The 111,087-nt window shown below is 51.9% G+C and carries 131 protein-coding genes and 2 riboswitches (1 of these 133 only partly in view); of the genes, 87 read left to right on the plus strand and 44 right to left on the minus strand.

Features of this window, described 5'->3' with window-relative positions; translation table 11 throughout:
- The 12 genes from KNP92_RS00005 to KNP92_RS00060 all read left to right on the plus strand — a co-directional run.
- Positions 1-774: SIS domain-containing protein (locus KNP92_RS00005; protein WP_214835221.1), on the plus strand; the 774-nt coding region annotated here is incomplete at its 5' end.
- 116 nt (positions 775-890) lie between these two features.
- On the plus strand, positions 891-1,466 hold the full coding sequence (locus tag KNP92_RS00010; protein ID WP_214835223.1) for a YdhK family protein: 576 nt from the start codon (positions 891-893) through the stop codon (positions 1,464-1,466).
- Positions 1,467-1,572: 106 nt separating this feature from the next.
- Entirely contained in the window at positions 1,573-2,052 is a 480-nt protein-coding gene (locus tag KNP92_RS00015) for a DUF2975 domain-containing protein (protein ID WP_214835226.1), read from the plus strand.
- A 9-nt stretch (positions 2,053-2,061) separates the two neighbouring features.
- Positions 2,062-2,268, plus strand: a complete 207-nt coding sequence (locus KNP92_RS00020) for a helix-turn-helix domain-containing protein (RefSeq protein ID WP_214835228.1) — start codon at positions 2,062-2,064, stop codon at positions 2,266-2,268.
- A gap of 87 nt (positions 2,269-2,355) precedes the next feature.
- A complete protein-coding gene (locus tag KNP92_RS00025) occupies positions 2,356-3,036 on the plus strand; it encodes a DUF975 family protein (RefSeq protein WP_251136339.1) in 681 nt (226 codons plus the stop codon).
- A 66-nt stretch (positions 3,037-3,102) separates the two neighbouring features.
- On the plus strand, positions 3,103-4,038 hold the full coding sequence (locus KNP92_RS00030; RefSeq protein ID WP_251136340.1) for an NAD(P)/FAD-dependent oxidoreductase: 936 nt from the start codon (positions 3,103-3,105) through the stop codon (positions 4,036-4,038).
- 69 nt (positions 4,039-4,107) lie between these two features.
- Entirely contained in the window at positions 4,108-4,584 is a 477-nt protein-coding gene (locus KNP92_RS00035) for a YfbM family protein (RefSeq protein WP_214835239.1), read from the plus strand.
- A complete protein-coding gene (locus tag KNP92_RS00040) occupies positions 4,572-5,075 on the plus strand; it encodes a GNAT family N-acetyltransferase (protein ID WP_214835241.1) in 504 nt (167 codons plus the stop codon). The genes KNP92_RS00035 and KNP92_RS00040 overlap by 13 nt, the downstream gene beginning before the upstream one ends.
- A gap of 78 nt (positions 5,076-5,153) precedes the next feature.
- On the plus strand, positions 5,154-5,597 hold the full coding sequence (locus tag KNP92_RS00045; protein ID WP_214835243.1) for a MarR family winged helix-turn-helix transcriptional regulator: 444 nt from the start codon (positions 5,154-5,156) through the stop codon (positions 5,595-5,597).
- A 3-nt stretch (positions 5,598-5,600) separates the two neighbouring features.
- Positions 5,601-8,258 carry an MMPL family transporter gene (locus KNP92_RS00050; protein ID WP_214835245.1) on the plus strand — a complete coding sequence of 886 codons (2,658 nt, stop codon included), beginning with the start codon at positions 5,601-5,603 and terminating at the stop codon, positions 8,256-8,258.
- Positions 8,259-8,368: 110 nt separating this feature from the next.
- On the plus strand, positions 8,369-8,653 hold the full coding sequence (locus KNP92_RS00055) for a putative quinol monooxygenase (RefSeq protein WP_214835247.1): 285 nt from the start codon (positions 8,369-8,371) through the stop codon (positions 8,651-8,653).
- Between the two features lie 14 nt (positions 8,654-8,667).
- A complete protein-coding gene (locus KNP92_RS00060) occupies positions 8,668-9,552 on the plus strand; it encodes a VOC family protein (protein ID WP_214835249.1) in 885 nt (294 codons plus the stop codon).
- A gap of 15 nt (positions 9,553-9,567) precedes the next feature.
- Here the strand turns inward: KNP92_RS00060 and KNP92_RS00065 are convergent, their stop codons facing one another.
- Both KNP92_RS00065 and KNP92_RS00070 read right to left on the minus strand, forming a co-directional pair.
- Entirely contained in the window at positions 9,568-11,385 is a 1,818-nt protein-coding gene (locus KNP92_RS00065) for an LTA synthase family protein (RefSeq protein ID WP_214835251.1), read from the minus strand.
- Positions 11,386-11,477: 92 nt separating this feature from the next.
- Positions 11,478-11,876, minus strand: coding sequence for a VOC family protein (locus KNP92_RS00070; RefSeq protein ID WP_214835253.1), 399 nt, complete (start codon positions 11,874-11,876; stop codon positions 11,478-11,480).
- A gap of 92 nt (positions 11,877-11,968) precedes the next feature.
- On the opposite strand from KNP92_RS00070, the gene KNP92_RS00075 reads away from it, so the two are divergent.
- On the plus strand, positions 11,969-12,448 hold the full coding sequence (locus tag KNP92_RS00075) for a GNAT family N-acetyltransferase (RefSeq protein ID WP_214835254.1): 480 nt from the start codon (positions 11,969-11,971) through the stop codon (positions 12,446-12,448).
- On the opposite strand, the gene KNP92_RS00080 is transcribed toward KNP92_RS00075, so the two are convergent.
- The 4 genes from KNP92_RS00080 to KNP92_RS00095 form a co-directional block, all read right to left on the minus strand.
- Complete coding sequence (locus tag KNP92_RS00080) at positions 12,443-12,706, minus strand: hypothetical protein (protein WP_214835256.1); 264 nt, start codon at positions 12,704-12,706, stop codon at positions 12,443-12,445. The genes KNP92_RS00075 and KNP92_RS00080 overlap by 6 nt on opposite strands.
- Before the next feature lie 76 nt (positions 12,707-12,782).
- Positions 12,783-13,268 (minus strand): energy coupling factor transporter S component ThiW, encoded by a 486-nt coding sequence (gene thiW, locus KNP92_RS00085; RefSeq protein ID WP_214835265.1) that lies wholly within the window; start codon positions 13,266-13,268, stop codon positions 12,783-12,785.
- 62 nt (positions 13,269-13,330) lie between these two features.
- Positions 13,331-13,429: riboswitch (TPP riboswitch) on the minus strand.
- A 45-nt stretch (positions 13,430-13,474) separates the two neighbouring features.
- Positions 13,475-14,221 carry a hypothetical protein gene (locus KNP92_RS00090; RefSeq protein ID WP_214835266.1) on the minus strand — a complete coding sequence of 249 codons (747 nt, stop codon included), beginning with the start codon at positions 14,219-14,221 and terminating at the stop codon, positions 13,475-13,477.
- Between the two features lie 88 nt (positions 14,222-14,309).
- A complete protein-coding gene (locus tag KNP92_RS00095) occupies positions 14,310-14,990 on the minus strand; it encodes a hypothetical protein (protein ID WP_214835268.1) in 681 nt (226 codons plus the stop codon).
- A gap of 98 nt (positions 14,991-15,088) precedes the next feature.
- On the opposite strand from KNP92_RS00095, the gene KNP92_RS00100 reads away from it, so the two are divergent.
- The 12 genes from KNP92_RS00100 to KNP92_RS00155 all read left to right on the plus strand — a co-directional run bounded on the left by KNP92_RS00100 (position 15,089) and on the right by KNP92_RS00155 (position 24,575).
- A complete protein-coding gene (locus KNP92_RS00100) occupies positions 15,089-16,009 on the plus strand; it encodes an AAA family ATPase (RefSeq protein ID WP_214835271.1) in 921 nt (306 codons plus the stop codon).
- Between the two features lie 2 nt (positions 16,010-16,011).
- Positions 16,012-17,064 (plus strand): DUF58 domain-containing protein, encoded by a 1,053-nt coding sequence (locus tag KNP92_RS00105; RefSeq protein WP_214835273.1) that lies wholly within the window; start codon positions 16,012-16,014, stop codon positions 17,062-17,064.
- Positions 17,065-17,126: 62 nt separating this feature from the next.
- Entirely contained in the window at positions 17,127-17,666 is a 540-nt protein-coding gene (locus KNP92_RS00110; protein ID WP_034808101.1) for a ribonuclease FAU-1 family protein, read from the plus strand.
- Positions 17,667-17,716: 50 nt separating this feature from the next.
- Entirely contained in the window at positions 17,717-18,847 is a 1,131-nt protein-coding gene (locus tag KNP92_RS00115; protein WP_214835276.1) for a tetratricopeptide repeat protein, read from the plus strand.
- Between the two features lie 10 nt (positions 18,848-18,857).
- Positions 18,858-19,292 carry a GNAT family N-acetyltransferase gene (locus KNP92_RS00120; RefSeq protein WP_214835278.1) on the plus strand — a complete coding sequence of 145 codons (435 nt, stop codon included), beginning with the start codon at positions 18,858-18,860 and terminating at the stop codon, positions 19,290-19,292.
- A 132-nt stretch (positions 19,293-19,424) separates the two neighbouring features.
- Positions 19,425-19,859 (plus strand): MarR family winged helix-turn-helix transcriptional regulator, encoded by a 435-nt coding sequence (locus KNP92_RS00125; RefSeq protein ID WP_214835280.1) that lies wholly within the window; start codon positions 19,425-19,427, stop codon positions 19,857-19,859.
- Between the two features lie 36 nt (positions 19,860-19,895).
- On the plus strand, positions 19,896-20,888 hold the full coding sequence (locus KNP92_RS00130) for a ring-cleaving dioxygenase (protein ID WP_214835281.1): 993 nt from the start codon (positions 19,896-19,898) through the stop codon (positions 20,886-20,888).
- Positions 20,885-21,523, plus strand: coding sequence for an NADPH-dependent FMN reductase (locus tag KNP92_RS00135; protein ID WP_214835283.1), 639 nt, complete (start codon positions 20,885-20,887; stop codon positions 21,521-21,523). The genes KNP92_RS00130 and KNP92_RS00135 overlap by 4 nt, the downstream gene beginning before the upstream one ends.
- Positions 21,524-21,615: 92 nt before the next feature.
- A complete protein-coding gene (locus tag KNP92_RS00140) occupies positions 21,616-22,092 on the plus strand; it encodes a hypothetical protein (RefSeq protein ID WP_214835285.1) in 477 nt (158 codons plus the stop codon).
- A 60-nt stretch (positions 22,093-22,152) separates the two neighbouring features.
- Entirely contained in the window at positions 22,153-23,220 is a 1,068-nt protein-coding gene (locus KNP92_RS00145; protein ID WP_214835287.1) for a saccharopine dehydrogenase family protein, read from the plus strand.
- Positions 23,217-23,717: an NUDIX hydrolase gene (locus KNP92_RS00150; protein WP_214835289.1), complete on the plus strand. Its 501-nt coding sequence runs from the start codon at positions 23,217-23,219 to the stop codon at positions 23,715-23,717. The genes KNP92_RS00145 and KNP92_RS00150 overlap by 4 nt, the downstream gene beginning before the upstream one ends.
- A 66-nt stretch (positions 23,718-23,783) precedes the next feature.
- The gene (locus tag KNP92_RS00155; protein WP_214835291.1) at positions 23,784-24,575 is read left to right on the plus strand and encodes a GNAT family N-acetyltransferase; all 792 of its coding nucleotides are present in this window, start codon (positions 23,784-23,786) and stop codon (positions 24,573-24,575) included.
- A gap of 31 nt (positions 24,576-24,606) precedes the next feature.
- Here KNP92_RS00155 and KNP92_RS00160 read toward each other — a convergent pair whose 3' ends face one another.
- Entirely contained in the window at positions 24,607-25,392 is a 786-nt protein-coding gene (locus tag KNP92_RS00160) for an SDR family oxidoreductase (RefSeq protein WP_214835293.1), read from the minus strand.
- 82 nt (positions 25,393-25,474) lie between these two features.
- Positions 25,475-25,789 carry a hypothetical protein gene (locus KNP92_RS00165; RefSeq protein ID WP_211780305.1) on the minus strand — a complete coding sequence of 105 codons (315 nt, stop codon included), beginning with the start codon at positions 25,787-25,789 and terminating at the stop codon, positions 25,475-25,477.
- A 148-nt stretch (positions 25,790-25,937) separates the two neighbouring features.
- Here KNP92_RS00165 and KNP92_RS00170 point away from each other — a divergent pair, with 148 nt between their 5' ends.
- The 3 genes from KNP92_RS00170 to KNP92_RS00180 are packed head-to-tail and all read left to right on the plus strand — an operon-like array spanning position 25,938 to position 27,894.
- Entirely contained in the window at positions 25,938-26,243 is a 306-nt protein-coding gene (locus KNP92_RS00170; RefSeq protein WP_214835295.1) for a hypothetical protein, read from the plus strand.
- Positions 26,244-26,302: 59 nt separating this feature from the next.
- A complete protein-coding gene (locus KNP92_RS00175) occupies positions 26,303-27,316 on the plus strand; it encodes a S66 family peptidase (RefSeq protein WP_214835297.1) in 1,014 nt (337 codons plus the stop codon).
- The gene (locus tag KNP92_RS00180) at positions 27,313-27,894 is read left to right on the plus strand and encodes an NUDIX hydrolase (RefSeq protein WP_214835299.1); all 582 of its coding nucleotides are present in this window, start codon (positions 27,313-27,315) and stop codon (positions 27,892-27,894) included. The genes KNP92_RS00175 and KNP92_RS00180 overlap by 4 nt, the downstream gene beginning before the upstream one ends.
- 44 nt (positions 27,895-27,938) lie before the next feature.
- On the opposite strand, the gene KNP92_RS00185 is transcribed toward KNP92_RS00180, so the two are convergent.
- Entirely contained in the window at positions 27,939-28,436 is a 498-nt protein-coding gene (locus KNP92_RS00185; protein ID WP_214835301.1) for a GNAT family N-acetyltransferase, read from the minus strand.
- Between the two features lie 62 nt (positions 28,437-28,498).
- On the opposite strand from KNP92_RS00185, the gene KNP92_RS00190 reads away from it, so the two are divergent.
- From KNP92_RS00190 to KNP92_RS00200, 3 genes are all read left to right on the plus strand, one after another.
- A complete protein-coding gene (locus tag KNP92_RS00190; RefSeq protein ID WP_214835303.1) occupies positions 28,499-29,302 on the plus strand; it encodes a GNAT family N-acetyltransferase in 804 nt (267 codons plus the stop codon).
- The gene (locus tag KNP92_RS00195; RefSeq protein ID WP_214835305.1) at positions 29,299-29,481 is read left to right on the plus strand and encodes a hypothetical protein; all 183 of its coding nucleotides are present in this window, start codon (positions 29,299-29,301) and stop codon (positions 29,479-29,481) included. Before KNP92_RS00190 ends, KNP92_RS00195 begins: the two co-directional genes overlap by 4 nt.
- A gap of 176 nt (positions 29,482-29,657) precedes the next feature.
- Entirely contained in the window at positions 29,658-30,644 is a 987-nt protein-coding gene (locus tag KNP92_RS00200; RefSeq protein ID WP_214835307.1) for a M23 family metallopeptidase, read from the plus strand.
- 58 nt (positions 30,645-30,702) lie between these two features.
- Here KNP92_RS00200 and KNP92_RS00205 read toward each other — a convergent pair whose 3' ends face one another.
- Entirely contained in the window at positions 30,703-31,245 is a 543-nt protein-coding gene (locus KNP92_RS00205) for a TraR/DksA C4-type zinc finger protein (protein ID WP_211780313.1), read from the minus strand.
- A gap of 143 nt (positions 31,246-31,388) precedes the next feature.
- Between KNP92_RS00205 and KNP92_RS00210 the strand changes: the two genes are divergently transcribed.
- From KNP92_RS00210 to KNP92_RS00225, 4 genes are read left to right on the plus strand one after another with little or no spacing between them, the layout of a single operon-like run.
- Positions 31,389-31,913, plus strand: a complete 525-nt coding sequence (locus KNP92_RS00210; RefSeq protein WP_211780314.1) for a GrpB family protein — start codon at positions 31,389-31,391, stop codon at positions 31,911-31,913.
- Positions 31,914-31,968: 55 nt separating this feature from the next.
- Positions 31,969-32,271 carry a hypothetical protein gene (locus KNP92_RS00215; RefSeq protein WP_211780315.1) on the plus strand — a complete coding sequence of 101 codons (303 nt, stop codon included), beginning with the start codon at positions 31,969-31,971 and terminating at the stop codon, positions 32,269-32,271.
- Positions 32,272-32,273: 2 nt separating this feature from the next.
- Positions 32,274-32,759: a GNAT family N-acetyltransferase gene (locus KNP92_RS00220; protein ID WP_214835310.1), complete on the plus strand. Its 486-nt coding sequence runs from the start codon at positions 32,274-32,276 to the stop codon at positions 32,757-32,759.
- A complete protein-coding gene (locus KNP92_RS00225; protein ID WP_214835312.1) occupies positions 32,747-33,049 on the plus strand; it encodes a hypothetical protein in 303 nt (100 codons plus the stop codon). The genes KNP92_RS00220 and KNP92_RS00225 overlap by 13 nt, the downstream gene beginning before the upstream one ends.
- 26 nt (positions 33,050-33,075) lie before the next feature.
- Here the strand turns inward: KNP92_RS00225 and KNP92_RS00230 are convergent, their stop codons facing one another.
- From KNP92_RS00230 to KNP92_RS00245, 4 genes are all read right to left on the minus strand, one after another.
- Positions 33,076-33,933 (minus strand): pirin family protein, encoded by an 858-nt coding sequence (locus tag KNP92_RS00230; RefSeq protein WP_214835314.1) that lies wholly within the window; start codon positions 33,931-33,933, stop codon positions 33,076-33,078.
- Between the two features lie 106 nt (positions 33,934-34,039).
- A complete protein-coding gene (locus tag KNP92_RS00235; protein WP_214835316.1) occupies positions 34,040-35,278 on the minus strand; it encodes a hypothetical protein in 1,239 nt (412 codons plus the stop codon).
- Between the two features lie 12 nt (positions 35,279-35,290).
- The gene (locus KNP92_RS00240; RefSeq protein WP_260564155.1) at positions 35,291-36,553 is read right to left on the minus strand and encodes a hypothetical protein; all 1,263 of its coding nucleotides are present in this window, start codon (positions 36,551-36,553) and stop codon (positions 35,291-35,293) included.
- Between the two features lie 287 nt (positions 36,554-36,840).
- Positions 36,841-37,737 (minus strand): aldo/keto reductase, encoded by an 897-nt coding sequence (locus KNP92_RS00245; protein ID WP_214835319.1) that lies wholly within the window; start codon positions 37,735-37,737, stop codon positions 36,841-36,843.
- Between the two features lie 135 nt (positions 37,738-37,872).
- Here KNP92_RS00245 and KNP92_RS00250 point away from each other — a divergent pair, with 135 nt between their 5' ends.
- The 4 genes from KNP92_RS00250 (at position 37,873) to KNP92_RS00265 (ending at position 39,923) form a co-directional block, all read left to right on the plus strand.
- Positions 37,873-38,484 carry a protein kinase family protein gene (locus KNP92_RS00250; RefSeq protein ID WP_214835321.1) on the plus strand — a complete coding sequence of 204 codons (612 nt, stop codon included), beginning with the start codon at positions 37,873-37,875 and terminating at the stop codon, positions 38,482-38,484.
- Positions 38,485-38,569: 85 nt separating this feature from the next.
- The gene (locus KNP92_RS00255; protein ID WP_214835323.1) at positions 38,570-38,896 is read left to right on the plus strand and encodes a four-helix bundle copper-binding protein; all 327 of its coding nucleotides are present in this window, start codon (positions 38,570-38,572) and stop codon (positions 38,894-38,896) included.
- A gap of 109 nt (positions 38,897-39,005) precedes the next feature.
- Entirely contained in the window at positions 39,006-39,518 is a 513-nt protein-coding gene (locus KNP92_RS00260) for a GNAT family N-acetyltransferase (RefSeq protein ID WP_214835325.1), read from the plus strand.
- 66 nt (positions 39,519-39,584) lie between these two features.
- Positions 39,585-39,923: a zinc ribbon domain-containing protein YjdM gene (locus tag KNP92_RS00265; protein WP_214835327.1), complete on the plus strand. Its 339-nt coding sequence runs from the start codon at positions 39,585-39,587 to the stop codon at positions 39,921-39,923.
- A gap of 41 nt (positions 39,924-39,964) precedes the next feature.
- Here the strand turns inward: KNP92_RS00265 and KNP92_RS00270 are convergent, their stop codons facing one another.
- Positions 39,965-41,422 carry an aldehyde dehydrogenase family protein gene (locus KNP92_RS00270; protein ID WP_214835329.1) on the minus strand — a complete coding sequence of 486 codons (1,458 nt, stop codon included), beginning with the start codon at positions 41,420-41,422 and terminating at the stop codon, positions 39,965-39,967.
- A gap of 170 nt (positions 41,423-41,592) precedes the next feature.
- Here KNP92_RS00270 and KNP92_RS00275 point away from each other — a divergent pair, with 170 nt between their 5' ends.
- From KNP92_RS00275 to KNP92_RS00295, 5 genes are all read left to right on the plus strand, one after another.
- Positions 41,593-41,946: a PadR family transcriptional regulator gene (locus KNP92_RS00275; RefSeq protein WP_034816206.1), complete on the plus strand. Its 354-nt coding sequence runs from the start codon at positions 41,593-41,595 to the stop codon at positions 41,944-41,946.
- Entirely contained in the window at positions 41,921-42,676 is a 756-nt protein-coding gene (locus tag KNP92_RS00280) for an HAAS domain-containing protein (RefSeq protein ID WP_214835331.1), read from the plus strand. Before KNP92_RS00275 ends, KNP92_RS00280 begins: the two co-directional genes overlap by 26 nt.
- Positions 42,676-43,032: a hypothetical protein gene (locus KNP92_RS00285; protein ID WP_214835333.1), complete on the plus strand. Its 357-nt coding sequence runs from the start codon at positions 42,676-42,678 to the stop codon at positions 43,030-43,032. Before KNP92_RS00280 ends, KNP92_RS00285 begins: the two co-directional genes overlap by 1 nt.
- Positions 43,033-43,091: 59 nt before the next feature.
- Entirely contained in the window at positions 43,092-44,039 is a 948-nt protein-coding gene (locus tag KNP92_RS00290; protein ID WP_214835335.1) for an alpha/beta hydrolase, read from the plus strand.
- A gap of 129 nt (positions 44,040-44,168) precedes the next feature.
- Positions 44,169-44,873: a YjjG family noncanonical pyrimidine nucleotidase gene (locus tag KNP92_RS00295; protein WP_214835337.1), complete on the plus strand. Its 705-nt coding sequence runs from the start codon at positions 44,169-44,171 to the stop codon at positions 44,871-44,873.
- On the opposite strand, the gene KNP92_RS00300 is transcribed toward KNP92_RS00295, so the two are convergent.
- Positions 44,847-45,293, minus strand: a complete 447-nt coding sequence (locus tag KNP92_RS00300) for an NUDIX hydrolase (protein WP_214835339.1) — start codon at positions 45,291-45,293, stop codon at positions 44,847-44,849. The genes KNP92_RS00295 and KNP92_RS00300 overlap by 27 nt on opposite strands.
- A gap of 54 nt (positions 45,294-45,347) precedes the next feature.
- On the opposite strand from KNP92_RS00300, the gene KNP92_RS00305 reads away from it, so the two are divergent.
- Genes KNP92_RS00305 through KNP92_RS00315 form a run of 3 tightly spaced genes read left to right on the plus strand, consistent with a single transcriptional unit; the run spans position 45,348 to position 46,987 of the window.
- Positions 45,348-45,950: a pentapeptide repeat-containing protein gene (locus KNP92_RS00305; RefSeq protein ID WP_214835341.1), complete on the plus strand. Its 603-nt coding sequence runs from the start codon at positions 45,348-45,350 to the stop codon at positions 45,948-45,950.
- Complete coding sequence (locus tag KNP92_RS00310; protein ID WP_214835343.1) at positions 45,947-46,786, plus strand: aminoglycoside 6-adenylyltransferase; 840 nt, start codon at positions 45,947-45,949, stop codon at positions 46,784-46,786. The genes KNP92_RS00305 and KNP92_RS00310 overlap by 4 nt, the downstream gene beginning before the upstream one ends.
- Before the next feature lie 48 nt (positions 46,787-46,834).
- Positions 46,835-46,987, plus strand: a complete 153-nt coding sequence (locus KNP92_RS00315; RefSeq protein WP_214835345.1) for a hypothetical protein — start codon at positions 46,835-46,837, stop codon at positions 46,985-46,987.
- Between the two features lie 11 nt (positions 46,988-46,998).
- Here the strand turns inward: KNP92_RS00315 and KNP92_RS00320 are convergent, their stop codons facing one another.
- The gene (locus KNP92_RS00320; protein ID WP_214835347.1) at positions 46,999-47,394 is read right to left on the minus strand and encodes an ion channel; all 396 of its coding nucleotides are present in this window, start codon (positions 47,392-47,394) and stop codon (positions 46,999-47,001) included.
- A gap of 126 nt (positions 47,395-47,520) precedes the next feature.
- Positions 47,521-47,625: riboswitch (TPP riboswitch) on the plus strand.
- 76 nt (positions 47,626-47,701) lie between these two features.
- Here KNP92_RS00320 and tenA point away from each other — a divergent pair.
- The 7 genes from tenA to KNP92_RS00355 all read left to right on the plus strand — a co-directional run bounded on the left by tenA (position 47,702) and on the right by KNP92_RS00355 (position 53,423).
- On the plus strand, positions 47,702-48,376 hold the full coding sequence (gene tenA / locus KNP92_RS00325; RefSeq protein ID WP_214835349.1) for a thiaminase II: 675 nt from the start codon (positions 47,702-47,704) through the stop codon (positions 48,374-48,376).
- Positions 48,373-49,161 (plus strand): hydroxyethylthiazole kinase, encoded by a 789-nt coding sequence (thiM, locus tag KNP92_RS00330; RefSeq protein WP_214835351.1) that lies wholly within the window; start codon positions 48,373-48,375, stop codon positions 49,159-49,161. Before tenA ends, thiM begins: the two co-directional genes overlap by 4 nt.
- The gene (thiD, locus tag KNP92_RS00335; protein ID WP_214835353.1) at positions 49,158-50,000 is read left to right on the plus strand and encodes a bifunctional hydroxymethylpyrimidine kinase/phosphomethylpyrimidine kinase; all 843 of its coding nucleotides are present in this window, start codon (positions 49,158-49,160) and stop codon (positions 49,998-50,000) included. Before thiM ends, thiD begins: the two co-directional genes overlap by 4 nt.
- The gene (gene thiE / locus KNP92_RS00340) at positions 49,969-50,610 is read left to right on the plus strand and encodes a thiamine phosphate synthase (RefSeq protein WP_214835355.1); all 642 of its coding nucleotides are present in this window, start codon (positions 49,969-49,971) and stop codon (positions 50,608-50,610) included. The genes thiD and thiE overlap by 32 nt, the downstream gene beginning before the upstream one ends.
- Before the next feature lie 23 nt (positions 50,611-50,633).
- Positions 50,634-51,266 carry an SDR family oxidoreductase gene (locus KNP92_RS00345; protein ID WP_214835357.1) on the plus strand — a complete coding sequence of 211 codons (633 nt, stop codon included), beginning with the start codon at positions 50,634-50,636 and terminating at the stop codon, positions 51,264-51,266.
- Positions 51,267-51,389: 123 nt separating this feature from the next.
- Positions 51,390-52,955, plus strand: coding sequence for a GGDEF domain-containing protein (locus KNP92_RS00350; protein WP_214835365.1), 1,566 nt, complete (start codon positions 51,390-51,392; stop codon positions 52,953-52,955).
- A 42-nt stretch (positions 52,956-52,997) separates the two neighbouring features.
- On the plus strand, positions 52,998-53,423 hold the full coding sequence (locus KNP92_RS00355; RefSeq protein WP_251136341.1) for a GNAT family N-acetyltransferase: 426 nt from the start codon (positions 52,998-53,000) through the stop codon (positions 53,421-53,423).
- Here KNP92_RS00355 and KNP92_RS00360 read toward each other — a convergent pair whose 3' ends face one another.
- Complete coding sequence (locus KNP92_RS00360) at positions 53,424-53,870, minus strand: DUF4385 domain-containing protein (RefSeq protein WP_214835367.1); 447 nt, start codon at positions 53,868-53,870, stop codon at positions 53,424-53,426.
- Between the two features lie 68 nt (positions 53,871-53,938).
- Between KNP92_RS00360 and KNP92_RS00365 the strand changes: the two genes are divergently transcribed.
- The 7 genes from KNP92_RS00365 to rbsB all read left to right on the plus strand — a co-directional run bounded on the left by KNP92_RS00365 (position 53,939) and on the right by rbsB (position 60,069).
- Positions 53,939-54,337, plus strand: coding sequence for a GNAT family N-acetyltransferase (locus KNP92_RS00365; protein WP_214835369.1), 399 nt, complete (start codon positions 53,939-53,941; stop codon positions 54,335-54,337).
- A gap of 90 nt (positions 54,338-54,427) precedes the next feature.
- Entirely contained in the window at positions 54,428-55,411 is a 984-nt protein-coding gene (locus KNP92_RS00370; protein ID WP_214835371.1) for a LacI family DNA-binding transcriptional regulator, read from the plus strand.
- The gene (locus KNP92_RS00375) at positions 55,408-56,289 is read left to right on the plus strand and encodes a ribokinase (RefSeq protein WP_214835373.1); all 882 of its coding nucleotides are present in this window, start codon (positions 55,408-55,410) and stop codon (positions 56,287-56,289) included. The genes KNP92_RS00370 and KNP92_RS00375 overlap by 4 nt, the downstream gene beginning before the upstream one ends.
- Positions 56,289-56,678, plus strand: a complete 390-nt coding sequence (rbsD, locus tag KNP92_RS00380) for a D-ribose pyranase (RefSeq protein WP_214835381.1) — start codon at positions 56,289-56,291, stop codon at positions 56,676-56,678. The genes KNP92_RS00375 and rbsD overlap by 1 nt, the downstream gene beginning before the upstream one ends.
- Positions 56,679-56,689: 11 nt before the next feature.
- Complete coding sequence (locus KNP92_RS00385) at positions 56,690-58,168, plus strand: sugar ABC transporter ATP-binding protein (RefSeq protein WP_214835383.1); 1,479 nt, start codon at positions 56,690-56,692, stop codon at positions 58,166-58,168.
- A gap of 1 nt (position 58,169) precedes the next feature.
- Positions 58,170-59,135: an ABC transporter permease subunit gene (locus KNP92_RS00390; RefSeq protein ID WP_214835385.1), complete on the plus strand. Its 966-nt coding sequence runs from the start codon at positions 58,170-58,172 to the stop codon at positions 59,133-59,135.
- A gap of 22 nt (positions 59,136-59,157) precedes the next feature.
- Positions 59,158-60,069, plus strand: a complete 912-nt coding sequence (gene rbsB / locus KNP92_RS00395; RefSeq protein WP_214835387.1) for a ribose ABC transporter substrate-binding protein RbsB — start codon at positions 59,158-59,160, stop codon at positions 60,067-60,069.
- A 41-nt stretch (positions 60,070-60,110) separates the two neighbouring features.
- On the opposite strand, the gene KNP92_RS00400 is transcribed toward rbsB, so the two are convergent.
- Positions 60,111-61,508 (minus strand): 6-phospho-beta-glucosidase, encoded by a 1,398-nt coding sequence (locus KNP92_RS00400; protein WP_214835389.1) that lies wholly within the window; start codon positions 61,506-61,508, stop codon positions 60,111-60,113.
- Positions 61,509-61,699: 191 nt separating this feature from the next.
- On the opposite strand from KNP92_RS00400, the gene KNP92_RS00405 reads away from it, so the two are divergent.
- Positions 61,700-62,584, plus strand: coding sequence for a MurR/RpiR family transcriptional regulator (locus KNP92_RS00405; RefSeq protein WP_214835391.1), 885 nt, complete (start codon positions 61,700-61,702; stop codon positions 62,582-62,584).
- On the opposite strand, the gene KNP92_RS00410 is transcribed toward KNP92_RS00405, so the two are convergent.
- From KNP92_RS00410 to KNP92_RS00440, 7 genes are all read right to left on the minus strand, one after another.
- The gene (locus tag KNP92_RS00410; protein WP_214835393.1) at positions 62,577-65,108 is read right to left on the minus strand and encodes a YfhO family protein; all 2,532 of its coding nucleotides are present in this window, start codon (positions 65,106-65,108) and stop codon (positions 62,577-62,579) included. The genes KNP92_RS00405 and KNP92_RS00410 overlap by 8 nt on opposite strands.
- Positions 65,105-65,494, minus strand: a complete 390-nt coding sequence (locus KNP92_RS00415; RefSeq protein WP_214835395.1) for a GtrA family protein — start codon at positions 65,492-65,494, stop codon at positions 65,105-65,107. Before KNP92_RS00415 ends, KNP92_RS00410 begins: the two co-directional genes overlap by 4 nt.
- The gene (locus tag KNP92_RS00420) at positions 65,442-66,428 is read right to left on the minus strand and encodes a glycosyltransferase family 2 protein (RefSeq protein ID WP_214835397.1); all 987 of its coding nucleotides are present in this window, start codon (positions 66,426-66,428) and stop codon (positions 65,442-65,444) included. The genes KNP92_RS00415 and KNP92_RS00420 overlap by 53 nt, the downstream gene beginning before the upstream one ends.
- A 119-nt stretch (positions 66,429-66,547) precedes the next feature.
- Positions 66,548-67,171: an arylformamidase gene (gene kynB / locus KNP92_RS00425; protein WP_214835399.1), complete on the minus strand. Its 624-nt coding sequence runs from the start codon at positions 67,169-67,171 to the stop codon at positions 66,548-66,550.
- 12 nt (positions 67,172-67,183) lie between these two features.
- Positions 67,184-68,023 carry a tryptophan 2,3-dioxygenase gene (gene kynA, locus KNP92_RS00430; protein ID WP_214835401.1) on the minus strand — a complete coding sequence of 280 codons (840 nt, stop codon included), beginning with the start codon at positions 68,021-68,023 and terminating at the stop codon, positions 67,184-67,186.
- A 12-nt stretch (positions 68,024-68,035) separates the two neighbouring features.
- Complete coding sequence (gene kynU, locus KNP92_RS00435; protein WP_214835403.1) at positions 68,036-69,313, minus strand: kynureninase; 1,278 nt, start codon at positions 69,311-69,313, stop codon at positions 68,036-68,038.
- Between the two features lie 125 nt (positions 69,314-69,438).
- A complete protein-coding gene (locus KNP92_RS00440; RefSeq protein WP_214835405.1) occupies positions 69,439-70,950 on the minus strand; it encodes a BCCT family transporter in 1,512 nt (503 codons plus the stop codon).
- A gap of 145 nt (positions 70,951-71,095) precedes the next feature.
- Here KNP92_RS00440 and KNP92_RS00445 point away from each other — a divergent pair, with 145 nt between their 5' ends.
- Complete coding sequence (locus tag KNP92_RS00445) at positions 71,096-71,944, plus strand: HAD family hydrolase (protein WP_214835407.1); 849 nt, start codon at positions 71,096-71,098, stop codon at positions 71,942-71,944.
- A gap of 530 nt (positions 71,945-72,474) precedes the next feature.
- On the opposite strand, the gene KNP92_RS00450 is transcribed toward KNP92_RS00445, so the two are convergent.
- Entirely contained in the window at positions 72,475-72,807 is a 333-nt protein-coding gene (locus KNP92_RS00450; RefSeq protein WP_214835409.1) for a hypothetical protein, read from the minus strand.
- Positions 72,808-72,896: 89 nt separating this feature from the next.
- Here KNP92_RS00450 and KNP92_RS00455 point away from each other — a divergent pair, with 89 nt between their 5' ends.
- Complete coding sequence (locus KNP92_RS00455; protein WP_214835411.1) at positions 72,897-73,058, plus strand: hypothetical protein; 162 nt, start codon at positions 72,897-72,899, stop codon at positions 73,056-73,058.
- A gap of 16 nt (positions 73,059-73,074) precedes the next feature.
- Here KNP92_RS00455 and abc-f read toward each other — a convergent pair whose 3' ends face one another.
- The gene (gene abc-f, locus KNP92_RS00460; protein WP_214835413.1) at positions 73,075-74,919 is read right to left on the minus strand and encodes a ribosomal protection-like ABC-F family protein; all 1,845 of its coding nucleotides are present in this window, start codon (positions 74,917-74,919) and stop codon (positions 73,075-73,077) included.
- A 327-nt stretch (positions 74,920-75,246) separates the two neighbouring features.
- Between abc-f and KNP92_RS00465 the strand changes: the two genes are divergently transcribed.
- Positions 75,247-76,164 carry a DMT family transporter gene (locus tag KNP92_RS00465; RefSeq protein ID WP_214835415.1) on the plus strand — a complete coding sequence of 306 codons (918 nt, stop codon included), beginning with the start codon at positions 75,247-75,249 and terminating at the stop codon, positions 76,162-76,164.
- A gap of 28 nt (positions 76,165-76,192) precedes the next feature.
- Here the strand turns inward: KNP92_RS00465 and KNP92_RS00470 are convergent, their stop codons facing one another.
- From KNP92_RS00470 to KNP92_RS00485, 4 genes are all read right to left on the minus strand, one after another.
- On the minus strand, positions 76,193-77,098 hold the full coding sequence (locus tag KNP92_RS00470; RefSeq protein ID WP_214835417.1) for a Gfo/Idh/MocA family protein: 906 nt from the start codon (positions 77,096-77,098) through the stop codon (positions 76,193-76,195).
- Positions 77,099-77,182: 84 nt separating this feature from the next.
- Positions 77,183-77,902 (minus strand): anti-sigma factor, encoded by a 720-nt coding sequence (locus KNP92_RS00475; protein WP_214835419.1) that lies wholly within the window; start codon positions 77,900-77,902, stop codon positions 77,183-77,185.
- Complete coding sequence (locus KNP92_RS00480; protein ID WP_214835421.1) at positions 77,899-78,459, minus strand: RNA polymerase sigma factor; 561 nt, start codon at positions 78,457-78,459, stop codon at positions 77,899-77,901. Before KNP92_RS00480 ends, KNP92_RS00475 begins: the two co-directional genes overlap by 4 nt.
- Before the next feature lie 117 nt (positions 78,460-78,576).
- Positions 78,577-78,834: a hypothetical protein gene (locus tag KNP92_RS00485; protein ID WP_214835423.1), complete on the minus strand. Its 258-nt coding sequence runs from the start codon at positions 78,832-78,834 to the stop codon at positions 78,577-78,579.
- A 59-nt stretch (positions 78,835-78,893) separates the two neighbouring features.
- Between KNP92_RS00485 and KNP92_RS00490 the strand changes: the two genes are divergently transcribed.
- Entirely contained in the window at positions 78,894-79,685 is a 792-nt protein-coding gene (locus KNP92_RS00490; RefSeq protein ID WP_214835425.1) for an HAD-IIB family hydrolase, read from the plus strand.
- Positions 79,686-79,688: 3 nt separating this feature from the next.
- On the opposite strand, the gene KNP92_RS00495 is transcribed toward KNP92_RS00490, so the two are convergent.
- Positions 79,689-79,961, minus strand: a complete 273-nt coding sequence (locus KNP92_RS00495; protein WP_214835427.1) for a hypothetical protein — start codon at positions 79,959-79,961, stop codon at positions 79,689-79,691.
- A 179-nt stretch (positions 79,962-80,140) separates the two neighbouring features.
- On the opposite strand from KNP92_RS00495, the gene KNP92_RS00500 reads away from it, so the two are divergent.
- From KNP92_RS00500 to KNP92_RS00520, 5 genes are all read left to right on the plus strand, one after another.
- Positions 80,141-80,347, plus strand: a complete 207-nt coding sequence (locus tag KNP92_RS00500) for a hypothetical protein (protein WP_214835429.1) — start codon at positions 80,141-80,143, stop codon at positions 80,345-80,347.
- Positions 80,348-80,448: 101 nt separating this feature from the next.
- Positions 80,449-80,682 carry a hypothetical protein gene (locus KNP92_RS00505; protein WP_214835431.1) on the plus strand — a complete coding sequence of 78 codons (234 nt, stop codon included), beginning with the start codon at positions 80,449-80,451 and terminating at the stop codon, positions 80,680-80,682.
- Positions 80,679-80,870 carry a helix-hairpin-helix domain-containing protein gene (locus KNP92_RS00510; RefSeq protein WP_214835433.1) on the plus strand — a complete coding sequence of 64 codons (192 nt, stop codon included), beginning with the start codon at positions 80,679-80,681 and terminating at the stop codon, positions 80,868-80,870. Before KNP92_RS00505 ends, KNP92_RS00510 begins: the two co-directional genes overlap by 4 nt.
- 162 nt (positions 80,871-81,032) lie before the next feature.
- Positions 81,033-82,493: a UDP-N-acetylmuramoyl-L-alanyl-D-glutamate--2,6-diaminopimelate ligase gene (locus KNP92_RS00515; RefSeq protein WP_214835435.1), complete on the plus strand. Its 1,461-nt coding sequence runs from the start codon at positions 81,033-81,035 to the stop codon at positions 82,491-82,493.
- Positions 82,494-82,589: 96 nt separating this feature from the next.
- Positions 82,590-82,934 carry a YflT domain-containing protein gene (locus KNP92_RS00520; protein ID WP_214835437.1) on the plus strand — a complete coding sequence of 115 codons (345 nt, stop codon included), beginning with the start codon at positions 82,590-82,592 and terminating at the stop codon, positions 82,932-82,934.
- Between the two features lie 57 nt (positions 82,935-82,991).
- On the opposite strand, the gene KNP92_RS00525 is transcribed toward KNP92_RS00520, so the two are convergent.
- Positions 82,992-83,987: an MDR family oxidoreductase gene (locus KNP92_RS00525; protein WP_214835439.1), complete on the minus strand. Its 996-nt coding sequence runs from the start codon at positions 83,985-83,987 to the stop codon at positions 82,992-82,994.
- Positions 83,988-84,130: 143 nt separating this feature from the next.
- Here KNP92_RS00525 and KNP92_RS00530 point away from each other — a divergent pair, with 143 nt between their 5' ends.
- Positions 84,131-84,550 (plus strand): hypothetical protein, encoded by a 420-nt coding sequence (locus tag KNP92_RS00530; protein ID WP_034807695.1) that lies wholly within the window; start codon positions 84,131-84,133, stop codon positions 84,548-84,550.
- Positions 84,551-84,568: 18 nt separating this feature from the next.
- On the opposite strand, the gene KNP92_RS00535 is transcribed toward KNP92_RS00530, so the two are convergent.
- From KNP92_RS00535 to KNP92_RS00545, 3 genes are all read right to left on the minus strand, one after another.
- A complete protein-coding gene (locus KNP92_RS00535) occupies positions 84,569-84,778 on the minus strand; it encodes a hypothetical protein (protein ID WP_034807692.1) in 210 nt (69 codons plus the stop codon).
- An 88-nt stretch (positions 84,779-84,866) separates the two neighbouring features.
- Entirely contained in the window at positions 84,867-85,568 is a 702-nt protein-coding gene (locus tag KNP92_RS00540) for an SDR family NAD(P)-dependent oxidoreductase (protein ID WP_214835441.1), read from the minus strand.
- An 11-nt stretch (positions 85,569-85,579) separates the two neighbouring features.
- A complete protein-coding gene (locus KNP92_RS00545) occupies positions 85,580-85,972 on the minus strand; it encodes a GNAT family N-acetyltransferase (protein ID WP_214835443.1) in 393 nt (130 codons plus the stop codon).
- Between the two features lie 113 nt (positions 85,973-86,085).
- Between KNP92_RS00545 and KNP92_RS00550 the strand changes: the two genes are divergently transcribed.
- Positions 86,086-87,018, plus strand: coding sequence for a GGDEF domain-containing protein (locus KNP92_RS00550; RefSeq protein ID WP_214835445.1), 933 nt, complete (start codon positions 86,086-86,088; stop codon positions 87,016-87,018).
- 19 nt (positions 87,019-87,037) lie between these two features.
- Here KNP92_RS00550 and KNP92_RS00555 read toward each other — a convergent pair whose 3' ends face one another.
- The gene (locus KNP92_RS00555; RefSeq protein ID WP_214835447.1) at positions 87,038-88,819 is read right to left on the minus strand and encodes a solute:sodium symporter family transporter; all 1,782 of its coding nucleotides are present in this window, start codon (positions 88,817-88,819) and stop codon (positions 87,038-87,040) included.
- A gap of 136 nt (positions 88,820-88,955) precedes the next feature.
- Positions 88,956-90,314: a magnesium transporter gene (gene mgtE, locus KNP92_RS00560; RefSeq protein WP_214835449.1), complete on the minus strand. Its 1,359-nt coding sequence runs from the start codon at positions 90,312-90,314 to the stop codon at positions 88,956-88,958.
- A gap of 334 nt (positions 90,315-90,648) precedes the next feature.
- On the opposite strand from mgtE, the gene arcA reads away from it, so the two are divergent.
- The 8 genes from arcA (at position 90,649) to cydC (ending at position 102,315) form a co-directional block, all read left to right on the plus strand.
- On the plus strand, positions 90,649-91,878 hold the full coding sequence (arcA, locus tag KNP92_RS00565) for an arginine deiminase (RefSeq protein ID WP_214840137.1): 1,230 nt from the start codon (positions 90,649-90,651) through the stop codon (positions 91,876-91,878).
- Between the two features lie 17 nt (positions 91,879-91,895).
- Positions 91,896-92,924 carry an ornithine carbamoyltransferase gene (argF, locus tag KNP92_RS00570; protein ID WP_214835451.1) on the plus strand — a complete coding sequence of 343 codons (1,029 nt, stop codon included), beginning with the start codon at positions 91,896-91,898 and terminating at the stop codon, positions 92,922-92,924.
- Positions 92,925-92,972: 48 nt separating this feature from the next.
- Complete coding sequence (arcD, locus tag KNP92_RS00575; protein WP_214835453.1) at positions 92,973-94,448, plus strand: arginine-ornithine antiporter; 1,476 nt, start codon at positions 92,973-92,975, stop codon at positions 94,446-94,448.
- Positions 94,449-94,462: 14 nt separating this feature from the next.
- The gene (gene arcC, locus KNP92_RS00580; RefSeq protein ID WP_214835455.1) at positions 94,463-95,425 is read left to right on the plus strand and encodes a carbamate kinase; all 963 of its coding nucleotides are present in this window, start codon (positions 94,463-94,465) and stop codon (positions 95,423-95,425) included.
- A gap of 176 nt (positions 95,426-95,601) precedes the next feature.
- Positions 95,602-97,944: a glycoside hydrolase family 31 protein gene (locus KNP92_RS00585; protein WP_214835457.1), complete on the plus strand. Its 2,343-nt coding sequence runs from the start codon at positions 95,602-95,604 to the stop codon at positions 97,942-97,944.
- Between the two features lie 120 nt (positions 97,945-98,064).
- A complete protein-coding gene (locus KNP92_RS00590; RefSeq protein WP_214835459.1) occupies positions 98,065-98,754 on the plus strand; it encodes a Crp/Fnr family transcriptional regulator in 690 nt (229 codons plus the stop codon).
- 124 nt (positions 98,755-98,878) lie between these two features.
- Positions 98,879-100,603: a thiol reductant ABC exporter subunit CydD gene (gene cydD, locus KNP92_RS00595; protein WP_214835461.1), complete on the plus strand. Its 1,725-nt coding sequence runs from the start codon at positions 98,879-98,881 to the stop codon at positions 100,601-100,603.
- Complete coding sequence (gene cydC / locus KNP92_RS00600; RefSeq protein ID WP_214835462.1) at positions 100,600-102,315, plus strand: thiol reductant ABC exporter subunit CydC; 1,716 nt, start codon at positions 100,600-100,602, stop codon at positions 102,313-102,315. Before cydD ends, cydC begins: the two co-directional genes overlap by 4 nt.
- Positions 102,316-102,565: 250 nt before the next feature.
- Here cydC and KNP92_RS00605 read toward each other — a convergent pair whose 3' ends face one another.
- The 3 genes from KNP92_RS00605 to KNP92_RS00615 all read right to left on the minus strand — a co-directional run bounded on the left by KNP92_RS00605 (position 102,566) and on the right by KNP92_RS00615 (position 104,722).
- Entirely contained in the window at positions 102,566-103,090 is a 525-nt protein-coding gene (locus tag KNP92_RS00605; RefSeq protein WP_214835464.1) for a hypothetical protein, read from the minus strand.
- Between the two features lie 143 nt (positions 103,091-103,233).
- Entirely contained in the window at positions 103,234-104,304 is a 1,071-nt protein-coding gene (locus KNP92_RS00610; RefSeq protein WP_214835466.1) for a GGDEF domain-containing protein, read from the minus strand.
- A gap of 82 nt (positions 104,305-104,386) precedes the next feature.
- A complete protein-coding gene (locus tag KNP92_RS00615) occupies positions 104,387-104,722 on the minus strand; it encodes a hypothetical protein (RefSeq protein WP_214840332.1) in 336 nt (111 codons plus the stop codon).
- Between the two features lie 85 nt (positions 104,723-104,807).
- Here KNP92_RS00615 and KNP92_RS00620 point away from each other — a divergent pair, with 85 nt between their 5' ends.
- From KNP92_RS00620 to KNP92_RS00640, 5 genes are all read left to right on the plus strand, one after another.
- The gene (locus tag KNP92_RS00620; RefSeq protein WP_034807656.1) at positions 104,808-104,987 is read left to right on the plus strand and encodes a hypothetical protein; all 180 of its coding nucleotides are present in this window, start codon (positions 104,808-104,810) and stop codon (positions 104,985-104,987) included.
- An 82-nt stretch (positions 104,988-105,069) separates the two neighbouring features.
- The gene (gene msrA, locus KNP92_RS00625) at positions 105,070-106,020 is read left to right on the plus strand and encodes a peptide-methionine (S)-S-oxide reductase MsrA (RefSeq protein WP_214835468.1); all 951 of its coding nucleotides are present in this window, start codon (positions 105,070-105,072) and stop codon (positions 106,018-106,020) included.
- 13 nt (positions 106,021-106,033) lie between these two features.
- Positions 106,034-107,326: a DUF2252 domain-containing protein gene (locus tag KNP92_RS00630; RefSeq protein WP_214835470.1), complete on the plus strand. Its 1,293-nt coding sequence runs from the start codon at positions 106,034-106,036 to the stop codon at positions 107,324-107,326.
- Positions 107,327-107,381: 55 nt separating this feature from the next.
- Positions 107,382-107,663 carry a DUF5327 family protein gene (locus tag KNP92_RS00635; RefSeq protein ID WP_214835472.1) on the plus strand — a complete coding sequence of 94 codons (282 nt, stop codon included), beginning with the start codon at positions 107,382-107,384 and terminating at the stop codon, positions 107,661-107,663.
- Positions 107,664-107,766: 103 nt separating this feature from the next.
- Positions 107,767-108,135 (plus strand): rhodanese-like domain-containing protein, encoded by a 369-nt coding sequence (locus KNP92_RS00640; protein ID WP_214835474.1) that lies wholly within the window; start codon positions 107,767-107,769, stop codon positions 108,133-108,135.
- 37 nt (positions 108,136-108,172) lie between these two features.
- Here the strand turns inward: KNP92_RS00640 and KNP92_RS00645 are convergent, their stop codons facing one another.
- A complete protein-coding gene (locus tag KNP92_RS00645; protein ID WP_251136342.1) occupies positions 108,173-109,498 on the minus strand; it encodes an alkaline phosphatase in 1,326 nt (441 codons plus the stop codon).
- A 202-nt stretch (positions 109,499-109,700) separates the two neighbouring features.
- Here KNP92_RS00645 and KNP92_RS00650 point away from each other — a divergent pair, with 202 nt between their 5' ends.
- Positions 109,701-110,333, plus strand: coding sequence for an HAD family hydrolase (locus tag KNP92_RS00650; RefSeq protein ID WP_214835476.1), 633 nt, complete (start codon positions 109,701-109,703; stop codon positions 110,331-110,333).
- Positions 110,334-110,371: 38 nt separating this feature from the next.
- On the opposite strand, the gene KNP92_RS00655 is transcribed toward KNP92_RS00650, so the two are convergent.
- Positions 110,372-111,087 carry the 3' portion of an NAD-dependent succinate-semialdehyde dehydrogenase gene (locus KNP92_RS00655; protein ID WP_214835478.1) on the minus strand. 697 nt of this gene lie beyond the right edge of the window, so 716 of the gene's 1,413 nt are visible here — the last part of the coding sequence; the start codon falls outside the window, past its right edge — the gene reads right to left on this strand; its stop codon occupies positions 110,372-110,374.

Raw genomic sequence — 111,087 nt, forward strand, 5'->3', positions numbered from 1 at the left:
TTGTCACAGTCTGGGGAGACGGCCGATAGCCGCGCCGTCCTCGTCGAAGTGAAGAAGCGTGGCTACAAGGCGCTCACGATGACGAACGTTCAAGGCTCGACGCTCTCACGTGAGGCGAACGAGACGATGCTCCTCCACGCGGGACCGGAGATCGCGGTAGCATCGACGAAGGCGTACACGGCCCAAATCGCTGTCCTCGCGATTCTCGCGTACGACATCGCGCGCGCGAACGGGAAAAAGTTGCCGTTTGACCTCATGCCAGAACTTGCACGTATTGCAACGATCATGGACTCGGTCATGTCGCAAAAAGAAATCTTTGAAGAGCTTGCAGACAAGTTCTTGAAAGAATCACGCAACGCATTCTTCCTCGGTCGTGGCATGGATTCATACGTTGGTCTTGAAGGTGCACTTAAACTGAAAGAGATTTCGTATATCCAAGCAGAAGGCTACCCAGGTGGCGAGCTCAAGCACGGACCAATCGCCTTGATTGAAGACGGGACACCAGTCATCACTCTCGTCTCGCAACCGAACACACACCTCAACATCCGTGGAAACATCAAGGAAGTTGTCGCGCGTGGTGCGATTGCGTGCACGATTTCGATGGAAGGCATGGAACACGAGAGCGATTCATTTGTCTTACCACGTGTTGAACCACTCCTTACACCGCTCGTAACGGTATTACCGCTTCAACTTATCTCGTACTACGCGGCACTTGCGCGTGACTGTGACGTCGATAAGCCACGTAACTTGGCGAAATCGGTAACGGTTGAATAAATCATTGGACCAAGATCTTTCGAGATCTTGGTCTTTTTTGTGGAATCGTTTCAAGAAACGTCTGATTCTGTTACGTGTGGGGTACAGTCTTATAAAGACAACAAAGGAGCGATTGGATGAAACAAACGAAATGGATGTTAGTTGGTACGCTGTTGCTCGCGACGTCACTTGCTGCTTGTGGGGAGACGACGGAGGAAGACCAAGCGATCGATGTGACCGAGGAACACAACGCCGAACAAGACGAAGCCCACGGTACGATGGATCACTCTGGTTCCGGTGAAGTGCCGGCCGGTCTACAAGAAGCGTCGAACCCGACGTACCCGATTGATTCGACAGTTATCATGACCGCGGACCATATGCTCGAGATGGAAGGTGCGGAAGCAAAAATTGTCGGCGCCTATGATACGACAGCGTATGCGGTCACGTACACCCCGACCGATGGGGGCGAGCCGGTCGAGAATCACAAATGGGTGATTCATGAAGAACTCGATACGACCGAACCCGCGCCGCTCGCGGATGGGACAGAAGTGACCCTTCAAGCCGATCATATGGACGGCATGGACGGTGCGACCGCGACAATCGAATCGAGTGAAGAGACGACCGTCTATATGGTTAACTTCATGCTCCAAGATGGGGAAGAAGTGACGAATCATAAATGGGTGACAGAAGACGAGTTAGAAGCGAAAGAATGACCTTCGAAAGAAGGTCTTTTTTTATGAATTACAATATATTTTTATTGATAATCAATAAAAAATACCTTACGATAAAGACATCAAACGAAGTGGGGGTGTCGACAAGATGAAACGAGAGACGTGGTTTTTAAAGGTCGCTGTCATCGTTTTAGCACTTCCAATCCTCGGTGGTTGTGCGCTGGCGTTACCGCACATCTGGCGAGAAGCGACAGAGAGCGGGGGATGGATTCAAAGCTCGATCCAGCCGATTGTGATTGGAATGTATGTGGCGGCCGTACCGTTTTTCTATGCCTTGTATCAGACGTTCAAACTGCTCGGGTACATTGATCGAAACGAGGCGTTTTCACTCGAGGCGGTCCGAGCACTTCGTCATATCAAGTATAGTGCTGTCATGATTACGGTCGTCTATGTGGCGATCTTGCCGTTCTTCTATTGGTTCGCCGAGCGGGATGACGCGCCCGGTTTCATCCTCATCGGTCTCGCGTTTGTCTTTGCTGCCTTCGTCGTCGCCGTGTTCGCCGAGCTGTTACAGAAACTGTTGAAGCGGGCCATCGATATAAAACACGAAAACGAGTTGACGGTGTGAGGTGAGCAGATGGCGATTATCGTAAATCTAGATGTGATGTTGGCGAAACGAAAGATGAGTGTGACCGAGCTGTCTGAACGAGTGGGCATCACGATGGCAAACTTGTCGATTTTAAAGACGGGAAAAGCAAAAGCGATCCGCTTCTCGACACTTGAAGCAATTTGTGAGGCGCTCGACTGTCAGCCGGGCGATATTTTAGAATACCGGAAAGACTGAAGCAGAGGAAACGCTCTGCTTTTTCGTTTCAGTGAAACACATTGCCTTCGATTTTCGTAAAGAACGATAGAGAGGGGAATGTAGATGATGAATGGTTTGATTGAACGTGCCCATGAGGCGCTGAGTGGAAAAGTGGGACGTCTGATTCTTTGGTCGTTTTTGTGCGCCATGATCATTGAGCTCGGAATGATGATTGACCCTTGGTACTATGGAATGCCGACGTCTTCGATGTGGATTTGGTTCAATATCTTCACCGTAATCTATGTCTTCGCCGTCTATCCGTTGCTGATTGGCTATCAATGGGGCATCCTCGCCCTCGTACGGCAACAATCGTTTCACTTCAAAGATGTGCTGTTACCGTTTCGACGACAGTATGGACGACATGTGGCCGCTGGTCTTTTGATCGCGGTGTTTCAAAGCGGATGGACGCTCCTTCTCGTCATTCCGGGAATCGTAAAATATTTTTCCTATGCGTTTACGTATTTCGTCTTACGCGACAATCCGCATTTATCCGCGCTTGAAGCCATCACGACTTCGCGGCGTCTCATGGACGGCCGCAAATGGGATGCGTTCAAATTAATCTTACCGGTCGTCCCCGTCTTCCTAAGTGGATTGACCCTTTATATGTGGTTGGATTTACCGGTTTTAGCTTCCTGGTCGTTTTTGATTACGACGGCGCTCATTCGTCCGCTCCTGACGAGCCGTCTTGCCGTATTCTATGAAGAAGCGCGTCAACAGGACAACATGACGTGGAACCGCTCGGCCTAAAGCATACCCGAGACCGACGAAGCTGTCGCTCGCATGATACAATCTTCGTGAAAGAGGGGGATGTCGATGAGGATTGGAATAATCGGTGCAGGGCTGAGCGCGATTGTGGCGGCACAGGAACTTGTCCGTCACGGTCATACGGTCGAACTGATTGAAAAAAGTCGAAGCGTCGGGGGACGCTTGGCCACACGGCGTATCGGGGACGGGAAAGCCGATCACGGAGCCGTCTATTTCACGGTTCGGGGCGAGGCGCTTAATCGAGAAGTCAACGACTGGCTCGAGCGGGGCTGGGTCCGTGTCTGGTATGCGGACCCGTATCCACGCTACGTCGCCGAGGGCGGGATGAACGCTTTGGCCAAACGATTGGCTCAAGGCTTGACCGTCCATTTAAACGAGCGAGCCGAAGCAGTTACGATGATGGACGAGGCGGTCATTGTACGGACGGATGTAACGACACGACCGTACGACCGTCTTCTCATCACGTCACCGCTCCCGCAGACGCTTGACTTACTCGAAGCGTTTTCCGTCAATCCGGCACTACGCGGCTTGACCTATGCCCCGACGTTTGTCGGCTTGTTCGAGTTCGAAAGGGAAACCGTGATCGGTGTGGACGGGATTGTCGATACGGATTTGCCGCCGGGTATATTAAAAATCATCAACAACCGTCAAAAAGGAATCTCTGCGACGGAACTCGTGAGCGTCTATATGGACGAAGCCTGGAGTGCAGCATGGTATGACCGTGAAGAAGAAGAGACGCTTCAAGAAATCGAACGCCTGTTGCAGACTGGGACGAAAGCAACTCGGATTCAATCGAGACAGTTAAAGCGATGGCGTTATGCCCAGGCAACCGACGTATGGTACGAGCCGTTCTATCAACTTGAGCGGCATCCCATCTATTTAGCTGGGGACGTCTTCCTCGAAGCAGACGACGCTTCAGGTCGGACGCGCTTCGAAAGTGCGTACGTCTCAGGTCTTCGTGTCGCTACCGCCATGAACGATTAAACCTTCTTCGGAAGGTTTTTTTCTTGCCCATGCCGAATAGTCAGTCATACGAAATGGAGAGGGGAATCGATGATGGGAATGGTTGGCGCATATATGCGACTATCGGCTGAAGAGTTGACAGCCTTGCTTCAAGAACCGGACGACTTCGAAGAATTTTTGGAGGACGAGGCACGGCAAACCGATATCGATAAGGCGTGGCACGGACTTTACTTTTTATTGACCGGGGAAACGGATTTGGACGAGATTGATCGGCACTCGCTCGGGAAAGTCGTGTTTGGCGGCGACGTCCTCGACGAGGAGACAGGTATCGCTTATTTGACACCATCGGAAGTGGCGGACTTGTCGAGTCGGCTTCAATACATTGAAGTCGAGTCGCTTGAAGCGCGCTACGATGTCACGACGATGAATGCACATCAGCTGTACCCGTTCGAAAACGAGTGGGGTGTAGAAGAAAAACAGTACTTGCTTGAACAGTTCGATGAGCTGAAGCGCGTCTTCAAACAAGCGGCAGACGAGAGCGAGGCACTCGTCACATGGATCGGGTAAGCGTAAAGGCGTTACGTCTTCAAGATGAGGCGTTGCTGTATGCGTTCGAGTGCGCGAATCGCACACATTTCGAACGCTCGGTCCCGAGCCGTGGCGACGCCTACTATGAGCCGGAATCATTCCATCAGGCGTTGCAACAACTATTGAGCGAGCAGGCGGACGGGGACGGATGCTATTATTTGATGTGGTGTGATCACACAATCGTTGGGCGTCTGAACGTCCATCACACCGATGCCGACACCGGCGAGGTCGGGTACCGGGTCGGAGCGGAGTATGGCGGACGCGGGTATGCCACGGCGGCCCTGCAACAATTGTTGACGTTCGAGTTACCTGGCTTCAATCGATTGAGAGCGGAGACGACAAGCGACAATGTGGCGTCTCAGCGCGTATTAGTGCGTGCCGGCTTTAGACGTGACGGCGAGGCACGACAGATGGAATGGGCAGGACAACTTCTTACGTTCTATACATATGTCTATCCACTCGACCGATGATAACATCGGTCGTTTTTATTGACTCTTATTGGTTTAGGACATAAACTATATTTATCTAGTTTAGGGGGTAAACCAACGATGAAAGAATTGATGCGGGAAGCCGTTCAATTATTTGAAGAAGTCATGTTTCAAGGTGCTGAACATGTCATCGATGCGATGGAAGGTGACGTCTGGCGCGAATATTCACGCGAGCAGTTGCAATTGTTGAAGTTGCTCGAACAATTTGGGCCGATTCAAGCCGGACAGCTGGCGCAAAAACAAGGGGTGCATAAAAGCGCAGTCTCGAACCGCTTAAAAAAACTCGTCGACAAAAACCTTGTCGTCAGCCGACGCGGTCAAGACCAACGCGAGCGTTTGATTGAATTGACCGAGGCCGGACAACGCATCGTCGAAGAGGCGGATGCGGCTGTGTACCGTTACGTCGAATCGTTACTCGACGGAAAGATTGACGAGGCAGAAATCGAACAGTTCGTCCGGACGTTCCGGAAAATCAAACAGCTGCTTCGGATTGGGGAGGAATAAGCATTGCGTAAAATCATTCAATGGCGGTGGGGGATCTTGATCGGTCTCATCGTCTTAACAGCCGGCTTGTTTATTGCGGCACCTAACTTAACAAAGCAGGCCGAAGAGGCCGGAAGCTTCCAACTCGCTGAAGACATGGACTCGCAACGGGCCCAAGACATCTTGACCGCTGCCGGGAAGAGTGACAAAACGATTTCACTCGTCTACGAGTTTGACTCGCTTGGGGAGGCCGAACGGGCTGATATTTCCCGGGTCATCCGTGAAATCGAAACGCGCGACGATGTCGTCAAGGACGTCCTCGACCCGTTCGAGAATGAAGAGACCGAAGCGCAGCTCGTTTCAGAAGATGCGCGCATCGTGCTCGTCCCAATCACGGTCGAAGGTTCGATGGAGGCCATCAACGCCTTCGCAGATGATGTACGAACGAACGTCTTAACAGATGACGAGACGGTGTACATCACTGGAGAAGAGATTATCAATAACGATGTAAACTTGAGTGCACAGGAAGGCTTGAAGAAAACGGAAATCATCACCGTCGTCTTGATTTTCAGCTTGCTCCTCCTCGTCTTCCGGTCGATTGTGACACCGTTCATCCCGCTTATCGCGGTCGGTTTTACGTATCTTCTCAGCCAATCGTTCGTCGCCTTCTTCGTCGATTGGTTCGGCTTCCCCGTCTCGAACTACACGCAGATTTTCCTCGTGGCGATTCTATTCGGGATCGGGACAGACTATTGTATTTTGCTTCTCAGTCGATATAAGGAAGAACTCGGCGCCGGTCACACGATCGAAGACGCGATCGTCAACACGTATAAGACGGCCGGTCGAACGGTTCTCATTAGCGGGCTCGCCGTGTTCGTCGGTTTCGCCTCGATCGGTTTTGCCGATTTCCCGATCTTTAAATCGGCCGTCGCGGTCGCCGTCGGGATTGCGGTCTTACTTCTTATTTTGTTCACCGTCGTCCCGTTCTTTATGGCAACGCTCAAACATCGCTTGTTTTGGCCATCGAAGAAAGCGGGCGAACATCACGACAGTCGTCTTTGGGCCACCTTTAGTCGGCTATCGGTCAACCGTCCGTTCATCTCGATTCTCGTCGTCGCCGCAATTACCGTGCCTGTCTTGTTCACGTACGATGACGCTCGGTCATTCAATACAGTCGATGAGATTGGAGATGACTATGACTCGGTCAAAGGGCTCAATTTAATTTCAGAAGGGTTCGGGAAAGGCGAGTCACTCCCGGTTCAAGTCATTTTGAAACAAGATGGCGCGCTCTCTGAAGCGGAGATTCCGTATATCGAGAAGTTCTCGAGTGAACTTGAAAAAATCGATGGGGTGAGCGGCGTCCGTTCGGTGACACGTCCGACCGGTGACGTCATCGATGACTTCTACGTCGATACTCAGCTTGAACAAGTAAGTGAAGGGCTGGCGGAAGCGGAGACAGGCCTCGGTGACGTCCAAGATGGCCTCGCGCAAGTACAAACCGGTCTTGACGCCGTTGTCGCTCAGCTGCCAGCTGGAGCCTCGAACGCGGGGGCGCCACTTGCGGAAGCAGCGGCAGGGCTGGGTCAATTGAACGCCCAGCTTGGTCTCATCGGACAAGGCTTGACGGTCACACAAAACATTCCAGCGACGGTAGCCGGTCTCGGCCAAGTCTCCGTCGGACTCGGACAAATCGAGGCTGGGATCAATGAAGCTGCCTCGGCCTTAACGGCACAAGGTGCGCAAGTTGGAGAACTTGGGGTCGGCCTGTCTCAGCTCGCCACCGGAGTCGGTGAAGCCAACGCTGGCTTGTCCCAAATTGAAGCGGGATTAGGCGAGGCCGTGTCTTTCTTATCGGCACTTAGTGAGGCGGATAGTTTACGTGACACAGGCGTCTATTTACCGGAAGGGACATTGACGTCCGATACGTTCGCACCGGCCATCGACCGTTACGTGTTCGATGATGGGACCGCGACGCAACTCGAAGTCGTACTCGACATGGATCCGTACTCACCAGAAGCAATCGATACGGTCGAAACGGTGAAAGCGACCATGGACCGTGTCGTAACGGATACCCCGTTTGAAGCGGCTACGATTGGCTATGCCGGCATTTCAAGCATCAACAGTGACTTAAACACGACATCGACGAACGACTTCAATCGCACAGTCGTGATCATGCTCGTGACACTCTTTGTCGTCATGGCGATGCTGTTCCGTTCCATGATCATGCCGCTTTATATGATAGGGTCTCTGTTATTGACGTACTACACGTCAGCGGCCATCACAGAGCTCATCTTCGTCGAAGGACTTGGCTATGACGGAATCAGTTGGGCCGTTCCGTTCTTCGGATTCGTCATGTTGATCGCACTTGGCATCGACTATTCGATTTTCCTCCTCGACCGGTTCCGCGAAGAATCGTTGAATGGCATGACAGTACGTGACGCACTCGTCCACTCGATGACGAAGATGGGGACAGTCATCATGACCGCCGCCGTCATCCTCGCGGGTACGTTCGGGGCGATGATTCCGTCGGGCGTGCTCAGTCTCGTTCAAATCGCGACAATCGTCATCACCGGGCTGTTGCTCTACGGATTGATCGTGTTGCCGTTACTCATCCCGGCCATCACCGTTTCATTCGGTGACGGGGTGTGGTGGCCATTCAAACAGAAAAAGAAAGACAACTAAGGCGAGCGGACATCTCTATTCGGAGGTGTCCGTTTTTGCGTATACAGTCAACCCGATTCGGGAACGTGGTATACGATGAAGGAAATTTTGATAACGAGGAGGAACGAGACATGGCCATCACCATCACCGCAATCTTGAAGGCACATCCAGGGAAAGAGGGGGAGCTAAGGCAAGCGCTCGATGCGGTCATTCCGCCGTCGAGACAAGAGGAGGGGTGCCTCACGTACGTGCTTCACGAATCAATCGACGAGCCGGGGACGTTTGTGTTTTATGAGAAGTATGAAGACGAGGCGGCGCTCGACCATCACATTAACTCCCCCCACTATCAAGCCTATCGAACAGCGGCTGAGACGTTGCTTGCGGTCCGAGACGTGTATCGCCTGCGTGAGGTCTGAAAGGAGAATAAATCATGATTAACCAATCGATTATCCCGTGTATTTGGTTTGACGGCGATGTGGAACAGATTGCCGAATGGTACGTGTCGATCTTTCCGGATTCGTTTGTCGACTATACGACGACGCTCACCGATACACCGGCCGGAGAGACGACGATTGTCACGCTGTCGCTCGCAGGACAGTTCTTTCAATTGCTCGGAGCCGGCCCACTAAAAGACCGGAACCCGTCCATCTCTTATATGGTCACGTTCCCGACGACAGAAGAGGTCGAGACACTTTGGCATAAACTCGCGGACGGTGCGGACGTCCTCATGCCGCTCGATACGTATGACTTTAGCGAGCGTTACGGCTGGCTGAAAGACAAATACGGTGTGTCGTGGCAAATCATGCATAGCGGCGGCATGGACATCCAGACGGTGACCCCGTGTTTCTTGTTCGTCAATGAGGTGTTCGGGCAAGCCGAAGCGGCGTTGAATGACTGGGTCTCCGTTTTTCCGGATTCATATGTGCTGGAAGATCAGCTGATCCGTTACGCGGTAGCAGATGGACCGGAACTAGAAGGAAAGCTCAACTACGCTCGTTTCGTCTTGTCTGGGCGTGAGTTCGTCGCCATGGACAGTTCGGCGAATCATCAATTCGCATTCAACGAGATGCAGTCGCTCATCGCGTTTTGTGAGACGCAAGACGAGATTGACGACTACTGGGAGAAGTTATCTGCCGTCCCAGAAGCAGAGCAGTGCGGGTGGCTCGTGGACCGATACGGTGTGTCGTGGCAAATCGTGCCGTGGGAGATGGAAGAGATGATGACGACCGGTACACCGGAGCAGCTGGCGCGCGTGACCGAAGCGTTCTTGCCGATGAAAAAGATTGATGTGGCGACGCTCCGGAACGTCTATTAAAAGAAGCCGTCCCGATTAATTCGGGGCGGCTTGTGTTTCGGTTTGTTTGAAACGAGACAGCGCGTCTTTTTCGATGATGGTGTCGGATAGGCGTAATTGGTCGGCGGCTTGATCGATATAAGGTTCGCAGGCGTCGAACGGGAGCGGATCACCGGAATCGACCGCATAACACGCCCCGGCCCCGAACGGTTTCGTCAAATCTGGGGCGAAATACACATTTTCATAACGGAACGAGCCGTTTCGGAACACGGTCAAGTTCGGCACGTCGTCGAGGAGCGAACTTCCGAGCATATAACCCGGTGTCATCCCGAGCAACTCGAGGATGGTCGGGGCGAAGTCGATTTGACCGCCACTCGTTTGAATCACCTCGCCACGCGTAAGGCCGGGCGGTTTGATGTAGAGTGGCACTGCACGGTCGAGTGTAAAGGTCTCGGTGACGGACATGGCCCCTTCTTTCTCGGCCATCTCGTCGCCTGGCGCGGTCAACCCGTTGTCATGGTCGCCATAAAAGACGATGAGCGTCTCATCCCACATCCCGTTTGCTTTCAACGTGTCGACCATCAATCCGACAGCCGTGTCGACATAGTGGACGGTGTGGTAATAGTTTTGAAGGAGCGGGTCGTCATAGCCGGACAAATCGAGCCGTTTCTCGCGGTCCGGGATGTCATAAGGCGTATGGCTCGTCAAGGCGACGAGAAACGAATAGAACGGTTGCTCGAGCGTATCCATGAAACGAACGGACTCTGTCAAAAAGTCTTGATCGTTGAGCGCCATACCGATTACCTCGCCGTCGGAGTAGTCCTCTGCCGAGAAGAAATGATTGAAGCCGATGTTCTGATAAAAGTTGTCCCGATTCCAAAAGGTTTTATCAAACGCATGCATCGCGGCCGTATCATAGCCGGCCGCTTTTAACCGTTCGGGTAACGCGTCAAACGTGTGGTCCGCGTACTGCGTGTAGACAGACCCCGATTTGACTGGATAAAGCGACGTATTGACGGTGAACTCCGCATCTGACGTCCGTCCTTCGTGTGTTTGGTGATAGACGTTCGGGAAATACATCATCTCTTCACGGAGTGCATTTAAGTTCGGTGTCACTTCTTGACCGTTAATGACTTGGCCGATGACAGACGACTGAAACGACTCGAGCTGAATAACAATCACGTTCGTATCAGAGGAGGCGTTCACATCCGCCGAAGATAACGTGGAGAGGATGGCTTGATCGCGTTCTGTTAACGCTTCACCGTACCCGACTCCGTCGCGGATGCCTCGAAACGCATCCAAACCATGATAGCCCCAAAACCCAAACTGATAATATTCGCGCATGTTCGAGATGGGGGCGCGGTCGTCTTTCGGATAATTCACATAGAGTGGAACAGCGAACACGAGCAGGCCGGTCAAGAAAAGTAGTCCGGCGGCACGTTTTCCGTTTGATGCCTTTACAGGATGACGCTTCCTATACAAAAGCACACACCCAAAGAGGAGTAGATCGACGAAGAATAAAAAGTCGGTCACTTGAATTAACGTTAAAAATCCCCCGCCAACGTCGCCCATCTGTCCGGCGTCTGAAAGAAGAGCTACCGAAAGGAGATTTCCAAAGTAACGAAAATACCATGTATCTGAAATCAGAAGCGTACTGTGTAAAAAGAGCGAGGTCAGCAAGATATAGGGCCGGACGTTTGGTCGAACAAGTAGCGCCCAGCTCGTCATCATGAGAATCAGACCGACGTTAACGAGAAAGAAGTGAAATGTGAATGCACTCGTCGTCAGCACGCTAAATAAATAAAGCTTCAGGAGCGAGAGAAGCAAGTAGGTCCAATAATCGAGATATTTCATAAAGCGCCTCCAAAAAAACAAGTTGGTTAAGTGTTCCTGTTTTCAAGTGGGCAAAAACATCGAGGTGTACAAAAAAAGCGAGGCGGAAAGCCTCACTTGATTAAAAATGTGTCCCGAAGTTCAATGATGGTGCCTTCCGGAGCTTTTAATTTACTTAGATAGCCGTCGACGACGAAATAGATGTTGCCGCCCTGTTTCGGTAAGAACGGCACCCCGAGCGCTTCGAGCCGTCTCACTTCCGCTTCGAGGTCGTCTACGTACAAAGCAAAATGGACGGGACCGGCCACATGTTTCGAATAAGCGGTTAACGTCTCGTCTTGCTTTGCCGTCTGGAGTTCGATATAAAAATCGCCGAGCTTGAACCAGCTGTTAAACGCCCGTGTGTGAAAGTCAGGCGATTCCTGAACGAGTTCGAAGCCGAGCGCTTCGTAAAATTGTTTCGACGCTTCATAGTCGGGCGTTTGGATACAGAGATGGTGAATTTGTTTCATCGTATCCCTCCTTTCTTTTAGTTTAGCGAATCGCTATAGATAACGGAACTTTTCTTGGGTAAAGGGCGTATAGGACACGGGGAGGTGAAAGGATGGATACCGATGTGTTGACGATTCAACCGATTGATGACACGAACCGGGAAGCCGTCATCGGCTTAACGGTTGCTACGGACCAGTCCCGCTTCATCGAAACGAATGCGGAATCACTCCGCGAGATGGAAGTCGACGTCAAATACGCCTGGACGTGCTACGCGCTTTGCCTTGACGAGCGACCAGTCGGCTTCATCATGATTGGCGCGGAGAATAACATCGATCGCTACGTTTGGCTTGACCGTTTTATGATAGACGCGCGTGAACAGGGAAAGGGGCTAGGATCACGTTTTCTACAGTTGACGCTCATCTTTATTCAGGACCGATTCGATGTGGATGACATCGTCCTCAGCCTACATCCGACAAATGAACCGGCGAAACGATTTTATCAACGAGGTGGATTTGTCGATAGCGGTCGGATCGACGAATGGAACGGAGAAGCGATTTGGGTGTATCACGTCAAACAGGGACAACCGTCATGAGGCGGTCGTCCCTGTTTTCGTTGTGGTCGCTTTAACCGAATTCCCGGCCATGAAAAAACAAAGGATGGCGATGAAGCCAAAGAGCGGAATGAACCCATTTTGCGTCAACAGATCCATGACGGTCGGTTCCTCTGGCCAGACGCCTGTCGCGACCAAGGCGTGCCAACGCGTATACGCTGCGATGCGCTCCAATGTAAATAAAAGGGCGGTGATCACAAGAGCGGTCGCTCCAATCATCCCGAATTGTAATCGAGTCAAGGTAGTCACTCCTTCTAAACGAGATAACCTTATTTTACCATTTGTTCGGATGAAAGGCAGAGACCAAATGACTCAATTATTGTTTGAGAGCAGGACGCAATTGCTTAACGCGAGCGAGCACAATCCAGCCGAGTAAGGCGCCGGTCACACTCGAAGCGAGAAAGGCCGGGAAAAAGAAGAACGCGCCGAACTCAGAGCCCATCAAGATTTTCGCGTAAGGCACGGCGATGAGCGAGGCGAGGACCCCTGTGCCGATCACTTCACCGATTGCGGCGAAGGCGACGCGGTTCGTCTTCATATAGAAGATTCCGGCGAGAAGTGCACCAATCATACCGCCAGGGAACGCGAGTAGGGAGCCGGTACCGGTCATGACCCGTACGAGTCCGGTCACAAAGGCGACGAGGACGGCACCGAGCGGGCCGACGGTAACAGCCGCGATGACGTTCACCATATGTTGGATCGGGAAAGCCCGGGCGACTCCGGTCGGAATCGAGATGAACAGTGAGCCGATAATCGCGATGGCGACGAGCATGGCCATCCAAGTGAGTTGTTGAATACGCATAAATCAGTCTCCTTTCAAAATGAAAACGCCACTTCTCCAAAAGGAAAAGTGGCGTGGAACAGACGAATCCCATGCCACTTCCCTACGCTGGTATGAGCCAGATCAGGTTCAAAGGGTCCGGCGTTTGCCGTCTCAGCCCGAAGGCTCCCCTAGTGGTCGTTTATTATATGGAGTATACCATATCGTTATCATAAGCGTTCGGTAATTCATTTGTTCTTCTCAAGCAAGTGTTCATAATCCGTTTCGTTCCAAAACAGCGGAGCGATCGATTCCGGTCCTTTGAAGATTTCACCGTCTCGGTCATAGACGATGGCGTAACCATCCTCGACTTCAAAGACGATTAAATCCGCGGTCACCTCGGTCAAGCCGTCTCCAGCGATAATGACGTTTTCGAGCGGCTCGCGGGCGACCGTTACACCCCATTCGTCGAGCTCGACGATGAGCGCAGACGTATAGGCATGCCGATTATAGATTGATTGGAACACATCTTGTGTCAACGTGACGTCCGATGGGGGCGCGCTCGTTCCATATTTCCGTTTCTCAATCTCCTCGACAAACTGCAGGAACGACGTTTCTTGCCAAAAGAGCGGCGCGGTTGCCTCCGACCCGTTCGCTATCAATCCGTCTTCGTCTTCATACACCGTGGCATATGTCCCATCATCGAGTTGGAACGGATAGACGTCGGCATAAGTGTGGTGGATGCCGTTACCGGCGATCACGACCCGCTCGAACGTCTCACGAAAAGGTTTGAGCCCATTTGTCTCAAGCGCTGTCAGTAACTTTTCGGCGACATCATGCTGATCGAAGACGTCTTTGAAGTCTTCCCGTGTCCATTCGGTCATGACTTCTGGTGCGGGTTCGTTCGAATTTACAGGAATGACCGGCTTTTCAATGGGATCCGTGCAACCTGCGAGCAGCAGGAGACTCAATCCGACAAGTGCTAAACGTTTCATGATTCTCACCCTTTATGATACAAATTTTACCTATTAATCGTAAGCGTAGCATGGATAAAAGCGGATGAGAACCTAGATACTTTCTCGCTCAGGAGTGTCGGGCGGCGTACCGGAGTAACGCTTGATGAAACGCCTCTTGTTGCTCGAGGGAGACCTCTTGCTCAGTTGGAACGCCATAGCGAATTAGATGATAGAGCGACGTGTCGATATCCGTTAAGTCGATGCGCTCAAACCATTCATGTAACGTCTCGTTCGCACGCAACTTGAGGGGAGTCGGAAGGGAAGCGTTGAACGTGATGAGCCAATCGCGCAACGTGATGTTCGTTAACATAGGCACCAGACTTGCATCAACGACGTGGAGCTTACGAGGCCGTGCGATCTCATCGATGGTAGGTAAAGTCAAACCGATTTTACGTCGACGTTGACGAAAACGTCGCACGCTGTAAAGGACGAGTATACCTAGGGCTAAAAGAGCGAAGATCGCGCCGAGTCCGCCAGATGTCTCTTCTTTGCCGGAACCGAATGTGAATTTCAACATGTCTTCCTTTTCATAGATTCCTTCGCCTTTTTTATCTGTAGGAGAACGCCCTATTTCGATTCCACTTTTCCCTTGAGACTCTTCTTGACTGCGTTGTTCCATCGAAGGAGGACCGACAGGATTCTCGAACGTTTGAAACCAGCTGAACAGCGTTTGAGTCAAAAAAACGAATCCGATCACGAGACACGTTGTGAGAACGAGGACGGATAACATGCGGGTTGACCAGTTCATAAGCCACCACCTTTCCAGAATAGTCAGACTATTTATTGTCTATATTACCATATACAGGTAATATGTGTATAAGTGAGAAGAAACGGGAGGGAACTGGAGTGAAACTTGAAGCGGTAATCCACCAATTGAATGAAATTTATTTAGGGAAAGAAGAAGTCGTTCAACTTTGTTGTACGGCACTGCTCGCCGAAGGGCACATCTTACTCGAAGACGTACCTGGAACGGGGAAGACGCTACTCGCGAAAGCGATTGCCGGGAGCTTTGACGGCTCGTTCTCCCGGATTCAATTTACGGCGGACTTGCTTCCGTCGGACGTCATTGGGACCGATTACTTCAACATGCAGACGCAACGTTTCGACCATCGACAAGGTCCGATTTTCGCGAACCTCGTCTTGATTGATGAGATTAACCGAGCTGTACCTCGAACACAATCGGCGTTGCTCGAGGCGATGGAGGAGCGGCAAGTATCGATTGGTGGGAAGACGTATGAGATGCCGAAGCCGTTCTTCGTCATCGCGACACAAAACCCGATTGAGTCGGCCGGGACGTTCCCGCTCCCAGACGCACAGCTCGATCGCTTTCTCATCTCGATTCCGGTCGGGTATCCGAACGCTGCCGAAGAACGGGAACTGTTGCTTCAAGTGATGACCGAGACGCGAAAACGAATCGAGGCGGTGGCGTCACTCTCGTCCTTGCAAGAAGTGCAAGCCGAGGTCCGGCAAGTGGCGATTCAAGACGATGTGCTCGACTATATACTCAGACTCGTCCACGCCACGAGGTCTCATCCGTCCGTTGAAGTCGGGGTCAGTCCGCGTGGGGCAATTGCGCTACTTCGTGCGTGTCAAAGCTATGCGTATTTGGCCGGCCGCCTCTACGTCATTCCAGAAGACGTAAAGGCCGTCGCACCGTACGTCTTGACCCATCGCTTGACGCTGACGCTTGAAGGGGGCATCAAGTCGACAAAAGCGAAGATTGTGCACCACATTTTAGAGACGGCACCTGTCCCGGTTGAGGGTTGATAATGACGCTGTCGACCCATACGTTCTTACAACGGCGACATTTATTGATTTATGTGGCCTGTGGCGGGATGCTCATTTTTATGCCATACGTGTACATGCTCGGATACGCGTTGCTCGTTTTGGCGAGCATGGTCTGGTATTTAGAACGAACGCGTTTACGACTTACAAAACTGCTCGGTGTCCGCTTAACTCAAGTGGAAGACTTACTGTTTGTCGAAGATGAGAGTCAACTGAAGCTTCATCTTGAAGGGAGTGAAGAACTGGAGCGACTCGGTCTTCCGGTACGAGTTCGTTTGAAGGCGAGTACTGGTCTGACGTTTCCAGATCACGAACGGCTGCCGACGTTACTCGAGCGTCTATTCGAACGGGGGGCACATCAACTTGACGTTACGGTTAAAGCCGCGTATCGTGGGCCGGCAACGATTCAAGAATGTGTGCTCGCCGTCACGCTCCCGTTTCGTCTTGGCACTTACTTGTTGGAGGTGCAACCGTCCGTTCAGTGGACCGTCTTGCCGTCGCTCGTGTTACATCCACCGGTCGGGACGAAGCGGCTCGCACTCGGGGAACGGCCGCTTTTTGCGTCCCCGCTTCGCAATCCGTTGCAACTCCTCGGCTCGAAACCGTACGAGCAAGAACCGGTCAAAGAGATTGATTGGTACGCGACCGCGAAGCTGGGCCGCCTACAAGCAAAAGTGTTTCAGAAGACGACGCTTGATACGTTCACGTTCGCAGTCGATTTGAACGGCCCGTCTGGTTATACACTCCACCATGATTTTGAATCCTTGATTAGTCAGGTGGCGTACGTGACGACGCAACTATTGAAAGAAGAGTGCAAGGTTGAAATGTTCTTGAATCGAATCGAGGATAGCGGGCAGATGGTGCACATCCGCTTGCAGGAAGGGGAGCGCGGCATGCGGCTAATCCTATTGAATTTGGCCGAAATCGACCCGAGCAACCGATTTATCTCGTCGGAGGCGTTTCACCGAATGGTTGAACGGAAACGATTAAAACAAAGCCACCTCGTCTGGTTCACTGAACGGAATCTGTACGACTGAACAGGGAACTGTCGGATTTTGGCGAACTGTTAAAGCAAACGAGCGATGAAGGAGCGAGTATGATGCCAAAACGAAAATTTGCCAACCGACGTGACTGGGAACGGATTCTTGAACACCGCTATGCCCAGATGGACGTTCATGACGAGCATTTCTCAGGGACGGTCGCCCTATTTCAAATCGATGCAGTCCGGGCCCCACAGTATAAACAACATAACGGAGAGGAATTCATCGTGGCCGATGCGGGTTATGCATGGCTTCAATATTTCCCGGACAACGAACCGTTCGGGGTGACGGTCATGTTTGATGACGCAGGCCATATCGTGCAATGGTACATTGATATCGTCCAAGCGATTGGCTATGAGGACGGAATCCCCTATATGGACGACTTGTTGCTCGACATTTTAGTCTTCCCGAACGGGGACATCGTCCGAAAAGACGAAGATGAATTCGAGGAGGCGAGGTTGACGGGCGAATTGACACCGGAACTCGTCGTCAGCGGCTGGCGTGATTTCGAACAGACGCTCGACCGCATCGAACGCCGCGACTTCGTCTACTTTGACCTTGCACAAGGGCATTACGAGACGTTGAAGCAAATGCTTTGAACACGCGGCTTCCTTTGATACAGTGAAAGAAAACTGCAGGGGGATCAACTATGAGACAGATTGACATCGATACGTGGCCACGAAAGAAGCACTACGAGTTTTTCAAGGCGTTCGCCGCCCCGCACTTTAACGTGACGGCAACGCTCGACGTCACAACATTACATACGCATGCGAAGACGACCGGACAATCGTTTTTCAAGCTGTTTTTGTACGGTGTGGTCAAGACGGCGAACGCGATTCCGGAGTTCCGATACCGCATGCGCGGAGAGACCGTCGTCGAGCATAACGTCGTCCATCCGTCATTCACCGTCATGATGGACGAGGATGTGTTCAACTTTTGTACCGTCTCGTTTAAAGAGTCATTCCCAGCGTTTATGGAGACCGTTGCGACGCGAATGGAAGAGACGAAGCAAAACGTCTACGTGGGAGACGAAGAGTCGGATGACTTGCTGTTTATCACAAGTGTGCCATGGGTGTCGTTCACAAGTATCAGTCATCCCATCAACGATGAACAGCACGATAGCGTCCCACGCATCGCTTGGGGAAAATTTACGACAACGGGAGACCGGATGATCATCCCACTCTCCGTCCAAGCCCACCATGCGCTCGTCGACGGGGTGCACGTCGGCCGGTTTTATGAGGAACTTCAGACGTGGCTCGATGATTTGAGCGATTTACAAGTACCGGTCCGCGTCGAGGAGAAAGGACTCGACGAAGCGATTCGTCTCCGCGAGAATGGCGAGCTCGAACGCGCCAAACAGTTGCTCCTCATGTTGCTCCGCCAAGACGAGAAGAATCCTCGCCTGCACGCGCACTGTGCGTGGTGCTACGACGCGCTCGGGGAAGAGCGACAAGCCGTCCCGCATTATGAACGAGCGATTCGGCTCGGCCTCGCCGGAGACGAACTACGGGAGACATACATTGGGCTCGGCAGCACGTATCGGGCGCTCGGCCGTTATGACGATGCCGAAGCGTTGTTCACGAAAGCAATCGAACAGTTCCCAGATATTGCAGCGCTCAAAGTGTTTCAAGCGATGACGCGCTACAACCTCGGACGTCACGAGGAAGCGACCGGTGCGCTCCTGGAGCTCCTCGCGAGTCCGGAGACCGATGACAGCATCAAACGCTATCGTCGCGCCATCGCGTTTTACGCACGTAATCTAAACGAGACGTATGATTAAGGAGAACCGAATGATTACACTGCAACCGATCACGGAACAAAACTGGTATACGTGTTGTCAACTCACGTTGAGTGATGCGCAACAAACGTACATGGAACCGAATGCGATTTCCCTGCTACAGGCGACGTATGAACCGACGCTGCGGGCGCACGCGATTTATGAAGACGACGCGATGGTCGGTTTTCTCATGTATAACACGGTGCTCGAAGAGTTAGACGCGCGCTGGGTGTATCGCATCATGATCGATCAGGCGCATCAAGGGAAAGGAATTGGACGCCAAGCGACCGAACTCATGCTCGAGGAGATGGTACAGCTTGGAACGGAACCGATCGTCGTCGGCTATCACCCTGACAACAAAGGAGCGCATCGATTGTATGCAAGCTTGGGCTTTGTCGACGAAGGCAATCGCTTCGGGCGGGAGATGGCGGTTATTCGCCGTAAATGACAAGACGAGGCAACTCGTCTTTTTTTGTGAGACAAATGGATTGACCGAATAAATTTCACGTGTTATATTTATCTCGAATTAAAGATAATGAAATTTAAAGTATTGTTTTCTCTCACTGAAGGAGGGGAACACATGGAAGAACGGCAAGCGTTAAAAGCCATCACGGTATTGCTTCGAGCCTCGCAGTCGATTCAAGACGTCGTCAAACACGAAGTCGCCGAATACGGGTTGAACCCGACCGAATTCTCGGTGCTCGAGTTGCTGTACCATAAAGGCGATCAGCCGATTCAAACGATTGGCAAGAAAGTGTTGTTGACGAGCGGCAGTATGACGTACATCATCGACCGCCTTGAAACGAAAGGCTATTTGATGCGTAAGGCGTGTCCGAGTGATCGTCGCGTCACGTATGCCGCGCTCACGAAGCATGGAACCGAGCTGATGGAACGAATTTTTCCGGCTCATGAACAGCGGATGAACGAACTATTTGATGGACTGACATTGGATGAAACGATTCACCAATTAAAGACGGTCGGCAAACGCGCCGAAGCGTCAAAAAATTTTAACTAATTATCTCGAAATCAAGATTTTGAAGGAGCGATTACGATGAACCATGTAAAAGGAATCCACCACGTGACGGCGATTACGAGTAGCGCCGAGAAGAACTATGACTTCTTTACGAACGTCCTTGGAATGCGTCTCGTCAAAAAGACGGTCAATCAAGACGACATCCAGACGTATCACTTATTTTTCGCCGACGATAAAGGGAGCGCCGGAACGGATATGACGTTCTTCGATTTCCCAGGTATTCCAAAAGGCGTGCATGGGACGAACGAGATTGCGAAGACGTCGTTCCGTGTCCCGACAGATAAAGCCCTCACGTATTGGGTGCGTCGCTTCGATCGCCTCGGGGTGAAGCATGAAGGTATCACTGAGCAGTTCGGTAAAAAAACCCTCTCGTTCGTCGACTTTGACGACCAGGCGTACCAACTCATCTCAGATGAGTTCAACACTGGTGTCGCCTCAGGTGAACCTTGGAAGAACGGACCGGTCCCGCTCGAATACGCGATTACAGGTCTCGGTCCAATCTTTATCCGCATCGCGGACTTTACGTATTTCAAACAAGTGATGGAGCAAGTCATGTTGTTCGAAGAAATCGGACAAGAAGGCGACGCGCATCTCTTTGAAGGAGGTGAGGGTGGAAACGGAGCGCAAGTCGTCGTCATTCATGACGAGACATCACCAGTCGCGCGCCAAGGGTTCGGAACTGTGCACCACGTTGCTTTCCGTGTCGATGATCGAAGCGTCCTCGATGAATGGACAGCACGATTACAACAGTTCGGGTTACCGACGTCAGGCTATGTCGACCGCTTCTTCTTCGAATCGTCTTACGCTCGGGTCGCGCCACAAATCCTGTTCGAATGGGCAACGGACGGACCAGGATTCATGGGCGATGAGCCGTACGAGACGGTCGGTGAAAAATTGTCACTCCCGCCGTTCTTAGAACCGAAACGGGAACAGATTGAAGCGATGGTTCGACCGATTGATACGGTCAGAAGTACAAAAACGTTTGAGAAAGAATATGAGGGAATGAAATGAGCTTTTTAAATCGTTTATTTGGTAAACAAGAAGAACCAACCAACTCACAAGGAGGAACTACTATGTTAAAAATTGGAATCGTACTCGGATCTACTCGTGAAGGACGTGTCAGCCCGCAAGTCGGAGAATGGGTGAAAGAACTCGCAGACAAACGTGGGGATGCAAACTATGAAATTATCGATATCGCAGACTTCAACTTACCACTTCTCGGTGAGCCAGGCGGCGACGCAACGGGTGCTGCAGCATGGTCTAAGAAAATCGCAGAGATGGACGGGTTCGTCTTCATCGTCCAAGAATACAATCACTCGATCACAGGTGCCCTTAAAAACGCCCTCGACTACTTACGCGACGAATGGCACAACAAAGCAGCTGGGATCGTCTCATACGGTTCAGTCGGTGGTGCGCGTGCGACAGAACACTTACGCGGCGTCTTGAGTGAATTATTGGTTGCGCACGTTCGTGTCCACCCAGCGCTCTCACTCTTCACAGACTTCGAGAACGGGACACACTTCGCACCGAAAGACGTTCAAGTTCAATCAGTGAACGATATGCTCGACCAGCTCGTCCCATGGACAGAAGCGATGCAGTCGGTCCGCGCGAAAGCAGCGGAAGCAATCGAAGCTGCAAACAACTAATAGATCGATCGACCAGCCTTTTCATAAGGCTGGTTTTTTTGTGCGCTTTTAGCATGAGTCATGTAGAGTGGAAGGGAAAGAAGGTGATTGGCATGTGGACTCGAAAAGTCATCGCCGCGTCATTCACGGCACCAGTTTATGCTTTCCTCTTGGCGAGTTGCATTGTCATCGCACAGGATTCGAGCAGTGAAAGAATTATAGACACGTTAAACGGGCTATTGATGTTAACGGCCGCCTATTTAGTAGTCAGTTTCCCAATCATCGTCACTTACGGCGTGTTGACGTCGGTGTTCAGTGACTGGGTGGCAAGTCGGATGTCGATGCGGTTCGAGCTGTTCGTCTCGTTTGGTTTACATATCGGATTTGGACTCGCATTGCTCTGGCTTGGTGTAGGGGCGGCGTTGTTATATTGGACGACCGACCGCTACTTGAGACATAAAGGTTATCGATTTAAAACGAGCCAGTCATGCGCGAGTCTCATCCTACCCGTGGGTGTCGCGGTGACGGCTATTACAATCGTCTATTTAATTAGTGTAATACAAGATGTGTTGCAACGTTTATACGGGTGAAAGTGGGCAAGATAGGGAACAAGAAATAGACATATTTGCACAGTTGAAGGAGGAACAACGATGAAATGGATGATTTATGGTGCGAACGGTTATACGGGTGAACTGATTGCCCGTCAAGCGGTGAAGGAAGGATTGACACCCGTGCTCGCCGGACGACGTGCCGAAGACATCGAGCGGCTCGGTCGAGAACTCGATTGTGAGACACGCGTCTTCAGTCTATCTGTCGACAAAGCGACGGAGACGTTAAAAGATATCGACCTCGTGCTCCATTGTGCCGGTCCGTTCACCGATACGAGTCAGCCGATGGTCGAGGCGTGTCTTGCGTCACATACACATTACCTCGATATTACCGGGGAAATCGAGGTATTCGAATACATTCACTCGAAGAAACGAGCCAAACTCGCACAAGAGGCCGGCATTTTGTTATGTTCAGGCGTCGGATTCGACGTGATCCCGACGGACTGCGTGGCTCGAAAGTTAAAAGAACTCTTGCCGGATGCGACGAACCTCGCCCTTGGCTTCTCGGCATCGTCCGGCATCTCACGTGGGACGCTCAAGACGGCCATCCGTGGTCTTGGTTCGAGCAGTGCCGAACGGAAAAATGGTGAACTGACACCGTTCCCGATCGGAGCAAAGCGTCGTCACATCGATTTCGGTCGCGGGAAGAAGACGGCCATCGCCATTCCATGGGGCGACGTCTCGACAGCGTTCTACACGACGGGCATCCCAAATATCACGACGTGGGTGCCGGTGCCAGCGACTTACGCCTACGGGGCACGTCTCTTGGCATGGTTCGGCCCACTTCTCGGTAGTGACGCCGTACAAGGGAAGTTGCTTCACTATGTCGATCAACATGTGACGGGACCGGATGAGGCGGAACGGGAACGCTCATCGACGTACGTCTGGGGAGAAGCGACGAACGCCTCAGGTCGTAAAGTGATCGTCCGCATCAAGACGGCGAGCACGTATGCCTTCACGGTGAACGGTGCGCTCGCCGTCGTCAAGCGTCTCGTTCATTCGGGTCATATCATCCCCGGCAGTTTCACCCCGGCGATGCTGTTTGGGTCACATTTCATCGAAGAGATTGAAGGGTCTTCTTCATTCGTTGTCGATGAGGTCCGACTTTGAGTGAGCGATGGGATTTAGTCGACGGGGACCGGCAACCGCTTCATCAGACACATGTCCGGGGCGAACCGTTACCAACGGGCGCGTACCATACGGTCATTGAAGTGTTCACGTTTGACGTGAACGGAGACGTATTGCTCTCGCAACGTCATCCAGAAAAAACGTACCCACTCCTTTGGGAAGGGACGGGCGGCTCCATCCTCGCCGGCGAAACGAGCTTAGGCGGGGCAGTTCGTGAACTCTATGAAGAGATTGGGTTACGGGTCGCGCCTGAACAGTTGAACTCGGTCGCGACATTACGCCGGGACACCTATTTTTTAGACATCTATCGTTATCAAAGCGATCTCCCGCTTCAGCCAAAGGACCTGGTGTTACAAGAAGACGAGGTCGTCGCGGTCCGGCTCGTTGATTGGTCAACGTTCATGGCCATGGAGGATGTGGTGCCATCTGTACGAGAACGAATGCTTCGGTTTGAATCCGTCTTGCGTCCCGTCTTGTAACGGAATCACAATCTGTTTCGAGATGAAATGTGCTACACTCGAGACAGAATAAAGGGAGGGATGGAGATGAAACGCTTAGAATTGGCTAGACGAATCGAACGCATCAAAGCGGAAGGGACGTCTGCTTACATTCGACACCGTAAACAAACCCCTCCCTACGAAGGTTCGGAATTGATTGTCGAAAACAAAGGGCATGTTTTTCGGATGGGGAATATGAGTTTTGCGGTCGGGTTCGGTTTGAATCGTCCGACGAGCTTTTATGACTTGCATCAGATGGAGAAGTGGGTGCGCGGGAAAAATGTATCTCGGCTTCATGTCGAGGTGTGTCCGCTCGCGGATATGTCGCTCATTCGTTTGCTCCAAGAACGAAACTATACGCTCGATCACTTTCTCGATGTCTGGCTTCTAGACGTAGAAGAACTGGAGGCAGCGCCTGTAACGGGAGTCGAACGCGTCGATGCCGACAACGTCAATGAATGGGCACGCGCCGTCGCAGCTGGATTCGCCGAGACGGGGACGATTTTGCAAGAGACGGTCGATACGGCAAAAGGATTTTACGCGTTACCAGAAAACCAGGCGTTTCTTGTACGTGAAGGCGAAACGGCCGTCGCGGGAGGTATTCTGGCCATTCAGGAAGGAATGGGCGAACTATTTTTGACGAGCACGATTCCCGCTTATCGCGGTAAAGGCTATCAGACGCAACTCATCTTGGAGAGAATCGCGGCTGCAAAAGCGGCAGGATGCCAGTATGTAACCGTCACAACGAAAGTCGACACGGTTTCAGGACGGAATATGGAGCGCCTGGGGTTCATTCCGTTCTATCAAAAAGCCGTCATGAAAAGTCCAATCCTTAAATGAACAGGTCGCCCCGCGGGGCGACCTGTTGGCGTTAAAGTAAAGATTCGGCGCCGTCGACATACACCTCAGAACCGGTGACATGACTCGACATGCTACTTGCGAAGAACAAGACGACGTCCGCGACTTGTTTGGCGGAGCCGGATTTGCCGGCGAGCGGTTGATTGCCTTCCGGATACTCGATGGGAATGACGACTTCTTCGAGCAAGGCGTCATCCCGATTCGTCGAGTCATCAATATTCGTATCGATGGCACCTGGACAAATCGAGTTGACTCGAATCCCGAACTGGGCGAGCTCGGCGGCCGCCATTTTGGCGAACCCGGTCTGACCGGCTTTTGTCGTCGCATAGCCACTGAACCCAAAGTTTTTAAAATAACGGTTTCCGTTGATTGACGACGTCAGGATGACGCTGCCGCCTTGGTCCTTCAAATGAGGAATCGCATATTTCACGGTCAAAAACGTACCCGTCAAGTTCGTCTCGACGACACTATTCCAATCTTCTAGCGATAAATGTTCAATCGGCGTGATCGTGCCGTTCCGCCCTGCGTTAGCGAAGACGATATCGAGTCGTCCGAAACGCTCCATCGTCTGTTCGTAAGCGCGTTTCATTTCTTCCTCGTTCGCGACGTCGGCGCTAATGCCGATCGCCCGTTCTTCCCCAATCAGGCTGGCGAGTTGCTCGGCGTCTTCTAACTTCAAATCGACAATGGCGACTTTTGCGCCGGCTTGCACGAATCGGATGACCGCGGCACGACCGATTCCAGATGCCGCTCCGGTGACGAAGGCGACTTTTCCTGACAATAATGTATTTGAGATCATTCAATTCGCTCCTTTCTGCTACCTTCTGTCATATTCCACCGTTTACACAAAACTATGCTCGTTTTCAAAAAATGGTCGTGTTTCACTCGGATGTGACGTGAATCGAGACGGCGATATTTAAATTGCCGTCCGGGACGAGTTCAATCGTGACGCGTTGACCGGTCCGCAGTTGTTGCACGTCGTTCGCTAATCCCGTGACGACGGTCTCTTCATTAATCCAGACTGTCCTCATTTTTAGCTCGCTGCCCGAGTCGTCATCATGCCCGATTATAAGTTGAGGAGTGTTGATCTGTTCGATTCGGCCTTCGATGCGACGGTCGTCAAGTGTACCAATCCAGAAAAAGACTGCTAAACACAGCCCGATAAAGGTGAGGGCAAAGATGAGTCGCGTGCTCATGGGGTGCCTCCTCTATGAAAGCCCGTTCCGATGGTGTCTAATCCTTATTTACCCGGAAACGGTGAATCTAATTGGAGAAGGTTTACAGGAATTTGGTTCACTCGTGCGGAATGTATAATTCAACTTATGATGAAGCGGAGGCAGAGCGATGGTGCTATTCGGGATAGTCGGAGGAGTTGTATTGGGATTGATGGCGTTCGGCTGGTGGACGATTGGGTTTCCGAGGCGAAAGCTTCTAGGAGGACTTGCGATGCTACTGACAGCGTTCTTGTTCTCTCCGCTCGCTCTCGTCTACAGTGGAGAACGGTATGGTTTTAACGGCGTGGTCATCGGTCTCTTCACGATTTCGCTCGTCGTCGGTGGCGGTTTTTTCTTTACGGCACTCGGTTGGGCGAGCCGCGTGCGCAAAGCCCGAAAAGTTCGGACGTTGTCAGAAGACCCGGATTTGTTTTAAGAGAGGTTGTCAACCGCTTCTCACAACCTTTACAGTGAGGAGAGAGAGGTGTGAGTGAGATGACAAGATACAAGAAACCGAGCGCGTTACAGCCGGGAGATACGGTAGGGATCATGACCCCGTCCTTTCCGGCACCTGTCCGTTTCCCAGAACGGTATGAGCGTGGCCTTCAACAATTGCGACAAATGGGGTTCCGCGTAATCGAAGGCGCCTGTGCACGACAGACGGAAGGATATCGCTCGGCTTCGATTCAAGCACGAGCGGATGAATTCAACGCGTTGATTCGAGATCCGGAAGTAAAAGCCGTCATCAGCACGATTGGAGGAACGAACTCAAATTCACTTTTGCCTTATTTAGACTATGACGCGCTACGTCGTAATCCGAAAATCATAATGGGGTATAGCGACGTGACAGCTCTGCTGCTCGCCTGTCACGTCAAAGCGGGGGTCGTCACGTTTTATGGTCCAGCCATCGTCCCGTCTTTCGGTGAATATGGAGGGATGTTCCCTGACGGCGAGCGGTACGTCCGGGACGTGCTCTGTCTTGAATGTGAGGCTCCGTATAGGCTCGACGTTCCGGAAAAATGGACGGAAGAAATGATTGATTGGGCCACGCAAGATCGCGTCAAGTCGTTTCGTCCAAACGAAGGCTGGTTGACGTTGAGGGAAGGGGAAGCGCGCGGGCCGTTAATTGGCGGGAACTTGAACACGATGTCGGGGTTCTTGAAATCGGAGTTCTTCCCCAATCTGACGGGGGCGATTCTCTTTATTGAAGACTCGTTCAAAACGATGGCCGAAGAGGAACGGTCGCTCAGCATGTTGAAGCTCGCGGGGGTGTTCGATGAAATTGCCGGACTGATTGTCGGAAAACATGAACACTTTGATACGGCCGGTGCGCCGTTCTCGTTTGAGTCGTTATTGCTTGAGGTGGTAGGGGACGTGACGTTTCCGATCATGACAAACGTGGACATCGGTCACACGTTTCCTTCACACGTCTTTCCAATCGGGATAGACGTTCTGCTCGATGCGACGAACGGCACCCTCACATTTTTGGAAAATGGGGTGACACAATGATTGAATTTCTAACCGTCGTCGACGAACGACGAAAGAAAATCGGCTTGAAGCCACGTGCGGACGTTCATCGTGACGGTGACTGGCATGAGACGTTTCACTGTTGGATGATTGAGGGGGAAAAGCTCTTCCTCCAATTGCGAAGCGCGACGAAACAAGATTTTCCAAGCCTGTTTGATATTACGGCAGCCGGTCATTTGGCAGCCGGTGAAACGGTGCGGGACGGGGTGCGCGAGATACAAGAAGAACTCGGTCTAGTGCTCACACTGGAGCAATTGACCGCGCTCGGCGTATATGAAGACGTGATTGAAACAGAGTCGCTCCGTGACCGTGAATTTGCCCACACGTATGTCTATACGTATGCGGGAGAGACGTTCACGTTCGAATCGGATGAAGTGGCTGACATCGTCACGGTCGATTGCGCACGCTTCTTTGCCCTTATGACAGGAGAAGGAGCGTCAGTTGAAGCAACGTCGCTTGTGAGCGAAGCTCGATACACGTTGACGAAGCAGGACGTCGTCCCACATCCGGACCGATACTTTCAACAAGTGAGAGCAGGAATTGAGGAGATAAGGTCCTGATGGAAGTCGGTCGGCATTTGCTAAAGCGCTCTGAGATGTGCCGTTTATTCATCTAGTGCACTCGCTGCGGAGGCGTTAACCTTTAAGGACATGATGCGTTGTGGGCCGATGGGACCATCGATGCGTCGTCCTGTATCGGTGAAGCCGACCTGTTCGTATAAGGCAAACGCCGCTTCGTTTTTCAAATTGACCGATAGCACGACTTCCTGGACTGCCGGGAACTGTGAACAGACATAGTCTGGGAGTCGCGATAGCGCCGCTTTGGCATATCCCTGACGCTGATCCGCATGATTGATTGAAAAAGCGGATAGGAGCAACGCGTCATCATGATTTGTGTACGATGCCACCCGTTCTGTATCGTGGAGCAAAAAGAATCCGACTGGCTTGCCCGCTGTGATGACAATCGGGTACACGCCTTCGGGAAGTGGGTGATCAAGGTCGCGCGGAAGCATCGTATACTTTTCTTGATCGAGCGGAAGCGAAAACGTTTCAAGAATTGGCCAATGTTCGTCGTGTAACGGTTGCAATTGAATCGTAGACATAACTCCTCCTGATGAACGTATTTGGTCTCATTATAACGAACAACCGAGAAAGGAATAAACAGATGACGACTCATTCCATTACTTATCGACAAAACCCGCCGATTGCGGATTTATACAAAGCATTCAGGGACGGTTTTTCTGACTATATCGTTCAATTTGACATAAATGAGGAGACATTTGAATCCGTCTTCCTCGTACGCGATCAAAATCAACCGTCACGCTCGATCGTGGCTTATGTCGACCATCGACCGGTCGGGTTGATGTTGAGTGGCATTGCACGGCTTGAAACCGGCTGGGTCACACGATGCGGCGGTCTCGCCATCGCACCGGGCTATCGCGGACTTGGCATCGCCCAAGAGTTCATGCGTCGTTTTGACGAGCAGGCAGAAGGGACGCGGCTCTTAGAAGTCATTCAAGGGAACGAGCCGGCGCTCCGGCTCTATCGCTCACTTGGCTATCACGTAGTACGTGAGATTGTCTACTATCAAGCTGTACAGCGTGACACGACGGCAACGCTTGAACCGATTCCGATTCAAACGTTATTTGACGACATTTACCCGAACGCTAGTCATCACCCAATCTGGCAACAAGATGCGCGGACGACACAGCAACAAGCAACGCTCCTTCGCGTCACTGAAGCAGGGCGGAGCGGTTTCCTTTTGCTACGCGACCAAGTTTTACTCGATGTGTTCGGGCGAGACGAGGATGCCGTCTGGCTCCTGGAGGCTGCTGCATCGAGACATCCGCTTCACATGACGTTGACGTCTGACCGGCCGGCATTCATTCAAGCAGCCGAAACGCTCGGCTTTGTTAAGGGTGAAATTATGCAATATGAAATGGTGAAGCGAGAAGAGGGCATCACATGATCAAGTGGTTACCTGTCCTCATGGTCGCGCTGATTGTTGGCAACGCCTTGACGATTCTCGGCTTGACAGCAAACTTGCCGAGCGGTGTCGGTCGTCTCGTATTAATCGGTGGACCGGCACTGACACTCGTTTCAGCCGTCAGTATCGTGTGGATTGTGTTGGCGACGAAAAAGAAATGATTTCGTTCGTGAAGTTTTGGTGAAGATTATGAAAGAACAAAATGATGCCGTGATCAAATCGACATGTAAATGAAATGCTTCACATATTGAAATTTTCAAATAGGGATGCTATATTCGCATACATAGCTTTTTATTGAAGCGAATGAATGCTTTTTATTTGGAGGTTTTCTTTATATATGCTGAAACAACTCATGATCACGGCAGGCGTCGGTGTGTTCATCTTAAATGGTGCGCAGTCGGCGTCAGCAAGCGAAATTACCCCGGCAACACTTCTCAATACGACGAAATCAATTGAACAGACGGAGAAAGAAGTCAGTCAATCGAAACAGGCTGTCGCCAAAGCCGAACAACAAATCGAACAAATCGAAGCGAAAGCGCAAACGCTCCAAGCGGAAATCGATGACGTGACGAAGCAGATTGACGCGTATCGTGACGAGCTCGCCCCGGCAGACGCCTCGCTATTCCAGCAAGTATTATCTTCGGTGTTACCGAGCGCGAAAGCCGAAGCGGCAGAATCTGAGAAAAAGCAACAAGATCTCTTAGACCAAAAGGCGACGGCAAAAGAGACGCTCGATGACTTGACGGCACAGCAAGAAGAAGTCATAGCGTCAAAGGAAAAGACGCAATCGTCTTATGCAGCCGCTACGGAACAGATGAAGACGCAAACAAACAAATTGAACGATTTGAAGAAACAGCATGCGGCGATGGCGCCTGACAAGTTCATGATGCCAGCGAATGGTCGACTCTCCCAAGGCTTCGGTCCTGCGAGCGGACAGTTCGGCTATACGTTCCATAACGGAATCGATATCGCGGCGAAAGTCGGGACACCGATTTACGCGGCAGCAGATGGTAAAGTCATTGAAGTGAGCGGGCGTGGGCCATACGGCAAACACGTCAAAATCGAACACAATCTTGACGGTCAAAAATGGACGACAGTGTACGCGCATATGCACAAAATCGATGTGAAGAAAGGGCAGACAGTACGCCAAGCCGAAGGCATCGGCCAAATCGGTAACACCGGAAACTCGTCTGGGCCGCACTTACACTTTGAAGTGCATAAAGGCAGCTATTCGTTTTCTTCAAGTTCGGCCGGCAATACCGTCGATCCGATGAAAGTCGCCCAATTGCTAGGCGGCGCTTCGGCCGTTAAAGCCACGTATTGACGCAACGAAACCGTTGCGTCTTTTTTCATGCGAAAAGGCCGCGATTCGCGGCCATTCGTCATTCGCGTGTCGGGTCGTGATTGCCTTCACTGTCCGCGATCGTGTCCGAACTGCCGAAGTCTTCGACTTGGCTGAATGCGTCCGTGCTTTGATTGATATCGTCACTGCCGTCGAGCTGTTTATGGCGTGCCGTCTCGGACGGGTTTAGGACATCTTCTTCGACCGGGCGTGCTTGATTCGTTTGATGTTCTTCCGCCTCTTGTGCCCGTGCATGTTCGATACAAAGCGTCGTCTCCGGAATGATTTCGAGTCGATCTAACTCGATTTCTTTTCCGCATACTTCACATGTCCCGTACGTACCGTTCTCGATGGCGATCAACGCCTTGTCGACGTCCGTTAAAAATTCTTCGTCGAGTTCATTCAGTGCCTGGTCCCGTTCGCGAAGAAACAGTTCTTCGCCTCCGTCGGCTGGATGGTTGTCGTAATGCGACAACTCGCCTTCATCGTATACCTCTTCTCGATTCTCCATATAGCCTTCTGTCTTTGCCTTCTCTTTAAGCAACCGTTCTTTGAACGTGTTGATCTGTTCTTGTGTCAACATCCGTCTCACTCTCCAGTTCTGATTTCATTACTATATGCCTTTCCCATTTCGGAAACGAACAAACCATGTTAGCCCGTAAACGGCGGTCAAAACGGGTATGATAATAAAGGAGAGTAGGAAACGTGAACGAGAGGAGGGAGAACATGAGACAAGTGAAAGTTGTACCCTATGACCCGGCATGGATCACGCGATTCGAAGAGGAAGCGGAAAAGTTGACCCATCTGTTTGGCGATCGCATCGTCGAGATTCATCATATCGGAAGCACATCGGTGCCAGGACTCGACGCAAAACCGACGATCGACATCATGCCGGTCGTTCGAATGATTGAGCAAGTCGATGAACTGACGGGGCACATGGAAGCGCTCGGGTATCGAAGCTTTGGGGAACACGGAATCCCGAGACGACGCTTTTTTGCGAAAGGGGACGACGTACGGACTGTGCACGTCCATGTGTTTGAGTCCGGTGACGAAGGGGTGACCCGTCATTTGGCGTTTCGGGAATATTTAAAAGCGTTCCCGGAAGTGCGAGACACGTATGGTTCGTTAAAACGGACGCTCGCCAATCATCATCCCACGGATATCGAGAGTTACATTCAAGGGAAACAAGAATGGGTGTCGGAAACGGAACGCGTCGCCACGATTTGGTATATGGCGGAACAAACAAATTGAAACCTGTTGAATCGATTTTACGTATAGAGAAGCAACAACGAAAGGAAGTGAATCGATGAAACGATTTCTTGGGAAATGTATCGAGTATGCGTTCGTAGGCGTGTTGTTTGTCGGCTTTTATTTTGGGATTAGCTTTTTAATCGAGACGTTCGAGTTCGCGAATAAAGGGGCGCTCGTGTTCCTTGGAATGGCGTTCATCGCATTCCCGCTTTCTTTGATCGGTGGCTACATGCTTGCCCGCCCGATTCAACACCGGCTTCATGGCAAACCGCGAAATGGAAAAGGACATGAGCTTCGTGGCAATGAGAAGCCGCATGGCGTGACGGAAGACCGTAGCCAGTTCTATAACGGCCAATGAGGTTGCTTGAGACGAATGATGCAGACTTGATTGCGACGTTGAACCGACCGATTCATGAGCAACACGTGACGCTCATGCCCCATTTCTTTGCCCCGTACAATCACAAGCATATGCGTGATGCTTTCGCGGTGACGATGGCACAGGCGGGGCACCATTTCCTCGTCGCCGAAGTGGAAGGGAAACCGGTTGGCTATGTCTGGATGCAAGAAGTGACGAGTGACGCCAACGCCTTCCGAAACGCGAAGCGGACGCTCTACGTTAGACAAATCAGTATACACCCTGGGCACCAGCGGCTCGGGTATGGTCGTCAGATGATGGAATACGTGGAGGAATGGGCCCGTTCCCATGATTTCGCTACCATCGAACTCGACTATTGGGTTGCCAATGAAAACGCGGCCCGCTTCTATGACGAGCTCGGGTTTACTGCCAAACGCCAAGTCGTCGTGAAATCTGTAAAAACAAAGGGGAGCAACAGATGGATACAGTGATTTTGATAGTCGGTGTACTTGGAGTCATCTCCTTGATGCTGTTCATGTGGAACCAGTGGATGGGTTACGAGAAAGGCAACATCGTCATGACGCTTGATGAGCACTATACGAATTTGAACGAGTACGTCCCGGCGATTTTGACGAAGTTATATGAGAATGGAAAGTCCGCGCACTATTTGGGTGACCGGAAGTTTGAAGTGGATGGGAAACGATACGTCCTGTTCGAGCGGACCGTCCCGATTGGACACGTCCCGACACAACAGACGGTGTTGAAGCCGGACAAAGAGTGAGCCACGCATCGCGCGTGGCTCATTGTTTATTTCACGGCAGGTGGGCCGAAGACGCCGGCATGATAGTCACGGAACGCTTGGCGAATCTCGTCTTCCGTGTTCATAACGAACGGGCCGTGGGCGATATAGTTTTCACGGAGCGGGACACCCGAATAGACGAGTAGCTTTGCCCGGGACGTCGCGGTGATGGAGAGGGTGCTCTCCCCCTCGTCCGCTTCGTCGAACGTCAATGTCGCGACATCTGTCTTCTCGAGCGGCGTCGCGCTCGAACCAAGCTCGACGGATCCGGCGAGGACGTAGGCGAAGGCGTTATGGTTCGTCGGAAGGACGTGGTCATACGTCGCTCCTTCGCGCAGTTGAATCTCGGTCATCGTGATCGGCACGAGGCTCTGCATCGGTCCGGTGACGCCCGCGACATCGCCCGAATAGACACGCACGTGTCCGCCGTCGATTGGGGCGACCGGCGCGTCCTCTAAGTAGACGTTTTGATAAGACGTCGTCGTCGTTTTAAGTGCTTTCGGCAAATTGAGCCAAAGTTGAAGCGTATGGATCAAGTCGTCGGCGACGGCCTCTTCGGCGTGACGAGCTGCCCACCCGGCGTTCATGTATTGCACATCACCCGCGTCGAGAATCGAATGACCGCCATGGTTGTCGATATGTTCGAGCCGGCCATCGATCACGTACGTAATCGTCTGAAAACCGCGGTGCGGATGGTCGGAGAACGTCCCGCGCTTGAACCAATCTTCGGCCATCAAGATGAACGGGTCGAACTCGGCTTTACGCTCCGGTGGCAACACCCACCCTTGTTGAACGTGCGGATAGCCGTTTTGTTTATAGGAGACGCGCCAACTGTCGGCGACGTCGCGAACGAATCGTGTCGTCATCAAATCCACTCCTTCAAGTCATTTGTTTCATTGTCGCACACTCTCGGTTTGTGATTGGACGATGTTGCCTACAGAACGTGTAAAAGACAGACGGAAAGGCCGTCTGTCAGTAAGGGGCGAGCGACAGCCACGTGGCACTGTCCTCGGGGTTCAACTTGAAATGCTTGCCGTCGGTCGTAAGAAACACGTCCGTTTTTTTCGAGCGCTTATGGAGCGTCACCTCGAACGTCTGGGACGTCACCCCTTCGATTAACGTGAACAACGGATAATCGGCCGGCTCACCGCTCCGTTTGACCGGTTCGGCCCGCGCCACAATCTGCTTTAACGTCGCGCCGTCGGCGGTCAACGTTTGGATCGCGTCTAAGGCGTGGAGCTCGGTCTTCCCGGACAATGGCGTCTTGTGGAAATAACCGATGGTAACTTCTTCATCGGCTGTCATCGTTGCGGCGTCCACCTCGGCTTGTGTCATCATGACGGGCGGCTCGTAAAGGATGGAAACGGTTTGTTCGACAATTTTCCCATCGACGTCATACGCCAGTTTCCAAAGCGGATACGTCTTCCCGAACTCGAGCGTCTCAGGTAACGGATACGTGTGTGACAACGTCGGGACGCCGCCATCAGGCACAGGGTCGAGTGTCCGATAGGACGGAAGCAACTCCGAAAACTCCACGAGGAGGGGTTGAACGATACCACCCGTCTCGGTGAGATGAAGCGAGAGCGTCAGGTTTTGCAAGTTCGGCTGGTAAGGAAGGGAAGAACGCATCAAGGCGTCCTCCGTTTTCACCTCGAACCAAAGCGTTGCGAACAAGGATGCCTGTAACGTGACAAACGATGCCGGAAGCGGTTTGAGTTCAACATCTGAATAAGTGGCTTCGAGTTGTTTCAGAAGAGTCTGTTGCGCTTCATCCGACACTTGTGTGGCGCGAGGTCGAAGCGGCTCGGGGTCTGCCTCACGATAGCTAATCGGCATGACTTCCGGGTCGATTTGTTTTACGTATTGGCTATAGCCGGTTTCACAGTGGGCGTATGTCGCTTCGTCGTCATGGAAGACGGTCAGGCTAGTCAGAGGCGAGACGGTCTCAGGTGAGAACTGCGAAAAGCTACGATACGAGGCGTCGAAGACGAACGGATGGTCCGGCAACGACGTGACATCCGTCGCGTCACAAATCGTATGGACGGCCGTCTGCTCCGCCTCGTCCATCTGTGTCAGCGACTTTCCGACCTCGTAGCGATAGCCGTCAAACAAGAGGGGACGCACGTTTAGATCGAGCGCCGTCTCCTCGTCGGTGCATCCACTTAAAATGATCGTGAGTAGAAGTGAGGCGGCTATATTGATTTTTCGCACGGTATTCCTCCTTTAGTCGTCAAAGCGATCGTGCCATTTGTTTGCGTCGTCCCGAAGTAACTTGAAATGGGCCCCTGTCTTCGTATTCGTCAACACGACATCATCTCCTTTAAAGCTGACGTCAAACGTTTGGGCACAGATGCCTTCGAACACGGTCAAATAAGGAATGTCAGACGGCTGACCCGACTCTGGCGTCGCTTTTGCGCGTTCGATCGCTTTAAAGATAAAGCGCGTGTCGTCCGCTGTCAAATGGGTCAAAAATGACGCATCTCGCGATTCCGTACCAATTAAGGCGAGTTCGTGAAACACGGCATGTTGGCGATTCGAGAATTCGGCCCGCATCTCCCGCTTTAACGCTTCGCCCCGCAAGAGGATGGGTTCATGATACGTGATGGAAACAATCTTTTTATGCGGAACGTCGTCGCGCATGAACGAGAAACTGAACAACGGATACCGTTCGCCTGAAACGAGCGTCGTCGGAAGGGTCTCGGCTTGACGAACCCCGAGCAAACGATCGAATGAAGCATCTTTCGGTCGTCGCACCTCGTCATACACTTCTTGATTCGGGGAAGTGTATACCCCATACGTTTGCGCTTCCTCGGTCGACTCCACCCCGAATCCGATGGAACGGAACGGTTGACGCGAAGCGGCATCAATTGGGATTGTAACCTGTTCGTCACCGTCTAATGATTCGAACGTCAATTCGAACGAGCCGCTGAACGGCATCGTGAGGTGAACGAGCGTTTGTTCGAAAGCGGTCCGCGTCGGATACGGTTCGTTACCAAACGGTTTATCCATCTCTTTCAAGAACTGGAGCCGTTCATGGGGCTGGGCGTTGCGCAGTTTGGCGACAGACGGATACGTGACGGCTTGCTCGTGAAACGGGGCGAGACTATCCGGAACGGCTGCAATTTGTTTCATATACGTGATTGTGTCGACCTGACATTCAACGAACGTTTGATTTTCTGCTTCAAAGAACGTTGCGGTCGGGAAGACTGGGGTTGAATCATTCGTCGTTAACGGTTGGGACAACGTGACCGTACCGATCCAACGACGATCTCCGGCAGGAGCGAGTGCGAGCGCATCTTCCGGATAGCAAGCATCTAACACACTTTTCCGATCCGCCTCGGTCATCTCGATCAATTGACCTGAGGGTAGCATGGCACGTCCTTGGTAGTACTCGGGAGCTGTATGTAAACGAAACGCTTGCTCTTCTTCACATCCGAACAAAAACGTCAACATGACAAGGGTACAGAAAATCAGGTACTTTTTCACATCGGTGCTCTCCTTCAATGAATAACTTTTATCATTTTAGCACCATTTTTTTGTGACTTTAGGCTTAGGAAAATTAAAGTGATTTTGATAAAAAAAATCAAAAAACCCGCTCGACTTGAACTGAGCGGGTGCTTTTTACACTTATGGATATTAAATGGAATTTAACGTTTTCTCCTGTGTCGATTTTTGACGAAAAAACACGCAAAACCAGCCTTCCACTAAAAATCGTTAAAATTGATTATTTTTCAACAAACAATCATAAAGGAATAAACTGTTTATCTCATCCTTTAATCGACATCTCGACCGCGTGAAGCCTTCAAAATTTCGAACCATTCTTCACGAGTCAAGTCGATGTTGAGTGCTTCGACTCCACGCTCCACTCGGTCAATTTTCCCAGATCCGATAATCGGCATGATACGCGCCGGATGTGCTAATAACCAGGCGTAAACGATGACATCGATGCCGTTCGCACCGTGCCGTTCTGCAATCGCCTTCAGTTTGTCTCGAAGCGGTGCGTACGTATCGTCCGAGAAGAGACGACCACCAGCGAGTGGACTCCAGGCCATGAGTGGCATCCGTTCTTCGTGACAAAGGTCGACCGAACCGTCTTCAAAGTGTTTCAGTTGCATCGGTGACAGTTCGAGTTGGTTCGTCACGAGCTTGAACGGTAAACGCGACTGAAGCAAGCGCTGCTGTGACGGTAGATGGTTCGACACGCCGAACGTGCGGACTTTTCCGCTTTCTTGCAACGCGATGAACGCCTCGGCGACTTCATCGGGGTTCATGAGTGGGTCGGGACGGTGAATCAATAATGTATCGATGTGATCAATACCGAGCTCCGAGAGCGAGCGCTCTGCCTGGTTGATAATATGCGTCTTCGTCGTGTCGTAATGGTTGATCGCCTGGCCCGGGTTGAAGTCACCCGTCAATTTGATGCCAGTTTTTGTGACGATCTCGATTTGATCGCGGAGTTCTGGCTTCAAACGAAGCGCTTCTCCAAACAATCCCTCGCACGTATAGCCGCCGTAAATATCGGCATGGTCAAACGTCGTGATGCCGAGTTCGATGCATGATTCGATGAACGCGAGCCGTTCTTGTGGGCTCATGTCCCACTCGGCGAGACGCCACATGCCGTGGACGATGCGCGAGAATGATAAATCTTCAGTTAAGGTGATGCGTTGCATAGTCATTCCTCCTCTTTGTCAATCGCTTTCATTATACGGATAAATGGGCACAGCGTCACTTTGCCGATTCGAGAATGCGGTCAAATCGGTCAAAATCCGTTATGATAAAAGCACAATTTAGAAGAGGAGCTCCTCATGAAACGTTATCACGCATATGCTGACGTGACGTTCGACCAATCCGGTCAAGAGACGCGCGTCACAAAGCATCACAATCAACTCGAGTTACATGGGATTGGACGAAGCGCAGCGGTGTTCCGGATAAACGGGACCGACCTCGTCATCAAAGTGTTTTTCCCCGGTTTCACCCATATCGCGGCCGAAGAGCACATCATCTACGACAAACTTCATGGGTTGCCCCAATTCCCACGTCTACATGAGGTCGGGGCGAATTACATCGTCATCGACTACATCGCCGGGAAGACGTTGTTTGAATGCCTCACCGAACGGATTTGGATTGACGCCTCTTATATCAATCAAGTCGATGAAGCGCTCCATGCGGCACGGGCGCTTGGGCTGACCCCGTCCGACGTTCATTTACGAAACATTATCCTCAGTCCGAACGGACGCATCTATTTGATTGACTTGGCCCGTTTCCGTCAAGGTCAGCACGTCGACCATCAATGGGAAGACTTGAAACGCATGTATCGCCTTTACCGTCTCAGATTCATGCCGAAACGTTATCCGGCACGATTGTTAAACGCGGTCGCTTCGATGTATCGGAGATTCATCAACGACCCGAGGCATTGAGAAGACCGTTTTTCTTTTAGCGATTAGGGAACAACAGTAACGTATTGAACTTGTCACCCTCGTTTCTAAAAAGGAGGCTTCACCTATGCAACGGATTTATGCGAACGAATTGGAGACGCTACATGACTGTATCGCGACGTGTAACCATTGTTTAGAATCGTGCCTGGAAGAACAAGACGTCCGGATGATGGTCGATTGCATCCGGCTCGACCGTGAGTGTGCCGCCATCTGTACGTTTCTCGCCGAGGCAATGACACGGGATTCCGCGTTCGTACCGGAACTTGCCCGAGCTTGTGCGGTTGTCTGTAAGGCGTGCGGCCAAGAGTGTGAAAAACACAAACACGAGCATTGTCAGGAATGTGCACGCGTCTGTTTCGAGTGCGCTTCGCTGTGCGACCGATTGGCCGCTTAAACGAACAGGTCAGCCGCATGAGGCTGACTTTTTTTATGTGCGAATTCGTGACGTGTGTTTTCCTACAAGACTCCGTATAATGAAGAAAACGCTAAGAAAGTGGTGCCATATGATTCGAACTTGTCGACGCGACGACCTACAGGCCGTCCTACATATTTACAACGATGCCATCGTCAACAGTACCGCGGTCTATCATTATGAACCGGTGACGCTTCAAAACCGAATCGCTTGGTATGAAGACAAGAAAGCATCCGGACTCCCGGTGATCGTATGGGCGGAAGGGGATGTCGTCATGGGGTTCGCCACGTTCGGTCCGTTCCGTCCTTGGCCGGCGTACAAATACACGGTGGAGCACTCGATTTACGTCCATCCAGGTTACCGTAGCAAAGGGATTGGGAACAAATTACTCCGTGAGATCATCCGCCTCGCGGAAGAACGAGACTATAAAACCGTCATCGGCGGCATCGACGCTTCGAACGTGACGAGTATCCGGGCACACGAGAAGGTTGGATTCGTTCATTCGGGCACGGTGAAACGGGCCGGCTACAAGTTCGGGAAGTGGCTCGACTTGTCGTTTTATCAACTCGATTTGAAAGGTCCGGACACGCCAGAAGAAGGTTAAACGACAACTGTCTATGTTCCGAAAATACGATATACTGGCTACAGTGAATCGAATGGAGGAATCAGCATGACAGAACTACCGAATTGCTCGAAGTGTCAATCCTCATACGTGTATGAGGATGGGAGCTTACTCGTCTGCCCCGAGTGTGCGTATGAATGGTCGCCGAGTGAGGCTGCCGAAGCGGAAGCAGACGCGCAAATCAAAGATGCAAACGGGAACGTGCTCCAAGACGGGGATACGGTAACAGTTATCAAAGATTTGAAAGTAAAAGGCACGTCGCTTGTCGTCAAGCAAGGCACGAAAGTGAAAGGAATCCGTCTTGTCGACGGAGACCATGACATCGATTGTAAGATTGACGGGCTCGGTGCGATGAAACTGAAATCGGAGTTTGTGAAGAAAATCTAAAAAAGCGTGTTGGTCCGTGAACGGATCAACACGCTTTTTGCTTAAGAGAAGAACGGTTTATATTCCCGACGTTCATGCATGACGGAGACCCATTGGAGCGTCGTGAATTCCTCGAGCACCCATTCGCCGTTGAAACGGCCAAGGCCCGAGTCCTTCTCACCGCCGAACGGCAAGTGCGGCTCATCGTTCACCGATTGATCATTGACGTGAATCATGCCGGTCTCGACGTTTCGGGCGAATTCGGTCGCCCGATAAATTGAACCGTGGACGGCACCGCTCAGTCCATACGGGAGCTCGTTCGAGAGTTTCAGCGCCTCGGCATCGTCCTTAAACGAAAGGATGACTGCGACAGGACCGAAAATCTCGTTTTTAGCGAGCGGCATGTCGTTCGTGACACCACTCACGACGGTCGGATCGAGCACGTTGCCGTCCGCTTTACCGCCAGTGTGGAGCGTCGCCCCGGCTTCGACGGTTTGGTCAATCTGATCGAGGATGCGGTCCACTTGGTCGTGATCGATGAGCGGTCCGACTTGGGTATCCGATTCATTCGGATTGCCAAACTTCAAGGCGCGTACGCGCTCAACAAATTTTTCGAGAAACACATCATGAATCGACTCAGCGACGAGAATTCGGTTCGTCGACATACAGATTTGTCCTTGATGATAGAACTTCGAGTAGACGGCTGATTCGACAGCACGGTCGATGTCGGCGTCGTCTAGAACGACGAAGACGTTATTGCCACCGAGTTCGAGCGCTGTTTTCTTCAATTGGCGTCCCGCTTTCTCAGCAATCCCTTTGCCGACTTCAGTCGAGCCGGTGAAAGAAATGAGCTTTGGCACAGGGTGTTCGACGATGGCGTCCCCGATCTCAGAGCCACGACCGACGACGACGTTCAACACGCCTTTCGGAAGACCGGCTTCTTCAAATAAAGAAGCGAAGAGGAGACCACCTGTGACCGGTGTCGCCGTCGCTGGTTTGACGACAACGGTATTGCCTGTCGCGAGCGCGGAGACGATGGAGCGAGCAGCGAGGTGGAACGGGAAGTTCCAAGGGCTGATGACGCCGATGACACCGAGCGGTTTCCGGTAGACGCGGTTTTCCTTGTTCGGGACGATGGATGGCTTAATGAGCCCATCCATCCGGAACGGGAACGTCGCTGCCTCCTTGACGATGGCCATTGTGGCTAGAAATTCACCTTCGGCCTTGATCCGTGTGCTACCTGCTTCTTTGACGAGCCAGTCGATAATGTCTTCTTTATATTGCATCGTTAGTTCGGCGAATTTCTCAATCAACGCGCGTCGATTTTGAGGGAGCACCGTCGCCCATTCGGTTTGTGCTTCCTTTGCAACCGAATAGGCCTTGTCGAGATCGGATTCATCGGCCGAACGAATCGAGAACAACGTCTCGTCCGTGAACGGATTGGTGTTCTCAATCGACTTGTCGCTCGACCCCTCCACCCACTGGCCATCAATGTACATCTTTGTAAAATCGGTATGCATACTCCAACACTCCTTTATGTTTTTGCTTCACCTTAAGAAGTATTCACCTGATTTGAAAAATTAAACCTATCGATGCGAAACTAGCTTGTTTTACAAAATAGTTGCGCTTGGTAGTACCTTCCATTACTATTATGTATAACAAGTTAGTTTGATGAAAGCGAGGTCACGCCATGGCGATGAGTCAGATGTTGAAAGGATTGCTTGAAGGGTGCCTGTTGGCCATCATCGATAAAGGAGAGACGTACGGCTACGAGATGTCGGAGAAGTTGCAGGCGTACGGATTCACGATGGTGAGTGAGGGCAGCATCTATCCGGTGTTATTGCGGATGAAGAAAGACGGCTGGGTCGAGACGATTCAAAAGACACTGCCGTCCGGAGGGCCGAAGCGAAAGTATTACATCTTGACGGAGGCGGGGCAGCAAGAATTGCTCGCCTTCAAACAACGTTGGGCGGAAGTGTCAAGCGGCGTCGACCGCGTACTCGGAGAGGGGAATGAAGATGGAGCTTTCAAAAAAGAGTCGTGATTTTTTGGATGATTTAGCAGTATATCTTATGTCGAGTGGGAAAGCGGAAGAGGAAGTGCACGACGTCGTCGCCGAGCTCAAAGACCACCTCGAGGAAGCGGAACGGGCAGGAAAAAGTGTGGACGATGTCGTCGGCCAAAGTCCGAAAGCCTATATGCAGCATCTCGGGCATGAGATGGCGTTTGATGGGAAAGGCTTTTTCAAAATCATCGCGATGTTGGTTCCGAACGTGTTCGCCTACATCATCATCGGTAACTTCATTCAAGGCGAGATGACGTTCTCGACGGTTCAGCTGATCGGGTTCCCGCTCGTAGCCGTCCTGTTCTTGCTGGCCGCCTCGCAAGCGTTCCGCAATCTGTCCGTCCGTTCGAAAGCAAGTCCATTCAAAAACGGGGCGACGTACATCGCGCTTGCCGTGTTGCCGATGACGCTGTTCCTCGGTCTGATGGTGCTCGACATCTTCGTCGAGACGCCGACAATCGTGTTCGGTTCGACCGGCCAACTCGTCTTGCTCGGACTGGCCGTCGTTACGTTACTCATCGTCTCGGTGTGGACGAAGACGTGGATCAATCTGATTATTCCGCTGCTCTTATTCGGGCCGCAATACGCGTTCGCCAAGACGAGTTTGCCGCTCGAGCAACAACTGATATTCTCGATGTTGATTTTGGTCGTCGGGATGGGAATCTTCTTGTTCGTCTGGTGGAAAAAGAATCAACAGGGGCAAGCCTGATGCTGGGGCGGATTGTCTTCATCATCCTGTTGTGTCTGCCGTGGGGTTTCTTCGTGACAGCATCAGACTTTCTTTTAGGGAATGCGTTCGGGTATGTCGTGATTCCGGCCGTTATGTGGTGGGGAATGTGGGGGTTTGCCCGACGTGGGATGTTCCCGTGGCTCGCATTCGGACTCATCGTATCTTATTTCATTTCCACGGCGATGGTTTGGCGTATCGACGGGGCGTGGGATTACTTCTTTAAGCCTTTCAATCAGTTCATCGTCATGAACATCTGGACGATGGTGTTCGCGATTGGTGTTGGCTTGACGTCCTTTTATTGTTGGGCATTTCGAAAAACGCGCGATTCTGCTTAAGGTCGGACGCGGCTGGGAATAGGCTACTGTACGTCTAAAAGAGAAAGAAGGGATTCCCATTGCCAGTCAATCCGACGATTCAATTTTATTTGAACCAGCTGCAAAATGACTTACCGGCCACGTACGACCGATTGGATCCGCTCGAATTGAGACGACAAGAAGACGCAATGATGACCCGGTTTCAACATAAAGAGCATGTCCTTGACGTGGAGGACAGCATGATTCCGCTTCAAGGACGAGAAATCCCGGCGCGAATTTATCGAATGACCGACCAAACGGCCCCGGTGCTCGTTTACTTTCATGGGGGCGGTTACGTCACGGGTAGCATCGAGACCCACGACGCTGTTTGCCGGACATTTGCCAATGTGGCAAACTGTACCGTCATCTCAATCGGTTATCGGCTCGCACCAGAGCATAAATTTCCTGCCGCAGTCGAGGATGCATACGACGCACTCGATTGGGTCGCGGCACATGCCGAGACCCTTCGCATCGACCCAGACCGAATCGCCGTTGGCGGGGACAGTGCCGGCGGGACGCTTGCAACGGTCAGTGCGCTCATTGCGATTGAACGAGGCGGGCCAAATGTGTTGCATCAACTGTTGCTTTACCCGGCCACCGGCACGGAAGAAAATATTCCGCTCTCCTTAATCGAGTATGCGAACGGCTACTTGCTTGATGAACAGCTGATTCGCTGGTTCCAACATCAATATTTCATTGAAGAGGAGCAATTGACACACCCGTACGCTGCGCCGATTTTTTCACCGTTTCTCGGGCAATTGCCGTCGACGACATTACTGACGGCGGAATATGATCCACTTCGCGACGTTGGCCGAGCGTACGCGAACAAATTAATCAGTCTCGGTGTCCCTGTCACGTATAGTAACTACACGGGGTTGATTCATGGATTTGCCAATTACTATTATTACGTCCCTGAGGCAAAGCGTGCCGTGAAAGAGGCGGGACGCTCGCTTAAAGACGCATTCGATTATAAAAAAAATCGCCCGTGAGGCGAATGTGAGCGACGAGCCAAAGCGACAAGCTATTGGTTCGTCTTTTATGTTTTGCTGATAACCCACTCTTTTTGAACTTGCCGGTGTCTTCCTGTACATTAGAGGCAGAGAGGGGTAATACACATTATGAAACGATATGATGCGATTTTATTTGATGTCGACGATACGTTACTCGACTTTAAACAGAGCGAGCACGTCGCCTTAGAGCAGTTGCTCGCTGCCCACAACGTGCAAATGACGGATGCGTTGAAACAACAATACGTGACAATTAACAACGGATTATGGCGCGCGTTCGAGCGCGGTGAAGTCGGGCGAGACGACGTCTTGATGGGCCGGCACACACAACTGTTCGATACGCTCGGCATTGCCATCGATGCCCATGAAGTCGAACAGCGCTATCGCGATCATCTGCACGCCGGGGTGCACATCATTGACGGGGCGCTCGAACTCGTCCAAACGCTCAGCGAGCAGTATCCGCTCTATATCGTCACGAACGGGGTGACAGAGACCCAGTTCAAGCGGCTTGAGGCATCCGGGTTATTGCCGTATTTCCAAGACGTGTTCGTCTCGGACGCGACCGGGTCGCAAAAGCCGATGAAACCGTTCTTCGACTATGTGTTCGACCGCGTGCCGAACGTAACGCCGGAACGTGGACTCATCGTTGGTGACTCGTTGACGGCGGATATCGCCGGGGGACGTATGTATGGACTCGACACGTGCTGGTACAATCCGCACGAGATAGCCGCAACGGTGGAGACGACGTATGAGATTCAAGACTTGCACGAATTGAAATCCATTTTATCGTCAACGGTCGATAAAGTGGGGCGGTAATGACTGCGGTAGCGCATAAAGCGTCTCTGGGAACAGTTTCAACTCACGGAGCGCCTCAAGCGGCTGCCAACGATAGATGAGGTGATCGCCTTCCGGTCCGTGAAAGTCTCCGCGCCGGAGCGGAAGGTCCCCCGATACATAAAAAAAGAGGCCAATCTCATGAACCGTCCGCTCGAGATACGTGAAAAAATTCTCGGAGACGAATGCGAACGTCGTGCCCGTCACTGCGGCGTTCAGTTCTTCCTGGAGCTCCCGCGTCAAGGCGAGCTCGGCTTCTTCGCCGATGCCGACGCGGCCGCCCGGTAACGCCCAAAAGTCATCGTTCACGTTCCGGTGAACGAGTAAATGCCCGTCTTGTACCCAAATGCCGGCGACACGATAATTGAACGTTCCGTGTTCGGTCGGAAATACGATATCCATCTTCATCACTCCCATTCTTTTACTATTTTCCAGTATACGCCAAGGAGGCAGGTTATGTTTCAATCAAACGAAAGATATGAAGGATTAGATTTTCGCGATGAGACACTCCGTGACGTCCAGCTCACCAAGACGACGTTCGAAAATTGTCGGTTCACGTATATCGATGCGACCGAGTTGGAGACCGAGCAGTGTCGATTCATTAACTGTGATTTCACCGATTCAAAGTGGAACGCCTCACGGCATAGCGGGAGCTCGTTTTTGAACTGCACGTTCACCGGAGCGAACCTGTTCTTATCGGAGTTCGACCAATGCAAGATGACAGGCTCTTCGTTTGAAGGTTGTGCGTTCGATGGGACGATCGTCCGAGGCGGGGACTGGTCGTTCGTCAATATGCGGCACGCACCACTTCGCAAGATGGATTGGTCCGGCGTCCGATTGATCGAGGCGGATTTATACGGTGCGGACTTGAAAGAATCGTGCTGGACGAACGCCGTGTTGTCACGTGCCGTGTTGCAGCATGCCGATTGTACAGGCGCTGATTTCGCCTCGGCCGAGATGGACGGTGTCGATTTCTCAGACGTTATTTTGAAACAAGCGACGATTGACGTCATGCAGGCGGTTCAAATCGCCCGCTCACTCGGAGCGAACGTCGTATGACCAATGAGCAAGTGCTCGAACAGTTGTGTGAGTTCATGAACCGAGACGATAACGTCCGGGTCCTCGTTTTAAACGGGTCGCTCGCCAATCCGAACGTGGATCGGGATGATTATCAAGATGTCGATGTCTCTTGCTTTGTACGGGATATGTATGCTTTTCTTCGCGATTCGTCCTGGATTGACCATTTTGGCGTGGTGCTCCTCCAACAACGTCCGGATGAGGTACAAGAACACACTTCGTACAATCGTTATGCGTATCTGGTTCAATACGAGGCTGGCCACCGCATCGATTTGACCGTTCGTCCGCTTTGTGATCTCGAGACGGCGTTACGAGCGGACTCACTCAGTCTCGTCCTTCTCGACAAAGACGAAATCGCCGGTCAGCCCATCTCGTCCGATGAGACGTATCGCGTCAAGCGGCCGAATTCATTTGACTATGAGCAATGTTGGAATGAATTTTGGTGGGTCTCGCTTTATGTCATAAAAGGATTACGTCGGAAACAGATACTCTATGCGCTTGACCATCTGACGATTATGCGGAGTATGTGGAAGCAAATGATGGCATGGAACGTCGGATTTGCGACAGACTTCACGGTGAATATCGGTAAATCAGGTGACGGGCTTCATCATTACGTCCAATCTGAGGAATGGGAAGCCTATTTACAGAGCTATAAGGCTCACGATACGGTGTCAATTGAAGCGGCATTCCAAACGATGACACATCACTTTGAACAAGTGAGTCGTCGCGTAGCGATTTGCGCTGGGTTCGACGATCGCGCAGAGGAAGTCCAGCAATTACGTGCTGCGTATTCTACCCTTTGGTATTCAAACGATTAAGTTTTCACGTAGTCGGGAAATCCCCCAATATAGAAGGGGGAATGACGCTTGAATCCGTATACCACGTTTATCGCGCTCCTAGTCGGGAGCCTGCTTTTATTTGTCGGTCTTCGAACAAAAAAATGGCCGATTATTGTGATCGCCATGTTTCCACTCGGACTCGTCGCATTTAACATGTATTTACTTATTACCGGACGCTAGAAGGCTGCTTATCAGTCTTCTTTTTTGTACATAGATTTCATGAAAAATGCGGTTGGAAGCAAAACACCGATGGCCGCCTCGATCAGAGCAAAGATGCGTGCTGGACCAATCGGAAGCATATCGCCAAACCCAATCGATAACAGGGTAACCCCGCTGAAGTAAAGTAAATTTTGCCACGTCGGTTCGACGACCGTCATCGATTCTAATGACGTTACAAGGACAATACCATCGCGCGATAAAGCATAATAAATGACGGCGAATCCGATCATGATGACGCATAAACTGACAAACAAATGACTGAAGAAACGCCCGTCGAACCCGGTCTGACGATGTGTTTTGTGCCGTAAAAATGTCACAACGTTTAATGCAATAAAGCAGAGTGCCACCGTTAGTAAAATGGTATTCATCTTCTCACCCCTTTCAACAAACTGTTTCCTCGATCAGGTGCCTCAAACAGAGAGAATGGGATGAAACGGTTTGATTTTAGTGTGATTCTTGGTATGATGTGTCCGAAGACGACCGAATTTCATAATGTTTGCCACTAGGGGAGTCGCATGACGCGGCTGAGATGGACGAGGTCCAGACCCTTTGAACCTGATCTAGTTCACGCTAGCGGAGGGAAGTGGGCGAAACGACTCTTCTCACGCTGTATGTCCGACGCCGCTTCCGTTATGGGAGGCGGCGTTTTTTCATACTAAAAAGGAGGAGTTCAACATGACGTTCACCCAACAAATCCGACAAGAGGCGGATGCCTTATTCCAAGCGAGTTTTGACCACCCGTTCGTCCGAGCACTTGGCGAAGGGACGCTCGACGAAGCGAAATTCCGCCATTATGTGATGCAAGACTCGTATTATTTGAACCAATTTTCAAAAGTACAGGCGAGAGGCGCGATCGTCGCGCCTGACATGGAACTGTCGAGCCGATTTTTAACCCATGCCCTTCACACGATTGAGGCGGAACACGCGTTACATCGTGAGTTTTTCACGATGCTTGACGTGACCGAGGAAGAGCGACGAGCGTTTGAGCCGGCACCAACCGCCTACGCGTACGCCATGCATATGCAACAAGCCGGACCGACACTCGGGGACGTGCTCGCGGCGATTTTACCGTGCTACTGGGTATACTACGAAATCGGCGAACGGTTGAAAGATGCAAAACCGGACCACCCGATTTATACGGCTTGGATTGCGACGTATGGGTCAGAATGGTTCCGTGAACTCGTTGAAGAACAGATTGAACGGCTCGATGTCTTGGCCGAGCAAGCGACAGAAACCGAACGCAAACGTTATCGCCAATCGTTCTTGAAGAGCTGTTATTACGAAGTGGCGTTTTGGCAGATGGCTTGGACGCTTGAGACGTGGGCTGTTCCGGTGGAGGTGAACCGATGAAACGTGATTTGTGGGATAACGTTCGGGTCGAGCGACCGCTCGTCCATAACATTACGAACATCGTCGTCGCGAACTTTTCGGCAAACGGATTGCTCGCGATTGGAGCATCGCCGGTCATGGCATCAGCCATCGAAGAAGTGGCGGAAATGGCGACGGTGAGCGATGCGCTCGTATTAAACATCGGTACGCTCGATGCGACGACGGAAGCGACGATGATTCGGGCGGGGCAAGCCGCGAACGAGTCGGGTCGTCCCATCGTCTTCGACCCGGTCGGTGTCGGCGCGACATCATTTCGGCGTCAAGTAGCGACTGCGATCCTCGATCAGGTGCAGGTGACGGTCATCCGGGGGAACGCCGGTGAGATTGCGACATTGATTGACCGAACGGCCCACACGCGTGGGGTCGATGCTGGAGAAGCGTTGCATGACGTGACAGACGTCGCGCGCGAGGCGGCTAAACGATATCACTGTGTCGTCGCCGTGACCGGGGAGACGGACGTCGTCAGCGACGGGGACGTGACGATTGAAATCAAAGGGGGAACCGAAACGATGACGCGGACGACCGGGACCGGCTGTCTACTCAGTGCGATCGTCGGTGCGTTTCTTGCGGTCGAGGCTGACGCGATGACCGCGACGTCGACGGCACTTGCCGGGTACGCCCGCTGTGGGGAGCTCGCGACAATGCGTGCTGATGGCCCTGGCGATTTTCCGGCTCATTTTTTGAACGAGCTTGGGAAGATGACCGCAATCGAACTACCGAGCGACCGAATCGAGGTGGTATCATGAAGCGCGCACAAGTGTTGACGATCGCCGGTTCCGATTCAGGCGGAGGCGCCGGCATTCAAGCTGATTTGAAGACGTTTCAAGAACTCGGTGTATTCGGGACGAGCGTCTTGACGGCAGTCACGGCTCAAAATACACGTGGCGTGCATGGCGTCGAAGCAGTCTCGCTAAATTTGCTCGCACAACAACTCGATGCGATCGGTGCTGACTTTTCAATCGAGGCATGCAAGACCGGGATGTTATTCGATGCGAGTCGCATCGAGGCCGTCGCGTCTGCAGTGAAGCGGCATGCGTTCAAACAGCTCGTCGTCGACCCGGTCATGATCGCAAAAGGTGGCGCATCATTACTTCAAGATGCAGCTGTTGATGCACTCAAGACGTCCTTGTTACCGCTCGCGACCGTCGTTACGCCAAACGTGCCGGAAGCGGAAGTACTGACAGGACTGACAATCCGCTCATCCCGAGATCGTTTTGAAGCGGCAGAGCGCATCTTGTCGCTCGGTGCGAAAGTCGTCGTCCTAAAAGGAGGACACCTTGAAGGCGAACGTGCGGAAGACCTCGTCTTGACGGCGTCAGAAGCGTTTCTCGTCTCGGCACCGCGCATCCAGACGCAAGACACGCACGGCACTGGGTGCACGTTCTCGGCGGCGCTCACGGCCGAGCTCGCTAAAGGTCGTCCAATGATCGAGGCGACCGTGACAGCAAAACGGTTCATTCAAAGTGCGATTGCCCATGGCCTTGAGATCGGTTCAGGGCATGGACCGACGAACCATTGGGCGTACGGGATGCACGGAGAGGAGGCTGTGACGATTGAAACAATCACGACAAGCCGAGCTCGCTGAACAATTAGAACTTTACTTTATCTGTGGGACAACGAATACGAAAGACATCTTCCGAACGGTCGAGACAGCATTGCAATGTGGTGTCACATGTTTTCAATTTCGCGAAAAAGGAAATGAGGCACTGTATGGAGATCAAAAAGAAGCGGTGGCTCGGACGTTACTTCAACTCTGTCGTGCGTACGGCGTACCGTTTATCGTAAACGATGATGTTGAGTTAGCATTGAAGCTTGATGCAGACGGGGTGCATGTCGGACAAGAAGATGTGTCAGCTCATCGCGTCAGGCAGATGATTGGGGCAGATAAATGGCTAGGTGTTTCCGTCCACTCGCTCGAAGAAACAGCGACGGCAATAGCGCATGCGGACTATGTCGGCATCGGTCCCGTCTTTCCGACGAACTCAAAAGTGGACGCCGGGGAAGTGAACGGCACGACGCTCATTCGGCAAGTGCGGGCAACGTATCCGGAACTCCCGATCGTAGGGATTGGGGGCATTCGGCCTGAACATGTCGAGTTGATTCGACATGACGGGGCAGACGGGGTCGCCATCATCTCGGCCATCGCTTCGGCGCCGGACGTGGCAGCAGCCACACGACGTTTCAAGTGTCTCTGAATTCGATTCGAGGAGGAAGACAAATGAACGTATTTGTAATTGGTGCGAACGGACAAATTGGAAAACAGCTCGTTCAACGCTTACACGAAGAGGGCAAGCATAACGTGACGGCGATGGTACGAAAAGACGAACAACTGGAGAAATTTAAACAGGACGGCTATCGGGCTGTGCTCGGGGACCTCGAAGGCGATGTTGCGAATCTGGCGGACGCCATCGATGGTGCCGACGTCGTCGTATTTGCAGCGGGTTCTGGCGGACATACAGGAGCTGATAAGACGCTCTTGATCGATTTAGACGGGGCGGCGAAAAGCATCGAGGCCGCGAAGCAACAAGGGGTGAAACAGTTCGTCATGGTGAGTGCATTGAAGGCGGAAGATCGCGCGGCATGGCCGGATAAGATGAAACCGTATTACGTAGCGAAGCATCATGCGGACCGTATACTCGAAGAAAGCGGGCTCGCATACACGATTGTCCGTCCAGGGGCATTGACAGACGATGCCGGCACCGGGAAAGTGCAGGCGGGGGACGTGTCGACTGGCGAAATCCCACGTGCTGATGTGGCTGCCTTCCTCGCCCATGTGATTGGACGCGATACGGCCTACAATAAAGCGATTGACCTCGTCAAAGGCGATACGGCAATCGAAGACACGTTATAACGAGTCGAGACGAGCGGATCACTTCCGCTCGCCTTTTTATGTGCGTGCATCGACTCGATAAAGGAAACGATGCATCCGATAGAGAAAGTAGAGACGTATCTGTCTTGAGAAAGGGGTCCATCCATGACCGCACTGTTTACGTATATGGTCGTTTATTTGCTACCGGCCTTCTTGCTCAGCCATCTCGCACTAGATGTGTTGCTTCGAAATCCGAGACAAGTCGAACATCGGCTCCTCAGTCTGTTCGTCTTCGGTTATGCGATGTTATTCTTGGCAGAGTTCAGCCGTCATTTGTCGCCGATCGAACTCAGTCCGGCTTTTGTGACATATTGGTTCGGGAACGCCGGGATTTTGATTTTTGTGTGCTCGGTCCACTTTATCTTTAACGTGACCGGTGTCGGAGCCAGGCTTCCGAAATGGCTCTATCCGTATGTCCTCTATTTACCACTCATCCCGGTCGCATTGACGTTCATCCGCCAAGAAAACATCATTAACAGCCAACGGTTCGACCAAGTCGGGATTTGGATTTATCCTGAGTTCAACGCTTCTTACCTGATTACGATGACGATGGGGAACATCTTCCATTTTCTCGTCGTCCTTTTGCTCGTCTATGCGCTTAAACGGGCAGAGCGGGTCGAGCACCAGCGCGTGCTACGCATGCTCATTTGGACAGCGCTCGCCGTCCTCGTTTGGGACATCGTGTTCGGCTATTTCCAGTTCCGTGGAACGATGCCGCCTTACGGGTATATGTATGGAGGACTCGTCTGGGTGATTGCGCTCGTCGTGGCGATGAATCGACTCGACTTCTTGGCGTCTTATGCGAAACGGTTCGGGACGCTCTACAATTTGAACCCGTCTGCGATTTTGCTCGTCGATGACAACGGACGAATCGAGAGCGCCAACCCGGCCGCTCGAACGTTGTTCCACACGGTACGAGTTGTCAATGAACGCTTCGTCGACTTGTTACCAGAGAAAAAACGAGAAGAATGGTGTCACCATTACCGTCAACATTTTCAGGCCCAAAAGAAGTTTCTCGAGTTTGAGACGAAGATTCAGACAAAGACGGGGCAAGAACGCTACGTCGTCATCGATGGCGACTTCGTCTATATCGACCAAAAAGTCCATGGCATGATTCTCATTCGAGACGTGCATTCGTTTAAAGAGGCCGAACAGACGATTCGCTTCTTCGCCTATCACGATCCGCTCACAAAACTCGCCAATCGCCGAGCATTCTACGAGCAAGCCGATCAAGCCTTGCTTCAAGCGGACACCCTTGCCCTCATCATTCTCGATTTGGACGGGTTCAAAGGCATCAACGATACGTACGGTCACCAAGTTGGCGACGAGTTCCTCATTCATCTTGGGACGTTGCTCGACTCGATCACACCGGACAGTGGCCTCGCCTCCCGGGTCGGCGGTGACGAGTTCTACATCTTTTTAACAGAGATGGATGAGTCGAGTCACCTTGATTTCGTCCATCAATTACAAGAGACGCTCGCCTTAAACCCGTTCTCACTCGGCGGAAAGACGATTCCGATTCGGGCAAGCATCGGTGTCAGCCTCTCTCCCGGACAAGGAACCGACCTCGATACGCTCATTCATAAAGCCGATCAAGCGATGTATCAAATCAAGCAAGACGGCAAAAACGACTACGCGATTTACGATGAAATGCTCCATGGACCGAAATAAAAATGAAGAATGGGAGAAGCGAACGACATGAAGTGTGACCCGATGACAGAACAAAACGCCCGTGCGATTCAGTCGTGGACGTACGAGGCACCGTATGATTTCTATAATCAAACTCCGTCACAATCAGGACTCGAAGAACTGATGCATTATCAGGCTGTCCATGAAGCAGGTGAGCTGATTGGCTTTTATTGCCTCGGTGTGTACGCTCAAGTCCCGAACGATACATACAAATACGATGATGTGCATCTTGACCTTGGTCTTGGCATGCGCCCAGATTTGACGGGACAGGGGCGAGGCGGTAACTTCCTTGAGCTGGTACTTTCTGAGGCGAAGCGGAGCGGGAAGCCTGTCCGATTGACCGTCGCGTCGTTCAATGAGCGAGCGGTTCGACTGTACGAACGCGTCGGCTTCCGGCAAGTGGCATCGTTTCAAAAAGGGGCGACCGAGTTTCTCGTCATGGTCAACTAATTATCCGTATTGACGTTGATGCGCCTTTTTTCGCTTCAAATAGTCCTCATCGGCTCGGATTTGATCCCAGCGTTCTTTAAAGATGCGGGCCGATTCGGCTTTTTCTTCATCAATGTCACGCTCGTGGATGTCACCGTCCGCCTTATATTTGCGTCCGCCTTTATAGTTGGCATAGCGACGCGCCCGTGTGTAACCCATTTGAATGAACTTACGGGCCATGTCCATACCGACAAAGTCATCATTCTTACGATAGGCTTCAAACAGCTCCATAATTTCATCCGCCGACTGTGTGGCGATGTCCGGCGTCTTGAAGCGCCAATGCGGCAAAATTTCACTCTTATACGGTTCGACGAGTAGCACCCCTTGCTCCCCGCGGCCAACACGGTACAGTTCAGGCTGTTCCCGGAAATTGATTGAGTCAAAATCTAAATCATAATCAAACGGCATCGTCATCCCTCCTCTAATCCATTCATTCCCTGATCGAGAAGGAGAAAAACGATGGGAAGGAGTCTAGCATGATTCAACTTGAGACAGAACGTTTACGGCTTCGCGCCTTTTTACTCGATGACGCGGAGATGATGTATCCTTATGCGAAAGACGACCGGGTCGGCCCGAGCGCGGGATGGGCACCGCATCAATCGCTTGAGGAGACGCGCGACGTCATCCGTATGTTCCAAGCCGACCAAGACGTCTGGGCCATGTTGCGTCACGGGTTCATCGACCTTGGACTCGAACGGATTTGGTGCGGGCATTTCGATTTCAACGCACAGTCGCGACGTGTCGTCGAGAAGTGCGGATTCACCTATTCATTCACGACGACGCAACAGTTGACGCGGCTAGACGGGCGCACGGTAACGAGTCTCGTCTATGTCATCACACGAGAAACATACATGAACCGCTTGGCTCCACAGTGAGTCAGGCGGATTTTTTAAAAATAAAGCTTGATATGTAACCGGTTACACATTATGATGTGTTTGTAAGCGTTACCAAAAGGAGGTTTTGAGTTGGCAACAATTAAACAAGTGGCGAAACGAGCGAACGTCTCCGTCGCAACGGTGTCCCGTGTGATGAACAAGAACGGATACGTGAGCGCCGAAGCCCGAGAAGCCGTCGAGCAGGCCATCGCTGACCTCAATTACGCACCGAACCGTGTGGCACGGTCTTTATTTACAAAGACGTCCGGGTTAATCGGGTTGATCATGCCTGACATCACGAATCCGTTCTTCCCGCAACTGGCACGGGCGATTGAAGATGTCGCCAATCAGCATGGGTATCAAGTCGTCCTATGCAATACGGACGAGCAACTCGAGAAAGAGCAGGGCTATCTCGTCGCCTTACAGACGATGCATGTGGACGGCTTAATTATTACGACGAATCATTCGGATAATCCAAACTATGAAAAGCTCGACTTGCCGATGGTCGCTCTTGACCGAATCGTGAAATCAGGCATCGATGCGGTCATCTCGGACGGGTATGAAGGGGGGCGCCTCGCGGCCGACACACTCATCGCCTCCGGCGCGACGCGTCTCGCCCATATCGCTGGCCCAGAGCAATTACAGACCGTGAAGCGGCGTACCGAGGGCTTCGTTGACGTGGCAGGAGATCGCCTCATCGGGATGACCCATTCGAACTTCACGTTCAAAGAAGCGCTCACGGCCGCGCAAACGTTATTTGACGCACACTGGCCGTTTGATGGCTTGTTCGCAGCGAACGATGTCATCGCCGCCGCCGTGCTTCAAGAAGCGGTCCGCCGTCACGTACGCGTGCCAGAAGACTTACAGGTGATTGGGTATGACGGCATTGAGCTCGGCGAAATGACGTCACCGCCACTGACGACGATTGCGCAACCGATTTATGAGATGGGACGTCTCGCGACAGAGCGGCTGATCGATTTGATTGAAAAACGAGACACAGAGACAAAAGAGATGTTGTTGCCGGTTACGTTGACGGAACGGCAAACGACGAGAGGGAAGGGGTCAGGCAGATGAGCCGGATTGTAGTAATTGGGAGTATCTCGATGGATTTGGTCGTCACGACAGATAAACGTCCACGCGCCGGAGAGACGGTGATTGGGAACACGTTCCAAACCGTACCCGGCGGAAAAGGAGCCAATCAAGCGGTCGCTGCCGCTAAATTAGGCGGGGCGGTCGAGATGGCCGGATGTATCGGCATTGATGCGTTCGGAACGAGCATCCGCCAAAATTTTGAGACGCATCAAGTTGGCACACGTCATCTACAGACAGTAGAAGATGTGACTGGGACGGCACACATCGTTCTCGCCGAAGGCGACAATTCGATTGTCGTCGTTCAATCAGCCAACAAACACGTACGCTTCACAGACGGTGAACTCGACGCATTACTCGACGAGGACACACTCGTCTTGCTGCAACTCGAGATTCCACTTGAGACGGTCGAACACGTGGGGGCCTACTGTCGAAAACGAAACATTCCGGTTTTGTTGAACCCGGCCCCGTCTCAACCGCTCACTGAAGAATTGCTCGACAACGTGACGTACGTGACGCCAAACGAACATGAATGCCGTGATTTGTTCGGGGACGTGCCGATCGAGGATGTGTTGCGTCGGTTCCCGAACAAGTTGATTGTCACCGAAGGCGTGCGGGGAATCCGTTTCTATGACGGGGACGTGATTCAACAGATTCCTGCCATCAAAGCAAACGTCGTCGATACGACAGGAGCGGGCGATACGTTCAACGGCGCGCTCGCGGTCGGTCTCGTTGAAGGCCATACGTTACTCGAGGCGGCACGATTCGCGGTTGTCGCGTCTGGGATGAGCGTTGAAGGGTTTGGGGCCCAGGGCGGCATGCCGACGCGAGAAGAAGTCATGATGCGATTGGAGCGAGTGTAATGAAAAAACATGGGATCTTGAATAGTCATTTGACGAAAGTGTTTGCTGACCTTGGTCATACCGATAAAATCGTCATCGCCGACTGCGGTCTACCCATCCCGAACGGGGTCGAACGTGTCGATTTGGCACTTCGTCTCGGGGAGCCGTCATTCCTTGACGTCTTGGACGCAGTTGAATCGGACATGGTCATCGAGCAGATCACGATTGCCGACGAAGTGTTCACCGAAAATGAACCGATTGCGAAAGCGTTGACCGAACGATTCGAGACGGTGAAGACCTGTTCGCACGAAGCGTTCAAACGGGAAGTTGAAACGGCGAAAGTTGTCATCCGGACAGGAGAGGCGACACCTTACGCGAACGTCATCTTGCATGCTGGCGTCATATTTTAAGGAGGGATTCGATGCATATCGAATTGAAGCATATCCATAAAGCGTTCGGGCCGGTCAGCGTGTTAAAAGGTGTCGATTTCGAGCTCCTTCCTGGCGAGATTCATGCGTTGATGGGGGAGAACGGGGCCGGGAAGTCGACGCTCATGAAAGTGATGACCGGGCTCCATGCCCAAGACGAAGGCGAAGTCGTCATCGACGGGTCGGTTCGTCAATTCAAACATCCGAAAGAAGCAGAGCGTGAAGGCATTGCCTTCATCCATCAAGAGCTGAACATCTTGCCGGAGCTGACCGTGACGGAGAACTTGTTTCTTGGTCGCGAGTTGACAGGAGCGTTCGGTGTCATCAAGCAACAAGAGATGAAACGCCGCGCTCGCGAATATTTAGCTGAGTTGAACGTGTTCATGGAAGTCGATGAGCTTGCGAAAAACTTATCGGTCGGTCAACAGCAAATGATTGAGATTGCCAAGGCGCTCATGACGGACGCGAAAGTCATTGTCATGGATGAGCCGACGGCCGCGCTCACCGACCGCGAGATTCGGGCTTTGTTCGCGGTATCACGGGCGCTTCGTGACCAAGGGGTCTCCATCATCTATATCTCACACCGGATGGAAGAGATTTTTGAACTGTGCGACCGCATCACCGTCCTTCGTGACGGCGTGTCGATCGGTACGCACCGGATCGACGAGACATCGTTCGAAGCAATCGTCAAAGAGATGGTCGGCCGAGAAATCGGTGAACGTTATCCGGACCGGAAAGCGACGATCGGGGATGTCGTGCTCGAAGTGAATGGATTGATAGGTAACCGGTTCCACAACGTCTCGTTCGATGTCCGTGCCGGTGAAATCGTCGGGTTCTCCGGACTCATGGGAGCCGGACGGACGGAAGTGATGCGTGCTTTGTTCGGGGCAGACCGAGCCAAGGCGGGAACCGTGAAGCTGAATGGAAAACCGATTCGTATCAAAAAGCCGAGTGACGCGATTCATCACGGCATCGCTTTCTTGACAGAAGATCGTAAAGGTGAAGGGTTGCTCCTCGACTTTTCACTTCGCGAAAACCTTTCGCTACCGACGCTCGACCGACGAGCGAAAGGGACGATGATCTCGAGACGGGCGGAAGAACAGTTCGCCGATAGCTATTTGAAGAAGCTACGCGTCAAACATCATTCGATGGAGCAAAAAGTGAAGTCGCTCTCGGGCGGGAATCAACAAAAAGTCGTGCTCGGGAAGTGGCTCGGCGTCGAACCGGACGTCCTCATCCTCGACGAGCCGACGCGAGGGGTCGACGTTGGCGCGAAAAAAGAAATTTATACGATTATGAGTGAACTGGCCGAGTCCGGTGTCGCCATTATCATGGTGTCATCCGATTTACCAGAAGTGCTCGGCATGAGTGACCGCATCGTCGTCATGCGTGAAGGCGTCGTCACCGGGAGGCTCACGAAACAAGAAGCGACACAAGAGCGCGTCATGACTTATGCGACAGGAGGACAGTGAAATGGAATTAAAAGCAGCGACTGCATTAAATCGACCGCAAAAGCTCGGTTGGGGTCAAAAATTAGGACCGTTGTTCGGTCTACTCGTCATCATCGTTGTCGTGACGGCGCTCGAGCCAGGCTTCCTATCGCTCAACAACATCTTTAACGTCTTGCGCCAAGTATCAATCAACGCCCTAATCGCGTTTGGGATGACGTTCGTCATCTTAACGGGAGGGATCGACTTGTCGGTCGGTTCGATTTTGGCGTTATCGTCGGCGTTGGTCGCCGGGATGATGGTCGATGGACAGCACGCCGTCATGGCAATCGCACTCGGTCTCATTGCAGGGGCCTTACTTGGAGCATTTAACGGGGCCGTCATCACGTACGGAAAAGTGGCCCCGTTCATCGCGACGCTCGCGACGATGACGATTTATCGGGGGATGACGCTCGTTTATACGGACGGCCGTCCGATTACGGGACTTGGGGATTCGACGTGGTTTGAGATGCTCGGACGCGGTTACTTCTGGATCATTCCGGTGCCGGCGGTTACGATGTTGATTGCGTTCGGGGTGTTGTACTTCATTTTGAAGAAGACGACGTTTGGTCGCCATACGTACGCCATCGGTGGGAACGAAGAAGCCGCCAAGTTGATGGGAATCGGCGTCAATAAAGTGAAAGTCATGATTTACTCGTTATCTGGTATGCTCGCCGCACTCGCCGGCATTATTTTGACGTCACGTCTGAACTCGGCACAACCGACGGCCGGGACGTCCTATGAGCTCGATGCGATCGCCGCCGTCGTCCTCGGGGGGACGAGTTTAGCTGGTGGTCGTGGATGGATTGTCGGGACGCTCATTGGAGCGCTCATTATCGGAACGTTGAACAACGGCTTGAACTTGCTCGGGGTCTCATCGTTCTTCCAACTTGTCGTCAAAGGAGCCGTCATTTTGTTCGCGGTACTCCTTGATCGAAAACAAAACGCGTAATCATCGAAAGGGGAAACGGAAGATGAAAAAATGGACAGCTTGGCTACTCGTATTGACAATGGTACTCATGGCAGCGTGTTCGACGGAACAGCCGGGGACAGGGTCGGAGCAGGAAACGAAAGACGGTGACTTCAAGATTGGCCTCTCCATCTCCACATTGAATAACCCGTTCTTCGTCGCCTTGAAAGACGGTGCGGAAGAAGAAGCGGCTGCTCTCGACGCGACACTTACGGTCGCAGATGCACAAAACGATGCGGCCAAACAAGTCAGTGACGTTGAAGATATGATTCAAAAAGGAATGGATTTGATTCTCATCAACCCAACCGATTCTGAAGCGGTTGGCGCTGCTGTCCAAAGCGCGAACGATGCCGGCATCCCCGTCATCACGGTCGACCGGAACGCCGAGTCAGGTGAAGTCGTCGCACACGTCGCGTCCGATAACGTGGCCGGTGGGAAGCTTGCCGGGGACTACATGGTCGAGCTCGTCGGTGAAGGCGGGAAAGTCGTCGAACTTGAAGGAATTCCAGGGGCGTCTGCGACACGAGATCGCGGCCAAGGTTTCAATGAAGCAATCGATGGCAAGCTTGACGTTGTCGCAAAACAATCTGCCAACTTTGACCGGGCCCAAGGGTTGACGGTCATGGAGAACATTCTCCAAGACAATAAAGACATCGTGGCAGTGTTCGCCCATAACGATGAGATGGCACTTGGGGCTGTCCAAGCACTGAATAGCGCGGGCTTGAGCGATGTCAAAGTCATCGGATTCGATGCGACGGACGATGCCGTCAAAGCAGTCGAAGACGGAACGATGGCCGCAACGGTCGCGCAAAAACCAGCGGAGATTGGAAAATTAGGTGTCGAAGCTGCCGTCAATCACTTAAAAGGGGAGACGGTCGAAGAAAACATCCCAGTCGACCTCGAGTTGATCAAATAATGTAAACAGCCGACGCATTGTTATCAATGCGTCGGCTTTTATTATACTTGTGCGATTGGGTGGAGCGAACGGACGACACCGTCTTTAATGGTCACACCGCTTGCTTCGAGCTCGGCAATCTTCTCGGCGAATTGAGGCAAGTGGTCTTTGTGCGCGATCAGGAGTTCATCGAGAACCCGCTTCGCAGTTTCACCGCTTGGAATGAGCGGATTCAGGATGAACGCTTGGAGGGCGAGGCCATAGTCACCGGTCACAGCCGCTTCTTCGACGCACAGCTCCATGTTTTTCATGACTTGGAGCCAGCCTTTCTCGGCCGGCGCGAGCGAACCGAAGGCGATTGGTTTCGCGCCCGTCGCTCCGACATAGGCGGACACCTCCACGACATCGTCCGGGGCAAGGTCTGGGACGGCCCCATTATTTTTTGTCGACACGACGATGTGCGTGTTTTTGTTCGCGTAAATCGAGGCGATCGTCTCACACGCCGCGTCTGAATAGTGGGCGCCGCCACGTTTAGACAGTTGTTCTGGCTTATGGTCGAGATGTGGGTCTTTATACAGTTCGAACAGTTCCGCTTCCGTTTGCTTCACTTGTTCGGCCCGCGTCCCGATCGCCGGGTCCTGGTACTCTTCGAGCATATGGGCGAGCATCTCTTCGGTGCGATAATAGTAACGATGGTAACCGCATGGAATCATGTTCATCTGCTCTAGCTGTTCCTTGAAAAACGGCATCTCATGAATATTGGCTGGAATGCCGGAAGCATCCTCGTGCATCTTGGCGATGATTTCACCTGTAACATCTGTCCCGTTCAAGTCATGGACTCGGTGCCAGTGGAAGTGATTCAATCCGGCGAATGAATGTGTCAATTCTTCTGGCTTCTTCCCGATCAGTTCTGGCTCGGCCATCATCGCATGCACCGGTACGTTGCAAAGCCCGATGACTTTTTCCCATTTCCCGTATCGGATGATCGCGTCGGTCACCATGCCGCTTGGATTTGTGAAGTTTACGAGCCACGCGTTTGGACAGAGCTGTTTCATATCTTCGACGATGTCGAGGATGACAGGGATGGTCCGGAACGCTTTCAACATGCCGCCGGCCCCGTTCGTCTCTTGCCCGACCATGCCATACGAGAGCGGGATCCGCTCATCTTTAATCCGGGCGTCGAGCAAGCCGACGCGGAACTGGGTCGTAACGAAGTCTGCGTCTTTAAGCGCTTCTCGACGATCGAGCGTCAAATGGACGTCGACGTCATACGGCGAGGCGTCCCACATGCGTTGTGCCATCTTTCCGACAATCTCGAGCTTTTCTTTCCCTGCTTCGATGTCAACAAGCCAAATTTCTCGAATCGGCAATTCTTCATAGCGTTTAATGAAGCCTTCCATCAATTCTGGTGTATAGCTGCTACCGCCACCAATCGTGACGAGCTTGATTCCGGTTGTCAAAACAATCTCCTCCTTTTCGTTTCACAAAAATAAAGCACATGTGTAAATGATGTGGATGTATCCTGTCTTCTTTTTCAGTATAAAATAGGGATACACGAACACAAGAGGTGACGAGATAACTCCGAAAGCGTTTACAAATAAAAACGAAATCAGCTTTATTTTTGTGAATTTCATTTACAGGAGGGCTTCCATTGTTACTAACTGAAAAATTGAAACAGACGGGATTTTCACCGTCTGAGCGTGCCGTCATTGATTATTTGTTTGCGCAACGTGAATTGATTGAAGAGAAGACGATGAAGCAAATCGCCGAGGCGACGTATACCCATCCGTCGATTTTGAGCCGAATCGCCCATAAGCTCGAGTATACCGGCTGGGTCGAATTGAAAGCAGGGCTATTAGAGGAAATCGATTATTTGAACCGTCACTTCTCAGACGTGGATGCCAACTACCCGTTCGCGCCCGAAGACGGATTGATGGCGGTGGCGAACAAGATGGCTGCCTTGAAACAGATGACGATTGAGGACACGTTGTCGCTTCTCGATCATGAGGCGTTCGAACAAGCCGTAACGATGATTCACAAGGCACGTCACATCAAAATTTTTTCAATCGTCCATAATCTATTGCTCTGTCACGACTTTAAAGCGAAGATGAACCGAATCGGAAAACACGTCTCGCTTTGTGAGGTCGATCCTGAGTTTGAAGCGGCCAACTCTGACGAGACGACGTGCGCACTGCTCATCTCCTATACAGGGGAAAGTGACACGACGCTTCGGCTCATCCCGTATTTAAAACAGCGTCGTATTCCTATTCTCGTTTTGACGAGTGTCGGCGAGAACGCCATCTCGAGCGAGGCGGATTGTACGCTCCGGTTAACGACGCGGGAACGTCTTTATTCAAAGATTGGTAGCTTTACCTCGAACGACTCGACGCACTGCCTGCTCGATTTGCTGTACGCCGGTGTGTTCTCGAAAGATTACGAAGCGAACCTCGCCTATAAAATCAATATGTCAAAACGACTCGATCACCGAAAGAGTTCGAGTGAAATCATGCAAGAAGAAGAGCATCCGTTCACGTGAACGGATGCTCTTTGCGGCGCAGATAGAAGAGATAGCCGACGAACAGGCCGAGACCAAGCAAACTGAGCGCGGTCGTGACGGTGAAGAACGGCGGACGATACGTCAATTCGACGTCGTTTCGTCCTTCATCGAGAGGAATCGCGCTGAACGCATAGTTCGCCTGTAAGACGTCGCGCTTTTCTCCGTTAACACGGGCACTCCATCCTCGCTCAAACGGAACCGGGAGGACGGCATACGCTCCCGATGCGGCGTCCTCGACCGTGAAGTCGAGGTCGGGGCCGTCCCACGTGACCGGGATGTCCGGACGAGCATCCGCCTCGTCGAGCGCGGATTCGAGTGTCGTATAATCTTCCCATTCGACGGTCACGTTCTCGAGCGCGTACGTGCCTTCCGGAAGACGTAACGGCACACGGTCAGTAAGCGGTGTGCGAAGCGTCATCGAGGTGAGGTCGGTCCGATAAATCGAGGCTTCAGGCTTTCGTGTCGTCCGGTAACCACCGAGCTTGATGAAGAAGCCGTCTCCTTCAAGTTTCCGGATGTTGAACGAGACATACAAGTCGCCTGTCGCATCCTCTGGTACGTCTGGAATCAAGTCGATTCCACCTTCCTCAGAAGTGACGCGGAGCGTAGCCCCGAGGAGTGCGGCTTCGGCGTCTTCTGTCGTAAAGTCGATTGAACGGGCCGGGGTCGGCGTCTCACTTCCATCGTCTAAGATGACGCCCGAGAGCATCGCCTGCTCACGTGTCAATACCGAGGCGTCCTCAAGGTCGGCTTGACGATATGTGGACGTCGTCGTCCGGACGAACGGAAGCCGTGTCTCGCTCTCATAGACAGCGTAACGTTCTGTTTCAGCAAGAAGATTAAAGCCATAAGGCGCTTCGCTCGACACGTTTTGGTTGCGCATCCAGTAAGGGCTCGACAAAAGGTGATGCAAGTTTGCGCGATTGCCGAGCGTGCCGTAGCGGCTCACACTTTCACGCAACATATCAATCTCAAGATCACGCCAATAGAACGTCAGCAAATTCCCGTTCAAAATGCTTGAATACAGACTCGTTCCGAGGAACGACTGGACGATGGGCGTATTGTTGCGCAAGTGGACCATCCAATCGAGCCGTTCGAGCGGTCCAGCTTCTTCTTGTACAAGCTCAATTAATTCTCGCTGTTCCGGACTGTCGTAACGTGAGCTGTTCACGAACGTCTCATTCGTATTGACGATCGACTTGTCGTGAAGGACGAGCTTTGTGTAGCCGTTGAAGACGATGAGACAAGACGCGATCAGAACGTAAGGTGCAAGCGCGGGTTTCCACCAGAGCGACGCGACGGTGGCGAGCATCAAGAAGAAGATGACAACACCGACTTCCCACGTCGCGACATCACCTACTAGACCAAAAAGGAGATAGAGTGTGACTGTTCCGGTTGCAGCGATCAGGAAGGCGTTCGTCTCGAATCGCCACTGCGACAATCCGACCGCAATCGCACCGCCAATCGTGAAACTCGCGAGGTACTCCCAGCGGAACTGTGGCGCTGAGAACCCGTTAAAGAAGCTGCCGACGTGTGGGCTGAAGTGGAGCACGATGAACAAGAGGCTCATCGACGCGAATAGCCGAAACGCGGTATGGCGATAGAGGGGACGATAGAGCGCGAGCAACACGAAAGCGGCTGGAACGATTAAAATCGTACTATCGTACAACACGTTATCAGGGCGGAGCCACGGGATGTCATGGGCGAGTGACGGTCGCTCGTTCTGCAGAAAGCCGTAGGTGGCCGGAATGAACGCGAACGCGCTCAACAATAGTGCGAGCACCCCAGACCCACTATAGAGCAACCATTGGTGTCGACGTCTGAGCCGATCTTCCGGAAAACGGATGAACTGGCGGAACAAGACGTAGACGAGGACGAACACCAAGTTGATGTACGCAAAGTAGAAGTTGTTGACGAGCATCAGGGCGCTGACCGCGATAAACAGGTCCGCCCGACCGAGTCGGATGATGCGCTCGAGTCCAATGACGAGAAGCGGCACCCATAAAAAGGCATCCGCGAAAAACTCCCAAAACGTGACGTGTCGGATGTACATGACCGACACGCCGTACACGACGGCGCCGACGAACGCGTAAAGCGTCTGGACGTGAAAGAGTCGATACGCATAGGTCGTCAAGACGAAGATGACAGCTAAACGGACGATGCTGACGACGAGCGCGAGTTGTAACCAAAGCTCGAGGTCCGGCGTGATGAGTCCCAGTACGTCAAATAACGAGACGACAACAACGGTGAGCCAAAAGACGACAGACGTCGCATAATAGTAGGCGAGCTGGGTGATGACGCCACCACCGAAACCGAAGTCTTCCGCATAGACGAGGTTGCCTTTATGAAACGTCTCGTACAAGAAATGTTTGAATGGGACCATCTGCGACAAGCCGTCGTTCGGTCCGGCGATGTAGCCGCCTTGCGACTGATAATAGATGAAGAATGCATGGGCGACGATTGACACGAGAAACGCGGCGACGATCAGCTTGACGTTCTTCATACGGTCGTCTGCTCGCGTTTCAAAATTTTACTCGTGACGATGAACGTCGCCGGTACGGCAATGAAGATAGCAAACAGTGGGGCGATTGACGTCGAGACGCCGAGCTGTTCGACGAGTAGATAAATACAGACGGTCGTGACCGTGAAGTTGACGACTTGCGTCAACGGGAACTGCAAAAATTTTCGTAACGTCGGTTTGACTTTGAACGTGAAATAGCTGTTCAAAAAGAAAGAGGCGACCATGCTGAGCGTGAACGCCACCACATGAGAAACCCCATAGCCGACTTTCCATACGTGATGAAACAACATGTAAATCAAATAGTAATTGAGGGTGTTAATTCCCCCGATGACGATGAATCTTATAAACTCTGCCTTTCGCTTGTTCATTCACACTCTTCCTTTGCATATTGGTTTCTTGAATCAAATAGGCGGGACGCTGTTTCGTCTCGAAATAGATGCGTCCGACGTATTCCCCGATAATCCCGAGGCTGACGAGCTGGATGCCACCGAGCAACAGAATCGCCGAGATGAGCGTGAAGTAACCAGGTGTCTCGACACCGTCTTGGATGATGCCGAACAAGGTGAACAAGATGTAGAGCATCGACAAAATCAAAATCGAGACGCCCGTATAAAAACAGAACCGGAGCGGCTTCGAGTTAAACGAAATTAAACCATCGACCCCATAATTAAACAGCTGGTTGAACGACCATTTCGTCTCGCCGTTTTGCCGTAAGACATTTTCATACGTGACAATTTTTTGTTCCATTCCAATCCAAGAGAATAACCCTTTCGAGAAGCGGTGGTTCTCGTTCATGCGTAACAAGGCGTCAATCGCCTCGCGGCTGAGGAGGCGGAAGTCACCGACCCCGTCTTCGAGTTCGACGTCGACGATTTTATTGATTAACTTGTAGTACGTTTGAGAAGCAAGTTTACGTATGCCGCTCTCTCCGGTCCGGTCACGTTTAGCGATGACTTGATCATAGCCTTCTTCGTATCCGTCAATCATTTGTGGAATGAGGGCCGGAGGATGTTGCAGATCGGTATCCATCAAGATGGCGGCATCCCCAGTCACATGCTGAAGTCCGGCCAGAATGGCAGCCTCTTTCCCGAAATTTCGAGAGAACGACACGTATCGAACTGCCTCATGGTGGATTGTTAATTGCTTGATAGCGTCTAACGTGCGATCGGTACTCGCATCATTGACGAAGACGATCTCATAGTCGTACGGGCTCCCCTCGAATTGCTCGTGGATGGCTTCAAAGATGAGTGGAATGTTTTTTTCTTCGTTATAGGCGGGGAGAATAAATGAGATGACTTTCATAAAAAAACACTCCTTTCTACACAGTTTGCGTAGTACCCTCTTCCCGCTTCGTCTTAAACTCAAGCGCCGTCCCACAGTTTCCCACAAAAAACATCCATCCGCACGGGATGGATGCAAGGTTAATCGAGGGCTCGCAGTAAAGCACGGACAGGACTGCCGTCTCCTTTTGTAATCGGGAGCGGAACGGCATTCAACTCATAATCACCCGGTGCGATATGATCGAGGACGAGCCCCTCTAATATATGGACACCGTTTCTCGCGAGCGCATGATGGGCCGCCATCTCTTTACTATCGATTGCATCGACTGACGGTAAATCGAGACCGATCAAGTAAATCTCAAGGTCTCCGAGACGGTCGGCGAGTGACGGGGTCAGCTCCGGAATGCGTTTCGGGAACACTCGTTTATCCGGCCACCCGTCTGTTTTAATAATGAGGCGTTCGACGCCGGTCAAGTCAAACCTGTCCAAGTCGCTCGCTTCGATGCGGTCATGGCCGGGTAAGTGAATCACGCGAACCGGCCCGATGTAGAGGCCGGGGTCAAGGTCGATGACGCGTTTGCCGGCATCATCAAAATGGAACGGTGCGTCAATATGCGTCCCTGTATGGAGACTCATCGTCACTTTTCCGACGTTAACGGAGCCGCTATCGACCATCGGCCAAGCGATGTCATAGCGAAACGGGGTATCTCCGGGCCATGTCGCAATCGTGTCTTCAAGCGGTTGAGAGACATCAATCCAACTCATCGTGACTCCTCCTTATAATTTTGTTCGTACTGTCCAAAGTTCTGGGAAGAAGCGATGGTCGAGGACGCGTCGCAAATAATTGACACCGGACGAACCGCCCGTGCCCATCTTCTGACCGATAATCCGTTCGACCGTACTCATATGGTTGAAGCGCCACATTTGTTGTTGGCTTCCGATGTCGAGTAACTTTTCCCCGAGTTCGTATAAATCCCAATACGTGTCCACGTCACGATAGACTTCGACCCATGCCGCCTCCACGCTCTCGTTCCATTCCCAGTCTTGTGTCACGTCTCGGTCTAATATGGCTTGATCGATGGCCAGACCTCGGCGGTGCATTTCGCGAACGGTCACGTCGTAAATGCTTGGTGCTTCGAGAGATCGCTCGAGAAGCGGGTACAGCTTTTCGTCGTGAGCATAGACACTAAGCGTGCGAGCATTTTTAAATCCGAGCGCAAACTCGATTTGACGGTTCTGATAGGACTGGAAACCAGAAGACGAACCGAGTTTGTCACGGAACTCGAGATACTCAGCCGGTGTGAGTGTAGCGAGAACGCCCCATGATTGAATCAGTTGCTGTTGAATCTTTGACACTCGGGCGAGCATCTTGAACGACCGCTCGAGTTCTTGCGTTGCGATAGCTGCCGTCGCAGCAGTCAACTCGTGCAAGATGAGCTTCATCCACAGCTCACTCGTCTGATGGATGATGATAAAAAGCATCTCATCATGATGATCCGAAAGGCGATGTTGACTCGATAGAATCGGATCGAGTTGCAAATAATCGCCGTACGACATGTCTTTCGAGAAATCGGTTTGAATCGTTTGTTCGACTTTATGTTCGATGCGTTCACTCACTGTGTTTCCCCCTCATGCCACGACTTCGCGAACGTTCGCGAACGCTTCATATTCTTTGTCATCCATAATCGTCTTCAAGATTTGAACGACATCATATACGTCTGTGAACGTATTATATAAGGCGACCGGTGCGAGTCGGATAATATTCGGAGCCCGGAAATCAGGGATGACACGATGTTGTTTGAGTGCTTTGCAGATACGAGCCGCCTCCGGGTGTTCAAGACTAAGGTGCGCGCCGCGAGCTACTTGATCACGCGGACTGCCAAGTACGAATCCGTATGGACGCAATTCCGTTTCGACGAGGTCCAGCATGTAAGACGTCAAGGCGAGTGATTTTTCACGAATTGCTTCCATTCCCACTTCATTGAACATTTCGAGCGCACCAAGTTGAGGAGCGAGGCTCAAGACGTGCGGTGTCCCAATCTGGAATGCCCCGGCGTCGTCAGCTGGCGTCATCGTATGATCCATGTCGAACTGTTTGTCTTTCCGTGATCCGAACCATCCGGCGAGTCCAGGAGTGGTCCCAAAATGGCGTTCATGGACGAACAAACCGCCGACGCTCCCAGGTCCGCCGTTCAAATGTTTGTAGTTGCACCAATATGCAAAGTCGACACCCCAATCATGGAAGGCGTGCGGGATGGCCCCGACGGAATGACAGGCATCGAAGCCGATTAAGATATCGCGTTCATGGGCTGCTTTGGCGAGACGCGCCATGTCTAAAATTTGTCCGCTCCGATAAAGCACCGTCGGCAAGACGATTAGGGCGATCTCATCCGTCATCGCGGCGATGAGATCGTCTTCCCTTAAATAACGACCGTCCGGACTCTCGACTTGGACGAGATGGTCAGCTGGATCGAGGCCACGCAGTTCGAGTTGACTTTTCAGCGCATAAATATCCGATGGGAACGTGAGGGTATCCGCTAAAATTTTTGTTTTCTTCCCTTCTGGCTTATAGAACGAGGCGACGAGCTGATGCAAGTTGACCGTCGTCGATCCCGTCACCATGACTTCTTCCGCTCGTGCCCCGATGAGCGGTGCGTTCAAGCTAGCGAGTTGCTCCGATAAGTTGAACCATGGGTGACGCCCCGACATCCACCCGTCGATTCCAAGCTCTTTCCAGTCTTGTAACGATTCCATGAGCGTTCGTTCCGCTCGTTTTGATAAGAGACCGAGGGAATTCCCATCCATATAAATCCCGTCTTGTGGCAAATAAAACTCTTCTCGATAACGTGCGAGCGCGTCGTTCGCATCGAGCGTCTCGGCGTAGGACCGTGTGAAATTTTGTAGCATACTCATCCCCCTAAATTTCGTCATGCAATTCTGACAAAAGCGTAGCAATCGGGGAAGGGTGTGTCAACTGAGGGAAGAGCCTAAACCGAAGAAGAGCCACCTTCGAGAAAGGCGGCTCGTTCGAGTCATTTAATTTTCTTTACGTTCTCTTTACGCAATAAGCTGAAGAGTGTATACACCATCAAAAGAAGAATGATTGTGAACGGCAGGGCAGAAATCAAGGAAGCGGTCTGAAGACCCTCGAGACCGCTCGCGAGGAGCAGGACAGCGGCGATTCCGCCGAGCAAGACGCCCCAGACGATTCGGACACCGAGTGGGGGGTTTAGACTTCCGTTTGTCGTCATACTGCTGATGATATACGTCGCTGAGTCAGCGGACGTGATCAAGAACGTCAAAATGAGCAGAATCGATAAGACGGACAAAAGGAACGACAGCGGTAATTCGGCGAACGTGGCGAACAATGCGCTCGTAACGTCAGCATCGACCGCTTCGGCAATCGATGTCCCGCTGAACAAGTCAAGGTGAAGCGCCGTTCCACCGAAAACAGCAATCCATAAAAGGGCAATCAGTGGGGGAACGACGAGCACTCCGACGATGAATTCTCGAATCGTCCGACCACGTGAGACGCGGGCGACGAAGGCGCCGACGAACGGAGACCAGGCAATGGCCCACGCCCAGTAAAAAATCGTCCAATCTTGAACCCATGTCCCTTGTTGGTAGGGCTGCAACCGTAAGCTGTACCGAATGAAGTTTTGCAAATAGTCACCGAGGCCAAGGGTAAACGTCTCTAAAATGAAGACGGTCGGCCCGGCGATGAACACAAAACTCATCAAAACAAGAGCTATCCCCAAGTTCACGTTACTGAGCCATTTGATGCCGCGGTCAAGACCAGTCGTCGTCGAAGTCAAGAACAGGATCGTCAAGACGATGATGATGAGCACTTGAACGAGTGCCGTGTTCGGCAATCCAAAGACGCTGTTCAAGCCGCCGTTGATTTGAAGGACACCGAGACCGAGGGACGTTGCGACACCCATGACGGTTGCGATGACAGCAAAGATATCAATCGTTTGGTTGATCGGACGTGTGTAGACCTTCTCTTTCAATAAGGGTGACAGACTCGTCGAGATGCGTCCATCTGTATTACGACGAAATTGGAAATAGGCGATAATGAGGCCGACAATGGCGAAGACGGACCATTGACTCACACCCCAGTGAAAGAATGAATAGGCCATGGCAAGGCGGGCGCTCTCGACTGTCAGTTCAGGTGTATCGGCATAAGGGGGAGTAAAAAAATGACTCATCGGTTCAGCGACACCCCAAAAGACAAGTCCGACCCCGAAGCCAGCCGAGAACAGCATTCCAATCCAAGTGAAAAATGGGTACTGCGGTCGATCGTGGTCCATCCCAAGACGAATCTTCCCGTATTTACTGAACGCGAGAAAGATAAGGAACAAGACAAACAAAAAGACGGATAACAGATAGAACCAACCGAACGATCGCGTTGTGAACGTGAAGACGGTTCCGGCCACCTCAGCAAACAAGGTCGGACTTAATGCGCCGAATAGGACGAGCAAGGCGATTAGACTCGCCGAGATGTAAAATACGCGATTCAACCGCGGCTTCGAGGAATGCTTCATGAGGTCTCCTTTCATATGCTGAAATTATTATCTAAAAGTAATAATCCCCTAATTATATGTTGAGAAAACAGAATGTTTGAGATTTTGCACGAAGCTTTTCAAATGAGGGAATAAGAAAACAAAACGTGGACAGGGAGGAAACGACATGAAGTTGATTGCCATCGACCTCGACGGGACACTTTTGTCTCGGACCGGGGTCATCACAGAAGCAAACCAAAAGCTGATTCGACAGCGACAAGCACAAGGGGACATCGTCGCCATCTCGTCAGGGCGTTCGATTCATGACATTGAAGAAATTTTGAAGCGGAGCGGTTTGACGTGTCCCATCCTTTCAGGGAATGGGGCCATCGCCTTTTATGAGAACGAACGAATCTATTACTATGCGCTCCCAAAACAAGTCGTGAGCGAATTGTGGGAGGTAGCGCATGAATATGATACGTATGTCGAGTTTTATACAAACGCGGGTGTGAAAGTATTACGTTCCGGAACGGAGTTGTTGAAACGAGAACTCGATGACGTCTTACCCCACGATCAGTCGTTTACTCGCGAGTGGGGAGAGCGAGAAATCGAGATTCAAAACGAGCAGTACGGGTTGACATATGTCGATGAGGTGAGTGAGATTGATTTTGAGGCTGATGAAGTCTACAAGGTGTTCATCTATTCATTTGATCGACAAAAACTTCAAAAATTACGAAAACATTATGAGTCACGCACCGACATATTGATTACAACGGCAGGCTGGACAAAAATTGAGATTGGACACCCGAGAGCGAGTAAAGGAATGGCGCTCGAACAGTTGGCGCAGCATCACGGCATCGCCAAAGAACATATCGTGGCGATTGGAGACAATTTGAACGACGTCTCGATGTTTGAAGTGGCCGAGACGCGCATTGCGATGGGCAACGCGGTCGATGCGCTAAAAGACATGAGTACGCACATCACAAAAGACGCCGAAGAAGACGGCGTCGCGTATGCGCTCGAGCACTATATTTGAAGGATTTGGAGAAATGGTGAACACGGATTCGAAGCTTTCAAAAACGGCTATTGTATTACTGTAGTCCTCGTTCATCAAGGAAGTTGGAAGGGGACGACAGATGAATCATCGCTTGAGACGTTTGACTAAGTGTGAACCGGTCAAACGACAGCCTGTTTGGACAACCGGTCATCAAACCGTTCCCTTTCACTACCTGTCGCCGACCTTACGCGATGTGAGGCGCAGACGAAAAGGATTCTTGGGAACATGAGTCGGATGGTCGGAATGTTTCCTCAGGCGGAGGTGGGCCGGATGGGATTCGTGACAGATTTCGTTCATATAGGTCGAACTTACGATTGTTTGGCAACCGGAAGCCATGCTTCTGTATGTGCCGCATCGTCAGAAAGACGAACGATTGCTCGGAAATCGTGGCATGAATCGCATCACTTTCTAGCACGACGTTACACATATGGGACGGTCGATCATGAGATCGGGTGCAAGTCCAACCGACTAGAGACGCTCACCGTAAGCGCCACGATTGTGGCGCTTTTTCATTGTGCGAACGTTGAGACACGTGACGGGGAAGCACCAGCCGCCGCTTTATACTCGATGCGGTGACCGTCGACCGCCTTTGTCACGCGGAACGAGTAGTCGGCGTCCGGTTCGTCGCGGAATGTGACATCGTAGACGTACCCGCTAAAGCCGAGTGCTCCATCGAGGGAATAGGTCTGTTCCGGAATGTTATAATGAGTGGCAAGGTATGATTCCAAAGCGTGTTCACGTTCTTTGATTTCTGCGTCATAACGTACGTATAAAAAAGCAACGAGGGCGATGGTGACGAATAAAGTAGAACGGACAAGGGTGTTCCAATTACGACGTGGCATCGGTGAGTCTCCTTTCTTTAAGTAGAATTAGATGATATTTTACGGAAAATTCAGACAAATTACAAGCGATTTTTGCGGGAGGTGACAAAATGCCGAAAATCTATTGGCTTGGGACGTTCGCAAGTGGTCTGCTCCTTCTCTCAATTGGAGAAGGGGCGGCAGTGCCGCAGGTCTTGCCCTACGTTTTGATCGCGGTCGGGATTATCGGATTTCTCACGCAATCATGGTACGAACAAAAACGACGCCGTTAAGCCGGCGTCGTTTGTTTTACATCAATTCGAGTAATTCCAATACTAACGAATCGATTTCGGATTGAAGCGCATCGCTTTGTTGCTGCAACGTCATCAATCGTTCCAAGTCGTTCGTCTCACTCATTTCAAGGATGAGTGACTGATGGAGTGCCTCGAGCTCGGCTAAGCGTACTTCTTCATGAGAAGTATCTTTTGAGCTTGGCGCCACTCTTTGCTTTGACGTGGCTTTTTGTTTCGGGATCGGAGTCGCCGTCTCCATTGCCTCGCGTCGCTTCTCGAGTGCGTACGAGACGTTTCCAGAAAAACGCGTCGTCGTTCCGTCGAGCCAATACGTGATCGGGAACAGTTTATTCAAGAAATAGCGGTCATGCGATACCGCGACGAGTGTCCCGTTGAAACGGTCGAGCGCCTCTTCGAGGGCCTCACGTGCTTCGATATCCAGATGGTTCGTCGGTTCGTCGAGGACGAGGACGTTCATCTCTTCATGCATCAGGATGGCGAGCATGAGCCGCATCTTTTCCCCGCCACTCAAATCCTTGACCGGTTTGAATACGCTCGCGCCGTAGAAGAGGAATTGGGCGAGGAGTTGTCGCGCTTTGCCTTCGTCGACTGGAATCCGGTCCCGAAACGCCTCGATGAGCCGATGGGCGTGATCAAAATCGATGTGTTGGGACAAATAACCGATTTTAGACCGTTCGGCTCGCCGGACTTCGCCGGAAGTCGGTTCGATGTGGCCGAGCAATACGTTCAAGAGCGTGGACTTCCCACTCCCGTTCGGACCGACGATGGCAATCCGTTCCCTGTGCCCTGCATAGAAGGAGACGTGCTCGAAGACGGTTCGGTCGAAACGGACGGACACATCAGTCGCTTCGAAAACGTCGCGGCCAGTCCGGCCATGTGCTGTGAACTGGATGTCAGGTTGAATGGATTCGAGTTGCGGTCGCTTGATCGTCTCGATTCGGGCGAGCGCTTTTTCCATCGACTTGGCCCGCCGGTAAAACTTCTCGTTCGGTGGATGTCCTTCGTTCGCCCACTGTCTGAGCTGACGAATCGTTTCTTTCATCTTCTTGATTTTCTTTTGTTGCTCCGTGTAGGCATGGAACTGGTCAAGGAGCCGCTTTTCTTTTTGGGCGACGAAGGCGCTATAATTGCCGTCAAAGCTTGCCAGCTCACCGTCTTCACATTCCACGATGCGGGTGGCGACGGCGTCTAAAAACACACGATCGTGCGAGACGAGGAGGAGTGTGGACGGACTGTCTGAAAGAAACGTCTCGAGCCAAGCCATCGCTTCGAGGTCGAGGTGGTTCGTCGGCTCGTCTAAGATGAGCAGGTCTGGCTCTTGAAGCAAGGCCAGAGCTAATCCGATTTTCGTCCGTTCCCCTCCGCTAAGCGTATCGAATGGCCGGTCGACGAAACGGTCCAGTCTGAGCCCGTCAATCATCGCGTTCACTTTCGAATCGATGGTATAGCCGCCGTTGTTCTCGAAACGGGTCTGGAGTGCACCGTATGTCTCGAGGAGCGTCTCAATGTCGGTTCGTTCGGCCATCGCCTCTTCAAGTCGTCGCATCTCATTGCCGAGCGTCACGAGCTCGGAAAACGCCGTATAGAGCACGTCTCGACCGGTCTTGTCGGGATGGGACGGGATTTGAGCCAAATAGCCAATCATCAACCGCTGTTTCCGGTAAATCGTCCCGCCATCTGGTGTTTCAGTGCCGACGATGAGCCGGAGAAGCGTCGTTTTGCCGCTCCCGTTTCGTCCGACGAGCCCAATCCGTTCACCCGCATTCACGTGAAGGTTGGCGTCGGTCAAGACGGCATGGCCGCCATATTGCTTTTGGATATTTTGTAATTCGATTAACATGATTCGTTCCTCCTAAAGTAGAGGCCTATCAAAAAAACCGAGCGCAAAGAAGCGCTCGGCAAGAGAGAGAGGCGCTTTGTCGTATTTCAACAATGTCTAAAAAAGGACAGACGGGTCCTATGGTTACGCGACATCGTGAAAAATCGCACGCAAAATGTACAAATGTTCTGTTGACCAATGCGTACGTCCGACAAAGTTCACTTTTCTCCCTCCTTTCTTTCATCATTGTCTTTAGTGTAAGCGATTTCTGGAAATCAAACAACTATAGAAACAGGAATTTAATCAAGAGATGTCGTATTGTTTAGGCATCAGGAGAGGAGGGACACGATGCGAAAGGAATGGCTCGGTGCCATCAGCTTGACGCTCGCCGCGAGCATTTGGGGCGGCATGTACGTCGTCAGTAAATATGCGCTCGGCTTTATCGAGCCGTTCACCCTCATTTGGATGCGTTACTTCGTGGCCTTTATCGTATTGATGTGCGCGTGGTGGCTGTTCGGGAGAGAGCGGATCGGGCGGAGGGATTGGAAATGGATTGCCCTCGTCGGGGTCATCGGCTATGTCGCCTCGATCTCGTTTCAGTTCATCGGGACGAAACTGTCAGATGCGCACACAGGTTCGCTCGTGACGGCCGCGACGCCCGCGTTCATGGTGCTGTTCGCCCGTTTGATTTTGAAAGAGAAGTTGACACCGGTGAAAATCGGCTCGCTCCTCTTGGCGACGATTGGCGTCATCATTGTCGTCGGCTGGCACGTCGAGGGCACGTACTTTATCGGCAGCTTGATTTTGGTCGGGGCGGCGATCACATGGGCGCTCATGTCGATTTATGTCAAGATTGCGTCGGCGACGCTGTCGTCGTTGACGATCACGACGTTCGCGATCGGAATCGCGTTCGTCTTGATGACGCCGCTCATGGGGATGGAAGTGGCCGAACATGGGCTCCCGACGATGACGACCGTTCTGTGGCTGAGCGTCCTCTATGTCGGGATTGTCTCGACGGCTGGGGCGTTCTTCTTTTGGAACAAGGGGCTTGAACTCATGGACGCGAGCGTTGGGTCGCTCTTTTTCTTCTTTCAACCGCTCGTCGGCGGTTATCTCGGCTGGCTTGTCTTGAACGAACAGCTCGACAGGAACTTCTTCATCGGCGCGGCCTGCATCGTGACGGCCGTGACGTGGTCGACCCTCGTTGAACGACGGCAAAAGCGCGCCACGACTCAAATCGAATCGTATAAACGAAACGTTCAATGACAAACGGGACCTGGCGACAGGTCCCGTTTTACGTGTGAAATAAGTCGGTAACGAGTTGTTGCGTCAAAAGCGCTTCGCGACCGTCCGTTAAAATCGGTGTATCTTCGGTCACTGCCTCGATGAAGTGATCGATGGCGCCTTGGAAACCACGTTGGGTAAGTAGCGTGTCCCACGAGCCGAACGTCTCGGTTGTCTGCGTCCCGCTCGTAAAGCGATTCAACGTAGTCATCTCGTCGACAGTGAGTCGGACACCGTCCGCCACGGCGCTGAGTCCTTCATGGTTGGTTCCGGCTTTTCGATGCATGGAAGTCGTATGGAGGCCGTAATCGTCTCGCCAGACATGTCGCGCCGAATGTAGTTCATTGGCTTCGGTCGTCTCAAGGTGCCCCGTCACGAGTCGTAGATCACCCGTCGATAAGTAACGGAGCGTGTCGACGACGTGTAAATAGTCGTCGAGTAAGGTGAAGGTATAACTTCGTCCAATTCCGTTCCCGCGATGTTTGACAAAGTCGAGTAGATGGAACGGTCCGAAAGCCCGGACTTGCTGATACATCGGGGCGAAACGACGGTTGAAGCCGACCATCAACTTCCGGTCATGGCGCTCGGCCAGTTCGACGAGCCGTTCTGCTTGTTCCATCGTCGCGGCAAGCGGTTTGTCGACGTACACGTCGACGCCATGGGCAAGCAAGTACGAGACGACGTCGTAATGCGTATCAGTCGCACTATGGACGAACGCCGCGTCGACGGACGTCGCGAGTTCGGGTAGTCCCGCGAACGATTCCATTCGATAGGCCCGACAAATCGCCTCGCGTTTCGCGACGGTCGGTGAGAACGCGCCGATCAGTTCAAAGCTTGTGCTATTCGTTAAAATCGGCAAATATGCTTTTTGGGCGATGCCGCCGAGACCGACAATCCCGATTTTCGGTTTTCGCATTCAATCACTCCTTTACCTCATCATAACGAAAAAACAGACCGAAAGACATCCGCGCATAAAGCGTTTCTGTCTTCGGTCTGTTCATTAGAGACTCGCGCTCAAGACGATGTCCCCTTCGGGCATCGTGTTCCCACGCTTCGGTTCTTTCGTCACGGCGACTGTGTCCCAGTCCATGTCGGCCTCGGTCGCATCAAGCGTATAAATAACGGTCCCGTTGCCTTTGTCATCGGTGACGAACGCACCGGTCGGGATAGGAGAGCCGTCTTTCAACAGCCATACTTGATATACTTCGTTCGCTTCGAGCGGAGTGAGCCCGTTCGTTTGAACGATCAGCTGTCGCGTCCCGTCTTGTTCGGCGAGATAGGCCACACCGTCGGCTTCCCCGTCGAGCGGGACGGTTTCAGTTAAGGAAATTCCGCTCGGTTCGGTCTGATTGAGCAACAAGTAGCCATTCCCAATCAACGATAAGACGAGGGCAGCGGCGAGCGCGAACGCGCCCCACGAGGTTTTCCGTCGTTCTTTTGGTGCACTGAACGGCGTTGGCGGCGGCGGTTTGATTGCGTTCGGTTCGACCGCTTTCGGTGCTTCGTCTTCAGCGAAGACGCGATCTAAAACCCGTGCCTTCATGCCACTTGGCGGCTCTGCTGGTTCGGAGAGGAACGCGACGCCGCCGACGAGAGCCTCGAGTTGTTCGAGTTCTTGTTGGCACGTCTCACAAGTCGCGAGGTGTGCCTCAAACTGAACTCGTTCGTCTTCTGTCAAATGTCGGTTGAAGTAGTCAATCAATTGGTCACAAGCGTTCATCGTTCCACCTCCTTATCAATTAAATCTGGGGATAATCGTCTTCGTAACTGCTTCAATGCCAACCGAACCCTTCCTTTTACGGTGCCGAGTGGTATGCCACACGCATCCGCAATCTTTTGTTGGCTAAGTCCTTGGAAATACATGAGACGCACGACTTCTTGTTGCTCAGTCGGAAGTTCCGCCATCGCGGTCTCGATTTGCGTCCGTTCTTCTTGCCATTCGACCTCGCTTTCAACCGATTTCTCGTTCGATGGGATCGTTTCGGCATAAGCTTCATCGAGTTGAAGGTCTGGCTTTCGCTTTCGAATCAAGTCGATGGCGACGTTTCGTCCCATCGTGAAAAGCCAAGATCGAAACTTCCCTTTCGATTCATCATAAATGCCGCCCCCGCGCCACAGCTTGATAAATACTTCCTGCATCGCTTCTTCGGCGAGGTCGCGGTCCTGGGTCAGTTGCATCAGGAACGCATAGAGGATTCGTTCATAACGATCGTATAACGTTTCGAGCGCTTGTTTGTCTTTTTGCCTGACACGCTCATACAGTTCGTAATCAGTCATCGCGTTCTCCTTTAGTCAAAAGGGAAGTCCCTTGTAGTTATCTAACGGTTCAAATCACAAAATGGATGTCTGTTTCAGGTGACAAATTCGTGAACAGTATATATGTAGTCGACGCATTCAGTGAGAACACATCGTGGTGTCCTCTAAAAACCTAAACAGAAACGCTTGGATGCGGTTAAAGACCGCGTAGGCGACGATGCTGAATAGACTTGCTGTACCAAGCGCCGCTACGAGAGCGAGCGCGTTCGAAAGCCATTGTTGCCAAAAAGGAACGGTCCGAATTCCAAGTAAAAAGGCAAAGACGAGCCCGAACCCAATGAGGATTCCGCTATACTGGCAGTAATAGCGACTTACCGATTTTTTCAAGTCACTCATCCCTTTCGTACTTTTACTATACGAGATGGGGTATGGCGACACAAGGAGGAGGATTACGAATGAGACGATTTACAGGAGAAGGACGGACCCTCGTCTGTTTCGATTTTGATGAAACGTACTTTCCACATGCGTGCACGACAGAGCAATTGGCCGACGTCCGGCGGCTCGAAGATTTTCTCGAACAACACGCAGAGCGCTTGTCAACGATGTGGGTCACGGGTAGTTCGTTCGCCAATGTGGCGGAGAAGGCGAGTCGTGCCTCGATGCGCTATTGGCCGCATCGCATCGCTTCGAGCCTTGGGACGGAACTATATCGCGTCACGAGTGAGGGGGCGCTCGAACTAGATTCCGCATTCGGACAGCTATTTCCGATTGATTTCTCGGAACGCGTCCGACGTGTCGTTGAAACAGTCCGATCCGAAACGATTGTCCTCGAAGCGCAAGCGAGCGTCGGGCTGAACGACTGGATGCACAACTATTACTATTATGGTAATGAGGAAGATGCGCTCGAGCGAATTCGGGACGAAGCAAAGATGACCGGCATCGCAGTAAACGTCAGCCGGTGCAACCCGCTCGCGGGCGACCCAGAAGGAGCGTACGATATTGATTTCATCCCGGAGGGTGCCGGAAAAACGGCAGCGGTTGATTATGTATGTGACCGCTTCTCGTTTCGAGCTGAGGACGCGTATGCGTTCGGGGATAGCGGAAACGACCTCGAGATGTTGAAGCGGGTCGGCAACGGATACGTCCTCGGGAACGGGACGGAGCAGGCGAAACGAGTCCATCAACGCATTACGAAAAAATCTTACGCGGCCGGGATTTTAGAAGTGTTAACACGTGAGTTCGATTGACGTTCATGCACTTTGGACTAACTGCCGAGCTACTGTCTCGGCCCGGGCAAACAACCTGAGTCGGAGCGACATCGTTTGAATATCAAACGTGTGAGGGGCGCGCCACAGCTCGGAAAATACCTCGAGCAGTGCGGCTTCGGCCAATTCGGCCCGTGTCGTCAAACGGAGTGCGGTCAAGTAAAGGACCCGCTCATATCGGTCGTAGAGGAGCTCGAACGCAGAGGTGTCTCGTTGAATGATTCGTTCGAATAATTCGTGGTCGGATAAGAATGGCATTGTGAACTCCTTTGAGGCACATCGTGGCCTAGAAATGGACATAACAACAATGGACTTATTCCCTATCTCGAATAGCCTGTAAACGATAACATCTCGATTCGAGCACATTCAAAAACCCGAACGCACGATGCGATCGGGTATCGGTTCAAAATGAGGTATAGCAATGCGGACATGTTTGGGTGTTGCCACTGGAACGCTTGAACGTCTTTTTGCAAGTTGGGCATGTGACGGTCGCGCTGTCCGCCTCAAATAAACTGCCCCGATTGTATAATACATTTCTCAAGTTTGGTAACGCCTTGGCCGCAAACGTCATGGAAATAAATAAAACGATCGCCAAGACCGCGAGCATAACATACGTCGTCATCGACAACGCTCCTTTCGTTTGAATCGCTTATTCCCAGCATACTCGAAAAATATCGAAGAGCACACCTAAAACTAGAAATACGAACTTTTGTTCGGTATAATGGAGTTGAAGGAGGGAGAACAGATGAAGGATGAGTTGTTGCGTGATATGCGTTTAGGTCGCTTAGTAGAAATGATGTATGTCGATCGACACGGGGTGATTTCAAAGCGCCGGGTCAAACTGTTAAAGTTACAAGGCGAACGAATCATTGCGTGGGATGTGCAAAAACGGGCTCGTCGAACGTTTTATGTTGAACGCGTCCTCGCCTGTCTCCCGATTATTGAACGCGCTTATGGAAAAGAGGAGGGAATCGGATGACCCCGCTTCCGAAATGTTCAGCCCCTGCAAAACGTGCACTTGATGCGGCTTATATCGATACGCTCGAACAGCTCGCGACATACACGAAACAGGAAATTGCGGCTTTGCACGGTGTCGGCCCGAACGTCCTACAAGTCTTAGAGCAGGCGCTTCATGAGCATGGATTAGCGTTTGTTCCCGACAAGTAACATCTCTCGTCCTTTTTGGATGAGAGATTTTTTAATGAGACGGTTGCTTTCTTATGAAAACGGGAAGTAATATATTTGTCATCTCTATTACGCCTAAAATCTAGTAACATGACGATAAGGTTTGTAAACCTAGCGACACCCATGAGAAAGGAAGTACACAGCATGAGGACGAAACGTTTATCCGCCATTCTAGGAAATGAGATGGACGATACCGAACGTGATCCATGGGTGACCGGAATTGAAACGGATTCCAGAAAGGTCAGCCCAGGGAATTTATTTATTTGTATCCGCGGCTATACGGTCGATGGTCATGAATTCGCTGAAGACGCCGTCTTAAAAGGGGCGAGTGCTGTGATTTCGGAATATCCACTTGAACTTGATGTGCCGAACATTGTTGTGGCGGATACGAAACGAACTGCTGGTGTCGTCGCAAGTACATTTTATGATCATCCCTCGCATCGGATGCGCGTTTATGGCGTGACCGGGACGAATGGAAAGACGACCACGGCAACACTCACATACGATTTGTTTCGATTGTCAGGACGACCGGTCGGAATCGTCAGTACGATTGGTGCCCGTTATAAAGACCAGACGCTTCAAACACCGAACACGACACCGGAAGCTGTCGTGTTGCACCGGATTTTAGCTGAAATGGCGGATGCCGGTGTGACGGACTGTGTCGTCGAAGTATCTTCTCATGCCATGATGGAAGGCCGTGTTGAAGGGGTTCATTTCCATGCGGCTGCATTTACGAACTTGACGCACGATCATCTCGACTATCATCGTTCGATGGACGAGTACGCTCGGGCAAAAGCAAAGTTGTTCGAACAAGTCGAACAAACGAACGGGGATGCCATCATTTTAAACGCACAAGACGAGGCGAGTGCCGTTATGGCGTCATTTGCGCCGACACGCCGCCGTGTCATGTACAGCACACATACGAACGTACCCGCAGACATTCAAGTCATTTGGCTCGATGATACAGTACGCATTAAAGTGAACGCGATGACGATTGAAGTGCCGGTTCAGTTCATGGGCGCATTCAATGCGGCGAATTTGGCTGCAGCTATTGGTCTCGTATCGACATCTGAATTGATGCTTCGCGCCATTATTGCCAACGTGCCCGGACTGACATTGCCAAAAGGTCGACTCGAGCGCCTTGACACAGAAGACGCAGAGATTTACATCGATTATGCGCATACACCTGACGGGTTGGAAAAATGCTTGTCAACACTTCAAAAAGGCGATCGTGACTTGATTGTCGTCTTAAGTGCTGCCGGAGACCGGGATCCGACGAAACGAGCCGAGATGGGGCGAGTGGCAAGCCGTTATGCGGATGGATTGATTGTGACCGTGCATGATGTACGGACGGAAGATCCGAAACAAATCATTGATGGTCTGTTAAAAGGAATCGATCCGGATACGCAATATGTGACGTTCAATGACCGACGTGACGCGTTGCATCAAGCAGCTCACCAGGCGCTTGAAGGGAAACGAGTCGTCGTCGTCGGAAAAGGACATGACCATGTCGAACGTATTGGAAGACAGAACGTCCCGTTCAACGAAACGAGCATCTTGCTAGAAGAATTAAAAAAATTAAAAGGCCAAGAACCGGCCGTTTAACGAAACGATGACACATGTCATCGTTTTTTAATGTGTAGAAATCATGAAAACAGGAAATACCTATAAATGTAACGCCATTGAAGGAGGAGAAAAGACATGTCAGTTTTGTACAAAGAGTTCACAAATGATGAAGAAGTCGTCACCGCCATTCAATCGATGAAAGCAAAAGGGGTCGACGAGTCGCACATTTACGTCATCACCCACGACGATGATCGCACCGATCGAGTTGCCGACAATGCGGACGCGAATACCGTTTCGGCATCAGATGTCGGTCTCGGAACGGCAACAAAAAACTTGTTCCGTAAAAAAGGAGACGAGTTACGTGCCCAATTCGAGGAACTCGGGTTCTCTTCAACCGAGGCGGATAGCCTTGAGAAGAAGCTAGACCAAGGGAAAGTCATTGTCGTCGTGAAAGACGCACCAAACGGCTTCACGTTATAACCTCACACTTGAAGCATACAGAGACAGGGCTGCATCCATCGATGCAGCCCTGTTATGTTAGGAATGGAGTCGAACGACCGTCCGTCCGCTCAGCTCGCCACGTAGCATCGCTTCGGCCTGACGAGGGACGTCATGGAGCGGAATCTCGTGGACCATATGTTTCAACACCGTCTCATCAATCAACTCATGGAGCCGTTCCCAGGCGGTGACACGCCGTGCGACCGGCTGCATCACCGAATCGATTCCAATGAGACGGACGCCTCGAAGAATGAACGGATAGACGGTCGTGTGCAATTCATGACCGCCTGCAAGGCCACAGGCGACAACCGTTCCTTCATAACGGGTTCGGCTTAAGACGTTACCGAGTGTCTCGCCGCCGACTGAATCGATGGCGGCGTCAAACCGTTGTTTGTCGAGCGGGCGCGCCGAACCTTCAAGCTCGCTCCGGGCCATGATGTTCTCGACACCGAGCGTTCGTAAGTAGGTCGGGTCAGTCTTTCCGGTTGAAGCGAGCACGTGATACCCGAGCTTGTGGAGTAGGGTAATGGCGAAACTGCCGACACCACCGGACGCACCAGTGACGAGCACTTCTTGACCCGGGTGAATCTGTTCATGCTCGAGCGCCTCGACGGCGAACATGGCCGTCAGACCAGGTGTGCCAATCGTGATGGCGTCCCGCATCGATAACCCTTTTGGCAATTTGACGAGCCAATTGCCCGGCACTTGGGCGTAATGGCTGAACCCACCGAAATGACGTTCACCGATCCCGAACCCCGTCGCAATGACTTCGTCGCCTTCTTTAAAGTCAAGGTGGTCGGACTCGACGACTTTTCCGACGAACTCACAGCCTGGAATGAACGGGAACTCGTTAATGATCGCCCCCGCTCCGGTCAACCCGAGCGCATCTTTGTAGTTGAGCGCGGAGTAATGGACTTCGACTAGGACGTTCCCCTCTTCTTCTCGCGGCAGTGCGTCGCGTTTGACGTCGGTCACTTCGGCATGTAGCCGGTTTTCTTCTTTGTTTAGAACGAGTGCTTGAAACGTGTCATGCATCGTCATTTCCCCTTTCGACTTGCAAGATTTTATCCATTAATACGATTCCCGTTCACAGAAAATATATACACAAATGTTTCGTTCTCATGAGGGGTGGAATGGTATAATGGAATAGATTCAACTAGAGTGAGGAGGAATGTAGCATGCGGCACGATGACTACGAGTTTGACGAAGAAGTAGAAGAAGGCGAACTGTTTAACGTATACGACATTCTACCGCCCGATGGTACGATTCTCGAGATGGCGACTGCCGAAGAGATGGTCCGAGCGGCGGAGCTTGAAGCGAAGCATCACGCGCTTCAACGCATCCAAGACTCAAACTTTCAGTTATCCGGCGTGACGTTCAAAGAGTTACTCACAGAATTCGAACGATATGAGCAAGAATCGATGGAATTCTGGACGGGCGTATATAGCCGATTGCGCATTCCATGGGCATGGACGATTCGAATCGACGTGGCCAACGGTCCGATTCACGTCGTCAATGACCGTGATATTTTTATTGATGAAGAAGATTTTGAAGAATACGACTTCGACGATTTCATCGATGACGAAGACGAAGATTGAATCGAAAACGTCTTTCCCTCATTCAGTAGGGAAAGACGTTTTTTTCATGGAGCGGACGTCCGAGCGCATGCGCACGACTTCCGTCGCACCGAACCATAGTCCGACGCTCGAGAGGATGGACACGCCGCTCACCAACGCGCCGACGATAGCTGTGTCGCCAATCATCGTGGACGAGAGGACAAGGCTGAATAAGCCGAAAAACAATAACCCTCCTGCGATCGTCTTCATGACACCATCATCCTTTCTGTTTTTGTCTGACTTCAGTGTAGACGCTTCATAACAGAAAGGGTGGTTGAATTTTAACCCGGGTTAAAAATTAGGCGAGGTCATGGATCGAGTACGTCTTCCCGTTCACAAACGGCGTATCAATCATATGCTGAGTCAATACCTTGGCCACAGTCTCTGGAGATCGGAGCCGACCTTCTGAGACGTACGCTTGAAACTGTTCGACGTCGTGAAAGGCGTCTTTTGACGAGGCGCGAATCGTCGCTTGCATCGATGTGTCCATCACGCCAGGGTTAAATAAGGCGGCCCGATGGTGCGTGTCGGCCAACTCGAGGGAGAGTGTCTCCGTGAAGTGGTCGAGACCGGCTTTCGTTGCGCAGTATGCGCTCCATCCAGAAATCGGACGTTTGGCGGCGCCCGACGTCACGTGAATGAGCGAGACGGGCAACGTGTAACGGAGCACATGGTTAGCGAGGAGCATCGGTGCAAGCAAGTTGGCTTGGACGTGTGACATCATCTGGTCAGGGTCTAACTGTCCGACCCGATGAATTGGTTCAATCAGCGCCGCGTTTTGAACGACGAGGAGTGAATCGGCGCGTTCGATGAGCGGACGCATTTGTTCGAGCGCGTGGAGTAGGCTCACAGAATCGGAGAGGTCGACGCTCACATGGCGGAAAGGGGTATCACCTTGCGTGCGTGAGAAGTTGACGATTTCGTAATCTCGCTCCGATAGTTCCTCGGCGATTGCACGGCCTAGACCGCGCGAGGCACCCGTGACGATGGCAAGTTTCATAACAGTTCCTCCTATTCGTGAATCGTTTTACGATAACCGTAAAACGGACGGAAATTCAATCTTTTATAGTACGTTTGTGATGAGGCGCTCGCAAGCATTTCGAGACGTGTCGTCGGATAAAGGGAGTGTACGTACGACAAGAGCTGCTCCCCGAGTCCGAGTCGACGATGTGGGGTGGCGACAAGCAGTTCACAGATGTATAAGCTCACGGCCGTGTCGGTCAACCCGCGGACGTACGCGACGATTGATCCGTCGACCTCGATCACATAGGCCACGTTTGAGTGGTCCCACGCCTGCCTCGTCTCATCCGAGCGGTCGACGAGCTGTGTCCAACCTTCTGTCTCGTTTAATATTTGAATTTGTTCAAAGTCCTGCTCAGTGTAGGAACGAATAAAGTAACTCACTATAGAAACCTCCAAATGAACTGACGTGGCACATTGATGACAAGATCTTAAAAAATCATTCCCCTAAATAACGGAGGACGCAAGAGGCGTAGGCGTGCTCCATGATACGATAGATGAAGATTTTTAAGACAGGGGTGTACGTCATGGTCGAGTTTATTTTAGGAATCCTTATCGGGTTAAGTGTAGCATTCATCGCCTATAAAATCCGTCGTCAAGTGAAGCAGGCGGATGAACCGATAACCCGATTCACCGACCAGATGAAAGATGTCATCTACGTTTTTGACGTGAAACCGGTCTTTCGGTTTCGTTACATCAGTCCGTCACTTGATGACTATCTAGGAGAAGGGACGGTTGCGAAAAACTATGACGACCCGAATGACTGTTTTCATCGCATTCATCCGGATGACTATGAGCTACTTGTCCAGAAAGTGACAGGGCAGGTTAACTATGAAGAACCGATTTTGCAACGATGGCAAACGAATGACGGTCGTTATTTATGGTTTGAGGAGTATGCGACACCAATCTATGAAGGCGAGGAACTCGTCGCCGTGCAAGGTGTCATCCGGAATGTCGAGGCGGCCGTCACAGAACGAGAAGCGCTCGTGTATGAGAGTCGCCATGATAGTCTAACCGGCGTGTGGAATCGACGGGCGTTCGAAGAGACCGTCGATCGCTTACCGATTGCCTCCACATGCGGCGTCATTGTAATCGATTTAAACGATTTAAAGCAGGTGAATGATACATACGGGCACTCCGCCGGCGATGTGTTGCTCCAACGAGCGGCACATGTGTTGACACGAAAAAGTCCAAAAGTCTACCGACTCGGTGGAGACGAGTTCGTCGTATTGATGACCGGTTCGGACCAGGAGTTGTCGGAACTTGTTACGGCCATTCATTTTGCTTTTGAAGAAGCAGGCATATCGGCTGCGGTCGGTTCATCCTTTACAGAGGACCATACCGATTTCGTCGCCTTATACGATAAGGCGGATCAAGCCATGTATGAACAAAAACGCTGTATGAAACAAAAAACCTCACCGACCCGGTAATGGATCGGTGAGGTTTTTGTTAACTACCGCTTGCCTCTTCTTCAGTTTCTTCACTCGTCCCGAGATTATTCAAGTACGTTTCGTAGCGTGGGAGCCAGAAGCGATACGAGACAAAGACGAGCCCGGCTGTTACGGCAAATAATCCGATCGTTGCCGGGAAGAACCATCCTGAGACAATCCCGTCCGCGTAGGCGAGTCCAATCGGTGAGAAGACGAAGTAGACGAAAATCATCGACGCGACAAGTAGAATCGACGTCGAAATGGCGTGACGCCACGGCTTGACGCGACCGAGCTCGATGCGAATCGGATTCGCCGTCGTCATCGGGCGAACTTTCGCGAATAGGAGCATAATCGATGTCTCGATGACGAACAAAATGCCATAAATGTGAATAAAGTTAATCCCAAGGTCAAAGCCAAACCACTGCTGCGTGCCCCAGACGAGAAAATAGTACGTGATGACATGGAACACGATGACAATTTTCGCGGCAATCGGAGGGACACGCTTCACGAGCATCCCAATTAAGACAATGACGAGAATCGGGATGTTGAAGAAGCCGGTGAATCGACGAATCAAGTCCCAAAGCCCGTCTGGTGCATACATCAAGTTCGGGGCGACGAAAAACGAAATGAGGGCGACGAACGTCCCAAACCATTTACTGACGCGAATCAAATCTTTGTCTGATGCGTTTGGTTTAAACTTCGGTTTATAAATATCGAGCACGAACAACGTGGCGATACTGTTTAACAAGGAGTTAAACGAACTGAACACGGCCCCGAGCAAGACAGCAAGGAAGAAGCCCATCAGCCACATCGGTAACAAGTCGGCAATCAAACTCGGATAGGCGAGGTCGGCCTTGTCGACGTTTGAACCGTACAAGTGAAACGCGATAATCCCTGGAAGTAACATGAAAATCGGAACGAGCAATTTCAAGTAACCGGTGAACAAGACCCCTTTTTGTCCCTCGGCCAAGTTCTTGGCGCCGAGCGCACGTTGAATGACGTATTGATTAAGCGCCCAATAAAACAAGTTGGCGAAGATCATGCCGGTAAAGATAGACAAGAACGGAACCGAGTCGTTACTCGAACCGATAGCATTCAATTTTTCCGGGTTCGACGTCGCGATTGTCTTCATTCCATCGACAAGATTGCCATCGCCGAGTGCGATGAAACCGAGTGTCGGGACGAGGAATCCGATGATGATGAGTCCAATCCCGTTCAACGTATCCGATACAGCCACGGCACGTAGTCCGCCGAAGATTGCGTAGATGGCTCCGATAATCCCGATGAACCAGATGACCATCCAGAGCGCCTGTTCGAAACTGACGCCGAGTAGTTCCGGCACATCGAATAGCTGTAAGACGGCAAGGCCGCCGGAATAGAGCATTGACGGAATGGTGACACACATATAACCGAACAAGAACAAAAGAACCGTCAGACGGCGGACGTCCTCGTCATACCGTTGGCTCAAAAATTCAGGGATGGTCGAAATGCCGATCCCGAGGAAGCGCGGTAGTAAAAAGAGCGCCATAATAATGGCGGCGATCCCGGCTGTGACTTCCCACGCCATGGCGGACATATTGCCGGCGAACGACTGACCGTTCAAACCGATTAATTGTTCGGCGGAAAGGTTTGTCAGTAATAACGAACCGGCGATGAACAGGCCGGTCAACCCACGACCCGCAAGGAAATAGTCATCGGCGCTGTCGACTTTGCCACGCGTCATGCGATACGACACGTACGCCACGAGTCCCATAAAGATGGCACCAGTAATCAATATGTAAGCGACTTGCTGAATGGTCATACGAGAGACCCCCTTTGGTTTCTTCTTATTTATAAGTATCTTCATGTAATACCCATTAAAGCAGGTAATCATTTCCCGTTTTCTCGTCTGTAAACAAAACGTAACAAAAAAAGCCATGTGTACGAGGACACATGGCTTAAAGAAATTGAAGCATGGATGTAGCGACGGTGAAGTAAATGATTAACCCAAGATTGTCCATCAGCGTCGTGATGAACGGACCCGAAGCGACAGCCGGGTCAAGTTTTAATCGATTAATGAGAAGTGGGATGAGCGTCCCGACAATCGTCGCCACGCTCAGTGCCGCGAAAATGGAAATCCCGACAATGATACCAATTAAGGCGTTGTCATATAGGAACGTGATGACACCGAAGATGACAATCATGCAGACGACCCCGAGGATGACCCCGGTCCCGAACTCGCGTCGCACCATCTTCATGACGTTCTTTCGATTAATCGTGCCGAGTGCAATCGAGCGGACCGCGACGACGAGTGATTGGGTCGCGGCGTTTCCAGCTGAGCCCATGACGAGTGGCATGAAGACGGCGAGGAGCACGATCGTCTCAAGCGTTTCTTCAAATCCGCCAATCGTCGAGGCGGTGATCATACCAAGGAACATCAGGCTGATAATCCAAGGCGCGCGTTTTTTGGCCGCCTCGACCGGTCCCATGTTGATGTCAGATGAACCTTTTGTCGCAGATAGTTCTTCAAAGTCTTCGGTCGTCTCGCGCTCGATCACGTCCATGACATCATCGACCGTGATGATTCCGAGTAGTTTCTCTTCATCGTCGACGACGGGAAGGGCAAGCAAGTCGTACTTTTGCACGGTCCGGGCCAAGTCTTCTTGGTCGGTGAGCACGTTCGCAGAGACGACACGTCGTCCCATAATATCGGCGATCCGAGCATCGAGCCGTGACACGATCAAATCGCGGAGCGAGACAACGCCGACGAGGCGACCGGATGCATCGATCACGTACAAATAATAAATCGTTTCGGCGTCCGGTCCGAGGTCACGTAGCTCTTCGAGCGTTTCGCCGACGGTCTTATCTGCCTTTAAGACGACGAACTCCGTCGTCATGACGGCTCCGGCCGTGTCGTCCGGATAGCGCATCAAGTCTTTGACTTCTGTGGCCTCGGTCTCGTCCATCTGTTCGAACAACTCGTTCATAAAGTCGTCAGGCAATTCGTTCATCAAGTCAGCCGCATTGTCCGAGAACATGTCGTTTAACACGCGGACCGCATACGGCCGTGGCATCTCTTGGATGAACTGTTCTTGCTCTTCGAGTTCTAACTTCTCAAATAAATCGGTGAACGCTTCTGGTGTGAGCGCACGGTAGACGAACTGGCGCTCCGGTTGCTCAAGTTCGATGAATAGATCCGCCTGTTCGCCGGGGTGAAGGGTAAGGAACAAGTCGCGGAAATCGACCGGGTCCCCCTTTTGAATGAGCGCGGTCACTTGAGCTTGGTGACGCGCATGTTCTGTACGTTCGATTGCCATCGACTCACTTCCTTTTCCATAGTAGATTCAGGTACGTCCCTATCATACAGGAAAGTCATTCAAAAAAAATAATGAATTTTTTTCACAATGCATACAACGTTTATTCATAAGAAGACCGTCGTGGATGAATGTTCAAGGTTTCACAACTGTTTTTTCATTCAATTTATTCAATCGTTTATCCAATGTTTTGTGGAATTCACCACAGGGATACCGTCGGACTTACCCGTCCTGATATTGGGTAAGTTGATAATGTAAGGGTAGCAACACACCCGAAACACTAGGAGGAAGCGAGATGATAACGATGATGGATCAACAGACCTCACGGGATACAACGCTGAAACATCCAATCCACGTGTATTCAGAAATCGGCGAACTCAGGACGGTGCTTCTAAAGCGCCCGGGCCGTGAACTTGAAAATTTGACCCCCGAATACTTAGAACGACTCCTCTTCGATGACATTCCACATTTACCGGTCATCCAAAAAGAACATGACTACTTTGCGAGCGCGTTACAAAATCGTGGCGTCGAGGTTTTATATTTAGAAAAATTGATGGCCGAGACGTTATCGCTCCCCGGTGTACGTGAACGTTTCATCGCGGATATCTTGTCGGAGTCGAAGTCAAACATCAACGGGTCTTACGAGACGTTGAAAGAGTACTTGCTCGCCTATGACAACGAACAGTTGATTGAGACGGTCATGGCCGGCATTCGCAAGTCAGAAATCAAACCGGAGAAACGACGTCATCTCCATGAAATGATTGAAGACACGTATCCGTTCTATTTGGATCCAATGCCAAACCTGTATTTCACCCGTGACCCGGCAGCGGCCATCGGCAATGGCTTGTCCATCAACCGAATGAAAGAACCGGCGCGACGACGCGAATCCTTGTTCACCCACTACATCATCAAATACCATCCGCGGTTTGCAAAACACGACATCCCGATTTGGTCGAACCGAGACTACCGCTTCGCAATGGAAGGCGGCGACGAACTGGTGTTGTCTAAAGAAGTCGTCGCCATAGGCATCTCGGAACGCACGACCGCTCAAGGGATCGAGCGGGTCGCAATCAACTTATTAAAGAACGGCGGTTCGTTTAAAAAAGTGATTGCCATCGAGATTCCAAAGTCACGCGCATTCATGCATCTCGATACCGTCTTTACGATGGTCGACTACGATAAGTTCACGATTCATCCATTCATCCAAGGACCGGAAGGAAAGATGAATATTTTCGAACTGTCACTGAACGAAGATGGCGAACTCCATATCACCCAGCATACCGATCTATTAAAAGTGCTAAAAGACGCGCTCGGACTAGCTGAGGCGGTCCTCATTCCATGCGGGGGCGGCGACCCGATTGCTGCGGCACGTGAACAGTGGAACGACGGATCGAACACGCTTGCCATCGCGCCAGGGGTCGTTGTCACGTACGACCGGAACTACGTCTCGAACGAACTTTTGCGTTCAGAGGGTGTCGAAGTGATTGAAATCATGTCGAGCGAGTTGTCACGCGGCCGTGGGGGTCCGCGTTGCATGAGTTGCCCGATTATCCGTGAAGATATTTGACGAGGAGGAACACGAACATGTCCACAACGTACAATGTTGATTTGGTAGGTCGTCATTTTTTATCACTCAATGAGTTTTCTGGAGACGAATTGAACTATTTGATTGATTTATCGGCCGCGTTCAAACGGCAAAAACAACAACGTATCCCGCATCGAATTTGCGAAGGGAAAAACGTGGCACTTTTGTTCGAAAAACCGTCGACACGGACACGTTGCGCCTTCACGGTCGCAGCCGTCGATCTTGGCATGCATCCAGAATATCTCGGCAAGGCAGACATTCAATTCGGTAAGAAAGAATCGGTTCGTGATACGGCGATCGTCCTCGGTCGCATGTTCGACGGCATCCAGTTCCGAGGCTTCGCGCATGCCACGGTCGAAGGACTCGCCCGTGACGCGGGTGTCCCGGTCTGGAACGGCTTGACCGATTTATATCATCCGACTCAAATTTTAGCCGATTTCTTGACGGTGAAAGAACAGAAAGGCAGTCTTGCCGGTATTCGCTTCGTGTATGTCGGGGACGGACGCAACAACATGGGCAACACGTTGTTGATTGGTGGCGCGAAAGTTGGAATGGACATGCGGATTTGTGCCCCGAAATCGCTTTGGCCGTCAGACGAGATCGTCGATTACGCCCGCTCGGTCGCACAAGAGACCGGCGCGACAATCACACTCACTGAGAGCATTGAGGAGGCCGTCGCCAATGCGGACGTCATCTATACAGACGTGTGGGTGTCGATGGGCGAAGAGGCCGAGTTCGCAGAGCGGATTCAACTGCTTCGACCGTATCAAGTGAACATGGAGATGCTCGAGAAGACGGGGAACCGTAACGTCATTTTCTTACACTGTCTCCCGGCATTTCATGATTTAGAGACAGAAGTAGGCCGGTCGATTCACGAAGCGTATGGCTTAACTGAGATGGAAGTGACCGATGAAGTGTTCCGGAGTCGTCATTCGTTCGTGTTCGACCAGGCGGAGAACCGGATGCATACGATAAAAGCGGTCATGGCGGCGACGCTCACGGATACAAGAGAATGGCTCGAACGTTGACGAAAGGGAGGGTTTCCTCCCTTCAATGAAGCGAAAGGGATGAGTTAAATGTCTACGAAATTAGATCATGACTCAAGTGGTTCAGTCGGCACAAATCCTAATCCGAAAGATAAACGGCTTGGACTCGGAGCTTTAACGGCACTCGTCGTCGGATCGATGATTGGAGGCGGGGCGTTCAACTTGGCGGCCGATTTGGCCCAAGGCGCAAATGCAGGTGCCATTCTCATCGGCTGGGTCATCACGGGCATCGGGATTATTACGCTCGGTCTCAGTTTTCAAAATTTGACGATGCGGCGACCGGACCTTGACGGTGGGGTCTACAGTTACGCCCGCGCCGGCTTCGGACAGTTCGTCGGATTTAATTCGGCTTGGGGCTACTGGCTTTCGGCCTGGCTCGGAAATGTCGCATATGCGACGCTCTTGTTTAGTTCAATCGGCTATTTCTTCCCCATCTTCGAAGGCGGTCAAAACATCGCCTCCATCATCGGAGCGTCCATCATGTTATGGCTCGTTCATTCTCTCATCTTACGTGGCATCCACGAGGCATCGATGATCAACATCATCACAACCATCGCGAAGCTCGTTCCGATTTTTGCCTTTATTACCATAACCCTATTTTTCTTCAACTTAGATAACTTTACGTTCGATTTCTGGGGCCAAGGCGGCTTCTCGTGGAGCAGTATCCGCGAACAAGTCGTCTCGACGATGCTCGTCACGCTATGGGTCTTTATCGGTGTCGAGGGGGCGGTCGTCTTGTCGGGTCGCGCCCGGAAACGTTCAGACGTCGGGAAAGCGACCGTCATCGGGCTCCTCGGGACGCTCATCATTTATTTGCTCATCTCCGTTATGTCGCTCGGGTTATTGAATCCTGAGAACGTGGCGAACGCCACGCAACCGGCGATGGCTTATTTACTGGAATCAGCCGTCGGCCCATGGGGGGCGATGCTTATCAACGGTGGGCTCGTCATCTCGGTACTCGGTGCTTGGCTCGGCTGGACGTTGCTCGCTGCAGAAATCCCGTTCGTTGCCGGAAAAGATGGCGTCTTTCCGAAGTGGTTCACGAAAGAAAATCGAAACAATGCGCCGGTCAACGCACTCTGGCTCACGAACGGGTTGATTCAGTTGTTCCTGTTCACGTTTTTATTCTCGGACGCGGCGTATAATTTTGCCTTCTCGCTCGCATCGAGCGCCATCTTGATTCCTTATGCGTTCTCGGCGTTTTATCAGGTGAAAGTCGCGAAAAATCGCATCGGTTACAATGTGGGAGAACGGCGCACTCGCGACCTTGCGATTGGTGTCGTTGCCTCAATTTACGGGATTTGGCTCATCTACGCAGCCGGCGTTGATTATCTCTTATTGACGACTTTATTGTATGCGCCAGGCACTTTGCTTTATGTGAAAGCGCAACGTGAGAATGGCATCAAGTCGCTGACGAAGACCGAATGGATTGTCGCAGGGCTCTTAACGGGACTCGCCATCTTCGCGCTCGTCCGGATCATTTCAGGCAATATTTCAGTCATTTGATTGGGGGAATAACCATGATGAAGAAACGAGTCGTCATCGCCCTCGGTGGCAATGCGATCCAACAAGGAAAAGACGCGACCGCTGCCGCGCAAATGCGTGCCGTCGACCTGACAGCCGATGCGTTGGCAGGACTAATCGCAGAAGGGGTCGAGGTCATCATCACACATGGGAACGGACCGCAAGTCGGCAATTTGATGTTGCAACAAGCAGCTTCTAATAGCGACGCGACCCCGGCGATGCCGCTCGATGTCTGTGGGGCGATGACGCAAGGCATGATTGGCTATTGGTTTGAGAACGCGCTGACGAAAGCGCTCCGTAAACGTGGGCTCGAGCGCTCGGTCGTCTCGATTGTCACGCGAGCTGAAGTCGATCCGAACGATAGTGCATTCAGTCACCCGACTAAGCCAATCGGTCCATTTTATTCCGAGGAAGAGGCGTTACACATTGAACGTGAGACCGGCTTCTTGTTTAAAGAGGATGCTGGACGTGGGTATCGACGGGTCGTCCCGAGCCCGTTTCCTGTCGCGATTTGTGAGCATGCGGTCATCCGGGACCTCGTTGACAACGGACACATCGTCATCGCCTCGGGCGGAGGAGGCATCCCGGTCGTGGACACCCCCGAAGGTTACGTTGGTGTCGAGGCCGTCATCGATAAAGATTTCGCGGCCGCGAAACTAGCTGAACTCGTCGAGGCCGACCTGTTGCTCATCTTGACGGCGGTCGATCACGTTTACGTCAACTATGGGACGCCGGAACAAGCGGCGCTTGAAGAGACGACGAAAGAACAACTCGACGTCTATATCGCCGAAGGTCAATTCGCCCCGGGCAGCATGTTGCCAAAAGTCCGGGCCGCCCTTCAGTTCGCGGAGACTGGAGAACGACGTGTCGCCATCATCACGTCACTCGAACAGGCGGATGCGGCGGTACGAGGCTCGATTGGGACACGCGTTCGGCTCGCGCCGACACTTCAACAATAACTAGGTCGTGGCCTCCAACGAGGTCACGGCTTTTTACATCTGCCACATCCTCCCGTTTTCGAACCGGACACATCGGGAAGGAAAGTTGTATGTCGAAACTGACATTGGTATCATCGACAGTGTAAACGTTTGCACAAATAGAAAGGAAGTGACGAAGAGCGGCAACGCTCGACACTATGCGTTTATTTGAACAAGACAACGTCTATACGAAACAAATGAAACCGAATGCGGACGATCGAGCCATCGTTCAAGGGAGTTGTTATCGCTTTACTGTACTCACGAGCCAATTGATTCGGATGGAATACGCCGAAGACGGTATCTTTGAAGACCGTCCGACACAAGTCGTTTGGAATCGCGCGTTCGATGTCCCTGATTTTCGGGTCGTAGAAAATGAGCATGAGTTGCAAATCATCACCGAGCATGTGCACTTATATTATGTAAAAGGCCCGTTTGCGCCGAACACGCTCTACGTGGACGTGAAAGGGAACTTTAGTACGTATTACAGTCGTTATATGTTCCACGGCACGGAACGTACGTTAAAAGGGACGGCCCGGACACTTGACCATGTGGACGGAGCGGTCGAGCTTGAAGAAGGGATTGCCTCGAAACAAGGCTACGCCGTGATTGACGACTCGACATCCTTTATCATGACCGAAGATCGGTTCGTGGAACCTCGTCGAAAAGGGATTCATGATTTATATTACTTCGGGTATGGCCATGAATATCGACAAGCACTGCGCGATTTTTATCAATTGACGGGCCCGACGCCACTTCTGCCGCGCAAAGCGTTAGGCAACTGGTGGAGCCGTTACTGGCGATACGATGAAACGGAATATAAGAGCCTGATGCATCGATTCAAGACCGAAGACATCCCGTTCTCTGTCAGCGTCATTGATATGGATTGGCACGTGACAGACATTCCGGAAGAATACGGAAGCGGCTGGACGGGCTATTCATGGAATAAAAACTTGTTCCCGGATCCGAAAGGCTTCTTGAGTTGGTTGAAAGAAGAAGGATTCCTCGTGACGTTGAACCTACACCCTGCCGACGGTGTCCGTGCGTTTGAAGATCAATACGCGGCGATGGCTGAAGCGATGGGAATCGATCCTGAGACCGGGGACCGCATCCCGTTCGACTTTTCGGATAAGCGTTTCATCCAATCCTATTTTGAGCAGATGCATCATCCTCATGAAGCGGATGGCGTCGACTTTTGGTGGATTGACTGGCAACAGGGATCGACGTCGAAGATGGAAGGGCTCGATCCGCTTTGGATGCTGAACCATTATCACGCGGTCGACATCGCGCGTGACGGTAATCGCCCGCTCATCTTTTCTCGTTATGCAGGCCCGGGGAGTCACCGCTATCCGGTCGGATTTTCAGGCGACACGCTCATCTCGTGGGCCTCACTGGCGTTTCAACCGTACTTCACGGCGACGGCGTCGAATATCGGCTACGGCTGGTGGAGCCATGATATCGGTGGGCATTACCGCGGCGTGAAAGACGATGAACTCGCGGCACGGTGGGTCGCTTTCGGTGTGTTCAGTCCGATTACGCGACTCCATTCCACATTTAGCATCTTCAATGGAAAAGAACCATGGCGGTTTGGCATGGAAGCCGAACAGGCGATGAAACAATTCCTTCGACTCCGGCATCAACTCGTGCCTTATTTGTATACGATGAATTGGCGCAATCATATGGACGCGACACCGCTCATTTTGCCGATGTATTATGACCATCCAGAAGATGAGATGGCGTACGAAGCGCCGAATCAGTATTATTTCGGCAGTGAGCTGGTGGTGGCCCCGATTGTCGTCAAACGAAATGACCGGCTCCACGTCGCACCGGCGAACGTTTGGTTACCGGAAGGCGACTGGTTCGATTTCTTCACCGGACATCATTATGTCGGTGGAAAATCTGTACGTGCCTTCCGCCGACTCGATGAACAAGCTGTGTTCGCGAAAGCCGGGGCGATTGTCCCGATGGCAGCGCATCACCCTGGCAGCAACGACACGGACAATCCGTCTGAACTGGAAGTCGTCGTCTTTCCCGGCGCCTCGAATACGTTCACACTGTTTGAAGATAACGGGACGGACCGCTCCTATGAGACGGGGGCCTATGCGGAGACGACGTTCACCCTCGATTGGGAAACGAGACGCTTACACATCCGCGTGAGTGGGGACACGACCGTTTTACCAGAAGAACGGAATATCACCTTGCTTGTACGCGGCGTGAAAGCGGAAGGTGAATATGAGCGGGCGACCCAAACACTTCGCATCGAACTCGGTCCGATTGAGGAAGAGTTGACCGTTGAGCTCCCGGTCGAACTGACGACGAATGACAATCGTCTCGACCGCCTCTACCAATTCCTTGACCGAGCGGAGATCGCGTACGATTTGAAAGACCGACTCTATCGGTCGGCCGCGGCGAAAACCCGGCTTGAAGCGTGGCTGTTTGACTTACATGCGCTCGAATTGGATCGCGACTTACAAGATGCCATCATGGAACTGATGCTCGACTGACGAGAGGGGGAAACCCCTCTTTTTCTTGTCAGAAAACTGTCGGATTTTGAAAGCGTTTACACAAAAATGAGCGCTATACTTAAAGAGAAAACGAGCATTTGTGAAAGAGAGGAATGCGACATGAGATCGAGATGGACAGTAGAGGATTTGCGGCAAATCGATGTGTTCGAGAAATGTGCCAGCCGAGAATTGGATGCATTATTGCCCCATGTGTACCACCGAGCGTATCGAAAAGGGCAGGTGCTGTTCATGGAAGGGGACCCACGAGAACGCGTCTATTTTTTAATGGACGGCTACGTCAAGCTCGAACGGTTGAATGAGGCGGCCACTTCCCAATACACCGATTATTTGAAGCCGAAGCAGCTATTCCCGTATAGCGGAATGTTTTCGACGACATCGTATCGTCACTCCGCGGAGGCGCTCACTGATATCACGGTCATTTATATGCCGGCAGACCGATTCGAACAACTCGTCTCGAGAAATGCGACGATGCTGTTACATATCATCGGACAGATGAATCGGATTCTCGACCTACACGAACGACGGCTGCAAGAAATCACCACATCCAGTGCGACCGATCGGGTGCTCCATACGATTCATTATTTGATGGAAGACTTAGGGGAGCGCGAGGCCGACAGCATCCGCATCCGTTGCCCGTTCACGACGATCGAACTATCACGCTTATCGGGAACGTCACGGGAGACAGTCTCGAGTATTTTGTCCCGGCTACGAAAAGAAGACATCCTGCAAGTTGACGCCCGTCAACTCGTGACGGAGCATCCGGAATATTTTGAACAAGCGACACCGTGACACCGCGCGTTGGCACGGTGTTTTTGCATGCTCTTGCAAGCGAAGCGTTCGCTATGAAACGATGCATGCGATATAATTAGTGAGAATCATCACAAAGAAATGATGTTATGACTTGCTAGAAAGGATGAACGCAGTGAAACGACTGCAAGCCCTCGCGTTAGCTGAAAAACGACACATCATCGGCCTCGTCATCTCGGCCGTCATGATCGGATTGTCGATTTTGGCCCAAGCGTATTTAATCGTCGACGTCGTCGACCGTGTTTTCTTACAAAATCAATCATTCGAAAGCGTCCTTCCGGCGCTCGGCTGGCTCGTCCTCGCGCTCCTGATGCGGGCGATGTTCGGTTACGTCTCGGGACGGATCGGTGCGAGTCTGTCGGAGAAGGCGAAACGCTCGCTTCGTCGACAGTTGCTCGACCGCTATACGTCGAATCCGGTGGAGACGTCACTCTCGGGACAATCCGGCAAGAAAGTAAGCGTGTATATGGACGCTGTCGACGAGGTCGACGCCTACTTTAGCCAATATTGGCCTCAAGTCATTCAGACGTCGATTATTCCGCTCCTCATTCTCATCGTCGTCTTCAGTCAACATTGGATTTCAGGGGTCATCATGATGGTGACGGCGCCGTTCATCCCGATTTTCTTCATCATTATCGGGATTGCGACGCAAAAGAAATCCGAACAGCAGATGGAGAAGATGAATCAGTTCTCTGGTAAGTTTTTAGACGTCTTGCAAGGCCTGACAACGCTCAAGCTATATGGACGGACGGAGCGGGAAGCGCAAGCGATTGAGAAGAGCAGTCTCGACTTCCGAGACGCCACGATGGTCGTCTTAAAGACAGCGTTCTTGTCAGGCCTGATGCTCGAGTTTATCTCGATGCTCAGTACCGGGGTCGTCGCCCTCGAAGTGGCGCTCCAAATGGTCGTCTGGCAGAACTTGACGTTCTTTGCCGGCTTCCTCATCCTCGTCCTAGCTCCTGAATATTACTTGGCCATCAAAGACCTCGGTGGCGCGTTCCACACCGGCCGCGGCAGTATGGGGGCGGCCGACCGAATCTTTGAAGCACTCGACGCTCCGGATGATCGCATTACGTGGGGCGAGCGTGAACTGACGCGTCGCACCCCAGAGCTTCGACTCGAAGAGGTGTCGTTCCAATACAAGGGCGGCCGCTTCACGCTACAACCGCTCAGCGCTACCATTCCGTCGCGGTCTCACATCGCGTTGGTCGGGGCGAGTGGGTCAGGGAAGACGACGGTGTTGAATCTACTCTCCGGGCTCGTCAATCCCGATACAGGTCGCGTCCTCGTCGACGGGGAATCGCTCCATTCGTATACTGACACGTCGTGGTATGGGACGGTCGGTTATATCTCGCAGACACCTTACTTGTTCGCAGGGACGCTCGCCGACAATATCGCACTCGGAGAGACCGCTGACGAAGCGGCGATTATGCGCGCGGCCGAAGCGGCCGGACTCGTCGACGTGATTCGTCATCTGCCAAACGGGCTTTACACCGAACTAGGCGAAGGCGGATACGGCTTATCTGGCGGCGAGCGGCAACGGCTCGCACTCGCCCGTGCCTTTCTGAAGCGTCCAGGCATCATCCTGTTTGATGAACCGACGACCGGTCTTGACTTGATGACCGAGCAAATCGTGCGCCGCTCCATCGAAGAATTGTCGCGTGACGCGACGCTCGTCACGGTCGCCCACCGTTTGCATACGATTAAACAGGCGGATTCAATTTGGTTTATGGACAACGGGGCGCTCGTTGCGAGCGGGACACATGAACAGATGTTACACGTCCCAGCCTACGCCGACTTGTTCACGTTACAGAAAGGAGTGAGCGGATGAGTTCACTTTGGACAATCACAAAATGGATGATGCGAGAGAAGAAGGATATCATCCTCTCGATCTTCTTTGGGTATGCGGCGGGACTTGCCGCCGTCGCTTTGTTCGCAGCGAGCGGCTATCTCGTCTCACGGGCCGGCCTCGTGCCGCCGCTCTATGCGCTCATGATTCCCGTCGTCTTAATCAAGTTGTTCGGTGTCATCCGGGCAAGCGCGCGGTATCAAGAACGTCTCGCCTCGCACCGGGCGACGTTCACGATCTTAAGTGAACTCCGTGTCCGGTTTTATCGACAACTCGAGCCGCTCGTCCCGAACATCTTCGCGAAGTATCGAAGCGGTGACTTGCTCGCCCGTGTCGTCGGAGACGTAGAGAGTTTACAGAACTACTTTTTACGCGTCTTCTATCCGCCGATTATTTTAGTGCTCGTCTTCTTGAGCACCATCTTTTTCGTCACCTACTTCTCGATTTTCGTCAGTCTCTGGATTTTGTTCGGCGTCTTTGTGACCGGTTTTCTCATTCCGGCCTATTTCGCACGCGTCCGGGCTCGGCACGACCGTAAACTACGGTCACTTCGTGGCGACTTATCAAGTGGGATGACGGAGATGATGTACGGGTATCGTGACCTGTTGCTCCATCAACATCTCGGAAAGACGAAACAAGACTTGATGGAACGAAGCGACCGCTACGTGGCGGCTGAGCGCGAAGATGTGACGAGTCAGTTCTTCAATTCGTCGCTCGTCGTCGGTGCGTCGTTACTCGTCTCGTGGGGCGTGCTTGCGATTGGGGCCTACTTGGTCGTAGGCGGAGAGCTCGACGGTTTGTTTCTCGCCATGCTCATTATGATGTCGCTCACGGCGTTCGAGAACGCGACGCCGATGGCGGTCTTCCCGGGCCACTTTGCCGACAGCAAACAGGCGGCCGATCGCTTGTTTGAAGTCGTGGCGCCAAGTGAAGCGATGGAACAAGCCGAAGCGGAAAGACGCGCCATCACGCTCCTCGGAGCACCGGAGGTTTCTGTCCGTCACGTGAACTACCGATACCCTGACACGTTCCGGGACGTCCTCGTCGACGTCGATGCGGTCTTCCCGAGCGGGTCGAAGACCGCCATCGTCGGGCCGAGCGGCTCTGGGAAATCGACGCTTGTTCAAGCGCTCCTCGCTTTTATCCGCCCCGATGAAGGCGACATCTTCATTGACGAGACGCGACTCGACGACGTCACACAGGCATCAATTTGGGAACATGCGAGCGTCGTCCTTCAAGAGAATCACTTTTTCTTTGGGACGGTGCGAAACAATTTGGCGCTCGCTGGTGACCATACGGACGAGGCGATGGCGGCCGCGCTCAAAAGCGTCCGGCTCGACTTTTCGCTCGATGAACCGGTGCTTGAGAAAGGCGCCAACTTGTCGGGTGGGGAACGCCAACGACTCGCGATTGCCCGGGCACTACTCAAAAACGGTTCGCTCTGGCTACTTGACGAAGCGACGTCAGCGCTCGATGCACGGACCGAGACGGACGTATACGCCGAGATGTTTAAAACAGCTCAGGCGGCGACGCTCGTCATGGTCAGTCACCGACTGAACGGTCTTGAGGCGTTCGATCAAATTATCGTCATGGAAGCCGGACGTGTCATCGAGATGGGTTCTTACGATGAGTTGATGCAGGCGCGTGGCACGTTCTATGCGTTAAAGCAAATTGAACAAGATGTGTTCGCTTAAACGAAAAACGAGCGGCTCCGTCGGAGAGCCGCTCGTTTTTCTATGGCAAATCTGGGTGCAACAAATGGGGGTTGTCGCATTGCTTTCAAAAAGAGTGTCGTGGAGGGGAATCCACGTGACGCCTGCGTTTGGGGAACGAGCGCGTCAAGCTTTTAGGAGCTACACGTTGAGTATAAATGATAACGATTCTCATTGTCAATTAAAATTCAAAAGAAAAACTGCAACCGTACGTTGGTTGCAGTGAAAGAAATCAGTTTGACGGGACGCCTTTACTGAGCGTGAACCGAAGCAAACTAAAGAGATAGCGAATATAGAACAACGCGAACGCGTAAAAGATGGCGATGATCGGCGAAACGATGTCCACGCCCGGAATATTCATAAGAAACTCGAAGATGAGAATCGAGAGTAAGAAAATATAGAGGCCCGCATCAAGATAGAGCGGCATCAAAGTTCCGCGTTGATGCCAAAACGTGCGCACGAGTGGAGCCACAATCATGCCGATGATGCGTTCGGCGAACCCGATGCTCAAAACGGCGATCATAAAAGAGGCAATCGTATCGAAGCCGACGAGACGCGGGAAGGCAAACATCGAAATGAGTAAGAGTGGTCCGATGAAAATCATCATGGAGATGGATGTACGTAAAAAGATGAATAAGTTCCGCTTCAACGTATCGACTCCCCCAAAGAGTGATTGACGGAACGACTTACCGCGTTGATAGTCGAGGACAAAAGATCCCACGAACATCAAACCAAATAGTGATAACAAGACTGTCATGAAATATGTTTCCCCTTTTTCTAGTCAAATCGATAATTACTAGGCATACGAACCAAAGTCTAGCCTAGTGTACCGATTCAACTAGGGAAAGTAAAGCAGGAAAACTGACAAACGTGTTACACCTTTACGAATGTTTTTCGGCTTTATGACGCCAATATGAAGCGATTACGTCCCGATTCTTTTGCGTGGTATAACGCTTCATCGGCGTGTTTTAACACACTGTCGACTTCGATATCGTTCGAATGACAGGCGCCGAGCGAAACCGTGATGTGAAGCGTGCCGGCACTCGTCTCAAACGGGAACGTTGAGACTTTTTCTCGTATAGATTCGGCAAGACGTGAGACATCATCTTTTTGAGCGTTTGGCATGATGATTAAAAATTCTTCCCCGCCAAACCGCCCGACGAGGTGGTCTTCGCGGCTTTCGTCGACAAGAAGCATGCCGAGTTCACGTAGCACGTCGTCCCCGACGTCGTGGCCATATGTATCATTCACACGTTTAAAGTGGTCGATGTCGACAAGGATGAGTGCGTATTCTTCTGCCTCGACGGTCAGATTGGCCATCGCCTCGTTTAAACGACGACGATTCGCGATTCCGGTCAAAGCGTCCGTGCGGGCGAGCTGTTGTTGATGTTGTACATTCTCAAAATGACGACGCAGTTCATGTAATAGACGGTAAGAGGCGGCGGCACCGAGATAGGTCATCACAATATAGACGAGCAAAATCGGATAAAATAGCTCGAGCGGTAACGCGTAGAACAAGGCGGAACCGAAAACAATTACGCTAATGGTCATGAAGATAAGCAATGTGGTACGTGTATTGTCGAGCTTTAATCGTAACAAGCTCGTCGGTACGACGAGGGCAATCATCGTAATGATGGCTAGGTAGAAACCGACATACTCTCCGTTTGTAATCATGAAGAATCGACCAATCAGAAACAACACGGCAGCGACGACTCCGCTCACCCAGCCCCCAAATAAAACAGCAAGTGTGATAGGAATGGTCCGTAAGTCAATGAGAATGCCTTCAAGATGAAGGGCGTTTGCCAATAAAATCAACGCGATCACACCGCTCTGAATCCCGAGAAGCACGCGAGCTTTGAACGGCGACTTTGGAGTGAGACGCGGCCGGTTCCGAAAAGGCAGAAACGAGATCGTGAACAGTGTAAACAAGATGCATAAATCGATAAAGAAGGAGTTGATGATAGTGAGCATGGACACAGTCCCCCCGCGTGAAAATGGAAATAATTAGTTTTAGTGTAGCACAATGATTAGCGAATGAATGGTTTCAATCGGCTCACCATTCGCGCCACTCTTCAGTCATGTCGTCTTCGGTCTCGTAACCGACAAGTGCTGCCCCCGCTTTAATAAAGTCATACAGCTCTTCACGTTCCATCGTCTCAATGAAGTAGTCATATGCTTCATCAAGCTCGTTCAGCCGTAAAACGAGATCGCGCACCGCTGTACGAATACTCGTTTCAGTACCATCCGAATGAGACAAGGTCGTCACGTATTGGTGTAGTGCGGCATCAACGGCTCGAATTCCTGAAAGTGTGTACATATCGTCGCCGTCATTTAACCGTTCTTCCCATAGCAGTGTAGGGCGATTCGCCCATATAGCATCCATAGTCATGTCTATTCCTCCTCGATTGGGTCCACAGCTTTCCTTCTATCCGAGTAAAGATGTTTGGTATGATAGAAAAAAAGGGGGACTGTCTGTGCGGTATTGGGATCATTTTAAACGAGCATTCATACCGATTGCGCTCATCTTGATCGGACTTGCGATCTTCTATACATTATCGGCAAGAAACAACCCGGCCTTGACCATTCTTGGCGCTGGAATCGTCGGTGTCATTTTATTTTTAGTGATGCGCCATATGAATCGGGTCGAGGATTAAAGACGAGAACACGTTCGTGGTTCTCGTTTTTTGTTCTCGCTTCATTTTTTTGGGTACACTACATAGTAAGGAGGGATGTATCATGGCAAAAGCTACATTTGCGGGAGGCTGTTTTTGGTGTATGGTCAAACCGTTTCATAAATACGAGGGTGTCGAGCAGGTCGTCTCAGGTTATACAGGCGGACATGTCGATAACCCGACGTATCAACAAGTCTGTTCGGAGACAACGGGGCACTTAGAAGCAATCGAAGTCACGTATGACCCAGACGTCATCTCGTATGAGGAGTTATTAAACATTTATTGGCGTCAAATCGATCCGACCGACGGCGGTGGACAGTTTAACGACCGCGGGGAATCGTATCGCCCAGCGATTTTCTACCATTCGGAAGAACAACGTACAGCGGCTGAACAATCGAAGCAAGAAATCGAGGAGTCAGGCCGATTCGATCGTTCCATCGAAGTCGAAATTCGTCCAGCCCAGACGTTTTGGGAAGCGGAAGACTACCATCAAGACTACTACAAGAAGAATCCGTTCCGTTATGAGATGTATCGTGTCGGTTCAGGACGCGCGAAATTCATCAAAGAGGCGTGGAGCGATAAGAAGCAACAGAAAGAATTAAAAGAACGGCTCACCCCGATGCAATATAAAGTCACGCAAGAGAACGGAACCGAGCCGCCATTTCAAAATGAATATTGGGACGAGGAGCGAGAAGGGTTATACGTTGATATCATCGACGGGACACCGCTCTTCACATCGCGTGACAAGTTTCAGTCGAACTGCGGTTGGCCGAGCTTCTCGCGTCCGATTGAAGAAAAGCAACTCGATTTGAATATGGACACAACGCATCATATGGTACGGACCGAAGTTCGTTCCAAACGTGCCGATAGTCACCTCGGTCATTTGTTCGACGATGGTCCAAAAGAACTTGGTGGATTGCGTTACTGCATCAATTCAGCCTCGCTTCGGTTTATTCCGAAAGAAGAGCTCGAGTCAGCCGGCTACGGAGAATATAAGCATTTATTTGACGCGTGAAGGGGAGAAGGCGATGTTCACTTCAGTCAAGCAACAAATTCGTCGCGAGACGATTGCGACCGTCCTTGATTATTATGATACGTCGATTCGAAACTTGTCCGAGGAAGCACGGCGTGAAAAATACACGAAAATGAGCGCGAGCCCGTTTTCTTTTTTCCGGGGCAGCTCCCACTTGTTTTATTACGATTTTGCGAAAGTCCCGCTCGCATTTGACACCGGGGACGCGCATCCGACGTTCATCCAAGGGGATTTGCATTTTGAGAACTTCGGTGTGTTCGAGGATGGGGCCGGTACGATCATTTATGACGTGAACGACTTCGACGAAGCGTACATCGGTTCCTATTTGTTCGATGTGTTGCGAATGGCGATCTCGGTCGACTTGTTTGCCACAGAAGCCGGGCTCGACGCGACAGCGGCAATCGAGTCATACGCGAAAACGTATGCCAAAGCGATTGAGCGCTATGCAAACGGAAAAAACGAGGACGTCCAGTTCACGAAAGCAAACACGTGCAAAGCGATCAAAAAAGTGATTAAAAAAGCCGAGGCGAAAAAAGATGCGTTCATGGCCGAACGGACTGAGGTGCGCGATGAGGAGCGATACTTCGCGACGAGCGAGGACTTGATTCCGGTAAGCGAGACGATGGCGGCCAAAATCAAAGCGGCCTGGCCCGACTATTTGTCGTCGTTGAAAGAAGCGCATCGCCATCATGCCGACCATTACGGCGTAAAAGACATCGCCGTCAAACTCGATAGCGGAACGGCCTCGATTGGCTTAGAGCGCTATTACATCTTGATTGAAGGCGCGGATGACGAACATGACGAAGACGTCATCCTTGAGATGAAAGAGGCCCAGTCGGCCGTCCCGTCCCTTTTCTTGCCGACGCATCCGTTGTTCGAGAACGGTCTCTCCCATCAAGGGGCACGGGTGACAGTGGCGCAACGGGCGATGGTGCATAGCGGGGACCCGTACCTCGGTTATTTGACAATCGATGATCACGAATATTATGTACGACAACGTTCCCCGTATAAACGGAAAGTGAAGGCGAAACACATCAAAGACGAGGCGGCGCTTATTGAGACGTTGAACGTTCAAGCTGAAATTACGGCCAAGGTCCATGCCCGTGCAGATGCGGATGCGAATGTCCTTGATTATGAGGCAAGTGAGCGGATTGCCGCCGCAATCGGAGACGCCAAACCGCTCTTTATCCGTCAAATTGCGAGATGGGCTAAATTTTACGGAGATCAAGTCCGGTATGATTTTGAGGCGTTCCAAGCATGGCTCGCCACCCGCGACGAACAAGCGTGACACTTGCCGGCTTGCCACGTTTTCCTGCACAATGATGGGTAAAGGATGTGGACGTATGATTACCGAACAACAACTCATCGCCCAAATGAAACACGTGATGAACCAAATCGAGCAGTCGAACGGTGAGACGCAAAAACGGCATGTGGCCAAGCTGATGGGCTACTGCGAACTATTGCTTGCGGACTCGGCCCCGAGTCCCTCCGTTCAACCGTCTATGCCGGTGACGGCAGCGCCTGCGATGGAGAAGCCTCCACTCGATCGGCAAATGGCGGCCTTTCTCGGCATTCCGCTCGAAGAGGACGAACAACCGAAAACTGATTCACTGCTCGATTTTTAAGCTGCGCCATCGGCGTGGCTTTTTTTAACCCAATTTTGTTGACTTATATACCTAAGGGGGTATAATCGGGGTGACGATAAGGAATGAGGATGGAGGTAGACCGATGATTGATTTCTTGTTTGTAGCAGTCTTGATTGGATTGATTTACGTGTGGTGGTCGAAGCGGAGCAGTGTGAAGACGGTGTCGACGGGTGAACTGAAGCGTAAGATTAGCGAGGAACAGAACATTCAGTTGCTCGACGTGCGGGAACCGCAAGAATATCGAGGTGGTCATATTCAACAGGCGAAAAATGTGCCTCTCTCCGGCTTCTTGCGCGCGCATGCCCAATATCCGAAAGAGAAAGACCGTCCCGTTTATGTCATCTGTCAAAGCGGGATGCGTAGTCAACGGGCGGCCGTGATGTTACAGAAGGCAGGCTATACAGACGTCTATTCGGTCAAGGGCGGGATGAGCTTTTGGCGTGAATCATAAAAAAACCGGCTGACATGATTCAGCCGGTTTTTTACACCTATTTCAGTTTCATCGCCTGTAGGATATGCTTTGGCACATCCGTATTGTCGAGCAATCCATTGAACCGTTCTTGTTGGGGGCCGTATGCGTAGAGCGGCACGTCGACACCTGTATGTTGAGTCGTCGTCCAACCGACATAGGCCCGCTTACTGATGATTTCATTCAAGGTTATGACGCGTTTTGACTCCTCCGCAGATCGAATCAGTTCAGCCTCCTTCGGTGTGAGCGTCATCGACGTATACTGCTCGACGACAGCCTCGACGTTTGTCAGCTCCTCATCGAACGCATCGACCATGAAGTCTCCAGTCGCCGTAACGGAACGAAGCACTTCCGGTTTTGCGACGTATTCGCCATAGCCGCCTACGGACATGCCGCCGGTGTCATGGTCTCCGGCAACGACGACGAGCGTCTGTTTATCCTTCATCGCGAATTGGAGAGCAGCCTCGAACGCCTCGTGGAACGCTTCTGCGTCCTTCATCGCCCATGCGGCATCATGGGCGTGTCCCGCCCAATCGATTTGACTTCCTTCAACCATGAGGAAGAACCCATCTTTATCTTGTTTCAGTGAAGTGAGGGCCGCGTCAGTCATCTCGGCCAAGCTCGGTTCGTTCGTGTGATCGCGATCGAGTTCAGGTGCCATCGCATCGTCCGCGAATAGACCGAGTAATTTAGCGGACTTGGCAGCTTTTAACTCGTCACGGTTCGTCGCATACGTATAACCGGCTTCTTCTGCGCGTTTAATCAAGTCTTCTTTTTGTAGTCCGCCGTTCGCTTCCGTATTGAAATATTTTTGACCACCGCCGAGCAGGACGTCGACTTCGAGAGCGTCCATGTATTGTTTGGCAATCTCGGCTTCACTCGCTCGTGAAGCAACGTGCGAGGCGAATACGGCGGGTGTCGCGTGCGTGATCGTCGACGTGGCGACGAGTCCGGTCGCTTTTCCGTTTTGGCTCGCTTTCTCGAGCACGGACGTCAACTCGTTCCCATCCGGATCCATACTGATCGTCCCGTTATTCGTCTTCACACCGGTCGCCATCGCCGTGCCGGCCGCGGCCGAATCCGTCACCTTGGAATTTGCGGAATAGGTGCGCATCATGCCGGTCAATCGCTTGTCGAGCGCCGTCTCATCTTCACCCGCATACCAGCGATAGTTTGTTGCGTAAGCCGCGGAATAGCCGTCAGGAATCATGAAGATGACGTTCTTGACTGCCCCCTTTCCGTGTTTGCCATTTGCTTCGGCCGCTTCTTGATTATGTAATCCTGCTGTCCATGTTCCGGCCGTCAAGCCGAGGGCGAGCGTTCCAATCATCCATGTTCGTTTCATTTGTCTGCCTCCTTAAGTGATGAATCTTACAAACCGAACTATAACGGACGCACATTGCAGTCGCGTTTCCTTCATTTTGAGAAAATGTAAAGAGTTTTAGGTCCAATTTGCAGAGACCGACTTTTGACCTAACGACGTTTCTGCTTTAGCTTTTTCGGGCATTCTGCTACGGTAAGGGAAGTAGAAGAGAGGGGTAATGACCATGGCAGTGATATTATTTGATATCGATGGGACGCTCGTCGACACGACCGTTCCGATGACAAAGGCGATTCACGAAGCGCTCGAAGCGCTCCCGCATTTACCGAAACCGAACGAGGAAACGGTCCGCTCAGGTTATGGACTCGCCGGCAACGCGTTTTGGGAGCACGTCATCCCGGAGGCGACGATTGAAGAGATTCGCCAAATCCGAAAGCTCCGTCATGAGACACTCGAGCGCGCAATGGAAGGGCAACACGTGTTGTTCGATGGCATATATGAAATGCTCGAAACGCTCCATGCTGACGGACACACGTTGACGACCGCGAGCAATTGCGGCGTCCATTACTTGAATTTGATTTTGGACTCGCAACGCATTCGTCCGTTCATGACGGCGCCAGAATGTCTCGAATCGGTGAGCGGGGAGAAGAAGGCGGACATCTTGACGGCACACCGTCTCCGTCATGGGGACGGGGAGTACATGATGGTCGGGGACCGCAAATCGGACGTCGAGGCGGCACGCGCCCATGACTTCCCTGTCGTCTTGACCGGATTCGGATTCGGCAACGAAGAAGAGTGGGCGCTCGCCGATCACGTGATTGAGACGCCGGCAGATTTAGTCGCCTATATCAACGCATAAAAAAGGACCGGTTGAACATGGCGTTCAACCGGTCTTTGTTATAAACCGAGCGAGATGTATTTCACTTCTAAAAACTCTTCGATGCCATGGTGACCGCCTTCACGTCCGAGACCGCTCTCTTTCCATCCGCCGAACGGGGCCTGCGGCGTCGAAGGAAGGCCATCGTTGACGCCGACGATGCCGTATTCGAGTGCTTCGGCCAAGTAGAGCGCTTCGTTGATGTCTTGGGTGAACACGTACGCGGCGAGCCCGAATGGTGTCGCATTCGCCCGTTCCACCGCCTCCTCGAGCGTATCAAACGAGGCGATTGGGGCGACCGGCCCAAACGTCTCTTCGTTCATGCAAAGCATGTCCTCGTTCGCGTACCGGACAACAGCTGGGCGAACGAACAAGCCGTCGAGCTGTTCGCCACCGAACACTTCACCGCCACGAATCTGTGCGTCCTCGAGATGCTTCATCACTTTGTCGACAGCAGCCTCATCGATGAGCGGACCGATATCGACCCCGTCTTCGAGTCCGTTGCCGACTTTGAGCTCTTCGACCGCCTCGATGAACTTCTTTGAGAACGCGTCGACGATGGAACGCTCGACGTAAATACGGTTAGCGCAGACACACGTCTGACCCGCGTTCCGGAACTTTGTCGCAATCGCTTGTGGAACGGCCTTCTCCAAATCGGCTTTTGCGGTAACGATGAGCGGGGCGTGCCCCCCGAGCTCGAGCGAGATTTTTTTCATCGTATCGGCAGCGTCACGCA

It is taken from the genome of Exiguobacterium sp. s122 (assembly GCF_018618475.1).
Taxonomy (GTDB): Bacteria; Bacillota; Bacilli; order Exiguobacteriales; family Exiguobacteriaceae; genus Exiguobacterium; species Exiguobacterium himgiriensis.

Bases quoted from the DNA above. Each gene is read 5' to 3' on its own strand.
- KNP92_RS00275 (WP_034816206.1), top strand. From the start codon at position 41,593: ATGGCGATGAGTCAGATGTTGAAAGGATTGCTTGAAGGGTGCCTGTTG.
- argF (WP_214835451.1), top strand. From the start codon at position 91,896: ATGTCCACAACGTACAATGTTGATTTGGTAGGTCGTCATTTTTTATCA.
- rbsD (WP_214835381.1), top strand. From the start codon at position 56,289: ATGAAAAAACATGGGATCTTGAATAGTCATTTGACGAAAGTGTTTGCT.
- KNP92_RS00585 (WP_214835457.1), top strand. From the start codon at position 95,602: ATGCGTTTATTTGAACAAGACAACGTCTATACGAAACAAATGAAACCG.
- KNP92_RS00295 (WP_214835337.1), top strand. From the start codon at position 44,169: ATGAAACGATATGATGCGATTTTATTTGATGTCGACGATACGTTACTC.
- KNP92_RS00635 (WP_214835472.1), top strand. From the start codon at position 107,382: ATGATTACCGAACAACAACTCATCGCCCAAATGAAACACGTGATGAAC.
- KNP92_RS00160 (WP_214835293.1), bottom strand. From the start codon at position 25,392: ATGATCTCAAATACATTATTGTCAGGAAAAGTCGCCTTCGTCACCGGA.
- KNP92_RS00320 (WP_214835347.1), bottom strand. From the start codon at position 47,394: ATGAATACCATTTTACTAACGGTGGCACTCTGCTTTATTGCATTAAAC.
- msrA (WP_214835468.1), top strand. From the start codon at position 105,070: ATGGCAAAAGCTACATTTGCGGGAGGCTGTTTTTGGTGTATGGTCAAA.
- KNP92_RS00225 (WP_214835312.1), top strand. From the start codon at position 32,747: ATGGATACAGTGATTTTGATAGTCGGTGTACTTGGAGTCATCTCCTTG.
- KNP92_RS00280 (WP_214835331.1), top strand. From the start codon at position 41,921: ATGGAGCTTTCAAAAAAGAGTCGTGATTTTTTGGATGATTTAGCAGTA.
- KNP92_RS00555 (WP_214835447.1), bottom strand. From the start codon at position 88,819: ATGACCATTCAGCAAGTCGCTTACATATTGATTACTGGTGCCATCTTT.
- thiW (WP_214835265.1), bottom strand. From the start codon at position 13,268: ATGCGTATTCAACAACTCACTTGGATGGCCATGCTCGTCGCCATCGCG.
- KNP92_RS00110 (WP_034808101.1), top strand. From the start codon at position 17,127: ATGCCAAAACGAAAATTTGCCAACCGACGTGACTGGGAACGGATTCTT.
- KNP92_RS00140 (WP_214835285.1), top strand. From the start codon at position 21,616: ATGTGGACTCGAAAAGTCATCGCCGCGTCATTCACGGCACCAGTTTAT.
- KNP92_RS00285 (WP_214835333.1), top strand. From the start codon at position 42,676: ATGCTGGGGCGGATTGTCTTCATCATCCTGTTGTGTCTGCCGTGGGGT.
- KNP92_RS00495 (WP_214835427.1), bottom strand. From the start codon at position 79,961: ATGCCATTCTTATCCGACCACGAATTATTCGAACGAATCATTCAACGA.
- KNP92_RS00485 (WP_214835423.1), bottom strand. From the start codon at position 78,834: ATGAGTGACTTGAAAAAATCGGTAAGTCGCTATTACTGCCAGTATAGC.
- kynB (WP_214835399.1), bottom strand. From the start codon at position 67,171: ATGAGTTGGATTGATGTCTCTCAACCGCTTGAAGACACGATTGCGACA.
- KNP92_RS00540 (WP_214835441.1), bottom strand. From the start codon at position 85,568: ATGAAACTTGCCATCGTCACGGGTGCCTCGCGCGGTCTAGGCCGTGCA.
- KNP92_RS00075 (WP_214835254.1), top strand. From the start codon at position 11,969: ATGGATACCGATGTGTTGACGATTCAACCGATTGATGACACGAACCGG.
- KNP92_RS00190 (WP_214835303.1), top strand. From the start codon at position 28,499: ATGACGACTCATTCCATTACTTATCGACAAAACCCGCCGATTGCGGAT.
- KNP92_RS00055 (WP_214835247.1), top strand. From the start codon at position 8,369: ATGGCCATCACCATCACCGCAATCTTGAAGGCACATCCAGGGAAAGAG.
- rbsB (WP_214835387.1), top strand. From the start codon at position 59,158: ATGAAAAAATGGACAGCTTGGCTACTCGTATTGACAATGGTACTCATG.
- KNP92_RS00210 (WP_211780314.1), top strand. From the start codon at position 31,389: ATGAGACAAGTGAAAGTTGTACCCTATGACCCGGCATGGATCACGCGA.
- KNP92_RS00350 (WP_214835365.1), top strand. From the start codon at position 51,390: ATGACCGCACTGTTTACGTATATGGTCGTTTATTTGCTACCGGCCTTC.
- KNP92_RS00650 (WP_214835476.1), top strand. From the start codon at position 109,701: ATGGCAGTGATATTATTTGATATCGATGGGACGCTCGTCGACACGACC.
- KNP92_RS00245 (WP_214835319.1), bottom strand. From the start codon at position 37,737: ATGCAACGCATCACCTTAACTGAAGATTTATCATTCTCGCGCATCGTC.
- KNP92_RS00155 (WP_214835291.1), top strand. From the start codon at position 23,784: ATGAAACGCTTAGAATTGGCTAGACGAATCGAACGCATCAAAGCGGAA.
- KNP92_RS00060 (WP_214835249.1), top strand. From the start codon at position 8,668: ATGATTAACCAATCGATTATCCCGTGTATTTGGTTTGACGGCGATGTG.
- KNP92_RS00550 (WP_214835445.1), top strand. From the start codon at position 86,086: ATGAAGATTTTTAAGACAGGGGTGTACGTCATGGTCGAGTTTATTTTA.
- thiM (WP_214835351.1), top strand. From the start codon at position 48,373: ATGAAACGTGATTTGTGGGATAACGTTCGGGTCGAGCGACCGCTCGTC.
- KNP92_RS00385 (WP_214835383.1), top strand. From the start codon at position 56,690: ATGCATATCGAATTGAAGCATATCCATAAAGCGTTCGGGCCGGTCAGC.
- KNP92_RS00510 (WP_214835433.1), top strand. From the start codon at position 80,679: ATGACCCCGCTTCCGAAATGTTCAGCCCCTGCAAAACGTGCACTTGAT.
- KNP92_RS00375 (WP_214835373.1), top strand. From the start codon at position 55,408: ATGAGCCGGATTGTAGTAATTGGGAGTATCTCGATGGATTTGGTCGTC.
- KNP92_RS00230 (WP_214835314.1), bottom strand. From the start codon at position 33,933: ATGACGACACGATTCGTTCGCGACGTCGCCGACAGTTGGCGCGTCTCC.
- KNP92_RS00200 (WP_214835307.1), top strand. From the start codon at position 29,658: ATGCTGAAACAACTCATGATCACGGCAGGCGTCGGTGTGTTCATCTTA.
- KNP92_RS00640 (WP_214835474.1), top strand. From the start codon at position 107,767: ATGATTGATTTCTTGTTTGTAGCAGTCTTGATTGGATTGATTTACGTG.
- KNP92_RS00630 (WP_214835470.1), top strand. From the start codon at position 106,034: ATGTTCACTTCAGTCAAGCAACAAATTCGTCGCGAGACGATTGCGACC.
- KNP92_RS00520 (WP_214835437.1), top strand. From the start codon at position 82,590: ATGTCAGTTTTGTACAAAGAGTTCACAAATGATGAAGAAGTCGTCACC.
- KNP92_RS00505 (WP_214835431.1), top strand. From the start codon at position 80,449: ATGAAGGATGAGTTGTTGCGTGATATGCGTTTAGGTCGCTTAGTAGAA.
- KNP92_RS00045 (WP_214835243.1), top strand. From the start codon at position 5,154: ATGAAAGAATTGATGCGGGAAGCCGTTCAATTATTTGAAGAAGTCATG.
- KNP92_RS00360 (WP_214835367.1), bottom strand. From the start codon at position 53,870: ATGCCGTTTGATTATGATTTAGATTTTGACTCAATCAATTTCCGGGAA.
- KNP92_RS00300 (WP_214835339.1), bottom strand. From the start codon at position 45,293: ATGGATATCGTATTTCCGACCGAACACGGAACGTTCAATTATCGTGTC.
- KNP92_RS00450 (WP_214835409.1), bottom strand. From the start codon at position 72,807: ATGCCACGTCGTAATTGGAACACCCTTGTCCGTTCTACTTTATTCGTC.
- kynU (WP_214835403.1), bottom strand. From the start codon at position 69,313: ATGCTACAAAATTTCACACGGTCCTACGCCGAGACGCTCGATGCGAAC.
- KNP92_RS00535 (WP_034807692.1), bottom strand. From the start codon at position 84,778: ATGAAGACGATCGCAGGAGGGTTATTGTTTTTCGGCTTATTCAGCCTT.
- KNP92_RS00445 (WP_214835407.1), top strand. From the start codon at position 71,096: ATGAAGTTGATTGCCATCGACCTCGACGGGACACTTTTGTCTCGGACC.
- abc-f (WP_214835413.1), bottom strand. From the start codon at position 74,919: ATGTTAATCGAATTACAAAATATCCAAAAGCAATATGGCGGCCATGCC.
- KNP92_RS00065 (WP_214835251.1), bottom strand. From the start codon at position 11,385: ATGAAATATCTCGATTATTGGACCTACTTGCTTCTCTCGCTCCTGAAG.
- KNP92_RS00135 (WP_214835283.1), top strand. From the start codon at position 20,885: ATGAGCTTTTTAAATCGTTTATTTGGTAAACAAGAAGAACCAACCAAC.
- KNP92_RS00205 (WP_211780313.1), bottom strand. From the start codon at position 31,245: ATGTTGACACAAGAACAGATCAACACGTTCAAAGAACGGTTGCTTAAA.
- KNP92_RS00090 (WP_214835266.1), bottom strand. From the start codon at position 14,221: ATGAAACGTTTAGCACTTGTCGGATTGAGTCTCCTGCTGCTCGCAGGT.
- KNP92_RS00095 (WP_214835268.1), bottom strand. From the start codon at position 14,990: ATGAACTGGTCAACCCGCATGTTATCCGTCCTCGTTCTCACAACGTGT.
- KNP92_RS00420 (WP_214835397.1), bottom strand. From the start codon at position 66,428: ATGAAAGTCATCTCATTTATTCTCCCCGCCTATAACGAAGAAAAAAAC.
- KNP92_RS00480 (WP_214835421.1), bottom strand. From the start codon at position 78,459: ATGACTGATTACGAACTGTATGAGCGTGTCAGGCAAAAAGACAAACAA.
- KNP92_RS00265 (WP_214835327.1), top strand. From the start codon at position 39,585: ATGACAGAACTACCGAATTGCTCGAAGTGTCAATCCTCATACGTGTAT.
- KNP92_RS00490 (WP_214835425.1), top strand. From the start codon at position 78,894: ATGAGACGATTTACAGGAGAAGGACGGACCCTCGTCTGTTTCGATTTT.
- KNP92_RS00390 (WP_214835385.1), top strand. From the start codon at position 58,170: ATGGAATTAAAAGCAGCGACTGCATTAAATCGACCGCAAAAGCTCGGT.
- KNP92_RS00170 (WP_214835295.1), top strand. From the start codon at position 25,938: ATGGTGCTATTCGGGATAGTCGGAGGAGTTGTATTGGGATTGATGGCG.
- KNP92_RS00180 (WP_214835299.1), top strand. From the start codon at position 27,313: ATGATTGAATTTCTAACCGTCGTCGACGAACGACGAAAGAAAATCGGC.
- KNP92_RS00105 (WP_214835273.1), top strand. From the start codon at position 16,012: ATGACGCTGTCGACCCATACGTTCTTACAACGGCGACATTTATTGATT.
- KNP92_RS00215 (WP_211780315.1), top strand. From the start codon at position 31,969: ATGAAACGATTTCTTGGGAAATGTATCGAGTATGCGTTCGTAGGCGTG.
- KNP92_RS00515 (WP_214835435.1), top strand. From the start codon at position 81,033: ATGAGGACGAAACGTTTATCCGCCATTCTAGGAAATGAGATGGACGAT.
- KNP92_RS00645 (WP_251136342.1), bottom strand. From the start codon at position 109,498: ATGAAACGAACATGGATGATTGGAACGCTCGCCCTCGGCTTGACGGCC.
- KNP92_RS00475 (WP_214835419.1), bottom strand. From the start codon at position 77,902: ATGAACGCTTGTGACCAATTGATTGACTACTTCAACCGACATTTGACA.
- KNP92_RS00145 (WP_214835287.1), top strand. From the start codon at position 22,153: ATGAAATGGATGATTTATGGTGCGAACGGTTATACGGGTGAACTGATT.
- KNP92_RS00355 (WP_251136341.1), top strand. From the start codon at position 52,998: ATGACAGAACAAAACGCCCGTGCGATTCAGTCGTGGACGTACGAGGCA.
- KNP92_RS00130 (WP_214835281.1), top strand. From the start codon at position 19,896: ATGAACCATGTAAAAGGAATCCACCACGTGACGGCGATTACGAGTAGC.
- KNP92_RS00025 (WP_251136339.1), top strand. From the start codon at position 2,356: ATGAATGGTTTGATTGAACGTGCCCATGAGGCGCTGAGTGGAAAAGTG.
- KNP92_RS00020 (WP_214835228.1), top strand. From the start codon at position 2,062: ATGGCGATTATCGTAAATCTAGATGTGATGTTGGCGAAACGAAAGATG.
- KNP92_RS00270 (WP_214835329.1), bottom strand. From the start codon at position 41,422: ATGCATACCGATTTTACAAAGATGTACATTGATGGCCAGTGGGTGGAG.
- cydD (WP_214835461.1), top strand. From the start codon at position 98,879: ATGAACGCAGTGAAACGACTGCAAGCCCTCGCGTTAGCTGAAAAACGA.
- KNP92_RS00470 (WP_214835417.1), bottom strand. From the start codon at position 77,098: ATGCGAAAACCGAAAATCGGGATTGTCGGTCTCGGCGGCATCGCCCAA.
- KNP92_RS00260 (WP_214835325.1), top strand. From the start codon at position 39,006: ATGATTCGAACTTGTCGACGCGACGACCTACAGGCCGTCCTACATATT.
- KNP92_RS00440 (WP_214835405.1), bottom strand. From the start codon at position 70,950: ATGAAGCATTCCTCGAAGCCGCGGTTGAATCGCGTATTTTACATCTCG.
- KNP92_RS00175 (WP_214835297.1), top strand. From the start codon at position 26,303: ATGACAAGATACAAGAAACCGAGCGCGTTACAGCCGGGAGATACGGTA.
- KNP92_RS00610 (WP_214835466.1), bottom strand. From the start codon at position 104,304: ATGCTCACTATCATCAACTCCTTCTTTATCGATTTATGCATCTTGTTT.
- KNP92_RS00410 (WP_214835393.1), bottom strand. From the start codon at position 65,108: ATGAAGAACGTCAAGCTGATCGTCGCCGCGTTTCTCGTGTCAATCGTC.
- KNP92_RS00070 (WP_214835253.1), bottom strand. From the start codon at position 11,876: ATGAAACAAATTCACCATCTCTGTATCCAAACGCCCGACTATGAAGCG.
- KNP92_RS00195 (WP_214835305.1), top strand. From the start codon at position 29,299: ATGATCAAGTGGTTACCTGTCCTCATGGTCGCGCTGATTGTTGGCAAC.
- KNP92_RS00165 (WP_211780305.1), bottom strand. From the start codon at position 25,789: ATGAGCACGCGACTCATCTTTGCCCTCACCTTTATCGGGCTGTGTTTA.
- KNP92_RS00030 (WP_251136340.1), top strand. From the start codon at position 3,103: ATGAGGATTGGAATAATCGGTGCAGGGCTGAGCGCGATTGTGGCGGCA.
- arcC (WP_214835455.1), top strand. From the start codon at position 94,463: ATGATGAAGAAACGAGTCGTCATCGCCCTCGGTGGCAATGCGATCCAA.
- KNP92_RS00615 (WP_214840332.1), bottom strand. From the start codon at position 104,722: ATGACTATGGATGCTATATGGGCGAATCGCCCTACACTGCTATGGGAA.
- thiD (WP_214835353.1), top strand. From the start codon at position 49,158: ATGAAGCGCGCACAAGTGTTGACGATCGCCGGTTCCGATTCAGGCGGA.
- tenA (WP_214835349.1), top strand. From the start codon at position 47,702: ATGACGTTCACCCAACAAATCCGACAAGAGGCGGATGCCTTATTCCAA.
- cydC (WP_214835462.1), top strand. From the start codon at position 100,600: ATGAGTTCACTTTGGACAATCACAAAATGGATGATGCGAGAGAAGAAG.
- KNP92_RS00115 (WP_214835276.1), top strand. From the start codon at position 17,717: ATGAGACAGATTGACATCGATACGTGGCCACGAAAGAAGCACTACGAG.
- arcD (WP_214835453.1), top strand. From the start codon at position 92,973: ATGTCTACGAAATTAGATCATGACTCAAGTGGTTCAGTCGGCACAAAT.
- KNP92_RS00185 (WP_214835301.1), bottom strand. From the start codon at position 28,436: ATGTCTACGATTCAATTGCAACCGTTACACGACGAACATTGGCCAATT.
- KNP92_RS00530 (WP_034807695.1), top strand. From the start codon at position 84,131: ATGCGGCACGATGACTACGAGTTTGACGAAGAAGTAGAAGAAGGCGAA.
- KNP92_RS00415 (WP_214835395.1), bottom strand. From the start codon at position 65,494: ATGAACAAGCGAAAGGCAGAGTTTATAAGATTCATCGTCATCGGGGGA.
- KNP92_RS00305 (WP_214835341.1), top strand. From the start codon at position 45,348: ATGTTTCAATCAAACGAAAGATATGAAGGATTAGATTTTCGCGATGAG.
- KNP92_RS00310 (WP_214835343.1), top strand. From the start codon at position 45,947: ATGACCAATGAGCAAGTGCTCGAACAGTTGTGTGAGTTCATGAACCGA.
- KNP92_RS00255 (WP_214835323.1), top strand. From the start codon at position 38,570: ATGCAACGGATTTATGCGAACGAATTGGAGACGCTACATGACTGTATC.
- KNP92_RS00465 (WP_214835415.1), top strand. From the start codon at position 75,247: ATGCGAAAGGAATGGCTCGGTGCCATCAGCTTGACGCTCGCCGCGAGC.
- KNP92_RS00035 (WP_214835239.1), top strand. From the start codon at position 4,108: ATGATGGGAATGGTTGGCGCATATATGCGACTATCGGCTGAAGAGTTG.
- KNP92_RS00040 (WP_214835241.1), top strand. From the start codon at position 4,572: ATGGATCGGGTAAGCGTAAAGGCGTTACGTCTTCAAGATGAGGCGTTG.
- KNP92_RS00010 (WP_214835223.1), top strand. From the start codon at position 891: ATGAAACAAACGAAATGGATGTTAGTTGGTACGCTGTTGCTCGCGACG.
- KNP92_RS00015 (WP_214835226.1), top strand. From the start codon at position 1,573: ATGAAACGAGAGACGTGGTTTTTAAAGGTCGCTGTCATCGTTTTAGCA.
- KNP92_RS00345 (WP_214835357.1), top strand. From the start codon at position 50,634: ATGAACGTATTTGTAATTGGTGCGAACGGACAAATTGGAAAACAGCTC.
- KNP92_RS00590 (WP_214835459.1), top strand. From the start codon at position 98,065: ATGAGATCGAGATGGACAGTAGAGGATTTGCGGCAAATCGATGTGTTC.
- KNP92_RS00250 (WP_214835321.1), top strand. From the start codon at position 37,873: ATGAAACGTTATCACGCATATGCTGACGTGACGTTCGACCAATCCGGT.
- KNP92_RS00455 (WP_214835411.1), top strand. From the start codon at position 72,897: ATGCCGAAAATCTATTGGCTTGGGACGTTCGCAAGTGGTCTGCTCCTT.
- KNP92_RS00525 (WP_214835439.1), bottom strand. From the start codon at position 83,987: ATGCATGACACGTTTCAAGCACTCGTTCTAAACAAAGAAGAAAACCGG.
- KNP92_RS00120 (WP_214835278.1), top strand. From the start codon at position 18,858: ATGATTACACTGCAACCGATCACGGAACAAAACTGGTATACGTGTTGT.
- KNP92_RS00365 (WP_214835369.1), top strand. From the start codon at position 53,939: ATGATTCAACTTGAGACAGAACGTTTACGGCTTCGCGCCTTTTTACTC.
- KNP92_RS00605 (WP_214835464.1), bottom strand. From the start codon at position 103,090: ATGACAGTCTTGTTATCACTATTTGGTTTGATGTTCGTGGGATCTTTT.
- mgtE (WP_214835449.1), bottom strand. From the start codon at position 90,314: ATGGCAATCGAACGTACAGAACATGCGCGTCACCAAGCTCAAGTGACC.
- KNP92_RS00125 (WP_214835280.1), top strand. From the start codon at position 19,425: ATGGAAGAACGGCAAGCGTTAAAAGCCATCACGGTATTGCTTCGAGCC.